Source organism: Arenibacter sp. F20364 (assembly GCF_023015905.1).
Classification (GTDB): domain Bacteria; phylum Bacteroidota; class Bacteroidia; order Flavobacteriales; family Flavobacteriaceae; genus Arenibacter.
In genome coordinates, this window is record NZ_JALKBD010000005.1 from 57672 (window position 1) to 173014 (window position 115343).

A 115343-nucleotide genomic window follows, 5' to 3' on the forward strand; every position below is an offset into this window, starting at 1 on the left:
AGTCTTCCGGTAGTGTCCCTGGAGATGCCACGGTGTAAAGATCGTCACGTTCGCCCACATAAAACAGATTGGCACCGATAAACCAGTTCTCCCCTATTTGATAATCCATAAAGGTAGAGGCGGTAAGGCCGGGCAGGTTCCAGGCAGGGTTATCGGTTTCCGTATCGTAATCATAAACTTGGGCATTAATACCTAGGCTAAAATTACGATTTATATCTACATTTAATTCACCAAAAACTCCTAAGGTCTTTACGTCATCATAAAATACCTGAAAGCTATTTCCATAGTAATACCCTTTTTCATCCGTCCTTGAAGTATTTTCTGGATTTAGCAAAAATAGTGGTTTTCTATTTTCCGCCATATAAGACCCCTTAAGGTTATAGCTAAGATTGGGCAACAATTGTCCTTTTAAGCCTATGTAGGCATCATATTGCTGATCTGTAGGCTGAATGTCCAAGGTTGGGGAAACGTATGGGTTCTCTTCTACAAATCCATAGAACGAATTTTGCTTTAACATCCCTTCTACCCCACCATATGCTATGGCTACCTCATCCAACAAACGATAGGATGCCGTTATTGTGGGATAAATATAGAAATTACTATCACTATTTTCCAAATCCATTCCATACACCAAATTGACACCAAGATTAAGCGAAAGATCGTCCCCCAAAATATTTATATTAGGGTTTAAGCCTACTTGCAAATGCGAGTAATCTATTCCTGGAATATTGGAATCATTGCCCACCTGTCCATTTTTAAACTGGCCGCCCAAATAATCTACCTTGGCCTTAAGTGTCAATAATTCATCCCCCAATGGAAATTGGAAAGCAGGTTTTAACACTGCTCTGTTTTCGCCAGATTTTGTAGTATCCCAAAACCGTCTATACAGTATATCGGCACTCTTAAAAAAGGAATCCTCTACTTCCACAAAACCACCGGCAAAGGCATTAAAATAGTTTTGTTTTTCATCTATACCGTTCACTACTTCCTCTGTATAATATCCATTGGGAATTCCGTACCAATTATATAATTGATGTTGCCCCCCTATATGGGCTCCCCAACTTATATCCCTATCCTTTTTGGTGTAATTGGCCTCCAATTTGGTATTATAAAATATGTTATCCAAGGCTGTTCCATCAATTTCTCCCCTAGAAGAATGGTGGTTTAGGCTAATATCCAATCGTTCATCACGATTAAGGGCACTACTGGTATAAAAATCCGCCAATGCATTATTATAATTACCCAAACCTACGGAGGCATAAGAGTTATATATTTTCTCCGGAGGGGTCTTTTTTACCACGGAAGCCTTCCCTTTTGAAGGTGTAAAAGTGGAAGCAACGGGTACGGAAAATATACTGTAGTTTATAGGTTTCTTTTGCAATACAATGGAATCGTTCAAAGTAGGTACCGACTTCACCTTAAAAGCATCCGATATGGTAGGGGCATAAGCCTTTACCACCGTCACGGTTTCAGTACCTAAATCTTTTTCATCATCCTGTGCCAATCCGATCTGTAGAAAACCTAGAATAGCAAATATGGTTATTTTAATGTGCTTGTGCATATTGTGTACTTTTTACAAGGAATTTTTAATTTCCATCTGGATTAATGGAGGAATTACTTTGAGCTTCTTTTGCCTTAATTATGGACGACTCCTGTTTGGCTTGGGCCACTATTTCCGGATAATCCCCAAAATTGGCTATAACACTATCCAAAATATAGGTGGCTTGGAAAGCATCCCCCAAGGCATAGAAATTCTTGGCCATAATGATCAAGCCTTTAGCGCTCCATTCCTTATACCCCGCGTAATCCTTGGCCAATTTTTGAACCGAAGCATTGGAAGTCTCATAATTTTGCGCCTTATTCTTAAAGTAAGCATCATAGTAAAGTGCCTCTGCGGCTAAATCCCCTGTCGCAATTTTAAGGACTTCCGAATACGCTTTTTCTGCCCTGTTCTCATCCTTGGTCTTAATGGCCGATCTCGCGATCATTATTTGCGCATCACTTTTTATACGGTTATCTATATTGGAATTGGACAACACCTTAGTCGCATATTGAATGGTCTTGCCATAGTCTGACTGTTCATAATAACCCTTCATCAAATTGGATTGGGCAAAGGTGATATTCTGCTGAATTTCCGCTTTGGACTCCAATTCTTCCAAATAAGAAATGGCCGTTACATAATCGTTCTTGCCTACATAGATCTCACATACCCTGGTAAGTGCCTGTTCGGCATATTCATTGGTACCTTTGCCAGCCACATTCTTGAAATACGGCAAAGCTTTGTCCTTCTGACCCTTGCCAAAATACAGTTGTGCCAAATTAAAATTGGCCTTTAGGGAATTCAATCCGTTTGGAAATTGTTTAACATAGGTCTCATACCCCTTTATGGCGGCATCCCGATTCCCTTCTATATATTGCTTATCAGCAGACTCAAAAGTGGCATTGTCCAGTTCGGTATCGGTAACCTCAACAAAATCGAGCCCCTTTACCCACTGGGCATATTCGTTTACCCTACCCAGATCCACATAAATAAGTTTGGCCGTAGTTACGGCCTGTAGCGCTTCCTGTGTATTGGGATGATCCCTTACCACCGTTTTGAATTTGGCCAAAGCCTGTTCGTTGCGATTGGCATTATAATGTACCAATCCTTGTCGCAACATCGCCTGTGGCACCAAAGAGCTGCCCCTATAATCCATAGTGAGTTGATCGTAAAGCTGTAACCCTCTTTCCGTATTATTGGCTCTCACATAAGAATTGGCCAATTCAAACAAGGCATCGTCCTTAAGAGTAGAGTTGGGATACCTGGACACAAAATTGGAAAGCTCCTCTATCTTGGTAGCGCTCCTGTCCACAAAACCATAGCTCAATGCCTTTTGATAAGCAGCATAGTCGCTTGCGGGACTATTTCTGGCTATGGCCTTATTATAGGTTTCAATGGCCGGCCAATACTTGCTACTAACAAAATAACTGTCTCCTAAACGCAGGTAAGCATCGTTTAACTTTCCACCCTCCCCGCTACTGTTTTCTACATAACTGGCAAATGCAGCTATGGCGTTGTTATAATTTCTTAATTTGAAATAGGCGTATGCCAAATTGTAATTCAAGTCCTTGAATTCCGGGGTAGCTCTGGCACTCGCATTGGATTTAAATTGAAGATATCCCGTCACGGCCTCATCAAAATGATTGAGGTTATAATCCGATTCTGCCTTCCAATAGCTAGATCTGGCCTTAAAATATTGGTCTTCTGCATTGTCCAGCGACTTATTAAACACGGCCGATGCTTCCTCATAATTCATCTCCAAAAACAATTCCACTCCCCTGTAAAATGCCACTTTTTGATAGGTAGCCTTACTGGCAAAATTTTTGTTTTTCTCCAAAAGATCCATAGCACCAGCAAAATTTTTGGAAGTAATATAGGAGTCCACCAAAAGTTCCTGCATCTCACCCTTATTGGCATCATTGGGATATTTCTCCAAATAATTGGTCAAGACCTTGGGCACGGGCTCATAGGCATTTCCGATTTCGTAACTCAATCGGGCATAATTTAAATAGGCATCCTTTTGAATTTCCGGATTGAAATCCATTTGGGAAGCGTTTCTAAAGGCGTTCAAAGCCTCTTGCTTTTTATCCAGCTTTAAATAGCATTCCGCCAAATGATAATACGCATTTTGGGAAACATCGTTGTTCCCGTCAATTATCTTATTGAATTGCTGTATCCCATTGGCATAATCGCCTTGCATATAATAGGAATAGCCCAAAAGATAGTAATCCGTATTGTTCCATTTACCCCTTTTCCCCTTGTATTCGGATAAATAAGGAATGGCATTGGCATATTGTTTTAAATTGAAATAACTCTCGCCAATAATTTTGTTTAGTTCCGAAACTTCATTTCGATCAGATTTTGGCAATTGTTTTTTCGCCAAGGCAATAGCCTCTTCGAACTTACCCAATTTAAAGTTCATATCCGCCTGATAATAGGACAGCTTTTCCTCTAACAATTCCTGGTCGCTTATCTGATCAAAACGTTGATTGGCCTGGGCATAATCGTCCTGCTGATAAGCAATATATCCCAAATAATACTTGGCTTGGGAACCATAGGTCGGAGAAGTGGTCACCTGGTTCAGGTAGCGCTCAGCCTCTTTTGGTTTGTTGGAGGAAAACAAGGCATAGCCATTGTTAAAATTGAACCGTTCCTTGTCCTTTCTGGACATGGAACTTTGGTCTACCTTGGTATACCATTTTAAGGCATATGGATATTTTCCTGTTTCAAAATAATAATCGGCCACATCAATATAGGCAGAATTACGCTTGGTAGAGGTTGGGTAGTTTTCAACAAAGTCTTCCATTAACCTGTCGGCCCCCAACTGATTAAGGCGAATCGCCGCAGTAGCTGCATAGTACGCACTATTGGCCTGGGTCTCTTCATCCCTGGTATTGTTTTTTACCTTTTCAAAGATAGTCTGAGCTGCCTGATACTGTTTATTGTTATACAAGGCCAAAGCTTCCTGATAGTCCTTTTGGTCAAATGTATAGATTTCTGATTCTTGGGCGCTCACGTAAAATAAAGACCCAACAAAACACAGTATTACAGCGGTTTTTTTTCTTAGCATAGTGTTCTCTAGAAGTTAAGAATTACCGTAATTAAATTATATAACGATAAATATTGTCCCTAAGTATATGATAAAGAAAAAGATTTTTAAAGAAGATTTGATTTAATTCCAAAGGAACTTATTACTTTTATATCAACATTAAAAACTATGGGCGAAAGCATATTGGAGCTGAAGGATGTAGCCGTATTTCAAGGTGAAAATTTGGTATTGAACGACATTAGTCTTGAAATAAAAAAAGGGGAATTCGTATACCTTATCGGGAAGACGGGCAGCGGAAAGAGCAGCTTTATGAAAACTTTGTACGGCGACCTTCCATTAAAACAAGGTAGCGGGCATATTGTGGAATTTGACCTTACCACCCTAAAAGAAAAAGAAATTCCCTATTTGAGAAGAAAGTTGGGGGTGGTTTTTCAAGATTTTAAATTGTTGCCAGACCGCAACGTCAACAACAACCTTCTTTTTGTACTTAAAGCTACAGGCTGGAAAGACCAGAGCGAGATGAACGCCAAGATTGAAGAGGTCTTGGACAAAGTAGGCATGAAAACCAAAGGCTTTAAATTTCCCCATGAACTTTCTGGAGGGGAACAGCAGCGCATCGCCATAGCACGAGCCCTACTCAATGACCCGGATCTTATCCTGGCAGATGAACCAACGGGGAATCTCGACCCCCAGACCAGCGTGGAAGTGATGAAGGTGCTCCAAGACATCAACAAAACAGGAAGGACCATTCTTATGGCCACCCACGACTACGCCCTAATACTAAAATACCCGTCCAAAACATTGAAATGCGATGGCAATAAGGTGTTTGAAGTAATACAACGTGCAGTATAGGTAAAGAACAGATATCACCTAGGAGACACCTACATATTTTTCCACTTAAGGACTGTCCAAAACTTAAAAATTTGCCGGTGTCCAGGTTCACCCCACCTGCCAGCAAGAATTCCCATAAGCCCAATAGAAGGCCTGTTTTAAACCCGATTGGATCAAATCTGAATCCTCTCAACCCTAGCCGTAGACGCTTCACCTTCCATTTTAGTCGTTTCACTTAATATCTACCTGAAACGCCCTTTAAGGGTCACTATATTTGTACCAGAAATAAAATATAAATCAAAATATTCATAAAAATAAATAATATGAAAAACGCAGCTTTATTAGTTAGCACTATACTAGTATCCCTTTCACTGTTCTCATTTTCAGGAAAGGACAAATGTTTAAAATCTGAAAATATTGAGTGCTATTTAGAGTCCCATAACCCTTTTGCAGAAGGATTGCGTATGGATGAAGAAGTAAGAAATTTAAGCCTAAAGGACATTAACCTTATAGATGAGGAAGAAGAAATCGTATTAAATTTTGATACGGCTACCTACTTACCAATTGGCTTTAATGCCTATAAGGGTATTGGATTGGATCTTGACAATCTTGTATTTGAGGACTTGGAAGAAGAAATTGTCCTTGGTTTTGATACGGCCCAATACCTTCCAATTGGCTTCAATGCATATGAGGGTATGGAACTGGATCTAAACGACATTGTTGTAGAAGAAATAGAGGAAGAGATCAACCTTGGCTTTGAAGTTATGAACTACTTGCCTAAAGGGTTTAATGCCTATGCCAAATAACAAGAACTACTTGAGTTAATTACTTACAAGCTCTTGACTCTTTTCAAGGGCTTTTTTTCACTCCAAAATTGAAGGCCTACAAAATACATCCAGAGAACTATGATAAGGAGGTGTAATGAAGTATATTTAAAACAACTAAGTTGATATGGACACTACAAAACCGGTAAAACAGCTCGAAATTATAAAGATTGCCCTGCTCATTGCTGTTTTGGTGACATTACCGCTAACCATATCCCTTTTCAGGACAACCGGTTTTAATAAAGAAATTTTTTCCAGTGAACTGTTTGTAGATCTTGATTTAAAATTCTGGTTTTTTTTCCTTTTTTCTTGGGCTACTCTGCAGTTCAACACCAATTGGATTTATCGTATTCCCAAAAGAAAAAGCTTAGTTATTTGGGCCTTGAGACTCTCAGGCAATATTGCAATCCTAGTCTCCACAATTCTACTTTTAGATTTCATATACCCCTATTTGGTTGATAAGGACGTTTCCAATAGAGAGGAAGACTTTCAAGTTTTTATATTCATCGTTGTCCTCATCATCATCATTTTTATTTCTAGAATTTTAAGGCTTCAAATTATTCAGCGTCAAAATATATTGGAAAACGAACATTTGAAACAGCAGAACCTTCAAAATGAACTTTCAGCCCTTAAAAATCAAATAAACCCCCATTTTCTCTTTAATTCCTTAAACTCCCTAAACTCCCTTATCCGAGACAATAAGGAGGCTACCATGTTTGTTAAAAAGCTTTCTTTTATGTACCGTTATATATTGCAGAGCGGGGACAGGGATTTGGTACCACTGAAGGAAGAACTTAAATTCCTGGACAGTTATACTTATTTGATAAAGACAAGATACAGAAACCGTTTTCAAATTGAAATAGCCATTGACGAAACTTATCTAGACAGAAAAATTCCCCCTTTAGCCTTACAATTATTGGTGGAAAATGCAGTAAAACACAATGAAATTTCAGAAACGCATCCCTTAAAAGTCAATATCTATTCCCAAGAGGATTGTATTTATGTGGAAAATAAAGTACGGACCCGAACCTCTCTGGCCGAGGGTACCGGGACAGGACTATTAAACCTGTACAAACGTTACTATATGATACGCAAACAACAAATAATTATAGACAAACAGAGTGATATTTTTAGAGTAAAACTACCCTTGAACAAAATGACATGAAAGTAGTAATTGTAGAAGATGAACTGGCGGCAAGTGAAAATCTAGCCTATATGCTGAAAAACCTACAGGATGAACTTGAGGTATTGGCTGTTTTGGATTCGGTGAAAACTGCTGTTCATTATTTTTCAAAAAATCAGGAAGCCGACCTTGTTTTTATGGACATTCATCTAGCTGATGGACTTTCTTTTGAAATTTTTGATGCCGTTAAAATAGATGCCCCAATTATATTTACAACTGCCTATGACCAATATGCCTTAAAAGCATTTAAACTAAATAGCATTGATTATTTATTAAAGCCGATAGACGAAGATGAATTGGAATTGAGCCTTGCGCAATTCAAAGGCCAATTAAAGGGCAAGGGACTCATCACTAATCAAGTTGAAGGGCTATTAAGCCTATTAAAGGATCAGAAAAAGACCTATAAATCCATGTATTTGGTGCATCATCGAGATGAACTCATACCATTGAAAACAGAAAAAATTGCCTATTTATATATTGAAAACGGCATAGTCAAGGCGGTAACAAAAGACAGACAGACCCATATAATCGAACAGAAATTAGAGGATATTGAAAACGACCTGGATCCCTCCAACTTTCACAGGCTAAATCGACAGTTCATTGTCCAAAGGGATTCCATTGCGGGGATAAAACAATATTTTAATGGGAAGCTAATCATTAGCGTTAAGCCGCCCCATGAAGAAAAAGTAATTGTAAGCAAGGCAAAAGCCACCGAATTTAAAAATTGGATGAATCATTGACCTGAAAGTTATCCATAATTAATAACCCCAGGTCAACAATACTCCTTGTAACTTAAAAAAGCCAACAACCCAATAACACCATTACTTGGTCCCGGCATTATCAGGATCGTCATCCATTTGCAATACTACGGACTTGGAGCCTGTTAAGGGCTTTACATTGTTCCCGCCATTATCCGTGTAACTCGCCGTTATTACCATTACCGTAGTCCCTTTTGCAGGGCTAGGTTTTATAGTTCCTGCAGCAGGCAAGGATTTCTTCTTAACCGCAGTGCTGGCAAGTGACTGGATATACAACCCTATCTGTCTGGATTCATCCTTGGTCAAGTTGGGATGTGCCGGCATGGTTACTTCTCCCCAAACCCCACTGCCTCCGGAAATTATCTTTCCTTGCAAATAGCTAAGTCCCTTTTTATCATTCTTGTACTTTTCAGCGATATCACGGTACATTGGACCAACAGATTTCTCCTTTTCCTTGTGACAGGTTTTACAATCCAAAGCCAATGTTAGGGCTTTTCCGGTCACGGCTGCCGAAACCTCTTGATGCCCTAAAGAGAGAGAGGCCTCATCCATACCTTCCAAATAATCTACGGAAACAAATATATTGTCGGCATCAATTGCCGACCCATCCGGATCGGTAACGGAAACCTTATAATTTACAGCCACTCCCGGCTTAAAAAATGCAGTGTTGCCTCCACTGATAACTATAGTTACCTCTGGCCTGGAATTTCCGACCACTATATTATGAGCTTCGCTTTTAACTGAAGCTTCCTTGTCATCCGCAACAGTTGCAGATATAAAATAGTCTCCCGCATTTTCGTAGGTATAGGTAATTTCTGGGGAGGTAGTTTCCTTGGTTTCTCCATTCCCTAAATCCCACAAATAAGTCATGGCATCCTCTTCCCTATCGCTGGCCTCAACATTGGCCGTAATGGTCAAGGGTAATTTTCCAGAGGTTTTATCTACAGTAATACTCCCGATCACTGGAGGTCTATTGCCCCCATTAAATTCGATATAACTCAATGCCGAATCATCATTCTTCGAAAACCAACCGCTACCGTATTCCAAAAGATATACCCTACCATCAGGACCTACCTCCATATCGATTAGGTTATTTACTTTAATTTGATCGGCAAATGGCTCCATCTTGTTGAATTCCCCATTTGGAAACAAAGTAACGGCCATCATCCAGCCCCTGATCCAATCATAGACCAACACTTTACCATCGTAATACGCGGGAAGGGCATTGGGTCCATTGTAAATATCCGTATAATATACAGGTCCAGCCATGGCGTTCCTTCCGCCAGTACCTGTCTGTGGAAATTCCTGGGATGCCACGTACGGATAAAAACCATAGGCCGGCATTGCCTTGGGAAGCTCCCTAAGCCCGGTATTATTTTTTGAATCGTTAATAGGTTTATCAGGATCAAAAGCATCCCCACTTTCCCCTGTGGCATAATCATAGCTGCGGTATGGTTTGTTATCGGCAACGAACAGTGGCCAACCAAAATTACCGGCCTCCCTTGCCTGGTTCATCTCATCATACCCCCTAGGCCCTCTAGTCTCCAAACTGTCTATTCTGGCATCAGGGCCCACATCTCCCCAATACACATATCCCTTTTTGGGATCTACGGAAATTCTGTAAGGATTTCTATGGCCCATGGTAAATATTTCTGGCCTAGTCTTGGCCGTTCCTTCTGGGAACAAATTGCCTTCAGGAATATCATAACTACCATCCTCATTGACCTTTATGCGCAATATCTTTCCTCGGAGATCATTGGTATTCCCTGAGGATCTACGGGCATCGTACTGTTCCTTTCCTGGTAAATCGTTTAATGGCGCATAGCCCTTATTGGTGTACTTTACCCCTTTTTCATTAAAGGGGGTACTATTGTCGCCTGTGGACAAATACAACATATTATCCGGACCAAAAGCTATGGAACCTGCTGTATGGCAGCAAATTTCACGTTGACTATCCACTTCCAAGATAATCTGCTCAGAAGCCATGTCAAAAACATCGTTCTCAAATTTAAACCTGGACAAACGGTTCACCCACTTGTCCCCAGTTGGACTATAGTAAACATAGATCCAATGGTTGGTTTCGAACTTAGGATCTTTTTGTAATCCCATCAATCCCTCTTCCGCATTTACATCTGGGGTATTCAATGTTTTATGGTAAACATCCAAAAATCCAACCTGAGATAATTCTTTGGTAGCATCCTTGTAGAGCATAATCTCTCCCCTTCTCTGGGATATCAACACATCATTATTGGGCAAAATGGCCATTTCGGTAGGCTCAAAAAAATCACCTACCTTCAAAGGAACTTTGGTAAACCGATCGGAATCTGGGGGAATCTGTGTAGTTGCCTTTGAATAGTCCAATATCTCATTCTTCCCAATGGCATACTCAATTCCGCCCAATAAGTGTTGCAAATACAACTCCTCGGCATAGCTTTCATCCGCATGGGCCAGAGCAGTATAAAAGGCCCGACCACCATCGTACTCGTGATACCAACTCATAGGATGGTGTTCTCCATTTGTACCTCCTTCGTAGGTCTTTTCATCAACGGTCATTAAAACGTGAACCTCGGGATTAATTTTCTTAAAATTATAAAGTTCATCTGCACGATGCCAGATAGAATCAGCAAACATATTAGTAGCACCAAAAGTGTTGTCCTTTATAATAAAATCGGCTTCCGGTGTGCCTGCCGGGTGACCGGAAAAATAAGCTCCTACCAATTTACCATACCAACCCCAATCATATTCGGTGTCTGTTGCAGCATGCACTCCTACAAAACCACCTCCAGCCTGAATATATCTTTCAAACGCTGCTTCCTGTTTGGCATCAAAAATATTGCCCGTGGTATTTAAAAAAACTATAGCAGAATATTTTTTTAGGTCATCATCATTAAACACATCTGCGTTTCTGGTCGTATCCACCACAAATTTATTTTCTTTCCCTAGTTTTTGGATGGCTTCCATTCCTTTAGGTATGGAAGAATGCTTAAAGCCCATGTTTTTGGCAAAGACCAAAATTCGCGGCTCGCCTTCCCTTTTTTTGCTAGTGCAGGAAGTAAAAAACATGATAAAAACACCAAGAATAAGCGCAATGTAATTTTTCATCAAAAGGATATTAAGAAGATTATTTAGATTAAAAGGAGAAATTTAAATTATACATAACATGACTGGAAGTAGAAATCCCAAAAGGACTCAACTCTTTTTAAAAAAGCCATCCCCTCAATTTTGAATTTCCCAAATATAGCATTTATTTGATTGTATTGTAGTTGCATATTTAATTATTGGAAAAATTTCATTTTCTCCTATTTCCAACATCACTTTCAAAACTCTACACTCCAGCAAAAATTATTTTATACCTTTAATAAACCAACCACGAACAATGATTTTAAAAAAACAAGTCTATAAGATAGACAAAAAGGTGAATCCCCTAATTGGGATCCTCCTTTTCTTCATCTCCATATTTTTATTAGTCCTTACCCTTCCCTTGGGGTTCATATACGGTCTTTTCCATGGACTTTTCAAAAAGGGTATCGTAGGACTTGGAGAGTATCTTCTCCAAATAGCCATCTCCATAGATCAATTGGGAAATGTTGGGATGCAACATCTTTTAAACCTATTGTGGATCAAAAAAGGGGGCTATAAATTCGGAAATCGGGACGAGACCATTTCCAGTGCCCTTGGCAGAAACAACAAAATGGGAACACTTACCAAGTTTGGCTCTGCCATTGATAAGCTACTTGATTTCTTGGACCAAAACCACTCCCTTAACTCTATTGACTATTATATAGAACCTTCAAAAGAAATTTTGGATCAATTGGTTTGGATCCAAATTATGGACAAAAAGCTATTGGCTATTAAACCTTTAGGAAAGACCAAGTATGTGCTTCCTGGAGCGCAAAAGGAACCAAAGATATCGGACGTAATGGCCCTGTCCAAGAAAATAAAGGAAGATTGGAAAATATCCTTAGATATCACCACCTTTGAATATATCGGTATTTTTGAAGCACAGGCCGATGGCAAAAGACCTGGGATTTTAGTTAGAAAAACTAGTTACTTTTCCCAATATACTGGGGAAATGTCAATTGATCCGGGTCTAGGGGAAATTGTTTGGCTAACGTACCAGGATAGGAGAAAAGCATCCCAAGTTGATAAATTGATTTTCGATTTCCTTAAAGACTCTGACCTTTTGATCTAACAAATCCACAGCCATAATATTTGAAGTAATTTTAACCATTGAACAAGTTCGGCTATGCCAACAGTTTTAAAAAAACTATATATTGCCCTTACAGCCTTAGTTCTCCCGACTAGCAATTTGCAATGCCAGGAGGTGCAAAAACAGCCCAATGTTCTGTTCATTTCCGTGGACGATCTGAGAACGGAACTGGGCATATATGGCCATCCAGTTGTAAAGTCGCCCAATATGGATGCTATAGCTTCCAAAGGATCTGTTTTTACCAATCATTTTGTACAGGTCCCCACCTGCGGGGCTTCCCGCTATGCCCTATTAACAGGGATGCGCCCATCCAAACCCGAACATTTAAAGAACAGTGCCATTGAAAACGAGATATCCGGCAAGGAAGAAACAGATCTATCCGAAAGCTTTATACACCATCTTAAAAGAAATGGCTACCACACTGTTGGCATAGGTAAAATTAGTCACTCTGCCGATGGATTGGTCTATACTTATGAAGAGCCGGTATCCAACAAAAAAGAGTTGCCCCATAGTTGGGACGAGCTATTATTCAATTCAGGTAAATGGGGTACGGGATGGAATGCCTTTTTTGCATATGCAAACGGAGAAAATAGACAGAGCCTAAAGAGACAGGTAAAACCCTATGAAGCCGGAAAGGGAGAAGATAATGGCTACCCTGATGGACTTACCACCCAACTTGCCATTGCAAAACTCAGGGAACTAAAAGATAAGGAAGGTCCTTTCTTTATGGGTGTTGGTTTTTTTAAACCACACCTTCCGTTTAATGCGCCCAAAAAGTATTGGGACCTTTATGACCGGGAACAGATACCTGTTTCTCAAAATCCCACTATTCCAGAAAAAATAAACTTAAAGAGTCTGCATGAAAGTGGAGAATTCAATGGATATGCCTTGGGCGACGAGCATCCAAGCCTATCGGAACCGGTTTCCATTGATTATGCAAAAAAGTTGGGACATGCCTATTTGGCCGCAATAAGTTATATAGATGCACAAATTGGAATGATTTGGGATGAGCTAAAAGTTTTGGGGTTGGATAAAAACACCCTAATCGTCATATGGGGAGACCACGGTTGACATCTGGAAGATCAGCGGGTGTGGGGAAAACATACCTTGTATGAAAATGCCTTAAAAAGTGCCCTGATCATTAGATCGCCCTTTGAAGAACATCAAACAAAAAAAGTAAATACCATTATCGAGACCGTTGACATCTATCCCACAATTATGGAACTTTGCAATATTGACATAAAGCATAAAATAGACGGGGAAAGCTTTAGGGATGCCTTCACTGGCACTGACCCCAAAGCCGATCAAGTGGCTTATAGCTACTATAGAAATGGTATTTCTTTAAGAACCGAAAAATACAGATTAACCAAGTATTTCAGACATGACGAACCTACCGTTGAACTTTACGACCATATTAAGGACCCTTATGAAACCAAAAATATTGCCCAGTTAAATCCAGATATTGTTAAGACGCTTATGCCATTATTGGAAAAGGGGAATACGGGCCTCTATAAGGGAAACTAGAGCACGTATCAGCATAAAGAGCTCTATATCAATATACATAAGGCGCTACAGGGTTACAAAATTGTATCAAAACAGTACTGATATACCAACTCACAAAAGTTTTTTGTTACTTTGTTTACAAATACATCAATATAATACATGGAAATCCTAGGAATAGATGTCGGTGGCTCGGGCATAAAAGGAGCCTTAGTAAATATGGAAACTGGTGAAATGATTACGGAACGGTTTAGAATACCCACTCCAAAATCCCGCAAACCAAAACCTATGGCGGAAGTAGTGGCAAAAATCGTAGAACATTTTGATTATGACGGACCAATTGGCTGCGGATTTCCGACCGTCATAAAAAAGGGTATCTGCAAGACCCCGGGAAACCTTCACAAAAAATGGGCAGGAGTAAATGTAAATGAATTGTTCAGTGAGGCCACTGGATTACCTGTAACCGTTGTGAACGATGCCGATGCCGCAGGATATGCATCCATGAATTTCGGCGTAGGCCGCGGAAAGGAAGGCCTTGTATTGATGATTACCATAGGCACAGGTTTAGGAAGTGGTGCCTTTTATAACGGAGATTTGATACCAAATTTTGAATTGGGTCAGATTCCCTACAAGAAATATGATAAAATTGAATTGTGGGCCGCAGCATCTGCCAAAGAAAGGGAAGAGCTAAGTTATAAAAAATGGGGCAAGCGATTCAACGTTTTTCTGGAGTTTGTAGAACTAATCGTATCCCCTGATCTAATTGTCTTAGGTGGAGGCACCTCCAAAGATTGGGACGAGTTTAAAGACTGTATCACTATTGAAACCCCTGTAATACCTGCAGAACTACAAAATCACGCCGGCATTATTGGCGCTGCAGCCGCAGCCTACAACAAAAAGGGAGTATTACATTAATTAACAATGCTTGCCTATCATTAACTTGCTATTTTCATCCTAAAAAAATGCAGTTACTAAATAAGTAGCAATATTAGCTTAATGGCAAATTAAAAAGGTGATTCCCGTAGATCGGAAATCACCTTTTTTTATTATAAATATCACAGACCCTCCAAAAGTTTTGCTCCCTCAGGCTGCTCAAAGAAGTGCTCCTCCAATTCGCTTTTGAACTCTATATCGCTCAATTCAATGGTCGTAATAGGTTCTCCTTTTGGCTGGCCGTCGTCTGTGGACCAATAGGTATTGAATTTTAAAGGAAAACTTATGCCGTTAACAGCTGTACGACTTACCAATTCCATAAACTTTTCGGGATTATTCCCTCCATTGGGAAAATATCCAGGGTAGGAAACTATATACCGCAATGCCGATAAAAGGTGGGTTTTAGCATCCAAATACAATATATAATAGTCGTCTGGAGCATCACCTGTCCCTGAATCGAAAGTAACTTTTACCACATCTTGTGGCATACCCTTGTAATTGGTCTGTGGCAACAATTCCAGATTAACACCTTCCCCGTCCAACACCAGAGGTTGAGCGGCAAGATATAAAGGGGTCAAGGCCCAAAAACGCAGATTATACTTAAAAGTGGTACTGTCCTTGGCTTTTACCCAAGCATTTTTTCCATCCCATCCATAGATTGCAGTACTGTCCGTAACACTGCGGTGTCTTGCTTTATTGCTCCACGTATCAATAGTTTGATAGGTATCTCTAGGAACCGAACCGTCCAATGGTTGATAGTTGAACCTAAAGGACAAATAGCCGTTGCCATACCATTTATTTAGCCCTCCCATTGCTTCCATGGCATTCCAAACCACTTTCCCCGCTTCAGAACCATCAAGTCTCTTTTTTGCCTTTACAACCCTATTATCCACCCAAGATTCTGGAATCGAACTAGGATTGGCTTCCTGAAGCAATTGGGTCTCGGCAACTTCCTGATTTGGTTTGGCGGTCTCCTTGCAGGACAACAAAGAGGTACATATTATAACTGCATAGATAAGCGTATACTTCATATTAAATATTTGTTTTTTACTATTATTAATCCGGTATGGATTAAACGGACTTATGACCTAAACTTGCTTTTTTTCGGTCCTCATAATTCTGCGCTACCCTTTTATCAAATTCTTGAGGCGCCTCAAAATTCATGACATTGTCCCTAAGTCGTTCATCTCCTCCAAAAATAACATGTAATTCATTATTAAGTAACCCTTCTATTGAACGTTGAGCCACAAATTCCGCGGAATCCATCACTCTATCTTTAAATTTATCCATCATATCCGTATCCGTCGCTGTTGGAAAAGAGCAGGTAACACTAATATTGAACGGAGCAAGTTCCCTTCGCATAGAATCCGAAAATTGGCGTACTGCTGCCTTAGTGCTTCCATAGGCCGCATAAAAGGGCATTCCTATGAGACCCAAACCGGAAGATATATTTAAAATTGCGGCTTCTTTGGATGTTTTTAAAAGCGGTATGCAATATTTAGTGAGCAAAAGCACGGCTGTAATATTTACTGCTACTTGATCATACAGGTCTTCATCCGGTATATCTTCCAAAGGACCTGCAGATACTATGCCGGCATTGTTGATCAAGATATCCAAATGACCCCATTTATCCTCTATACGTGCCGCTGCCTCCCGTAAGACTTCAATGTCTGCCACATCGCCGGCAATGCGCATAAACTTAACGTCTTCAAATTCTTGGGACAACTGTTTTAAATTTTGTTTATCACGGGCTATTACAGCAATTTGGCGTACACCGCCTTTTACCAATTCATGTATCATACATTTTCCGATACCTCTGGTACCACCAGTAATCAGTACATTTTTTCCTTCTAGTTGCATATTTATTAACTTGGGTTAGACCGAATTCAGTTATAATTCAACTTTAAAGTAGTAAAAATGCATATCCGAAGCGAAGAAAAATAGGCTTAGTTCAAATTATTCAGAAAGTGGGAATATGTGGCCCAAAATTTTAGTGATTTCCTAATCCATAAGTTAAAAATGATAATTTTCCTGACTGACTAAACCGAATCAATTAGAATTGAGCTAGTAAATCTATGGCAACCAAAAAGCCACCTAAAAAGGTGGCCCATAGAATTTGTACATAGAACAAAAAAAGTCCCTCTTAAAAAGGACTTTTCTATTTATGCTATTTTATTACGCTTACGATCATTTTCTGTTAAGAATATCTTTCTTAGACGCAAGTGTTTGGGCGTAACCTCAACGTATTCGTCCTTTTGAATATATTCCAAGGCTTCCTCCAAAGAAAACTTAATGGCAGGTACTATTTTGGCTTTATCATCCGCTCCTGAAGAACGAACGTTTGACAATTTCTTCGTTTTGGTGATATTAACCGTCATATCGTCACCTCTAGAATTCTCTCCAATTACCTGGCCTTCATAGATATCCTCTCCCGGGTCAACAAAAAACTTACCTCTGTCCTGCAATTTGTCAATAGAGTAAGGAATAGATTTTCCTGTTTCCATAGATACCAAAGAACCATTTTGTCTTTGAGGTATATCACCTTTCATTGGTTGATATTCCAAAAAGCGGTGCGCCATAATAGCCTCACCCGCAGTGGCTGTCAACAATTGGTTTCTAAGACCGATAATCCCACGTGATGGAATTAAAAATTCACAAACCATTCTATTTCCTTTGGCTTCCATACTGGTCATCTCCCCTTTACGGATAGATACCATCTCCACTGCCTTTCCTGAAACTTCTTCAGGTAAATCTATCGTCAATTGCTCTATGGGCTCACATTTAACACCATCAATCTCCTTGATAATAACCTGTGGTTGACCAATCTGCAATTCATAGCCTTCCCTTCTCATAGTTTCTATCAATACGGAAAGGTGCAATACCCCACGACCAAAGACCAAGAATTTATCGGCACTATCGGTTTCATTTACCCTTAAGGCCAAATTCTTTTCCAATTCCCTTTTTAGACGGTCATTGATATGTCTAGATGTTACAAATTTACCATCCTTTCCAAAAAATGGACTATCGTTGATGGTGAACAACATACTCATGGTAGGCTCATCAATAGCAATAGTCTTCAGTTGCTCAGGGTTTTCAATATCGGCAACGGTATCACCTATTTCGAAACCTTCAAGACCAACAATGGCGCAAATATCACCAGTTGTCACTTCCTGAACTTTTAAACGGCCTAATCCTTCAAAGGTATATAGTTCTTTAATTTTGGATTTAACAATAGTACCATTTCTTTTTATCAAAGAAACTTGCTGATTTTCTTTTAAGGTTCCCCTTTGTAGTCTTCCGATAGCGATCCTACCGGTAAAGGAAGAGAAATCCAAAGACGTGATCAACATCTGTGTATTCCCTTCTTTGGCCTCAAAAGTTGGGATATGCTCAATAACCATATCCAACAATGGCTCAATATTCTCTGTTTGATTTTTCCAATCCTCGCTCATCCAATTGTTCTTTGCAGAACCATACACGGTCGGGAAGTCCAATTGCCATTCCTCGGCACCTAGCTCGAACATAAGATCAAAAACTTTCTCATGTACTTCCTCAGGAGTACAGTTTTCCTTGTCTACCTTATTGATAACCACACAAGGTTTAAGACCTAGGTCTATTGCTTTTTGAAGTACAAAACGGGTTTGCGGCATAGGGCCTTCAAAGGCATCCACCAATAAAAGCACCCCATCGGCCATGTTGAGTACACGCTCTACCTCACCTCCAAAATCGGCGTGACCGGGAGTATCTATAATGTTGATCTTGGTATCTTTGTAGACAACGGAAACGTTCTTGGAGGTAATGGTAATACCCCTTTCACGTTCCAAGTCGTTATTGTCCAAAATTAGGTCTCCGGTATTCTGGTTGTCCCTAAATAATTGACAGTGATACATAATTTTATCTACCAAGGTGGTTTTACCGTGGTCAACGTGGGCTATAATAGCTATGTTTTTTGTAACTCCCATAATATGATTTTAAACGCATCTAAGCACCCTAAATGCGGGCGCAAAGATACTCATTTTTTTTACGCCAACTACAAAAGCCCAATTTTTCTTATCTTATTGATATTGAAGTAGTTTTACAAAGCTTGGGTTAATGCTCTTTTAATACGGAAAAGTAGTATTGACCCTTCATATTGAAACACTATTTTGTTCCATATTGATCTATTGTTCATCTGCAGAAGGACCATAGGTAGCAGGAACCGACTCGTTCAACAACCGAAGGCATACACCCAATTGGGCTCTATGATGTGGAAATTGATTAAGTACCATCCCCCTTAGCACTTGATACTTGGGCATTTCCATCACAGTCTTTCCTCCTTGAATCATTTTCCATTTCTTATCGTACTCACTATTGGCTACTTTTAGAGAATCTGCCGCTTCCTTTGCAGCCGATTTCAGGGTTTTGATCATTTCGTCCACATTGTCATTAATTGGAGGTTTGTATTCATCCATTATCATCTCATCTTGGGACATCGTACCTACCACCCAACTAGGCAGTTCGGCCAAATGACTCCCCAATTGCTTAATGGACATGGATTTAGGATGTGGGCGCCAGTCCAATTTATCCTTAGGAATGCGTCTTAAGAACTTCTCTGTAAGGGCTACTTCATGTTCCAATTCCGGAATAAGTAATTTTTGAATTTCCATGATGTCTTGTTTTTTGATTAACCCTTTAATTTACAACAATTATCCCACTAAGTTATCATCCAAGCACCTCTATAAACTAGAATTATCACAATTTTAACCTACCTCCAAAACACTTTAAGAATGCTCAATGAATAATTTGCTACCTCCAAATTCCTATCTTTGCTCCAAAATTAAGATCGATGAATCTAGAACTCATACCTCAACTTAAACATACCAAAAGCAACAACTTTTTTCTACTTTGTGGCCCCTGTGCCATTGAAGGGGAAGAAATGGCGATGCGCATTGCTGAAAAGGTAGTTACCATTACCGATAAACTTAATATCCCATATGTTTTTAAGGGAAGTTTTAAAAAGGCCAACCGCAGTAGGGTAGATTCCTTTACGGGCATAGGGGATGAAAAGGCCTTGAAAATTTTAAAAAAAGTATCCGAAACCTTTAAGGTTCCTACTATTACGGACATACATGAAATATCGGATGCCCATATGGCCGCAGAATATGTAGATGTATTGCAGATACCGGCCTTTTTGGTGCGTCAGACCGATTTGGTGGTAGCAGCGGCAGAGACCGGAAAAGTGGTGAATCTAAAAAAGGGGCAATTTATGAGCCCTGAAAGCATGAAGCACGCAGTACAAAAAGTCTTGGATTCCAACAATGAACAGGTTATGGTGACCGACAGGGGCACCATGTTCGGTTACCAGGATATGATCGTGGATTTCCGTGGCATCCCAACTATGAAGCAATATGCACCGGTAGTCTTGGACGTCACCCATTCCCTACAACAGCCCAATCAGTCTTCAGGGGTAACCGGGGGAAGACCGGATATGATAGAGACCATTGCAAGGGCAGGAATAGTCACTGGTGCGGATGGTATATTTATGGAGACTCATTTTGATCCAGCGAACGCCAAAAGCGACGGTGCCAACATGCTGCATTTGGATCATCTAGAAAAATTATTGACCAATTTGGTGGCCATACGCAAAACAGTAAACTCCCTTTAAATTAAAGCCTAAAGGGTTTTTACCAAAATATTATTTGAATGCCGCACGTTCTTATGCGGCATTCTCATTTCCCCCAAATGGATTTCATAAGGTTTAAATCCAAAAAATTGATTTCAAATAGGCTTGTCAATACAATGTCCATAACCCAAAAGAATCTATACAATACTGCTTCTTGCCATTGGCGGGAAAATACTATAAATTTGCTAGTACCTCAACCTACATTTTCTGAGAAAATTAAGGCAAAAGGATCTAATTCCATACCTAAAAACCAACTATGCTTCGCTTGCAATTTTATCTTATTCTTTTAGTCTCCACTTTTTTGATCGTATCATGCAAGAATGGCAAAAACCAGATTGCCGTCAAAAAACCGAATGTAATTCTTATCATGGCCGATGATCTGGGCTACGAGACCATTGGCACATATGGGGGCAGTAGTTATCCCACTCCAAACCTGGACAAATTGGCCAATGAAGGTATGCGATTTGACCATTGCTATTCCACCCCTCTGTGTACCCCTTCTCGAGTTCAGATTATGACAGGCAAATACAACTTTCGAAACTATATTGGTTTTGGTCTACTGGACCCTAGGGAAAAAACCTTTGGGCATTATATGCAAGAAGCCGGTTACAAAACTTATATCGCCGGAAAATGGCAGCTATTGGGAAATGCGTATCAACAAAAATTAGCTGGTGACCGAATTGGAACTACCCCCGAAAAAGCAGGATTTGACGACTTTTGTTTATGGCAAATTGATCATTTGGGATCTAGGTACAAAGACCCCTTGCTGAGTACAAAGAAAAATGGGGCAACAACTCACCAGGGCCAATATGGTCCCGACGTCTTTCTAAAGAATATCACTTCCTTTATGGAAAACCACAAAGATTCCCCATTTTTTGTCTACTACCCTATGGTACTGACCCATGACCCCTTTGTGCCCACTCCCAACAATAAGGAGTTTAAAGGCTTTGACGCCAAGTCGAAAATAAATGATCCTACCTATTTTGGTGAAATGGTGGAGTATATGGATAGGATAATAGGGGAAATAATCAAAAAAACGGAAGAATTGGGTATTCGTGAAAATACACTGATACTCTTCGTAGGGGACAATGGAACCGACCGCGATGTTACCTCTAGCTTCAACGGTATTTCGATTAAAGGCGACAAAGGCCATACCACGGATGCAGGAACCCATGTTCCCTTTATAGCAAACTGGAAAGGGAAAATTGCCCCCAAAAGCATAAATAATAATCTAATAGATTTTACAGATTTTCTACCTACGTTGATGGACATATCGGGAACTACGCCAACTTCGCCCGTGCCATTGGACGGCATTAGCTTCTACCAACAACTTTTGGGTAATAATTTCCAAAAAAGGGATTGGATATTTTGTCATTACGCACCAAACTGGGGGAAGTTTGAACCCAAAAGATATGTTCAGAATAAACAATGGAAATTATACGATACTGGCGAACTGTATAATTTGGCTCAGGATATTGAGGAGGAACATCCATTTTCACCGGATAACTATCCCAAAGAACAAAAAGAGGTACTAACCACTTTTAAAGGAATTTTAAACCAATACAAATAGATCCACACTTCTGGATTTATTGAAACAAAGCCCTATTTTTACATTTTTAAAGCATTTTAACACCTAATATGAAGTACACATTTCTTTATCTAATTTTTGGAGCATCTTTTTTATTATTTACCTCTTGTAAACAGGAAGCAAAAGAACAAATTTCAAAAAAACCGAATATAGTTTTTATCATGTCCGATGACCATGCTTATCAGGCCATTAGTGCTTATGATGACAAGCTTATCAACACGCCCAATATAGACAGAATTGCCAAGGAAGGAATGCTCTTTACCAACGCCAGTGTTACCAATTCTATTTGTGCACCATCGCGTGCCGTTATCCTGACAGGAAAGCATAGTCACATTAACGGGAAGATAGATAATATCTCCCCATTTGACACCACCAATGTTACCTTCCCGCAATTGTTACAAAAGGCAGGCTACCAGACCGCTATGTTCGGGAAGCTCCATTTTGGCAACAACCCAAAAGGTTTCGATGAATTTAAGATCTTACCGGGACAGGGAGATTATTACAACCCACGTTTTATTACTGCTACAGGGGATACTATCGTTAAGGGTTATGTAACCGATATTACCACCGACCTCACCTTGGATTGGCTACAAAACCGTAGGGATGCAAAAAAGCCTTTTATGTTGATGTATTTGCACAAGGCTCCACATAGGTCCTGGATGCCAGCACCAAGACATTATAAAGAATTCACAAAGAAAACCTATCCTTTACCAACTACTTTGTTCGACGATTACGCTACACGTGAAACTACTGCAGGACCTGCTGAAATGAACATCCTTAAGCATATGACCCTGCGTTATGACCTAAAGATAACGGATGAGGTACTGGCAGAATTAAACATTAAGGAACATTTGGGCATTGGAGGCCTCAATAAATTTAATCCTGAACAGAGAGCGGAATGGGACGAAGTATACGGCCCTATTAACGAGGCCTTTAAAAAGGAGTACAGCAACATGAACGATTCTACCCTGATGGTTTGGAAATATCAGCGGTATATGCAGGATTATTTAGGGACCATTGCCGCAGTCGATGAAAACGTGGGGAGGGTATTGAACTATTTGGATGATGAGGGACTTTCCGAAAATACTTTGGTGGTATACACTTCCGATCAAGGCTTTTACTTAGGGGAGCACGGCTGGTTCGACAAGCGCTTTATGTACAATGAATCTTTTAAAACCCCGCTACTTATAAAATGGCCAAATGTAATCACTCCTGGCACCACAGAAGATGAAATGGTACAAAATCTTGATTTTGCACAGACCTTTTTGGAAGTTGCCGGTGTAATAGCTCCAGAGGATATGCAGGGCAAAAGCCTAGTGCCTTTGCTAAGGGGTGAAAAGGAAAAATGGGATAGGGATGCCGTTTACTATCATTATTACGAATATCCGGCAGAACATGCCGTAAAAAGGCATTATGGTATTGCCACCAAGGAGTTTAAATTGATACACTTCTATTACGATGTAGATGTATGGGAACTCTATGATCGCGAAAAAGACCCTCAGGAACTAAACAATGTATTTAACGATCCAGATTATGTCCAAGAGGTATCTGAATTGAAGGAAAAACTGAATGGATTAAGGAAAAAATATAAAGATTCCGATTCGTTGGGCAACCAATATATTCAGCTTTATAAGGACAAGGGGTTGATTGAGGAGTAATCAGTGGTCAGTGGTCAGTGGTCAGTGGTCATGGTCATGGTCATGGTCATGGTCATGGTCATGGTCATGGTCATGGTCAGTAAAACGTAGAGAAATTCGTGTAAATATCCCACGAACAATTATTATATTTTTTGGTTGATTTTATTTCCAAAATTTTTTATCCTTAACGCTATAGGCATCTTTTAAGACTTCCTTTAAAACGGTGGCATCAATGTCTTCGAGGGATCTGTAACGAAGGGATTTCATCATTTTTCTTCCTTCTGTGTTCATCTGATCCAAATGCACACTTAAATGGGCTGCATTCCAAAACCCCAAATCCACATAATCCTTGCTCTGGTTTAAATAGCAATAGGGCCTACCATTGATGTAGTAGAACGGGATTTTATATTTGTATTTTAGTTCCACGCCTGGAATGGCACCTTCAATAACCGATTGAAGGAACAATAGAATTCCCCTGTAGGGCTCAGGCTGATTTAGGATATATTCTTCAGCTGGATTCATGATGGACTTAATTTACCTTTTCTTAACCAAATGAACATATTTTTCTTTATTTTCAAGATATACAATCCATTATTTTTGAAAAAACAACCGAAATGAAAACTTCCATTATAGCCCTAGCTTCGCTTTTCTCCTTCCTAAGTATAAACGCACAAACCCATTCACATGCCGGGGCACAGCCCTTAACCTATCCCGATATAGAAGGTTATGTTACCTTGAAGACCGATCTACATATGCACAGTGTATTTTCCGATGGCAAGGTTTGGCCAACAATTAGAGTGGAGGAAGCACTGCGGGAAAACTTGGATGCCATATCCCTTACAGAACATTTGGAGTACCAGCCCCACAAGGCAGATATTCCCCATCCGGATCGTAACCGTGCCTACCATTTGGCCATGGAGGAAGCCAAGGTACATGACCTTTTAATAATCCCAGGTTCTGAAATAACACGTTCCGCACCTGTTGGACACAACAATGCCGTTTTTATTACTGATGCCAATCAATTAATACATGAAGATGCCGAAGATGCCTTCAGTGCGGCCAAAAAACAAAATGCCTTTGTATTTTGGAACCATCCCGCTTGGTATGCCCAAAGTCCGGCCGGAACACCCATTTTAAGTGATTTCCAAAAGGAGCGCATAAAAAAAGGGGGATTGCACGGAATTGAGGTCATTAATACTGTGGATTATTCCGAAGAATCACTTGCCCTGGCCTTGGAGAACAATTTAACCATAATGGGCACCAGTGACATTCACGGCTTAATAGATTGGAGCTATACCCAAAAAGGGAACCATAGGCCCATTACCTTGGTATTTGCCAAGGCGAAGAGCATTGAAGGTCTAAAGGAGGCCCTTTTTTCAGGTAGAACCGTAGCCGTTTATAACGAATTGTTGGTTGGGAAGGTCGAATACCTAAAGCCCTTGTTGCAGTCTAGCATTGAAATTGTGAAAGCAGCGTATATTGAAAAAACACAGGTTTTGGAAGTGGAGCTCAAGAATATATCCAGTAGTGATCTATTGTTCGAGAATGCTATGCCCTACACTTTTTACGATAGCTCTCCTGTATTTGAAATTCCGGCAGGGGAATCAAAAATTCTAAAAGTAAAAACTTTGGAAAAGTTGAATACCTTGACACTACAACTAGTAGCCTTGGGAGCTTACACCGCTCCCAAAGTACATCCTACTATTGAATGGAAGATTATAGTGGAATAAAAAAAGTCCAGTTTGCCCCGTGAATAGTTTTCCACTCTTTAAGTGGTCAACCTATATCAGGGACCTACATCACTGTTCACTATTTACTGTTAATTGATCATTGTTCACCACCCCTAGGCCGTCCACATAATCCTGTAGATAGGAATATCTCTTGGTAAGTTTTCCGTTCTTCGTCATTCTTGCGCGTTCCAATACTCCGTCTTCATCCCCGTTAAAAAAAGCAGGAATTACATATTTTACAAAGGCCTCGCCAAAACCTATACTGGCATCCCGGGGCAATTCGCAGGGCAAATTATCAACAGCCATTACCGCAATGGCATTTGGATTCTTATAATCCACTTCCGTTGCTGTGAGGGGATCATAGCCATAAATGGGATCCGCTATGGTACTGGACCTTATGGTTGTAGCTACAGGCCCGTCTATATCGCAGCTGATATCAGCTACAACCTTTATTCTAAAATCGAGACTTTTGGCATCTTCCCTAGTAAAAAGATAAGGTGCCTTGTCACCGTAAAAATGACCGGCGATATACAAATCGGATACTTTTGCAAAACGAAAAAAATTGGATCTGTATTCTTCCGGATGGGCAAAAAAGTTGGACTTATTTCCCCTAACTCCATCTTTGCGCTTGTTGTATTCCGAGGCATCTATCTGACAACATACGGGTTCCTGAAAGGTTTTATTCAGATAATCGGCTACTCCAACTTTTTTGATGTCCATGGCATCCAGCATTTCTTTAGCGCCATTGCCTACCCTACCCCTACCGGTCAAAATAATTTTGATATTGGGAAGTTTTACCTTTCTTAATTCGGATATCAAAGCCTGCTGGTCGGCCAAAGTTTCGGCCTTTGGCAATTGAAACAAACCAAATTTAAGTCCGTACGCCCTTAAGCCATTATAGGCCCCTACAATTCCGGCATACCTCCCAAATGCCACCAAGCGCTGACCTTTGGTACCTGTAATGACTTCATGATCATATAATTCAATATTCTTTTCCAATACAGCCCTAAGCAGAATTCTATTGTAGGATTGCTTTTTTATGGTGTGCGAAAAAAAGAAATATTTTTTATTGGGAATCAAATACGCTATAGGAACTTCCTTTACACCAATAAGCACGTCGCAATTTTCCATTTCCGGCGTTACATTAAGCCCATGTTCCCGATATTCTTCATCGGTGTAAACCCTAATAGGGGAAGGCTCTACCATAATTTCCGCTTCCGGATATCTGGCAAGCATCTTTTTGCATGCATCCGGTGTTAGGACCACTCGACGATCGGGTGGATTTTTTCGTTCCCTAATAATCCCAAACTTCATAAATATATTTTTATAACTAAATGATCAAATAAAGTTATAAATATAACACATGACAAGATGACAAGCAAAACTTTTTTTGGAATACTTTTTGGAGTACCTTTGGCGACCGCGGTAGGGATAGAGGCGGCATCTTTTTTGATTTACCCTGGACCGTGTTCGGGAAAGAATCAAAAAAATATAGCCGAAAGCCCGACCTTTTTTAGACCTACAAGTTTTTGAAAACCTTGCAGGACAAAAAAAAGGGAACGCCCAAGAAACGATTAGAGTATAGTTCATTGAAAAAAAAGATGAGAGAATATTTCTGCGGATAGCAGAATCAAACCTGGCTTTATCCTAGGATTAGGCAGGTTTGATAAAAGATCCCGCCCGTGGCGGGATTCAATTCGATAACGGTACGCAAAGCGTACCTATCTCATTGAAGGGGCCGACTGGTTTTGACAGCGAGACCAATTGGAATGTAAGCATGCCGAGCGCTGGGCTACAGCTCGTTAATCTCATTTTCCACACTTTTTAATTGGCGAAAATAATTACGCTCTTGCCGCTTAATCTGAATCATAGTAGGATTAGCCTCGTCCCTACAAGGTAGGGAAGCGAGATGTTTCTGGGAAGCCCTTGTTGACGGCGTCCCTTTCAGAAGCACCATCAAAGTCAACACAAGGGTAGTGAAGCTTCGGCACTGTCACCAAAACTTAAGAAGATAAGTGTGTATTAGGCTGTTTCTAGTCAGGTGCACATCGAAAATTAATTAGAAACTAAGCATGTAGAAGGCATTGTAATTGCTTGTTTGGACGAGGGTTCGAATCCCTCCGGCTCCACTGAAATGATATCATTTCACACCAAAAACCCTGTAATTGTATGATTTACAGGGTTTTTTATTTTATCCCATGTCAATTTAAACCAAATAATATCAAATAAAAAGTCACCAAATCGACACCTATTTTAAAAAATAAAAAGTGGTGTCGATATCCTTGTAAATATCTATTTTTTAGGTAATTACGAAATTATATAAATTCTTTTTTATATCTTTATTTCGCAATAATCGACACCTAAAAATTGATGAATTCATTTTCTACACTTTTTTACCTTAAAGATGAGCGTCGTGACAAGAACGGAAAAGCAGGCCTATACCTAAGAATTACGGTGGATGGGCGCAGAACATCAATTAGTCTAAACCGAAAAATTGATCCGTCCAAATGGGATTCCCGTATGAATAAATTGAAGGGAAAAGGTTATGAAGCAGAGGAATTGAATCGCTTTATGGCCACCATTAGGCACAAGGTCAACAAAATTCAGCATGACTTAATAGAGGAAGGGCAGCCTTTTACTGTACACGATATAAAGGATAAATACTTGGGCAAGGATGCCAAGTTAAAAATGTTGATCAAGTTATTTGACGAGCACAATCAACAAATGGAAAAACTGGTCGGGATCGAGTTCGCCCTGGGCACCTATAAAAGATACCATACCACCCGTAGCCATGTTGCGGATTACATCAAGACCGAATACCGTAAAAATGATATTCCGGTCCGGGATGTGGACCTCAAGTTTATAAAGGGTTTTGAATACTTTTTAAAAGTAACGAAAGAGTGCAACCACAATTCTGCCCTAAAATACGTAAATAACTTTAAGAAGATCGTTCGAATTGCCGTTGGCAACGATTGGATCTCCAAAGACCCCTTCTACAACTACAAGGTACAGTTTAAGACCGTGGAACGTGAGTTTCTCTCCAAAGAAGAACTCCAGGCCCTTATTGATAAAAAAATTGAAGGAGATAGGCTAAATGTGGTTCGGGACATGTTTGTACTCTGTTGTTTCACCGGTTTAGCTTATGTAGATATCCAATCTTTGCGCCCAGATGAGATTTATCAAAATGAGGAGGGTGGTTTTTACATAAAATCCAAACGCACCAAGACCGATACCGGATTTACCATACCCCTATTGCCGACCGCAGTGGCTATCATAAAAAAATATAAAGACCATCCCAAGGTAGTGAACAAAGATTGCGTAATCCCGGTATTGAGCAATCAGAAGTCCAACTCCTATTTAAAAGAAATTGCCGACCGTTGTAATATCAAAAAAAACCTTACTACCCACCTAGCCCGCCATACTTTTGCCACTACGGTTACCTTGACCAATGGGGTTCCCATTGAGACGGTCGGCAAAATGCTAGGACATAAAAACTTGAGGACTACCCAGCATTATGCCAAGATCATCGATTCCAAGGTAGAGGAGGATATGAAGGTTTTGAGGGAGAAGTTGGAGCAGTTTTCATCTTAGGCTACTCATAATACTTTAACCACAATCTTCACGGATCTTGGACGCCTCTACAAGTTTAAATTTTTAAGTTCACATTACAGTTTACGTCAGTACCTAAACTATCGTTTATTTGAACTTTGATTGATTTTAGTTCTTCGTTGAATGCTTTATTTTTCTTTTCAGATTCCAAATTTACCCTTTCCGGATAGGGAATCTACTTTATCATGATATTCATATTGACACCTATCCTCCGTTAGGTAAGAATACCAATTCCAAAATTTTATAGGATTCCGTTTAAAGGTTTTGCAGGCATTGTCAAGTCACCATGAGCCGCAGGCCCTATGGAGCTTTATGACTACCATGTCCCTTTTGCACCTTATCTCAGGACAGTCCAGGCTTGTGATGATCCGTTCCAGACATTTCGCAACGTTGTTACCGTGGACGATCGCCTTGTCCCGGAAGAACTCCGGGCTCCAATCACTATAATGCCTGTGGGTACCGCCCAGATGGTCCATGTTGGTGTTGTACGACCCTTTGGAACCGTTGCGCGGGTGCAGCGCGATACGCTGTCGGTTGTAATATACCTCCACCGCGTTTTTAGTGTAATGGACAATGGTTTCCCTGCCGATATGGCCCAGTGACCTTATAGCTGCAAAAAACGACAGCTTAGCTCGCAACCCTATAAATAGGTTAACGATATTCTAAAAAATCCGTTGTTCTAAAAATCCGCCGATTTGCCGATTCCTTTACTGGAGGGGCATACAAGAGAAGTTGGCCAAATATGTAGCTATGAGGTCCTGGGCCTAGTAATGCTAAAGTGATGCTTTATGACATAGCTTTATATATTTCGTGAATATAGCTTATATTTGAGCTATTGCATAATAGGTGATTGGTCTTTAACAAAAAATTAAGCGAGGATTTTATGGCATTTGAGTTAATTCGAAACTCTTTCGGCCTTTCCTAATACCTTTCTATCCGCAACAATATTTATCGATTTCTCCGTTTTAGTATTTTAGCCATTAATGTACTTCATGAAAAGAAATATTCTGACTTTAGCTTTTTACATGGCGCTTTCGCTTGCAAATGCACAAAACGAGTTTATTACCACCTGGAAAACTGACAATCCGGGCGTCTCTAATGATGATCAGATTACGATTCCCACTTATCCCCTAGAAACTTACAATTATACCATAGAGTGGGGAGACGGGACTTCAGATTCTGGGGTCACAGGAAACATAACTCACTCATATGCAACCTCTGGAACTTATATGGTTGCCATTTCAGGAATTTTTCCGAGAATCTATTTTAATGACGAAGGCGATAATGAAAAGTTGATTGCGATTAATCAGTGGGGCAATAACGCCTGGTCCGATATGAGTTTAGCTTTTTCGGGTTGCCGTAGATTAAAAATAGAGGCCACAGATGTGCCAGATTTATCAAATGTGACTAGCCTTTACAATATGTTTTATAGAGCTGGTGAATATCCCTTTAGTATTCCAAGAATTGACGAATGGGATGTTAGTGGGGTTACAAATTTGTCCGGGATGTTTGACAAAACCAGTTTTAATCAAGATATATCTGCTTGGGATGTTTCCAATGTCATATATATGGCACGACTTTTCTTTAGTAGCCAATTCAATCAAGATATCAGTAATTGGGATGTGAGCAATGTAATTGACATGGGAAATATGTTTGCATCTTCACAAATTGATCAAGACCTCTCAAATTGGGATGTCAGCAATGTTGAAAGAATGAGTTATATGTTTAGTACAACTCATTGCAATTATGACCTTTCTTCTTGGGATGTGAGCAATGTTAAGGAAATGTGGGGTATGTTTAGTTCATCACAATTTGACCATGACATTAGTGGTTGGAATATCTCAAACGTACTAAACATGAATTTCATGTTCGACAATTCTGACTTCTCGGATGAAAATTATAATAAATTGCTGATAGCATGGAGCGAATTACCTTCAATTCAGAACGGAGTTGAACTTGGCGCAAATGACGCACAATATTGTTTGGGAGAGACCGCAAGACAAAGTTTGATAACCAACTATGGTTGGTCGATTCAGGACTATGGGAAAAATTGCTCGGAACCGGCTGCTTTTGTAACTACTTGGAAAACCGATAACCCAGGGTTTTCGGCAGACAATCAGATTGAAATACCAACACATCCGAGAGAAAATTATGATTATAACGTAGATTGGGGTGACGGATCATCTGATACAAATGTTACAGGAAATATCAGACATACCTATAATACACCTGGAACTTATACTGTATCCATTACCGGCAAATTTCCTAGAATCTATTTTAATGCTGGTGAGATTCGTGAAGAGCTTAATCTAGGCAGCGATGATGACAAAATAATTTCAATCGATCAATGGGGAACGAATAGATGGCTTAGTATGGGTTTTGCCTTCGCTGGTTGTGAGAACCTAGATATGAAGGCGACAGATATTCCTGATTTTACAAGGGGATTACCCACCAATGGAATGTTTTTAGCGTGTACCAAACTAAATGGGAATTCTACTATGAATTCGTGGGATTTGAGCTTGACCAACCATGCTTCTTATATGTTTCAAGATGCACCTCTATTTAATCAACCTTTAAATAACTGGGACACCAGTGCTATGCTTTGGATTGACGGGATGTTTCGAGGTGCTACTAATTTTAATCAAGATTTAGGCGATTGGAATTTGGGTCAAGTACAACTAATGGCCTCAATTTTTGATGATACAGGGATATCCACCAAGAATTATGATAAAACCCTAACTGGTTGGAGTCATGTGTCATCATTTCAAAATGGCGTTGTTTTTGGCGCTAACATTTTACAATATTGTGAAAGTGAGGTGGTTAGACAAAATTTTATAGATGCTTTCGGATGGACTATCAACGATGCAGGCAAAGATCCTAATTGCAACATAGACAATGACAATGATGGAGTTTTAGATCATATTGACCAATGCCTTGATACTCTTACAGGTAGTTTGGTCAATGCCGATGGATGTCTTGAATTATCAGCAAATAATTTTAGCGTTGAGGGCATTGACGAGACTTGCCCCGACACGAACAATGCACAAATAAAAATCGCCGCAGTATTGGCGTACGACTATGTCGCTACGATAGACGGAAATAATTACACTTTTAATGATGAATTACTAATCGAAAACCTTGCTCCGGGCACATATGACTTATGTATAACTTATACAGCGCAATCATTTGAACAGTGTTTCATTCTTGAATTAGGCGAATCAGCCAATATCTCTGGTAAGTCATCCATTGTAAACGGTAAAGTGGCAATTGAAATCAATCAAGGTACTGCACCGTACAGTGCAATGGTCAATGGGAAAACGGTACTACAAACTTCTTCAAAAACGTTTTTCTTAGATGCAGAAGAGGGCGATTCGGTTGAAATTTTTACAGATAAAATCTGTGAGGGCTCTTTTGTCAAAACCATTAAGACTGATTCGGTAGTTGCATTTCCAAACCCAACTAGTGGAAGTTTTGAAATCGCCCTACCAATTATTCAGACCGAAGTTGTAATAGAGTTATTCACAATACATTCGCAATTGATTTCCACAAAAATGTATCCGGTAATAGGTGGCAGAGCTTCAGTAGATATCGAAGATCTTCCTGATGGAGTTTATGTAGTTAATGTTCATTTCGCAAATCCTAGGATGTTTAAAATTGTAAAACTATAATCATGCAGAAGTTACTCAACATAAGTGTTCTGTGTTTACTGTTGTGGTCTTGTGGCAAATCGGACCCACCAGCACCCACGGAGGATGTTAATGTTGTGCCGACCGTACCCGAACTGGTTTATCCGAGCAACAATTTACTATGTATCAATAATGTACTCGATTTTCAATGGAACGCTTCTAGTGATGGAAACGGAGATGTCATTACCTACCTAATAGAAATATCTAAGGACAATCAGTTCACTGAAATTACCCATATGGTTACGGGTTCGAAAACGACTCAAAATATAACATTGGAAAGGGGATTTGCCTATTATTGGAAGGTAAAAGCAACTGACAGCAAAAATGCCTCAAGCGATTATTCTACCACTTTCAATCTGTATACACAGAACGAGGCTATATCCAATCATTTGCCCTTTGCCCCTGAAGTTGTGAAACCGTTAATGAATGCTACTGAAAATGAAGGCACAACAACATTGGAATGGACAGGAAGTGATACTGATGGAGATCCTTTGGTGTTCAATATCTATTTTGGCACTGATAACCCTCCAGAAACTTTGATTTCTGAAAATCAAAATGTAACTAGCATTAATGTCACAACTGTTGCCGCTACCGATTACTTTTGGAAGGTGGTCGTAAAAGATGACAAAGGTGGCCAAACCATCGGCCAGATTTGGAATTTCAGGACCAATTAAATCAATGTTAAATTCATTTTAGGTCTAGAACGATTATAGAACATCTAATAAATCAATAGAAGGAGCATTTTTTCGGCATTGACTGGTACTAATTATGGTGATTACCTAGAGGAACTCGATAAAGCAAAAACCGGCGACCTGAAAGATAAAAAGGTTGTGAAGGGATTTCCAACGGACCCGGACCATCCCACAAGGACATTCATCAATACAATTAGCGATTATGACTCTATTCCATTTTGGAAAAAGGTAAACGTACCCATTCTCTTTGTGTATGGCGGAAAAGATTCGAACATTCGAATAGGTAAGAGCATCGATCGCATAGAAAATACGTTGTGAGAAAACGACTATAGTTATTCGATTTTGCTTTTTCACAAAAATGGGCATGCGATATATAGGGAAGATTTACTGGATTTTATCGCCCGATGGATTATTGACAAAGGTGTCAATTAAAAGAAAATCGATTTTTTTGACAATATAAAAGTTATGGGGGGAAATTTCTCCGAGGGCCATATCGGTGATGATGACTTTTCCTTGATCATTTCAATAATCCTCCATCCAGCCCATTCACTTCCTTGGAAGACCCCATTGTTTTTCACCACTTTTTTTTCAATAGGAATTGTCATTGATTCCCATGGTATTATAAAAGTGGACGATTTGGAGGTGACCATTAAGCCCAATTGCTCCAAGGGAAGATCAATAGAATACCTAATATAAAGGATTATGCAGAAATACAACGGTTCCATGAAAATTATCTTTCAATTGTTTTGAAGGAAAAGATTGGAAAAACGGGTAGTCAGTGGATCACCGACAAGACCCTCGCCTCGGCAAAGATTCTTATGGAGTCTTTCCCGCCATCCTTAAAGGAAATTTCGTATTTACTTGGTTTTACCTATACCTCTTACTCGAGTATCTTCTTTAAAAAGCATACCGGTCAGACCCCTTCGAACTATTGAAAAAGTAATCATTCCCTAGGGAATTAAGGCCAAAACGATACCATTGATAGATACAAGTCTAAATCGGCAAGCATTAATGGTTCTAAGTCCTCATTTAATACGGGAATCTGGCTTTACCCTATGGGTACAACTTTCTGTTTTGGCCTGAAAAACCAATATGAAATTTCAAAGCAAGTTGTTTTTTCTAAAGTGTCCACTCAATAGTTGACAAAATGTGAACATTGTAAAATTTGGATTCAATGGGGATGGTATCTATCCAACCCGTAAAAGTATCAAAGGTTGTCAAAATCTTTAAATCTTATAACTATTAGCGGCTCATGTGGTATTTTTCGAGGGTATGGTATGAAATTTAAAGATTAATTTTATTCTGTCGTATTCCAATGCAATACGGTCTTTCCAAGAGAACGGAAAAATGAAAAAACAGTTTTACAACCTAAGGAATTATAAGGAAATTCTAGCTGCAATGAATTTACCTGTCTATGCCTATATAGACAGTCATGACTTGGCCATTTTGAAAATACATGAAATGGGAATACAGGTACCATTCAATTCCCCAACCTTTCGACCAAATTATTACACCGTGATGATCATCAAAAGGGGGAAAGGCTTATTTTCTGCTGGGAATGACATTTATGAACTTGGGCCCAACCATGTTATCATTACCCGACCTGATGTCTATACTTCGAGCTATTGGACCGAATTGGATGAGTTATATGCCATATTCTTCGATAGACGCTTTTTAGAGAAATATTTACCTGATGGTATCGATCATATTAGTGACAAGGGTAAAACGAACGGGCTGAATTGCTGGTACGATGATGGGACCTTTCTAAAATTTGTTCAGATCTGCCTAGAAATGTACGACATAGCCAACTCGGGTTACCCACTGAAAAATGAGCTCATGGCAAACCTCATCGTCAATATGCTGCTCTTGATTGAGGACCATCAAAACAGTATGCTGGCGGATGGTCAATATCATATGTACAACCCAATGGTTTTTGCTTTTCGCAGGAATATGGAGGATAATATCAACAAGTTGGCGTTGGGAGAAGAATCTATGCTCATGCGGACCAAGGAACATGCCGACCAGCTTAACCTCAATATCAGTTACCTTTCCAAAGTCGTGAGCAAATCCACGGGTAAAACCATAAATCAATGGATCAATGAAAAGCTGATTGGTGAGATCATCTACCTGTTGAAGAACTCTGATGAATCAATTACCAAAATTGCGGAGATGTTCGGATTTAGTGATGCAAATTATTTCTCTAGTTTTTTCAAGAAACAAACGGATAATTCGCCATCCACCTTTAGGAGCGAATATATTGATTTGAATTGATGACAAACCCTATCTGTAAAGTCCGATGCGGATGGTACGGATACTGAGAACCACTAAAAACTAATAAATTGAAACACCTGAAAATTACAATATCCATAGACAACCTAAAACCACTAGGTGCCGCATCAAAATTCTTTTTACTTTCTGAAATCAATTAATAGATGAAAAGGGCCGTTCAAAGGAATTAACCTTAACTTAACCCCAATTTGGACAATGCCCCCTAATTTTCTATTCATGAAAAACAAGAATGTAAACAAGGGCAAAAAGTTCAAGAACCGGGACTTGGATTGGTTGCGCTTCAACGAGCGTGTATTACAGGAAGCTACGGATCCGTCCAATCCCATATATGAACGGCTTAAGTTTTTGGCGATTTATTCCTCCAATCTGGATGAATTCTTCAAAGTGCGCGTATCCAAGTTGCGACAGATCAAAAAAGTGGCCAAGGATATTCGACATCCCCTCGCCCTAAAGCCCAATAAGACCTTAAAGTCGATATTAAAAGAAGTCCATCGTCAACAAGAACGTTTCGGGGAAATATTCCGGGAGGATATTAAACCGGGACTTGCCCAGTACAAGATCCACATCCTTGAGCTTTCTGAGTTCAATGGGAACCAAAGAAAATACCTAAGAAATCTTTTTACCCAAGAAATACAACCCCATATCAGGTTCCTGGAGGGTGAGACCATACAGGTAGACCATTTTAAAGACGGCTCCGCCCACTTGGTCATCCATTTTAAGGACTCGGATACCCCTACGTTTGTCACCATGGACCATCCGGACCTAGGTCGATTTGTGGAAGTCCCTGATCGAAAGGGAAGCTTTTGTTTTGCCTTTATTGAGGATGTCATCAAGCTGAATGCCCCTACCCTTCTCCCTGGAGAATCCATCAAGGCACTGTATACCATAAAGGTTTCCAGGGATGCCGAGCTCTATTTGGAGGACGTTTATCAAGGGGAATGGATACAACGCATTTATGACGCACTGGACAAAAGACAGGATGGGCAGCCTACGCGTTTGTTGTTCGAAGGTGGAATGCCCAAAATCCTACAAAAACAGATCGGCCAACAATTGGGCCTGGGTAAGATTGATATGGTATCCGGTGGAGCCCATCATAATTTCAGTGACTTCTTTGGTTTTCCAAATCCTTTAAGTGATACCAATCTTTTTTATGAACCCTTTCCTCCCCTTGAATCAGTTGAATTCAAGACGTCCAAGAACTCCTTTAAAGTAATTCGCGAAAAGGACCGTATCCTACATTTCCCCTACTATAGATTTGATCATTTGGAAAATTGGGTGGACCAGGCCGCCAATGACCCCAAAGTAGTATCCATTCAAATATCCCTATACCGGATTGCCAAAGACTCCGCCTTGACGAGAGGTTTGATAAAAGCCATGGAGAACGGGAAGGAAGTGACTATTTTTGTTGAGGCCAAGGCACGGTTCGATGAAAGGAACAATTTGGACTGGGGCAAGATATTTGAAGAAAAGGGAGGTAGCGTGCACTACAGTTTCCCCAATGTCAAAGTACATTCGAAAATACTATTGATCACCCGCAAGGAGCATGGTCAGAACAAATTCTATGGTTATATTGGCACAGGTAATTTCAATGCCAAAACCGCCAAACTTTATTGCGACCATGCCCTCTTTACGGCCAACCCTGAAATCACCCGGGACCTGGAGCAGGTTTTTCTGGTACTGCAGCGAAAAGTCCTTGTTCCCAGACTGAATGCCTTGTTGGTCTCCCCTTACAATTCCAGACTTGGGTTTGAACATTTGGTGCAAAATGAAATCGATATGGCCCAACAGGGGAAGGAAGCCTCCATTAAAATCAAGATGAACAGCCTAGAGGACCTTGGTATGATTGAATGGCTCTATCGCGCCAGTCAGGCAGGTGTGAAGGTAAAATTACTGGTACGCGGCTTTTGCTGTCTAATTCCCGGGGTCAAGGATCTCAGTGAGAATATCCAGATCATCAGTATCGTCGATCGATTCTTGGAGCATGGAAGGCTTTTCCTGTTCCATAACGGTGGGGATGAGCAAATGTACATGGGAAGCGCGGATTGGATGACCCGTAACCTCGATTACCGAATCGAGGTCATCACTCCTATCCTGGATAGGGAAGTGTTACAAGAACTAAAGGACATCCTGCATATCCAACTATCCGATAACGTAAAGGCTCGTCACATTGATAAAGAATCCAACAATGTCTATGTCAAGGCAGGCAAAAGTGACAAAAAAGTCAGATCGCAATATGAAATCTATGACTACCTGAAATCAAGATCCGCACTATAATGGGTGGAACGGATTAAGGGAATGAGGGAAAGCGTATAATTTAACCAACTCAATTTCAGTCTTAATCATACCTGAACCAGTCACCTTTTAGAAATTTTTACGATGCCTCGTTTGTTTTGATTAACCAGTCGCAATTCTGGATTTACTAAACTTGATATTTATTTTTGTCTCTTTTATATGGACAACCATGTAGACCTGGTATTGACCGTCCGAGCCATGCTCTACCCGGCCATGAAGGCAATCGACCCTGAATTATGTGATGATATAAATAATAGATTCGAAAAGGAATATATTCGTCAGTCACTGACCATTGCCAATAGGTTATTACCACAAGGGGAAGAGGCACTATTGGATGATCTCAACCTTTATTATAGGGAAGAGAAATTGAGGGAAGGATTGACATAAGCTCAAAGCATCGATACACCACAAATATTTAGGATTTGCTGCAAATAATTACTGTTTTATGTTGGTTTACGGCCCATTTGCCGCAAATGCAATAACTTCAAGACGTGCCTTTGTTTCTATAGACATATACAAACCGTTCAGCTGCACAGAAATCCTGGACTTAACCATAATCCTAAGGGAGTGCAAAGCTAAAAGTCAAAACAGTATCAAGAAAATTATCCGTAACCTTTAGAATATTTTATTACGCAGATTAATTGGGTCATATTATATAAATGATTATCAGCATTAGAAGACAATTTGACCCAAATGACTAAAATTTATTGGTCTTTTCATAGTAAGGTCCTTTAAGATTAGAAAATATTAATAGGATATAATTTACAGTAAAAACTTCAATAATTATAGGGATTTCGAACGGATTTACATTAAAAATAGGACAATGTCCCAAACTCGACATGTGAATATGGTTCTGAACATCAGCACTTTATAAACCGTAACACCGCCTTGGCGTGTTACCCTCTTGCTTTACATTTTAAACTCACCCAGGTTCGTTTCAAAACGTAAACGCCCAAAAGGAAGGCCTACATTTCATAATAGATCAAAAACCAAAACTATAATAGTTTTTTATCTGCCCTCCCCTACTTATTTTTCACTTTTTCGATACCCCTCCTACTCGATTTAGGCTTATAGAGGATTTATAAAAGGAGCGAGGAACGAGCCCGATTATGCAATCCGATTAAGACGAAATCGGACAACTTTGGTATCGGGAAAGAGAAGCGAAGAATCGCTTTTTCAATCTTGGAATAGGTTTATGATTTGAAAAAACCATCATTTTAATTAAGATATTTTGCTTCATTTTGACAAGCACACAAATAGCATAACCAAATCTAGGACAACTAGTGGGACAACTACTGGACAAGTGGTGGACAAGTAGTGGTACATATATATAAACTATATAAAACATAAATAAACAAAATAAAACTTATATAAAGGGGGCGTTTTTTCTCAAAAACGACCATTGACCATCCAAGTTTAATTTCATTTTAAAAATTATACTTAAACATGGTCTTATTTTGAATTTTAAGCATGATTATAGAGCATTTTACATAGGGAGAATAGTAGAGGTCATCTCATCAAAATTTAAGCCAACAGAAGCTTTAAAAATACATAAACATCTGATTAACAACATTTTAATTTCATTTGTTGTCATATGCTGTCATTTGATATCTTTTAAAATTTTACACTAAATATGCTATTGAAAAAAAAAAAAAATGACCCCGGCGAAAACCAAAGCGGACTTAAGCCGTTTTCTTTTTCAAAAACGGCTTGTGTCCAAGACTTTTTTTTCGATGCGCTTTGACCGGAATAAAATGGAGGGCAATGGGCGGAGGTTATACTTAATCTCAGTTTATGAATTGTGAATCAGTCTCTTGTAAAATATATACCAATTCATAGAATCTATACACAAGTCTTCTCCTATGTAAAGAAAAATCGATTTTCTATACATAAAAAATTATCTTTGTATAGAAAACTTAAAAAACTATACATAATGGCCCAAGAGAAAGGTTTTGATTTAGCTGAGTTGCCATTGCCTTTTGACATAGAAAGTAAAGCGGTTCTGAAAAGTCTGCCTGCAGCACATGCTGCTTTGGCTGAGCTTAAAGGCCTAGCGTCAACCATCCCAAATCAATCTATCTTAATAAACACCTTGGGGCTGCAAGAGGCAAAGGATAGTTCTGCCATAGAAAATATTATCACCACACATGATGATCTTTATAAATCCGAATTAAATTTGGATGCTTTCAAGTCCATTGATGCTAAAGAAGTACAGAACTACATCGAAGCCCTAAAACATGGTTTTACTTTGATTTCCCAAAAAGGTGTATTAAATAATAGGATCATCCTGGAAATACAAGAAGTATTAGAAAAGAACAATGCTGGGTTTCGAAAATTACCTGGCACCGAACTAAAAAACAGTACAACGGGCGAAACCGTTTATACTCCACCTCAAGATTCAAATGACATCCAAAGGCTTATGAAGAACCTTGAACAATTTATAAATGATAACGATTTAAGCAACTACGACCCATTGGTAAAAATGGCCATCATACATTTTCAGTTCGAAAGTATCCATCCATTCTATGATGGCAATGGTAGAACCGGAAGAATAATGAATATACTTTATCTTATTCTCAACAATTTACAAAGATTACCTATTCTATATTTAAGCAGTTATATCATTAAACACAAACCTGATTACTATAGATTACTACAAGAAGTAAGGGTAACGAACAATTGGGAAGAGTGGCTATTGTTTATGATTAAGGGGGTAGAAGAAACATCCAAAGACACAATAACCTTAATTGTAAAAATCAAAGACTTAATGTCTGAATATAAAAATAAATTACGCTCCAATTACAAATTTTATAGCCAGGACTTATTGAACAACTTATTTAAACACCCTTACACCAAAATAGAGTTCGTTGTAGAAGACCTGAGTGTCACAAGATTAACAGCGGCCAATTATCTCAACAAATTAACTAAAGATGGATTATTACAAAAGAAAAGAATTGGAACAGCGAACTACTATATCAATCGACCACTTTTTGATTTATTGACACAACGTTAAGTTAAACTGGTTATTGCTCACTGTTACCGCCCAACCTTGGCTAACAAGTTGATCATTGGCAAGATTTACACTGTTTCTACTAATTTATGGTAATTCGGACAATTGTAAAGAAACGAGTATTTGAAGTCCTATTTAAAACTAAAAGTCACCTATTCGGTGAGCAAAAAAAGCTACTCTCTGAAAACCCCTATATACAGTGCATTACAGCGGTAGGTTCTGGTCCCTCCGGCTCCACGATTAAGCGCAACTTTGTTGCGGATTAAAACATTAAAAGCCCGACAAGTTTACTTGATCGGGCTTTGTTGTTTTAAAGCGCCTGGACTGCAAGGACAGCCAGTTGCATTTACGGGACGGGAACCATTAGGGAAAACCGAAGGTAATCCTCCGGCTCCACTTCTAAAACCACCTACGACTGGTTTTTTACTCATTATGTTTTATGTTGATTTTTATCGGTATTCGTGAACCTCCTAACGTCGGTTTCGTTATGTCTCCGGGATTCGAAGGCCAGCGCGCCTTCATCAAAATATACACTTTAACTTTTTCCGTGAGCTGAACCGTTTCATTTTCATCAATCGGAAAACTAGAAATAATGGTATCTTCGGAACAACAATTATCGAATATGTCGAACGTCAAATCTTGGTTACGAACCCTCATTGACCTTTTGGAAGTCTTTTTTAACAGCTCGCAACAAAGCAAACGAGGCAGAACTTGGCACCAGCATGTGGTGCCCTATGAGGAAGGTTGGGCCGTACGTCGCGAAGGCAACCAACGTATAACCAGTAAACATCGAAAACAGAGCACGGCCATACGCAAGGCCAAAAGTTTAGCAAAAAAATACAAGGCCGATGTCATTATTCATCGCGAGAGTGGCGGTATACGAGACCGGATAAGCTATGATGATTAAGAAATAAATTCAGTATTGGAAGCCATTGGGCTTTTAAAAGAAATATGATCCGGGTTGTAAATAAGAGGTTTTTTTTACACCCTTATTAAATTTTAACATTTTAAAAATTAAAATGTTCGCAAAAAGTTAGTTTGCCATTTATTGAAAATCATCAACCAGAACCCTGAAATTTTATATCATTTTCAAAATTCTTGGTCTAAAATGGTTTATCAATATTTCTCGAGTTTTTATTTGTAATTGCTTAATTCAAAAGAATATAAGTAGCTCTTGAACTTCCAATTTTGTTCAGCTTTTATCCAAAAAACAATGTATTAAATTCTTATATTCGATGCTTATAATTAGATTTTTAAGGAAATTTTATTACCACTTTCCTCATATCAAACCCTATAAAGAACCTAAAACAAAAACATATTGAAACCGCTTTACACCTGCTATATCCTACTCCTTCTTATAATGAATTCCTGTCAACAAGGCAAAAATCAAAAAGCATCAAAAGAACTACCCAAAATTGCGATTGCCGGTCTAGGAATAGAAAGCAGCACCTTTTCACCTGCCTTAACCCATGAAGAAGCCTTTCATGCCAAAGTAGGAGATTCTATATTCGCAAAATACCCATTTCTACAAGTCGATTCGTTAAATAGAACTAGGGCGCATTGGGTGCCTACCTTGGTAGGGAAGTCTTTGCCAGGCGGTACGGTTACCCGTGAGGCATACGAATCCTTGGTAACCAAAACCTTAAAGTTATTAAAGGAAAATGGTCCCTATGACGGACTTTTTTTTGATATACACGGTGCCATGAGCGTGGTTGGGTTAGATGACCCAGAAGGTGACTTAATAGAACGTATAAGGGAAGTAATCGGTACCGAGGTACTTATATCTACCTCCATGGACCTACATGGAAACGTATCCGAAAAATTGGCAAAACATACAGATTTAATAACCTGTTATAGAATGGCTCCCCACGAGGATGCTATCGAGTCCAAAAAAAGAGCGGTCACCAATCTTTTGGAGCGAATCGAAAACGGAAAAGGTAGACCAGAGTACAAGGCTTGGATTCCTGTTCCTATATTATTGCCCGGTGAAAAAACCAGTACCCGTATAGAACCAGGAAAAAGTCTGTACGCAAAAGTTCCTACAATAGCCAATGAAGAAGGTGTTATTGATGCCGCTATATGGATTGGATATGCCTGGGCGGATGAACCCCGCAACCACGCCGTAGTCATGGTTACCGGCGATGATAAGGAAAAAGTTGAAAAAGGTGCAGAAAAATTGGCGCAAAGCTTTTGGGACGTACGAAATGAATTTGAATTTGTTGCCCCAACGACAACATTGGAAGAAAGTTTAAAGATGGCGCTGGCGAGTAAAAAACATCCCTTTATGATCAGTGATATGGGAGACAATCCCACCGCCGGTGGTGCAGGTGACGTCACCTGGACGCTACAACAACTATTGGCCAGGCCCGAATTTAAATCGGAAAAGGGGCCTTCTTTGATCTATGCCTCAATACCAGGCCCTGAATTTGTTGAAAAGGCCCTAAAAATAGGTGTTGGCGGTAAAATTAAGGCCACTGCGGGAGCTGCAGTGGATGACCGATTTGCTGGTCCTTTGGAACTGGAAGGAACCATTGAAGCGATCCAGTCGGGAGATGTGAACGCAGAAGTGGAGGTCGTTGTTAAAATTGGAAGTATACAGGCAATCGTTACCAAAAAAAGAAAGCCATACCATTATTTAAGCGACTTCACCAATTTAGGTTTACATCCTAAAGAAACGGACATTATTGTGGTCAAAATAGGGTACTTGGTCCCAGATCTATATGATATGCGAGGGGATTGGGTCATGGCATTGACCCCTGGTGGGGTTGACCAGGATCTAAACCGACTTGGTTACGAACGTATCAAGAGACCTATGTTTCCCATAGATAGCACCATGGCACAACCGGATTTGAAAGCCCATTTTATTCCAGCTTCCAATTCAACCGAATAATACCGAATAATTATGATTAGCTTATTTCAAAGGATTATAACAGGTTTCATTTAACATCCTCTTCCGTTTTCATCAAAGCGTAATATGTACCAATAGCGAATAGCTTATCCAAACTACAACAAAAGTCAATTACCTCAGGGCAAGCCCTTGAGGCATCAGAAGGAAACTACTAATAACATTTCGACTCAAGCGTCGGAGCATTTTAATCTCGATTATCGAGTAAACGCAACAAAAATCCCGAAAATTAAAATCGAAAAATCAATACAAACTCAATCGGCATAGGTAAATCCCAAACCCATTTCCTTAAGACATTATTAACAATTAAGATTTTGTTAATATACAAATAGTACAAAATAGGTTATTTTAGGGAAAAACCTAAACATAACCTTACCATTGCAGCATAAAAACACTTCCCAACAAGTAAAAATGCAATTCAGACTAAAAAGAGTTCAAAAGACCTATCTAGTTTGTTTTTCAATCACAGTTCTGCTCTTTTTTGGCTGTTCCCCTAAATTTTCAAATGTAGCCCTACCCATATCGGATTTAAAAGAATTCCAATATAGTGGCAATAGTGTTTTGGAAGACAAATGGTGGACCGCCTTTAACGACGAGCAACTGAACGTCCTTATTGATTCCGCCCTACAGTCCAACTTAAATCTAGCTGCTGTCTGGCAACAATTTTTATCGGCAAAAGCTGTTGTAGCCCGGGAGGCTTCCGATAAATGGCCACAAATTGGAGCTTCGGCTCAATCGGCAATAAATTTACCGGAACCCGATTTTGTTGGTGGTGAAAATACACAATTAGGACTGTCCGCAAACTATGAAGTTGATTTGTGGGGAAGAATTCGGAATTCGATAAGGGCCGAAAAACTCAGGGCAGATGCGAGCCTTTATGATTACCGTACTGCGGCCATATCCCTTTCTGCAGAAATAGCAACAACATGGTACCAGCTCGTTGCTGCAAAAAAGCAATTACAAATTACGAGGGACCAAATATCCACGAACGAGGATATAATTAAACTTATTAGATCGCGATTTGTAGGTGGGCAAATAAGGGCAGTAGATATCCTAAGACAGGCCCAGCTATTGGAAAGTACCAAGGAACAAGAAATTATTTTTGAGACCAATGTGGCGCTTTTGGAAAATCAATTGGCCGTACTTTTGGGAAAACAGCCACAAATAAAATTAGAATTTGGAACTACCGATCTCCCAACACTACCAGACCTGCCCGAAGTCGGTTTGCCCTTGGAACTTATTAGGCGTAGACCGGATATACAGCAATCCTACGCCCAATTATTGGCCGCCGATAGGGATATGGCGGCAGCCGTGGGCAATAAATATCCAAGAATATCGGTAAGTGGCCGAGGTCAACTACGATCCAATAGTTTTCAAAATCTCTTTGACAACTGGGCCTATACTTTGGCCGGTAACATATTGGCTCCCCTATTCTACGGTGGACAGTTGAGTGCTGAAGTGGATAGGACCCAAGCCATAAAGCAACAACGCCTATTGGAATATGGCCAGACCACCTTAGAGGCATTTCAAGAGGTGGAAAATGGGATGATTCAGGATTTAATGCAAAAACAGCGCCTAGAAAATATTGGCCGTCAATTGGAACTGGCACAAAAGAGCAACCGGCAACTACGGGTAGAATTCCTAAATGGTTTTAGCCCTTATCTGGATGTGCTCATCGGCTTGGATGGAGAACAGCAACTGCGCAGGAATTATGTACAGGCCCAAAGGCAACTCATTCAAATGCGCATTGCATTATATAGGGCATTGGCAGGGGGATTTGAAACTACAAGAGAATTGGAAAATCAATAGAAATACAATTTTATGAGCAATAAAAAAATACTGTGGATATGTTTGGCAATACTTATTGGAGGTATTGCCATTACCACCTTAATATTTTCTACCGAACCTGAAGCCAAAACGGAAGGTGCAAGTATTGAAACGGCCATGTTGGTGGATGTTACAACCGTGAAAGGAGGCACTTTTGAACCGATAATCGTAGCCACCGGAAATGTACAGCCAGTGGAAGACATCGTCTTAAGTCCGTTAGTATCAGGCCAGATAATTCGCAGGGATCCCGCCTTTACCCCTGGTGGTTTTGTAAAAAAAAATCAAGTACTTCTACAGATCGACCCCTCCGATTACAGAAATACTTTGGAACTAAGGAAGAGTGAACTTCAGCAATCGCAGACGACATTGGACACCGAAATGGGCCGACAACAAATAGCGGAACAAGATTTGGAGCTTATTACAAATGATGCCCTTTTTGGAGACAATCCGCTTTCCGAAGAAGAACGCCAGCTGGTACTGAGAAAGCCACAACTAAACGCCGTCAAAGCATCCATCGGTGGTGCCAAGGCCGCGGTGGACCAAGCTCAGTTAAATTTGGAAAGAACTACCATTCGCTCCCCTTTTGACGCACATATCCTTAGTCAAAATGTAACCAAAGGTTCCCAAGTGGCTCAAGGTGATAATTTAGGTCGACTTGTAGGTACGGAATATTATTGGGTTACGGCTACCGTACCGGTTTCTAAACTACAATGGTTGCGCTTCCCAGAAAATGATAATGAAAAAGGTGCAACGGTTCACATAAAAAATTCTACAGACTGGCCTCAAGACCATTATCGCGAGGGTTATCTGGACAAACAGATTGGGGCCCTGGACGGGCAGACACGCCTTGCCCGAGTCTTAATAAAAGTAGCGGACCCCCTAGCTAAAAGTACCGATTTGACAGGAAAGCCAAAACTGATGATAGGCACCTTTGTTGAAGTCAATATTCAGGCAAATGCCATAGATAATGTAGTCCGTCTTAAAAGAGATTACATTCGAAGTAATAAAACAGTTTGGGTGATGAAGGAAGGGAAATTGGAAATTCGTGAAGTTGATATCGCATTGACCGATAATGAGTACGCCTATATTCGAAACGGTTTAAATGAAGGTGAAAAAGTTGTTATTACGGATTTAAGTACGGTGAGCAATGGCATTGGCCTTAGGACCCGATCAGCGGAGTCCGAAAATTAAATAACACAATAGAAAGACCATGGAGGAAAAGGAAAAAAAGGGAAATAAAAAATCAAGAAAAGAAGGTGCTATTGCCTATATGGCCAAAAACTCCATCGCCACCAACCTACTAATGTTGGTGCTTCTCGGCGGAGGTATTTTTACCATGTTCAGTATCCAGAAAGAAGTATTTCCGGAATTTCAGTTAGATTTTGTGGAGGTATCAGTTGGCTACCCAGGTGCTTCCCCTGCAGAAGTGGAGCAAGGCATTCTGCAACCCGTGGAGGAAGCGGTTAGGGCCGTTCAAGGAATTAAGGAAATAGTCTCCGAGGCCAATGAAGGTTCCGGACAGATCAGTATTGAACTAGTCGCGGGATCAGAACGTATGAAGGCTTTTCAGGATATTGACCAGGCCATTAATCGCATTCGTACCTTTCCGGATGACATAGAACAGCCCGTTGTAAGTCTTCAATCGCGCCAACGCGATGTACTACAAATCGGATTATACGGAAAAGCGGATATTTGGACTTTGAGGCAACTAGCGGAACGTCTACGAAATATCCTATTGAGCAACCCCATGATTACCCAAGTGGAATTGGGAAATGTACCCGATTACGAAACCCGAATCGAAATACCGCGACACAATCTGCAGAAATATAACCTTACCCTAGGGCAGGTAGCGGACATTATTGAACAAAGCAGCAACGACGTTCCTGCAGGGGCGGTACAAACTCAAAGTGGTGAAATCTTGCTACGAATGCAGGAGCGGAAACAATGGGCGGAGGAATATGGAAATATTACCGTTGTCTCCTCTTCTTCCGGTGCCAACGTTACCCTAAAAGATATCGCTACAATTACCGATGGTTTTGAAGAAACTGGATTTCACGGGCAATTTAACCAAGAAAACTACGTAGAACTGCGAATTTTCCGAATTGGGGATCAGTCCCCTTTAGAAATAGCCGATGCCGTGGAAGGTATCATGGAAGATTTCCAACTTCCTCCGGGCATCAATTACCGAACGGACAGTAATAGAGCCGCAGATTATAGGGAACGACTATCATTGCTAACAGAGAATGGAATTCTCGCCATCGTCATTGTGTTGATTATTTTGACGCTTTTTCTAGAATATCGCTTGGCCTTCTGGGTCATGATGGGCATGACGGTCTCCTTCGTCGGTGGGATGATATTTTTGCCCTTAATTGGAATCAGTGTAAATATGATTTCCATGTTCGGGTTTTTGGTGGTGTTGGGTATTGTGGTGGATGATGCTATAGTGGTCGGGGAAAATGTGTACGAATACCGCCAAAAGGGGCTAAGTCCAATAAAAGCTGCCATTGCAGGAACCAAAGATGTTTCCCTTCCGGTGGTCTTCAGCATTATGACGACCATTATAGCTTTCGTACCCCTTTTATTTATGCCGGGTGAAACTGGTAAATTCTGGCAGCCATTACCAGCGGTCGTAATAGTTATATTAGGGGTTTCCCTACTGGAGGCTCTTTTTATTCTACCTTCCCATTTGGCCCATCTTAAAAAAGAAACAAGCAAAAACAAGTGGGTCTTAAAACTTGAGGGCTGGCAACGGTCTTTTGCCCAGTCTTTCGACCGTTTTATAGAAAATCATTATCGCCCTCTGTTGGACAAATGTTTACAATACCGCTATATCACCCTTAGTGTAGCGGTAGCACTCTTACTGATTGTTGGGGGTTATGGCTACAGTGGGCATATGGGCATGATTATGATGCCAGAGGTAGCGGCAGACGAAATAGAAGCAGGTGTTCGCTTACCGGTAGGCACTACGCCCGACCAGGCAGCCAAGGTAGCCCATGCCATTTCCAATTCTACCCAGCGAATGTTCGAGGAACACAATCTTTATGAGGTTGCAGAAGGCATCAAGACCAATGTACGTGGACAGAATTTTATAGATGTTGAGATTGTGATGTTGCCACCGGATCAACGGGATATAACCGCCGGAGAGGTTATTGCACTGTGGCGCGATAATATTGGGGATATTGAAGGGGTGGACCAGATTACCTTTGAAGCGGAAAGAGGACCTGGAGGCGCAAGACAGGCTATAAGCATCGATCTTAGCCACTCCGATATCAACGTATTGGAAAAGGCCAGTGCCGCCTTCGTAGAAAGAATGAAATCTTTTTCCAATACTCGCGATGTTACCGACAACTACAACAAGGGAAAAATGCAGTTCGACTTTAAGCTATTGCCCCAAGGCAGGAACCTTGGACTTACTTCTGACGAGGTGGGGAGACAGGTGCGAGATGGGTTTTTTGGTGCTTTGGCAATGCGGCAATTGCGGGGTATGAACGAAATTGAGGTACGTGTCAAACTACCATTGGAAGAGCGCAAGGATATCCAAAACTTGGAAAATTTCTTGATTCGTACTCCAGATGGAATAGAAGTACCTTTGATGGATGTGGTGGAAGTGGAGCAAAGAGAGGCCTTTAGCAGTATCAACCGTAGAGACGGTCGCCGAATAGTTAATGTTGGAATGGACGTAGAACCCGCCAATGCCGTTACCAGGGTAATCGACATGGTACAAGAAGAAACGCTACCACAATTACGTGCCAATTTTCCGGGAATCACCTGGACTTTTGAGGGAAGTCAGGCAGATATGAGGGAAAGTACCAATACCCTTAGGGCCGGCTTCGCCATAGCAATGGGACTGATATATGTATTGCTCGCCATAGCCTTTAGCAGTTACACCCAACCAATAATTGTTATGACCGCTATTCCATTTGGTATTGTAGGCGCTGTAATTGGCCATATATTATTGGGCTACGATCTGTCATTGGTAAGTTTAATGGGGGTTATAGCCTTATCAGGGGTGGTGGTCAACGACTCTCTCATCATGATAGACTACGCCAACAAACGGCGTAAGGAAGGAAACCCAATTTATACTTCCATACATGAGGCTGGGCTTCGAAGATTCCGACCCATCATCTTAACAACTATGACCACCTTTGGAGGCCTGGCACCAATTATCCTGGAAACTTCTAGTCAGGCCTATTACCTAATTCCCATGGCTATTTCCCTCGGATTCGGAATTGTATTTGCCACGGCTATCATCTTGGTAATTGTGCCCTGTCTGTATCTAATATTGGAGGACCTACAATTATTGATTCAAAAAGGTAGGACAGTTAGGCAAGTGGATGTTTCCAAAACCAAAACAAAGAATAAAGCTGTTCTTGCCGATAAATAAACTAGCTTCAGAAACCCCTCAAAAATCCATGCGCCATCTAGTGACTAGGCAAAAAACAGCCAAGACAGGTTTCCAAAAACCTGCATGCCTCAATTCTTACATAGCCCAATCTATTTCAAATGGGATTATTTTTCTACAAAATTCTATGCGGCACCCTCTGTCTCAATGTTTTTGAACAGATCAGCAAGTATAGAATCGGATAAAGGCTTAACTATAAAATCCTTTACAATATCATAACCATTGGCTTTCTCTATATCCAGATTATCTATTGAAGAACTCACTATATAGACCCTAGGTTTATTCTTAAGTGGTAGTCTTACAAATTCATCCAAAAATTCCCACCCGTCCATAACGGGCATATTCAAATCCAAGAATATCACATCTGGCAATTGTTCACCGGATTTAACCATGGCAGTCAAACTATCCAACGCCTCTTTTCCGTCCTCATGTACTATAACCGTAGAGCAAAAACTACCATTATAGTTTAATAAAACTTTTGTTCCATAAACAAAAATGGGATCATCATCAATAATACATACTGTCTCAATCTTCATAACCTTCATATAGTGTAAAAAGGCACATACAAATCGCTTGCGAACTATTTTCTGGATATGAATAAGTAGATGGGATACGATCTACAATACCTATGGAAATATGCCTAAAGACTTGGAGGACCTTGTGTGGGTAAGTTAATAATTTTAAAAAGTAATATTTTTCCTATAATTTATTTTTTAACAAATGTAAGAAAAAATTAATTATAAAATTACAATTTGAAATTCCAACCTCCTCCATTTCAAGGCATAATAAGATAAAAGCATCCAATCCCCATTACCTAACTTAACTTTACCTCTACCATACTTAACCGTACAATTATCAAAAGTTGAGCATTCCCAAGAATGAAGTTACTTCTTAATATTATGCGATCAAATATGTTTAAGGAAAATCTAATTCTCCTTAATAACCATAGGTCGAGCATAAAATATCATTAGGTAGCATGTTGAATCAACTAAATTCACTCAGCCATTTATTCCAAAAACCACCTCCTGATCCAGGATTAGTATTTGATTTTTTCGGTACAACTAGAAAAAAATATATTTCGAAACTCCCTTAATGAACCTAGCACCAGTGAGTAAAAAGTTACACAAACCAATAGAATATTTAATATCAAAAATGCCGAAAGGGGTTAATGGTGTTGGTCATTTTCACTGGTTACCATCTATATCAGGGATAGGCAATTCCAGGGGAAGGCTATCTTTTGCAATGGTATCCAAGCTTGCTCCAGGAACAATACCTTGTACGGAATCGATGGTTATAGGAGCATCTACCAATATCTCCAGGGTGTCCCTAATTCGCAATTCCTGTAAATAAGTAGAATCTGTTTGAGCAAACTCATAAGCTTCCACAGCACTGGATTCTACAAAAGGCCTACATGGGAAATAATCAAAGTTATACTCAAAATTCGTGAGCAAGGGTCTTTTCCAGTAACTCAAATTTTTGAAAATCGATGCTACAATTGGTAGGGCGGTATTAGCGCCAGACCCCATATTGGTAGACGCAAATTGCACCCTTTTATCAAAAGTCCCCACCCAAGAGCCTACAACAAGTTCGGGAGAACACCCAATGAACCAACCATCGCCGTTATTTTGCGTTGTTCCCGTTTTACCAATAATATTATATGGAATCTCATACCCCAATAAACGCGACCCAGTGCCTTCACTGATAACCCCCTCCATCATTTTTTGCAATGCCTTAATGTTTTCGGTGCTCGCCACCCGCCCTTCATAACGGGGTTTAGCGTCAAATAAAATATTACCGTGTTCATCTTCTATTCGATCAATGGCATAGGGTTTTATTTTGTTTCCTCCATTGGAAATACTGGCATATGCCGTTACCATTTCCAATAAACTGATATCGGCCGTGCCCAACACGATGGATGGCACATGGGGAAGTTCAGAGTCTATACCCATTTTCTTGGCCTGATCCAGTACCCTATCCATTCCCGTCCTAAGTTGCAGGGTCACCGAAACCGTGTTTATTGAATTTGCCAAGGCACCGTGCATGGAATAACTGCCCCCATATTTATTATTCGAATTTCGAGGTCTCCAATCCTCGTATTTGGAATAGGTAATAAGATTATTGTCATAATAGTTACAAGGCTCCTCCCCTGCCTGCAAGGCTGCCAAATAGGTAATAGGTTTAAAGGTAGAGCCCACTTGCCGCGGGGCAACAACATTGTCTATTTGGCTAAACCCATAATCGATACCACCCACATACCCCATTATCCTTCCAGAAGCACTACTTACTGCAATAACCCCTGCATGCAACCTATTAATGCTTTTTGCTATGGAATCTTCCAAGGACTGCATTTGATCTTCGTACCCCTTTCCGATTACCCAATATTTTCTTTTTCGCTTTTCCTTTATGAACGCTTCTATTTCTGTTTCCGTTTTTGCGCTTTCCCGCATTCGTGCTACTTCCCTATTCTGATCAACCAAGGTTTTCAGCAAAACCTCCTTACCTCCTTCGATAGTTGCTGCTGCCCAATAGGTATCCATAAGTTTCTGTAGATTGTCCGCCTGTCTATGCAGGGCAGCTTCCGCATATTTTTGTATGTTGGTATTTAAAGTGGTATAAATGTTTAGTCCGTCGGCCTCCAAGTCGTATATATGCCCATCCGGCGCAGGGTTTTCAGCCGCCCAAGCAGCAAACTCCGAAGCCACATAATCCTTGAAATAAGCAGAAAATGAAGATACTTTTTTTGGGGTCTGATAATCCAGTTTCAATGGAACCTGAGCCTCTTCGAATATTTCTGGAGTAATATAAGCGTATTTAAGCATTTGTGACAGTACTACATTGCGTCTTTGCTCGGCCCTTTCCGGATACCTTCTGGGATTATAATAGGAAGGTGCCTTTAACAGACCAACCAAGGTTGCACTCTCCGGTAAAGTAAGCTCCTCCGGTCCTTTGTTAAAAAAACGCAAGGCCGCTTTTTCAATACCATAGACATTTTCACCAAAGGAAACTGTATTAAAGTAAAGCAATATAATATCTTCCTTATCATATATACTTTCCAATCTTCTTGCTATAAATATCTCCCTGATCTTATTGATGGGAGTAGATAGGAAAAACTGTTTCTCCCTACCAAACAAATTTTTGGCCACTTGTTGCGTAATGGTACTACCACCCCCGGCATTTTGCTGTAAAATGATAGATTTTATCAGTACCCTGCCATAACTCCTATAGTCTATGCCTTTATGCTCATAGAACCGTGAATCTTCCGTGGCCACTAGAGCCTGCATTAAGGCAGATTTTATCTGCGAACTATCTGCATTTGATCTGTTTTGAAGATAATAGTAGCCAATAGGCTCTTTATTGGATGCATAGATGGTAGAAGTGACTGGGTTTTTTAGACTTTTTAAATAAGCCTTTGTCGGTAATTTCCCAAAAGCACCTAGGTATATAACCAGAAAAAGTAAAAATAGACTACAAAATCCTGCAATAGCTGCAAATAATAAAGATTTGAAAGGATGTTGCCGAATATAGGCCAATAACCGCATAAACCTTGACCAGGTTCCAGCCAAAACCTTCTTAACACCTTCCAATATCATCATTCGTTTTAACAAATTTCTACAATTAAAATTCGACTATAAATAAAAGTAATTCAATAATCATTATTAGCTGCCTATTTCATACTAAATAAACATCAGAAGAATTACGTAAAATAATGCTCCTTGGATCCAATATTTATAAATTTATTATCGATTCAAAAAATATTTTTTTAACAATAGTCGGGGAATGGCAGGATGTTTTAATTTTCGCCACAACACCTATGTCCAGGTACCGGTTGTCTTGATGTACATCAGAAATAAATAGGATTACACCGATTATATCAATATTAACTTTTATAATAGGCACTTGTTATTTATCTTGCTGACTAATTGCTTTTTAGAGTTCCCGTATCTAACATAAAAAGAATTATAATTTTAAGATAAATTATAACATTTGCTCTTTATCTTTGTAATGCGATGCGGAATTTCTTTGAGCAAGCTAGATTGATAACCGTAGTAAAATACGTATTTGAAAATATGGTATTTTTTGTTTTGATGGCATTTTAGGTTTTTTTGCTTTCATTGAGAAGTTTATTTTCATTTTAGAATCCGATCTTATGATAACACAGGTAACAAAAGGCATAAAAATTTCAGTAAACACCAGTTTTGAAGGAACTTTCTTCAAGAACTACAAAATGCATTTTGCTTTCGGCTACACCATAACCATAGAAAACCAAAGCAAGGATTCCGTACAATTGACCTCGCGTCATTGGCAAATTTATGATTCCCTTAATGAATTGGAAGTATTGGACGGCGAAGGGGTAATCGGCAAAAAGCCGGTTATAAAACCTGGAGAATCGCATACTTACAGCTCCGGATGTCTATTGGCTTCAACAATTGGAGCCATGAAGGGTCATTATAATATGGTAAGTATTAATAATTCCGAAAAATTCAGGGTGTATATTCCTACTTTTAAATTTAGTGCGCCATTTGCATTGAATTAGAATCCATACCTTACTTTTTTCTTCTTATTTCCAGAATATTTTTTTGGGAAATAATATTTATTGGAACCATTTCAATAATCAAAAATTCCTGTAACTTCTAAATGGAATTCCTATCCCCTATCCCAAAATTCACTTAGCGCTTAGTTTTATTTTCGATAATGCATTTAGTACCTTTGACATGAATTTGAACTTAAAAAAAATTATTATGGGCAAAGGATTTTTTCAAGTCCCCGCGGCATACAATGAACCTATTAAAAGTTATGCCCCCGGTACTCCAGAACGGGAAGAAGTACTAAAACAATACAGTGCCTATTTCAATGGCCAGGAAGACATTCCAATGTACATTGATGGCAAAGATGTGAAAACAGGAAACACCAAACCTATTTCTCCTCCACACGACCATAAGCACCTAGTTGGCCAATACCATACTGCCAACACAAAAGATGTATCCAATGCCATTTCGAGCGCTTTAAAAGCCAGGGAGCAATGGGCAGACTTGGAATGGGAACAACGTGCCGCTATTTTCTTAAAGGCCGCAGAGTTGATTTCTGGACCTTACAGGGCAAAAATTAATGCTGCAACCATGATTGCGCAATCTAAAAATATACATCAGGCGGAGATTGATTCTGCCTGTGAACTAATAGATTTCCTACGTTTTAACGTAGAATACATGTCCCAGATCTATGAGGAACAACCTGATTCTGCCGAAGGCATATGGAACAGGGTAGAATATCGTCCGTTAGAAGGTTTTGTCTACGCCATAACCCCATTTAATTTTACCGCAATTGCAGGAAATCTTCCCGCCAGTGCGGCAATGATGGGAAATGTGGTATTGTGGAAACCAAGTGATAGTCAGGTGTTCTCCGCTAAGGTAATCGTGGATATCCTTAAGGAGGCCGGCCTTCCTGATGGTGTTATCAATGTAGTCTACGGGGATCCGGTAATGATAACAAAAGTCGCCTTGGACAGTCCGGATTTTTCCGGAATCCACTACACCGGATCGACCCATGTATTCAAGGAATTGTGGAAGCAGATTGGAAACAATATACACTTATACAAAACCTATCCTAGAATTGTTGGGGAAACTGGTGGAAAGGATTTTATCATAGCACATCCCACCGCCAACCCAAAACAAGTTGCAACAGCAATTGTTAGAGGAGCTTTCGAATTCCAAGGACAGAAATGTAGTGCAGCCTCCAGGGTTTATCTGCCAAAATCCATATCCAAGGAAATATTGGATTATGTAAAAACCGATGTGGAATCGTTCAACAAACCAGGTTCTCCTGAGGATATGGGCAATTTTATCACAGCCGTTATACACGAAGGTTCTTTTGATAAATTGGCCAAGTACATTGACCAAGCCAAAAAAGACAGGAATGCCGAAATTTATGTAGGCGGAAATTATGACAAATCCAAAGGCTATTTCATAGAGCCGACCGTCATTGTTACGACCGATCCGAAGTACACCACCATGGAAACCGAACTTTTCGGCCCCGTGGTCACGATTTACGTTTATGAAGACCAGGATTGGTCCAAAACTCTTAAATTGGTCGATAGCACCTCTGAATATGCGCTTACGGGAGCCGTTTTATCCGGAGATCGGTATTCTATTGCCGAAGCAACCAAAGCATTGCAGAACTGTGCCGGTAACTTTTATATTAACGACAAACCTACAGGTGCCGTTGTAGGACAGCAACCATTTGGAGGAGCAAGAGCTTCCGGAACAAACGACAAGGCGGGTTCGGCCCAAAACCTTTTGCGCTGGGTGTCACCTAGATTAATCAAAGAAACCTTTGTAACCCCTGTAGATTACAGATATCCATTTTTGGGATAAGGTTAAAAACAATATTGCCAAAGCCCGTATTTGCTATATAGCAAATACGGGCTTTTCTGTTTTAAATATTACCAATTGGTTAGAGAGTCCGCTCTATGAAATCCTATATCACACTCCCCAATTTTGGAAGCCAGAATACCTTTAAATTTCCAACAACCCCAAGCAAATAAGTAGATTTAACATAAATTCCATCAACTTCACACAATATTAATGTAAATTTAACGTTAAGTAATTGTAAATTTACAGTCAATTTTAAAGCGCAATGTTATGAAAGAAGGTATGGAAAAAATAATTCCCAAAAAGACAAAAGGTTTTACACTCAGCAATATACCAGAATACATTAGGGCTTATGCCAAAAAGTGTAGAGAATCATATTACCATATGTTGAGCCTATGAGCCTTAGGTATTACCCCTTAAATTTTACCGGTAAGTAAACCAACTTCTTGGTTTGGAAGAAATCCTCCTCAAAAACTTCCGAAAGATTATATACTTCCACGGTACGGTATTCCTTTAGTTCTTCTTCCAAATCCCCCCCTTTTAAATAAAGGATTCCATTCTTGCGTTCGTGCCCAGATTTCTTTTTTATCTTTCCTTTAACCCAATGTGTAAAAGTGGGCATAGCTGCCACTGCCCTACTAACAATAAAATCAAACTGCTCCGTAATTTCTTCTACCCTTGAATTAACGGCAGTAACATTATCAATTTCCAGTCCCGCCACTACCTCCTGCACCACTTTAATCTTTTTCCCAATGGCATCAACTAGGGTAAAATGGGTCTCGGGATATAAAATAGCCAAGGGAATGCCCGGAAAGCCTCCTCCGGTTCCTACGTCCAATACTTTAGCCCCAGGATTAAATTTTTGAAATTTGGCTATTGCCAAGGAATGTAGTACGTGTCGTAAGTACAATTCATCTATATCCTTTCTGGACACCACATTTATCTTTAGATTCCAATCCTGGTACAACTGTTGTAGTTTTTCAATTTGCTGTTTTTGCAAATCCGTCAAATCCGGAAAATATTTATAAATGATTGTATGGTCCATTCTGTTTTATTAAATTATTGCCAAAAATAGTACTTTAATAGGCATGGCCTAAGTTTTAACAAAGCAGTTATACATAATTTGGGCCTGAATTGCCGTATATTTACCAAAAATTAAATCATGGACAACAAACCCATAAGATTTTCAAGAAAAGACTCCGCTCAATTTTTCAAAACCCTAAATAAGCGCGTTAATGATTATTTCAAGGAAAACGACCTTAAAAAGACGGGCAACTGGAAGTTACACCTAAAAACCGCTGTAATGTTTGCCTTATTTTTGGCTCCCTATTTTCTAATTCTAACACTAGGGCTTCCAAACTGGGCCAATTTATTACTGACCATTACCATGGGTGTAGGCATGGCTGGAGTTGGAATGAATGTAATGCACGATGGAAACCATGGTTCCTATTCCAACAAGAAGTGGGTGAACAAACTAATGGGAGGCAGTATCTACATTCTGGCAGGAAACGTATACAACTGGCAAGTACAACACAACGTATTGCACCATACTTATACTAACATCCATGAACACGATGAAGATCTGGAAGCAGGTAGGATACTGAGATTTTCAAAGCATGCCAAATGGCACAGATTCCATAAATTCCAGCATTTTTACTCTATATTCCTGTATGGCCTTTTAACCTTTAACTGGGCCATAACAACGGATTTCCAGCAAATGTACCGCTATACCAAAAGGAAATTGGCTTATGGCAAGTTCCCAAATCCGTTTATGAACTGGAGCATGCTAGTAGTAACCAAGTTAATATATATAACCATTTGGATTATAGTACCTATGGTATTTTTAGATATTGCCTGGTGGAAAATTCTCATAGGATTTTTTATAATGCATTATGTTGCAGGAGTAATTCTGAGCGTAGTTTTTCAGTTGGCACATGTTGTGGATGAAGCGGAAACACCACTACCCCAAAAGGACGGAACCATGAAAAATACCTGGGCCATACACCAGTTGTTCACCACTGTAAATTTTGGCACTAATAACCGTATAGTCAACTGGTTTACAGGAGGCTTAAACCATCAGGTGGAACATCATATTTTCCCAAACATCAGTCATATACATTACACAAAAATTGCGAAAATTGTTAAAGAGACCGCAAATGAGTTTAATTTGCCATACAACGAATACAAAACTACAAGAAAAGCTATAATTTCGCACTTTAAACATCTAAAGGAACTGGGCAAAAAACCCAAATTACAATATCAGTAAATTATAACAGAAAAATGAAGAACCATTTATCCGATAGGATCAATTCCATGTCCACCTCGGCCACATTGGCTATGGCTGCAAAAGCCAGAGAATTAAAGAGTGAAGGTAAAGATATCATTGGCTTAAGTTTAGGGGAACCTGACTTTAATATCCCCGATTTTATCAAGGAAGCCGCCAAAGAGGCCGTAGACCAAAATTATAGCAGTTATTCCCCAGTGGATGGTTATGCCGATTTAAAGCAGGCCATTGCCAATAAGTTTAATAGGGACAATGGACTTACCTATGGCCTGAACCAGATAGTAGTCTCTACAGGCGCCAAACAGTCCTTGGCAAATATTGCAATGGTAATGCTTAACGACGGTGACGAAGTTATTCTGCCAGCCCCATATTGGGTAAGTTATAGCGATATAGTGAAATTGGCCCAAGGTGTACCGGTAGAAGTGCCTACAAGCATAGACACTGACTTTAAGATGACTCCGGAGCAATTGGAGAAAGCCATTACTCCAAAAACCAAAATGATGTGGTTCAGCTCCCCTTGCAATCCAAGCGGATCGGTTTACAGCAAGGAGGAATTGGAAGGCTTGGCCAAAGTATTGAGAAAATATCCCAACATTTTTGTGGTATCCGACGAAATTTATGAGCATATCAATTTCAGGGGCGGTCATGTAAGTATTGCCAATATTGAAGGTATGTACGACCGCACCATTACGGTAAATGGTGTTTCCAAGGCATTTGCCATGACCGGATGGCGTATTGGATATATTGGAGGTCCGGAATGGATTGCCAAGGCCTGTACCAAATTTCAGGGCCAGATTACAAGTGGTGCCAATGCTATTGCCCAGCGCGCTACCATAGCCGCACTTGATGCACCAATATCATCTATTAAATTTATGATCGACGAATTCCACAAGAGACGCGATCTTGTATTGGAACTATTGGGAGAAATAAAAGGATTCAACCTTAATGTACCTGAGGGAGCATTTTACGTATTCCCGGATATCTCCAGCTTTTTTGGAAAAACAATCAACGGGACATTGATCAACAACGCCTCCGATTTCGCTCTATATCTATTGGAAAAAGCCAATGTGGCCACCGTAACCGGCGAAGCCTTTGGAAACGATAATTGCATACGTATTTCCTACGCCGCGTCAGAGAAAGAACTAAGAGAAGCAATAGCCAGAATAAAGGCGGTTTTATAACACAAACTTTAGTCATAAAAAAATGGACGTCCTAACCGACGTCCATTTTTTTTATATTCCTGTTATCCTAAGTACGCTTCCAAAAATATGGTGAAAACAGGATCAATACCGTAAAAAGTTCCAACCTTCCCAAAAGCATTAGGAATCCACACCACCATTTGCCCAAGGCCGGAAGGCTATTAAAATTCACCAATGGATTTAATGTACCCAAGGCCGGACCTACATTCCCCAGGGATGATGCCGCCCCTCCAATTGCACTTTCAAAGTCCAATCCCAGGGCACCAAGCACTAAAGACCCTATAATAAAAAGTAACATATATAGCACAAAGAATGCGATAATATTGTATACAATGTTTTCCTGTACGGTCTTCCCATTATATCTAACAGGAATAATGGCATTGGTATGCAGTGTACGTTTAAATTCCAACAACCCATTCTTTATAATGATCAAATGCCTCATTACCTTAATACCTCCAGCTGTGGAACCGGCCGAACCCCCTAGAAAAAACAATCCAAAAAAGAATATGGTCAATAAGGGTGTCCACGAAGTAAAATCGGCCGTAACGAAACCAGTGGTTGTAATTACCGAAACTACTTGAAACAAAGTATGTCTAAACGCACTTTCCCCTTCACCAAGTACCATAGGATAAAAATCGGACATCGCAACATTTGCCTGAAAGTACACTACCAAACTGGCAACTATGGTAAAACAAATAATAAAAATGGAGTAGAACTTAAATTCTTCATCCATAATCACCTTTTGCACCTTGCCTTTAAAAGCATAATAACTCAATACGAAGTTGCTCCCTGCCAAAAACATAAAGAGGATTACAATGTATTGTATCATGGGTTGATCGTTCCAATACGCCATGCTGGCATTCTTGGTAGAAAAACCCCCTGTGGAAAGTGTAGCCAAAGAATGATTCAAGGCATCAAAAAATGACATTCCAGCCAGTTTCAACAATAAGGTCTCTGCTATGGTATAGCTAAAGTAAATAAGCCAAAGCCTTTTGGCCGTATCGGTAATCCTAGGGTGTAATTTATCTCCACTTGGACCGGGAGCTTCGGCAGCAAATAACTGCATTCCCCCTATCCCCAGAAGCGGCAAAATAGCTATAGCAAGCACTATGATCCCCATTCCACCGATCCAATGCGTTAGACTTCTCCACAAAAGAATCCCTTCGGGAAGCGCCTCGATATCATCCACCACAGAGGCTCCAGTGGTAGTATAACCGGACATTGTCTCAAAAAAAGCATTTGTAACATCTGGAATGGATCCGGTAAAGAGATAGGGCAACATCCCTGAGGCGGACATTACCAACCAGCCAAAAGTAACAATTATATAGCCTTCTTTTCGTTTTACCTCCTTTTTGTGATTCCGGGTATAGAACATGGATAAAATCCCCACAAGCATGGTGACAATGGCCGCAAGAGTGATATCCAATGTAGCACCATCGTCATATACTCCACTGACCACAGCAGCCAAAATCATAAAAAAACCATTACAAAGTAATAGCAATCCCATGAGGTGAAAGATAATTTTCGAATTTAAGCCCATACTACAGGAATAGCTTTTCTATTTTAGGAATAGCACTTGGCAGGCAACATACCACTACCCTATCACCTTCGATAATTTTAAACCCCCCAAGAGCGATAAAACCTTGATTATCACGGATTACACCTCCTATAGTAGCCTCATTTGGAAATTTGAGATCCCTTATGAATTGACCGTTCACCTCGGAAGTAGGTTTAACAATAAACTCCAAAATCTCAGCATTTAAATTATTTAACCTAGTCATGGCCACAATTTCTCCTTTTCGGATATGTCTGAAGATATTATTGGCCGCCAGTAGTTTTTTATTGAGCAAGGTATCTATACCTATGGAATGTGATAATTGAAAATAATCCATGTTTTCCACCAAGGCGATTGTCTTTTTTACATTCTTGGATTTTGCCACCAAACAGGACATAATATTGGTTTCCGAATTTCCGGTAACTGCCACAAAAGCATCCATTGACTCTAGATTTTCCTCCTCCAATAACTCTACATTCCTTCCATCACCATTAATAATAAGCGCATTGGGCAGTTCATCTGCCAAATCGAAGGCCTTTTCCTTACTTTTCTCGATAAGCTTAACATTGAACTTATTTCTACAAAGATCCCGGGCCGTTTTATACCCTACCTTACTTCCACCCAGAATCATAACGTTCTTAATCTCCTTTTTCTCCTTTCCCGTAAGTTTGTAAAGGTCATCCAGCCCCTCCTTGGAAGTTATAAAATACACCTGATCATCTTCTTTAAAAATCGTATCACCCCTGGGAACAATGGTATATTGGGTACCCATTCTTTGTATGGCAATGGGCATAAAATGTAATTCGGAAAATATTTTTGCTGCCTCCTTTACCGTCTTGCCCACGAAAGGTGCTGTTCTGGGCAACGACACCCCTACCATGATCAACAAACCATCTTCAAATTCATAGGTATTATTGAATGCGGATTGATTTAACAACAGCTGTATTTCGGTAGCGGCCAAAGCTTCGGGAGAAATAAGCTCGTCGATACCCAAGTCCGAAAATTTAATAGCCTCTTTATTATGTATAAACTCAGCGTTGGAAATACGCGCTATTGTTCGTTTGCAACCCAATTGTTTTGCCAACATGCACAAGGTAATATTGGTAGTCTCAGAGGAGGTTACCCCAATGACCAGGTCGGATTTCTCTACTTGGGCATCCTTTAAAATGGCGATGGAGGTAGCGTCTCCCCTAAGTACCCTGATATCCAAATGGGTGTCCGCATAGGACAAACTATCCTTATTACTGTCTATCAGCGTAATATCCTGCGATTCATAGGACAATAATTTAGCCAAATGAAAACCAACTTCCCCTGCCCCTGCAATAATAATTTTCATCCGTTGTATAAATTGTTTTTAATCAACCAAAGTGCATAATAATTCTCGGTTAATCCCATGTTGTCATAATTTTGCACCTTAAGTCACCTAAATTTAATCAAAATATAAACTAAATCTATCTTTTAAGAATGCCTCCTTATATGATTCGGGATTAAATCCAATTTTCTCATATAGGACAGAAGCCCGCTATAGTCCATTTCAGATAAAACCTGAATATAAGCGCGACAAAATTACATAATTAAATTGGGTTGTATTCGAAAATATACCAGTTAAACAAAGAGAGATCAGCTCTTATTGTAATATTTTTGAAGTATAACTTTACATCTATATAGTATCTTTACCAAAAATTGATGATTATGGATAGAAAGGTGACCCCTTACAAAGATTCAACGCTGGGCAAAAAGGAACAGGTTACAAAAATGTTCGATACTATTTCTGGAAATTATGATGGACTTAACAGGGTTATATCTTTTGGAATAGACATTAAATGGAGAAAGCGCGTGGTATCCATTGTCTCCGAAAAACATCCCGAAAGAATTTTGGATATTGCTACCGGTACTGGTGACTTGGCCATTAATATGACCAAAACAGGTGCCAAGGAAATTATTGGGTTGGATATCTCGCCCGGTATGTTGGAAGTTGGAAAAAGAAAAATTTCGGAAAAAAAATTGGGGGACACCATTAAAATGATTGTAGGAGATAGTGAAAATCTGCCCTTCGAGGGCAATTCCTTTGATGCCATTACCGTTGCCTTTGGCGTTAGGAATTTCGAGAATCTTGAAAAAGGCCTGGCCGAAATATATAGAGTCTTAAAGCCCGGAGGCTCATTTGTTGTTCTGGAGACCTCCATTCCCACAAAAACACCCTATAAGCAAGGTTATAAATTCTATACAAAACTAATCCTCCCGGCCATTGGTAAGTTATTTTCCAAAGATAGGAGTGCTTACGCTTATTTATCCGAATCGGCCGCTGCCTTTCCCCACGGAAAACAGTTCAACAATATTTTGGATAAAATTGGGTTTATAGGTATAGACAATAGACCCCAGACATTTGGGGTTGCCTCCATTTACGTAGCTACAAAGTAAAATATGAAAAATATTTTTATTCTTTTAATTGTTTTTTGTGCACTAGGCGCCACATCCAATGCTCAGTTTAATGAAAAACCCGTAATGAACCTTGAAAATGAAGACGAACCGCTACTAAATTGGGGATATTTTTTAGGCTTTAATCAATATGACTTCAAATTTGAATACAAAGACGATTTACCCGATATTTTGGTAGACAAATCCTTTGGATTTAATGTAGGCCTCATCGGGGAACTGCGACTCAACAAATTTTTGGACCTTCGATTCGAACCCGGGCTGCACTACAATCAGCGAAACCTAGGTTTTCCAGGCTTTGATAACGAAAGGGATGCCATTAGAGAGGTAAAGTCGACCTATATTAATTTTCCCTTACTCCTAAAAGTAAGTACCAAAAGACTGGGAAACTGGAAACCATTTCTTATTGGAGGGGCATCTACCTCCATGAACCTGGGCAGCAACGAACAGAGTCTGGACGATAACAGCAGCGCCACTTTCCGAATGAAAAAGACCACATACTATTATGAAATGGGTTTTGGGATCGAATTCTATTTGGAGTATTTCAAGTTTACCCCTTCTATACGGGGAGTTTTTGCCATTAATGATGAATTGGTACGGGACAATGACCCAAATAGCCCTTGGACGGGCAATATTGAGGCAATGATGACCAGAGGGCTTTTTATCAATTTCACCTTTGAGTAAACTACCGCTGGGCAATCCTGTCTACCGACTTAGGCATGCCCGCGAGGCATTCGTAAAGGAACAACCTTAAAATTTTACGGCCCGCCTTAACGGAACGGGCAGGCAAGCGTCGAAGCAATCAAATCTCGATTATCGAGTAAAAATTACCCCCTTCTTATTTCGTTTAACAGAATAGCTGTAGCCGTTGCCACATTTAAACTTTCGGTAGTTTTGGTTCCAAATTGAGGAATGCTGATTTTTTTGCCAATAACGGCCTCAATGGCTTCCGATACCCCATTGGCCTCATTCCCCATTACCAATATTCCACTCTTAGAAAATTCCTCCTTATAAACCACAGTCCCATCCATAAATGCCCCGTAGACAGGAACCTCGGACTTACTCAAAACCTTTTGCAGGTCCCCATATACAATATTTACCCTGCTTATAGATCCCATGGTAGCCTGGAGAACCTTAGGATTATAACAGTCTACGGAATTGGAAGAGCATATGAGATTCTTGACTCCAAACCAATCGCAAAGGCGGATAATAGTACCCATATTTCCAGGATCCCTGACATCATCCAAAGCAATGACCCAATCCGAAAAATCCAATGGCCTGGGTACGGGAATATGAAATACTCCCAAGACCTTATTAGGGGTGGCCAGTCCGCTGATTTTTTTTAACTCCCCCTCACTTATCACTTCAATAAAATCTCCGCTCAACCCCAACACGGAACTGTCCGTAACATATATCTTATGCACCTTAATAGTGGAATTAAGTAGTTCCCGAACTGCCTTTATTCCCTCCACCACAAACAACCTATTTTGTGTTCGGTACTTTTTTTGCTGTAAATTTTTTATAAATTTTATTTGGCTTTTAACAACCATACAAATAATGTATTTTTGACTTCTATGAGGACACGGTCGTGTATGCGTTTAAACATTACGAAAATAGGATTATTATTGCTAGTAATTGCAATTACATCCTGCAATGCAATAAAAAGGGTTGGTGATGACGAACTCCTACTGACCAAAAACCTGATTTATGCCGATAGTGTAAAAATTACCGATGAAGATATCCATAGCCTTATTTTTCAAAAACCAAATAGTACCTTATTGGGTTATCCCCTAAGACTAAACCTTTACAACCTAGCCAAGAAAAATCCTGATTCTTCCTATCAGGTATGGTTGCACAAAAAAGAAAAAAGGGAGCAGCGCCTCATCAATATCTTATCTGAAAAACAAGTGGAAAGATTGGGCGAATCCTTTTTGGTAAAAGGAGCCAGCGTATGGTTAAAAAATATTGGAGAACCTCCAACGATCATAGACACCTCAAGAACAAGAAGGTCCTTGCAAAGATTGAACGCATATTACAAAAGCAAAGGATATTTCAATAATTCCACAACTTACGAAATAGACAGCAGTGCAAGAAAACAAAGGGCCGTCATGAACTACAAGTTGGATCTGGGGACACCCTATATCATAGACTCGGTATCCGCGGAGATTACCTCCTCCGCCTTGGATTCCATCAACAACATCAACAAAAGCGAATCTTTTATTAAATCTGGTCAGCGAATAGATCTGGACAATTTCAACAGTGAAAGGGAACGATTGACCAATCTTTTTAGAAACACCGGAATCCACAACTTTCAAGAAAGCTCCATTTCCTACGATTTAGTTGGAGACACCACCAAACAGGGGAACAATCGCAAATTGGACATCCTTTTAAATATAGAAAATTTAAAAACAAGGACAGATAGCGCCCTTACCACTTCGGAATACAAGGTGCACACCTTTAAGAAAATCAATATTTTCACCAACTACACATTCGATAACGGATTGGACAGCGTAAAGAAGGTAGATTATAAAGATTTCACGATCTATTACCAAGGCAAATTACGCTACAAGCCAAAAATGCTGACGGATGCCGTTTTCCTAAAAAAAGACAGTATCTACCGAGAAATCAACCGTATAAGAACCTATAGACAAATTACCAACCTTAATACTTTCAAATATCCGAATATTGAATTTGTAGCGGATAGTGCAGCTTCAAAACTAACGGCCAATATCTACCTATCTCCCCGACCTAAATATTCCTTGGGTACCGATTTTGATGTAACCCACTCCAATATTCAATTTTTGGGGATTGGATTTAGTCCTTCCCTAACGGCCAGAAATTTGTTCAAAGGGGCAGAAAACCTAAGTATATCTGGAAGAATAAGTGTAGGGGCATCCAGTGATCCGGATATAGCGGACAATCGTTTTTTCAATATTTTGGAAACAGGGGCGGATATCAATCTTAATTTACCCCGAATCTGGTTCCCATTTGTAAAAACATCTAGAATTATTCCGAACTACATGCTGCCCCAAACCAAGTTATCCATAGGAACAAGTTTTCAACAGAATATTGGTCTGGATAAACAAACATTTAATAATGTTTTTGGTTACAATTGGTCACCAACAGATTTTAAAAAGAATACACTGGAGCTACTAAATGTTCAATTTGTTCGCAATGTAAACCCCAACAGATTTTTTACTGTCTACCAGAACACCTATGAAAACCTGGATGAAATCGCCGACAATTATGAGACTGAACCGGCCTTGGCCGATTTTTATGAAACTGATGATGACAGTACTGATCGGCAATTAATTATCCCAGAAGGCACTACAGGGTTCACAAACGCAATACTCAACGGAGACGTTTCTTCGAGCACCGCAGATTATGACGACGTAAGTAGTATTGAAGAACGGAGAATAAGACTAACTGAAAACAATTTAATATTTGCCAGCAATTACACCTTTAATAAAAACAATAAAAGTGGTATTACCGATAATGATTTTTATCAGTTTAGGTTCAAATTGGAAAGTGCGGGAAATCTCTTGTCCGGAATTTCCAATATAATTCCTTTTTATAAAAGCGAAGACGACAAGCTCTTGGTTTTCAACGTGCCCTTTTCCCAATATATAAAAACAGAATTCGACTATATTAAACATTGGAGCACTTCAAGGACCAATGTTCTAGCCTTTAGGAGTTTCTTTGGAATTGCGATACCCTATGGAAATTCGGACAACATCCCCTTCGTAAGAAGTTATTTCGCCGGTGGATCCAACGACAACCGTGCCTGGCTGCCCTATTCCCTTGGACCAGGCAGAACAGAGGATGTGAACGACTTTAACGAAGCAAATTTAAAAATTGCCTTCAATCTCGAATATCGATTTCCAATAGTAGGGGATATTAAAGGAGCTCTTTTTGCCGATGCCGGGAATATATGGAATGTTCTGGACAACGTTACCGATGAGAATGCCACCTTTGAAAATTTTGGTTCCCTAGCTGATATCGCATTGGGAACTGGCCTTGGAATCCGTTACGATTTTTCGTATTTTATATTCAGGTTGGATATGGGGCTTAAAACCTATAATCCGGCTGAAGAATCTTCAAAAAGATGGTTTAGGGACTACAATCTGTCCAACGCAGTATTCAACATAGGTATAAATTATCCTTTTTAAAGCTGATTATTTTATTACTTTTGTCCCATCTTTTTAATTAACTACACTAAAATAAGATTATGGCACACAATATTAAACCAGGAGTTGCAACCGGAGATGAGGTACAGGAAATTTTTAATTATGCTAAGGAAAAAGGATTTGCCCTACCTGCTGTTAATGTTATAGGATCGAACACTATTAACGGAGTTTTGGAAACTGCTGCCAGTTTAAATGCTCCCGTAATTATACAGTTCTCCAACGGGGGAGCACAATTCAATGCCGGTAAAGGATTATCCAATGACGGCCAACAAGCGGCCATTATGGGCGCCGTTGCAGGAGCCAAACATATTCATCAATTGGCCGCGGCCTATGGTGCCACAGTAATATTACACACAGACCACTGTGCAAAAAAATTGTTGCCCTGGATAGACGGTTTGTTGGATGCAAGTGAAAAACATTTTGCTGAAACTGGAAAATCCCTTTTCAGTTCGCACATGATAGATCTATCGGAAGAACCTATCGAAGAGAATATTGAAATATGCAAAAAATATCTTGCCAGAATGAGCAAGATGGGCATGACCTTGGAAATAGAATTGGGCATCACTGGAGGTGAAGAGGATGGTGTGGACAACACGGATGTGGACGATTCCAAGTTATACACCCAGCCTGAAGAAGTTGCCTACGCCTATGAAGAGCTGTCCAAAGTAAGCCCTAAATTTACCATAGCGGCCGCCTTTGGAAATGTACACGGTGTATACAAGCCAGGAAATGTGAAATTGACTCCAAAAATCCTTAAAAATTCCCAGGAATTTGTTACTGAGAAATATGGTGTGGAACACAACCATATCGATTTCGTTTTCCATGGTGGATCGGGATCTACTGTAGAAGAGATACGCGAAGCCATAGGTTACGGCGTTATTAAAATGAATATTGATACCGATTTACAGTATGCCTTCTTGGAAGGGATCAGGGACTATATTCAAGGTAAAAAGGATTATTTACAATCCCAGATCGGTAATCCAAGTGGTGCCGACGAGCCTAACAAAAAACATTACGACCCACGTGTTTGGTTAAGAGAAGGAGAAAAAACGTTTGTTACACGTCTAAAAAAGGCCTTTGAAGACCTTAACAACGTGAATACCCTATAATCCCCCAACCCTAAAAGAAAAGAAAGCTTATGTCGTCTTGGTTTAAAAGAAAGGAAAAAGGAATACAGACTGCCACGGACCAAAAAAAGGATACCCCGAGGGGTCTTTGGTATAAATCACCTACCGGAAAAATTGTTGAATCCGATGAGTTGGCAAAGAATTTTTATGTTAGCCCAGAGGATGATTATCATGTAAGAATAGGTAGTAAGGAGTATTTCGAAATTCTTTTCGACAATAACAAGTTTACCGAGTTGGATGCCAAACTGACTTCAAAGGATCCTTTAAAATTTGAGGACACCAAAAAGTACGTGGAACGTTTAAAGGCGGCCGAAGCTAAAACAGGACTTAAGGATGCCGTTAGGACCGGAATAGGCAAATCGCTGGGCAAGGAAGTGGTTATTTGCTGCATGGACTTCAGCTTTATCGGTGGTTCTATGGGTAGTGTGGTCGGAGAAAAAATAGCGAGAGGCATTGATCATTCCATCAAAAAGAAAATACCCTTTGTCATGATTTCCAAATCTGGGGGCGCACGTATGATGGAAGCCGCATTGTCCCTTATGCAGTTGGCCAAAACATCGGCTAAATTGGCACAGTTGGCGGATGCAGGTATTCCTTATATTTCCCTGTGTACGGATCCGACCACTGGAGGAACAACAGCCTCCTATGCTATGCTTGGGGATATAAATATTTCCGAACCAGGTGCCTTGATCGGTTTTGCAGGTCCACGTGTGGTAAAAGAAGCTACAGGTAAAGAATTGCCAGAAGGATTTCAGACAGCAGAATTCTTACAGGAGCATGGATTTTTGGATTTTATTGTCCATCGCAGGGACCTCAAGAAGAAAATTAATCTTTATATAGATCTAATAGAAAACAATCCTGTTAGAGTATAAAAATTAAAGGCCCTGAAATTATATCAGGGCCTTTTTATTTACTCCATATTTACTCCCCTTACCTATTGAACCGTCTAAGTAAAATTTCCTCGGTCTCCCCATTGGGATAGGTCAACATTCCTTTGGCATCGCAAGTGCCGTCCCCAAAATCGAGGCTCACTGTGGTCTCATTTTTAGAAATCTCCAAGACCCCGCTAACAATAAACCGGCAGGACAATTCCCTGCGCAGGGAGCTTATAGTTTCTCTGGAATAAACATCACCCGCTTTATTGGTATAGGTACCTTTACCGGAAATAAGAAAAACATTATCGGCCCAAAATCCGGAACCATAACCCTCTACCCATTCCCGGGTCCTATTTCCCGTAAAACTAGCTTCACTGCCATCTGGCCATAGACCAGTGTAACTCGCTACTGCATTGGATTGCGGATTGCCATTTTCATTGGAACGTTTTCGCTCCAAGGTGGCGCCCCCTTCTACGGCTACCTCATTGAAGGTAAAATTTTCTAGGGAAAGATCAATTGTCTTACTGGCCATCTCCATATCCTTGGCATAACTTAAATGGATAATTCCGCTGAGTAGATTACCATTGGGCAGCTCACAGCCCTCTCCAAAATCTATGGTGGTTTCTTTATTATCATTAGTGACCACCGTAGTTATGGTAACGCAATCCGGTAGGTAATTGGAAAGAAAGAATGATTTTGAAGTTGCCCTGATCTCTTCAGTAGCATAGACATCTTCACCAATATTGGCAATTTCCTCCGAAATTAAATCCGCTTCATCACTGGCTACCAGTTGGGCCACTTCAATAGAGGTATCCTCTTCCAAAACTGGGGAATCTTCATTGTTACAGGAACCCATTACCAATAAGACCATTAGCAACCATCCTGTTAAGTTCGATTTTTTGAGACTTTTTTTCATAAGTTTTGATTTAAATGTTTACAATAAGAAAAATTTCAATTCTATCGCTGGCCAGCACTAGGATCCGTTACTACCCAATTGGCAATAACATTTCTTTAACGTTTTATAATATGACGATGATTAATTCAAAAAGTTTAATCTACCTGCCAAAAAATAGTACGTTTGCCTATGGTTTCTAAAAAAAAGTCTATCTTTGCGGCCTGATTGAAAATCAATCATGTACATAAAAATCATTAAAATAATATTGGAATGTATTTAACTAAAGAAGTAAAGGCCGAGATTTTTAAGAAACACGGCGGGGAAGAAAAAAACACAGGTTCTGCGGAAGGGCAGATTGCCTTGTTTACCCACAGAATCAATCACTTGACCGAGCATTTGAAAAAGAATCGTAAGGATTTCAACACGGAGCGCTCATTGGTGAAGTTGGTAGGTAAGAGAAGATCTCTTCTAGATTATTTAATTAAGAAGGATATCCTTAGATATCGTGAAATAATTAAAGAATTAGGAATTAGAAAATAATTTACCAAAAGGGGAAAGTTTTACTTTCCCCTTTTTTACAATATCAGCATAATTGTTTCGATTTTGCTGTAAAGTCCTGGAGGTTTACCTTAGGGCACAAACAAAAAGCTTGCACATAGTTTTTCATTGGTCAACAACACACAACTACAACACAACAACAAGTCTATAACAGACGAAAGACCATTGTTTAACAAACCTGTAATGAGACAGGTTTTAATTCGTATTTATGATACCAAAAGTATTTAAAGAGGTCATTGACCTTGGGGACGGTAGGGAAATTTCTATCGAAACCGGAAAATTGGCAAAACAGGCCCATGGTTCTGTGGTTGTCCAGTCTGGAAAATGTATGTTGTTATGTACAGTAGTTTCCAATTACAAACAAAGTGATGTGGATTTCCTTCCACTTACCGTAGATTACCGCGAGAAATTTGCCGCTTCCGGACGTTACCCAGGAGGTTTCTTCAAAAGAGAGGCAAGACCAAGTGACGGTGAAGTATTGACTATGAGATTGGTGGATCGCGTTTTACGTCCACTTTTCCCTAAGGATTACCATGCAGAAACCCAAGTGATGATCCAATTAATGTCCCATGACGAGGATGTAATGCCCGATGCTATGGCGGGATTGGCCGCTTCCGCAGCCATCCAACTTTCAGATTTTCCATTTGAATGTGCTATTTCAGAGGTGCGTGTTGGTCGCGTAGATGGTAAATTCATTATTAACCCGACCAGGGCCCAATTATTGGTTTCCGATATCGACATGGTCATTGGAGCTTCAGCAGATTCTGTTATGATGGTTGAAGGGGAAATGAAGGAAATCTCGGAAGAGGAAATGGTAGAGGCCATTAAATTTGCCCACGAAGCCATTAAAGTACAATGTGCTGCCCAAATTAAGTTGGCAGAAGCCTTTGGCAAAAAAGAAGTTCGTGAATACGAGCCGGAAAGGGAAGATGAGGATTTGGCCAAAAAGGTTCACGATTTGGCTTATGACAAAGTATACGCCATAGCAAAGGCCGGTTCTGCAAAACACGAGAGAAGTGCTGCATTCGACGCTATAAAAGAAGAGATAAAAGCTACTTATTCCGAAGAGGAATTGGCAGATTTTGGGGATTTGATTTCCAAATATTACTACAAGGCGGAAAAGGCTGCAGTAAGGGACCTTACCTTAAATGACGGACTTCGTTTGGACGGTAGAAAAACCGATGAAATAAGACCAATCTGGTGTGAAGTGGATTATTTACCTTCAACTCACGGTTCCGCAATTTTTACTCGTGGAGAAACCCAGGCTTTGGCTACGGTTACTTTGGGAACTTCAAGGGAAGCCAACCAAATAGACATGCCATCGTTTGAAGGAGAGGAAACTTTCTATTTACATTATAACTTCCCTCCATTCTCAACTGGAGAAGCCAGACCTATTAGAGGTACTTCCCGTAGAGAGGTTGGACATGGTAACTTGGCCCAACGTGCCTTAAAAGGAATGGTCCCTGAGGATTGTCCTTACACAGTACGTGTGGTATCCGAGGTATTGGAATCCAACGGTTCGTCTTCTATGGCAACAGTCTGTGCCGGAACTATGGCATTGATGGACGCTGGGGTACAATTAAAGAAACCGGTATCCGGTATTGCCATGGGATTGATTTCCGATAGTGAATCAGGGAAATACGCTGTATTGTCCGATATCCTTGGAGATGAAGACCACCTTGGGGATATGGACTTTAAAGTAACAGGTACTGCAGACGGAATTACTGCTTGCCAAATGGATATTAAAGTAAAAGGATTATCCTATGAAATTTTGGTCAATGCATTAAAGCAGGCCGGAGCTGGACGTTTGCACATCCTGAGCAAATTGGTAGATACAATTGCCGCACCTAACGAAGATGTTAAACCTCATGCACCTAAAATGGTCACCAGAGTTATTCCTGGCGAATTCATTGGAGCATTGATTGGACCTGGAGGAAAAGTAATCCAAGAATTACAAAAAGCTTCCAAAACAACCATCGTTATTAATGAAGATCCAATTACTGAAGAAGGTATTGTGGAAATTCTGGGTACCTCACAAGAAGGTATTGATATGGTTCTAGCCAAAATAGATTCATTATTGTTTAAACCTGTAGTGGGCAGTGCATACGAAGTGAAGGTGATCAAAATGTTGGATTTTGGCGCCGTAGTGGAATATACTGAAGCACCTGGCAATGAGGTATTGCTACACGTATCCGAATTGGCCTGGGAAAGAACAGAAAATGTTTCCGATGTAGTAAATATGGGAGATGTTTTTGATGTTAAATACTTTGGTGTAGACCCAAGAACAAGAAAAGAAAAAGTATCGCGTAAGGCATTATTGCCAAAACCTGAAGGTTTTAAAGAAAGACCTCCACGAGAAGATCGCGGTAGAAATGACAGAGGTAACGATCGAAATAGAGATAGGGATCGTAAACCAAGAAGGGACTAGTTTTTAAAAAACAGTCACTGACTTAAAGCCACGTATTTCCTTTTATATGGGAGAACGTGGCTTTTTTTATGCATTTTAACCAAAAAAGCAAAATAAAACGGACCAATTGTAACATTTCGAACTTTTCAACGTATAACTTAATGCAGCTTATGCTTAATGCACATAATTTAGATAGAAAAAATTTCGATGAGACAGCTTAAAATTACAAAACAGGTTACCAATAGAGAAACTGCTTCTTTGGATAAATACTTACAGGAAATTGGTAAGGTTGATTTAATTACAGCAGATGAAGAAGTAGAATTGGCACAACGGATCAAGGCAGGTGACCAACGTGCACTTGAGAAATTGACCAAGGCCAATTTACGATTTGTGGTTTCCGTGGCAAAGCAATATCAAAATCAAGGTTTAACCCTTCCAGATTTGATCAACGAAGGTAACCTAGGATTGATCAAAGCTGCACAACGATTTGATGAAACTCGTGGTTTCAAATTCATATCCTATGCGGTTTGGTGGATTCGTCAGTCCATCTTACAAGCTTTGGCCGAACAATCACGTATTGTGAGATTACCTTTGAACAAGATTGGGTCTATCAATAAAATAAACAAGACCTTTGCTTTCTTGGAGCAAGCCCATGAAAGACAACCATCTGCGGAAGAAATTGCCAAGGAATTGGACATGACCGTAGAGGATGTAAAACAATCTCTTAAGAATTCCGGCCGGCACGTATCCATGGATGCTCCCCTGATCGACGGTGAAGATTCCAACCTATACGATGTATTGCGTAGTGGAGAATCTCCAAATCCGGACAAGGAATTATTGCACGAATCGCTTAGAACAGAAATAGAACGAGCTTTGGAAACCTTAACCCCAAGGGAAGCGGATGTAATCCGTTTGTATTTTGGATTGGCAGGACAGCATTCCATGACCCTCGAAGAAATTGGGGAAACTTTTGACCTTACCAGGGAAAGGGTTCGTCAAATAAAGGAGAAAGCTATTAGAAGGTTAAAGCACACTTCAAGAAGCAAAATCCTAAAAACATATCTTGGTTAATCCAAACAATTAAAATTTTTGTGCAATCACATATCCCCTAGGAAAGCTAGTGCAAAAATTGTAAATTGTATACAGTAACAACAGTTATCATGACTGTTCGTTTTTTGATTGATGAATAAACTCCGGCTGATTACCGGAGTTTTTTTTGATAAAACATTCATCATCCCCATACCTCATTGGATTTACTATGGGCTTTCCCTAAAACACCCCTATCTTTGTATCCATATCCATAATATTGCCATGGCCAAGGACCTTATTTTAATTACCCCTCCATTTACCCAGTTGAATACTCCATATCCGGCCACGGCTTATCTAAAGGGTTTTTTAAACACCAAAGGTATTAGTTCTTTTCAAATGGATCTGGGTATTGAGGTAATACTGAAACTCTTTTCCAAGGTCGGACTTCGGAATATTTTTGACCTTGCCCAAGAAAATAACTCCATAATCTCCGACAACTGCCATAGAATATATGCTCTTAAAGAGCACTATTTAAATACCATAGAACATGTTATTTCCTTTTTACAGGGCCATAATGCCACCTTCGCAAGGCAGATATGCACTCCCAACTTTTTGCCACAGGCAGCGAGATTTGAACAATTAGACGGTCTGGAATGGGCCTTTGGTAGTATGGGACATCAAGATAAGGCAAAACACTTGGCCACGCTATATCTGGAAGACCTGTCAGATTTTATTGTGGAATGTATTGATGAAAATTTTGGTTTTAGTCGTTACGCAGAGCGATTGGGCAGAAGCGCCAATTCCTTTAATGAACTATACCGGTATTTACAAGGGGACAGTACATATATCGACGAATTGACCTTGGACATTTTGGCCGAGAGACTCAGTACGGTTAAGCCCAAGTTGGTATGTTTTTCGGTGCCTTTTCCGGGCAATTTATACAGTGCGTTTAGGTGTGCACAATTTATAAAACAGAACTATCCAAAAACTAAAATAGCCATGGGCGGGGGATTTCCAAACACGGAATTGCGATCGCTTTCCGATATACGGGTTTTCGATTTCTTCGATTATATCAGCCTAGACGATGGCGAACTTCCCTTAGAGCTATTAAGCATACATTGCCTAAATCCCAAATCGGATGATAACAACGCCCTACTAAAAAGAATATTTTTAACAAAGGATGGTGCTGTATATTACAATAATCTATCCACAAGATCAGATTATAAACAAAGCGAGGTAGGTACTCCGGATTATTCGGACTTGTTACTGGAAAAGTACATCTCCGTCATAGAAATTGCAAATCCGATGCACAGTTTGTGGAGCGATGGCCGTTGGAACAAACTTACCATGGCACACGGTTGCTATTGGGGCAAATGTACCTTTTGCGATATCTCCTTGGACTATATAAAAATCTACGAACCCATTGCGGCCAAACTATTGGTCGACCGTATGGAAGAGCTTATTGCGCAAACCGGCGAAACAGGATTTCATTTTGTGGATGAAGCCGCACCCCCGGCCTTAATGAGGGCCTTGGCACTGGAAATCATAAAACGAAATCTAACCGTAAGCTGGTGGACCAATATTAGGTTCGAAAAGAGCTTTGGCCAGGATCTCTGCAAATTACTAAAGGCGTCGGGCTGTATAGCCGTTTCCGGAGGCTTGGAGGTGGCTTCGGACCGATTGTTGGCGTTGATCCAAAAAGGGGTTACCGTGGAGCAGGTAGCCAGGGTCAACCGTAATTTTACGGAAGCCGGTATTATGGTCCATTGTTATCTTATGTACGGCTACCCTACCCAGACGGTCCAAGAAACGGTAGATAGTTTGGAAATGGTGCGACAAATGTTTCAATTGGGGATATTACAATCTGGATTCTGGCATCAATTTGCCCTTACCGCCCATAGCCCAGTAGGTCTCAATCCCGAAAAATATCACATTATACCGGACTATCAGCATATAACTTTTGCCAATAATGACATCCAGTTCACGGATACCACGGGAATTGATCACGAGCAGTTTAGTTATGGTTTAAAAAAATCCCTCTTTAACTTTATGCACGGCATTTGTTTTGACCATCCTCTGCAGGAATGGTTCGATTTTAAAATCCCGAAAACCACCATTGCACCAAACCATATAGAAAATGCGCTTGCCGAAGAGCCTGTTCTAAACACTAAACCCAATGCCAAAATAGTGTGGTTGGGAAACACGCCCCTCGTGGAGACCATTACAAAATCCAAAAAAGGACATAGCTGGAAACTGCTTAAAATGACTTTTCATGACAAGTCAAGCTACATAAGCATTACTGTAGATTACCAACATGGGGAATGGCTAAGGGACGCCTTGGCCAATATGTTGGTCGCAAATGGAAAAATAGCTACCTATGGCCAGCTTAAAACCGACTTTGAATTGCAGTTTGAAAATTTTGAGCTGTTCTGGTATTCCAAACCTATACAGACTTTAAGAAATTACGGTTTACTGACCTTGTAAACCCGAAAATTCCCTTTCACAATTACGTTAACGATATCACAATTAACAGACTGCCCTTAGATCTAATCAGTAACTTTAGTTGTCCCATCAAATTTAAGCGACTGATAATGAATTTATTATAAATTCAAGATAATTACTTATCAAACCTTTTTTACAAGCCATTACCTCCCCTCAAGATAAGTTTCAAGTACTGCATTTATTGGAATTATTTAGAACCAAGAGGAGTCCAGCAACCCCTTAAAAAAACGGGGCGTAACCGAAAAGCCACACGAGTAGGAAATAAATTCTATACTATGAAAAAAGTTATGGTTCAATTCGATTTCCGTGGCATGACCACAAAACAGTTTGACCAATGTTGGGATGAAATAAGAAAAGCTGGTCAGACCAGCCCCAAAGGATTGCTACACCACCATGCTGCCCCAACGCCTAATGGAATGTTGATTTTTGATATCTGGGAATCAGCAGAACGTTTTGAAGCCTTTGGAAAAACACTTATGCCCATTTTGGAGAAATTAAAAATCCCAAAAACAAAGCCTAGCATTTTTCCATTGCATTATGAATACAATGGCAATTTGGTAGTTCATTAAGAAAAAAGTTCATGAACCACTTCATTAAAAAACATTAAAAGTGAAACGGTTTACAGCAAAAGAAGCATTGAAAAATCAATGCTTCTTCTTTTTAAAACTCCACAAAAAATAATAGTTCTTCCCTAAGCAGTAGCGGCTTCCCCCTTAATGACAGATTCCAATTTTCTTTTATTTTTGGACAACCAGGTGTCAAAGGACATTAATTGTGGATTTAATTCTTTTGTCAATTTTACGTCCCGTGATTTGCAAAAATTATCTTCGAACTCCTTATTAAACTGGAACATATTCCCAAGGTCATCGGCTCCGGGAAAACCAAGTTTCCTGTAGTCATCGGCAGCAATATCGTTGAATCCGATTTCCACTCCCATCACTTTAGTAATAGCTTCGGCCATTTGTTTTCCAGTAAGCTTCTCACTAGCAATCCCCACTGTCTTATTTTGATATTTTTTTCCTGCTTTAAAGATCCCTAAGACAGATTTACCTATATCCTCTGCGGCAATTCCCGGAAGCTTGGCATTGCCAATAGGCATTGTAATTCTCAATTTTCCGTCCATTCCCCTTGTGGGGCCAAGCCCAAAATAAATAAAATTGTCCCAATAGAACGATGTTAACAGCAAAGTATAAGGAACTCCACTTTTTTCAAAGTAGGCATTGGAAGCGCCCTTGGCATCAAAATGCGGAACTTTGTACTTCTCCATCAGGGTCGGCATCCGCTTATCATCTAAAGGAATCCATTTACGGGTATCCTCAAGCGTTGACCATATTACGTGTTCCAACCCCGCTTCCTTGGCCGCCAAAGCCATATTTATTGCATGCTCCATCTCTTTTTCCGGTGAAAAATGTTCCCAAAAAAATGTTACGCAATAAGCTCCGTAAGCACCGTTAAATGCCTTGACAATACTATCCTTATCGTCTACATTGGCCTGTACCACCTCGGCACCCAATTGCTTTAACTCCTTGGCTTTTGGGGAATTTGCGTCTCGGGTAATGGCCCTAACCGCAAATTCCTTTTTTACTTCATTTAGGATTGAGCGGACCAATCCTCCTCCTTGGGCCCCAGTGGCCCCTACTACAGCTATAACTTTTCTATTTTCCATAATAAATAACATTTTAGATTAATCGATCCTATTGAAGTATATCTAGAAGCGAATTACAATTTCCGCGTCCTGGATTATCCGAAAAATAATTCCCATGGACTTTTGAATTTGTCATCAATCACAGTATTACAATTCTTTCCGTATCAATACTTTGATAATTCTAATCGCCAACAATAAAAATATACTAACCAGGGGGAGATTTCTGTCATTCCAAAACAACCAATTTGACAAATGGGATTTTCGGAAGACCATTTTAAAATACGATCCAATGCTCAAGTTGGGCAATGGATAAAACTAAAGCAGCCCTAATTTAATGAATATTGGAATTATATTTAAAATCGGGGCGTTAAGATTAAGCCAATTTTGAACTGTTTTATAAGACAAATTCTTAAAAATCAACTTTCCTATATAACTGATTTATTGAATTTTACAAGAGATAACCCGTTATGAACACTACACCTCTGGTTACGCCCGAATTTACCGTACCTTTGTAAAAATTTCCGGCAAAAAAATGGTATCCATATGAATTTTAAAGAATTAAAGCTAAATAAACATCTTTTAAGAGCAGTCGCAGAAAAAAATTATGACGACCCAACTGCCATTCAGGAAATTGCCATCCCCTTGGTTTTACAGAAAAACGACATTATAGCTTCTGCCGAAACAGGAACAGGAAAAACGGCCGCTTTTGCACTCCCCATATTGCAACTCTTATTTGATAAGCAGGAAACTACGGAAAAAGGCAGAAAAATTAAAGCATTGATTATAAGTCCAACCCGTGAATTGGCATCGCAAATTCATGAGAGTTTTACGGATTATGGCAAGTACACCCATTTAACATCAGCAGTTATCTATGGTGGCACCAAGATAGAACCTCAAATAGCCATGTTAAGAAAAGGGGTGGATATCTTGGTGGCAACTCCTGGAAGGTTATTGGATCTGCACAAACAGGATATGGTCAATTTGGACTATGTGGAAACATTGGTGCTGGACGAGGCCGATCTAATGTTGGATATGGGATTTATAGATGACGTTAAAAAAATTGAGCGTCTATGCCCCAATGAAAAACAGACACTCCTTTTTTCTGCCACTATGCCTTTTAAAGTAGTGCAATTGGCCGATACCATTTTAAAAGACCCCAAGAAAGTAGCCGTAACCCCGACATCTTCGGCTGCGGCCACAGTTCATCAGTTATTGTATTACACGCCAAAGCCAAATAAAATAGAACTCTGCCTCTACCTACTTAGGAATACCATTAAAGGTAATATCCTGATATTTAGACGTACAAAATACGGGGTGGATAAACTGGAAAAAACCCTCCGCAACAACAATTTCAAGGTAGATAGCCTGCACGGCGACAAGTCGCAGGACGAACGCCAAGCAGCATTGGGGAAATTTAAGCAAGGAGTAACGAACATTCTTGTAGCTACCGATGTTGCCGCACGTGGGTTGGATATAGACGACTTGGATGTGGTTATCAACTTTGACCTGCCCAATGTACCGGAAACCTATGTACACCGTATAGGAAGGACTGGAAGAGCCGGAAATACGGGTACTTCCTACGCCTTTTGTTCGGCGGATGAAAAAGGCTATGTAACCACTATTCAAAAACTGATGCAAAAACACATAGAAGTTGTTGAAGACCATCCCTATCCCTTAGACCCCAAGGCCAAGCCCCAGGTACATAAAAGAAAGGGCAGTAAACATAAAAAAGGCAGAAAATCCGCAGCCTCCAAAAAGAAAAAGAAACGGTGGTATTGATCAGAATCGTTTAGAGTTCAACAATATTCAATACGTTATGAGGCATGCCTTGTAAAAATATCAATTCACTACCTTTGTACAAATATTATTAGCAACAAGCAATGGACAAAAAGATTATTGCCCCTTCCCTCTTGGCAGCCGATTTCGCCAATTTACAGCGTGATATTGAAATGGTAAACCACAGTGAGGCCGATTGGCATCACATTGACATTATGGATGGCGTTTTTGTACCAAACATTTCCTTCGGCATGCCAGTGCTTAAAGCCATTGCAGCCCATGCCACCAAAACCTTGGACGTGCATCTAATGATCGTAGATCCGGACCGCTATATAAAGACCTTTGCCGAACTGGGAGCCCATAATTTAACCGTTCATTACGAGGCGTGTCCACATTTGCATCGCACCTTGCAGGCCATAAAAGCGGAAGGAATGGCAGCAGGTGTTGCGCTTAACCCGCATACGAACATTAATTTGTTGGAGGATACCATAAATGATATTGATCTTGTTTGTGTCATGAGTGTCAATCCAGGATTTGGGGGACAATCCTTTATTGAAAACACCTATGAAAAAATAAAGAGGTTAAAAGAACTTATAAACAGAAAAAGTGCCCATACCCTAATTGAGATCGATGGGGGAGTTACCTCTGAAAACGCCAGGCAACTAATAGATGCAGGGGCGGATATTTTGGTGGCAGGTAGTTTTATATTTAAGAGTGATAATCCGACCAAGACCATAAAAGAACTCAAAAAAATAGTAGGATAATGAAGATTTGGGATGTAGTAATTGTGGGCGGAGGCCCTATAGGTATTGCCTGTGGCTTGGAAGCCAAAAAAAAGGGGTTGTCCTATATTATTCTTGAAAAGGGATGTATTGTTAATTCACTCTATAACTATCCGTTGAACATGCAGTTTTTTTCCTCTTCCGAAAAACTGGAAATTGACGAAATTCCTTTCATTAGCATAGAGGCGAAACCTAAAAGAAATGAGGCGCTGGAATATTATAGACGAATAGTTACATCCAATCATTTGAATATTTCCCTTTTTGAAAAAGTAAACTCCATTAAAAAAATTGATGGGCATTTCAATATAGTATCCGAAAAGAATACCTATACCTCCACCAATGTAATCATTGCCACAGGATTCTACGATATTCCGAACAGAATGAACGTACCCGGAGAAGATCTAAAAAAGGTATCCCATTATTACAAGGACCCCCATTTTTATTCCAGTCAGAAAGTAGCCGTCGTTGGGGCCAGCAATTCTGCTATAGACGCCGCCTTGGAATGTTATAGAAAAGGGGCCGATGTATCCTTGATCATCAGAGGGCCGGAAGTTGGCCAACGTGTAAAATATTGGGTAAGACCAGATATTATCAATAGAATTGAGGAAGGCAGCATAAAAGTCTTTTACAATAGTACGGTTAAAGAAATTAAGGAAGATGAAATTATTCTTAATTCACCCTCTGGAACCACAAGCTTAAAGAATGATTATGTTCTTGCCCTGACCGGGTACATGCCCAATTTTGAATTCTTGGAAAAAATAGGAATCCAATTGTCCGAAGATGGGAAAAAGCTTCCACAATACGACCAGGAAACCATGGAAACCAATGTAGAAAATCTATATTTGGCGGGAGTAATCTGCGGGGGCATGGAGACCCATAAATGGTTTATTGAGAACTCCAGGATACATGCCCATATGATTATGGACGATATTGTAAAGAAAAACAAATCCGTCAATTCCTATCAGGACAAGTAAGTTCAATTAACGCATGGTTTTTCATGCTCCCGATCACTACAGGCGAAGAACCTCAAAGCTCTGCTAGAATTCAGAGTTAATGGCTAATATTCCTAGAGGAATCACGTTCAATTAAGGACGACTTTAAAATTGTTGTTTTGGCCATGGCGGCATTGGAATTGGGTGCCCTGCTTATTTCATCCAACAATAACTTTGTGGCTATTTGCCCAATTTGAAAACCCGGCTGATCAATGGTGGTCAAGGAGGGATCTATTATCCCGGAAACAGGCTCGTTACTAAACCCTACAATGGCTATATCATCCGGTACTTTTACATCTTCATTCTTAAAATATTTCATAGCACCTATGGCCGCAATATCATTGGCAGAAAACAACCCATCTAACTTGTAGGGCAAGGAAAGTAAGGTTTTTGCTCCTTCTACCCCATCATTTTCCATGAGGCCGGAACGTATTAGTAGTTCCGGTCTATATGGAATTTTGTGTTTTTCCAAGGCCTTTCTATACCCAGCGGTCCTATTTCTGTAAATGGCCAATTCTTGGGGCCCGGAAAAATGCCCTATATTTTTGCATCCGTTTAGAATTAAATGCTCGGTAGCATCGAACCCACCTTGAAAGTCATCGATCAGCACACTGCTGACACCCTCAATCTCACAATGCCTGTCAAAAAATAGAAATGGGGTACCATTGTTCTTCATGTTCAACAAATGGTCGAATTCATCCGTTTCCATGGAAACAGACAACAACACCCCGTCCACCCTATTGGCCAAAAGGGTCTCCACAAGTTTGCGTTCCCGTTTCAACTGTTCCAAGGACTGACATATCATAACATTATATCCCGAATCATAGGCGGTTTCCTCTATACCCGAAATTACGGAGGAAAAGAAGTGACGGGATATTCTTGGCACAATTACCCCAATGGTATTGGTTACGCTTTTACGAAGATTTGAAGCCAGTAGATTGCGTTGATATCCCAATTCATTTGCCTTGGCCATTATCCTGTCCTTGGTCTTCTGGCTCACCCTTGGGCTATTGTTCAACGCCCGCGAAACAGTAGAGGCATCTATCTTCAAAGTCTTGGCAATATCGTGTATAGTTGTTTTATTTTCCACAAATAATGGGTAACTTGACTTTACCAAAGATACATATTCATAAATACAATCGATTGTATTTCGGTAGATTTTTAATATATTTACATTTTAACTACAACATCGCCCAGATATAGTAAACTAATAATTAGATATTTAAAATCATGAAAAACAATTACGAAGTGAGATATGCCTGCTCTCCCAAGGAGACCAAAGCGTTGACCACAGAAGAACTGAGAAAAGAGTTCCTAATCCAAAATTTACTGGAAGCGGACACCATCAATTTGGTGTACACCCATTTTGACAGATATATCGTTGGAGGGGCCGTACCCGTTAAAACCCCATTACAACTAGCCACTATAGACCCATTAAAATCGGATTATTTTTTGGAGCGAAGGGAGATCGGCATCATCAATGTCGGAGGAGCTGGTTCTGTAACCGTTAATGGTCAGAAATATGATCTGGACTATAAAGAGGCCCTGTATATTGGTAAGGAGAACAAGGAGGTTAGCTTCAGCAGTGAAAGTGCCGATAAGCCTGCCAAATTTTATTTGAATTCCACCCCTGCCCACAAGGTATTCCCTACAAAAAAAATAAGCAGGGCGGATGCAGAGATCGTGGAAATGGGATCTATGGAAACAGCCAATGCCAGAACCATCAGAAAATTGATCGTAAACAGTCTGGTAGAGACCTGTCAGGTTCAGATGGGAATGACCGAATTAAAACCGGGCAGTGTTTGGAATACTATGCCAGCACATGTACACGACAGAAGAATGGAAGTCTATTTCTATTTTGAGGTTCCCGAAGAGCAGGCTGTATGCCATTTTATGGGTCAACCTCAAGAAACCAGGCATATCTGGATGGCCAACAATGAAGCGGTAATTTCGCCTCCATGGTCCATACACTCCGGATCCGGAACCAGCAATTACACCTTTATATGGGGAATGGCAGGTGAAAACCTGGATTATGGCGATATGGACCACTGCAAAATAAAAGACTTAAAATAATTCTAATAAAACACAAAAATGTCATTGAACCTATTTGATTTAACAGGAAAAACAGCCCTGATTACGGGGGCTACACACGGTCTTGGAAAAGCCATGGCTATTGGCCTGGGCAATGCTGGTGCCACCTTGGTCATTAATGGGGCTTCCTCCCAGGAAAAATTGGACAATGCCGTTGCCGAATACAAGGCTTTGGGGTTAAACGCCCATGGCTACCTCTTTGATGTAACCAATGAAGCCAAGGTCATGGAAAATATATCCAAAATTGAAAAAGAGGTAGGGCATATAGATATTTTGGTAAACAATGCCGGGATCATCAAAAGAATTCCCTTGGAGGAAATGGAGGTCGCCGATTTTGAAGCAGTAGTAAAAGTTGATTTGGTGAGTCCGTTTATAGTATCCAAACATGTAGTTAAGAGCATGATGTCCAGAAAGGAAGGCAAGATCATCAACATTTGTTCCATGATGAGCGAATTGGGCAGAAACACCGTAGGCGCCTATGCAGCTGCTAAAGGAGGATTAAAAATGCTTACCCGCAACATGGCTACCGAATGGGCCAAACACAATATTCAGGTCAATGGTATTGGACCAGGTTATTTCGCCACTGCACAGACCGCCCCTATAAGGATAGATGGGCACCCCTTCAATGATTTTATAGTGGGCAGAACCCCTGCAGGTAAATGGGGAGATCCGGATGACCTACAAGGAGCGGCCATATTTCTGAGTTCCAAGGCCAGCAATTTCGTAAACGGACAAATAGTTTATGTGGATGGAGGCATATTGGCCACCATTGGAAAACCAGCCAATGAAAATTAAAAAAGCGGTTATGAAATCACTTTATAAATCAGTTCTATTTTTTATAATGGCCATGCTGTCCGTTTCCTGTTCCGAAAAGGAAACACCCACCATTATTACGGTAAAAAATGTTCTGGACCAAGAGAGGACAACGGAGACCGTAGAGCTCACCAAGGATATGTTGAAGGTGGAAGATCTATCCTCTGTTGGCATTAAGAACAAGGAAACCAATACCCTTGAAGTTGTCCAAACGGTAGATAATGATGGCGATGGCACTATGGATATGATCCTTTTTCAACCCAAAATAGCGGCGAAGGGGGAAAGTAAGTTTGAAGTAGTTACAGTAGAACCGGGAGAAAACCCCTCAGCCGAGGTCTTGTGCTACTCCAGGTTTGTTCCAGAACGTACAGATGATTACACCTGGGAAAACAATAAAGTGGCCTTTAGGGTCTATGGCCCAACCGCACAAAAAATGATAGAGGACAAAGTTCCTGGCGGCACCTTGTCCAGCGGTGTCGATGCTTGGTTGAAGCGGGTAGACTACCCCATAATTGACAAATGGTATAAAGAGGAATTAAGCGGAGTCAGTAGTTACCACAAGGATACAGGCGAAGGCCTGGACGATTTTCACGTAGGCGCCAGTCGTGGTGTTGGAGGTATTGCTGCCAAAGTGGACACTACCTACTACTATTCCAAAAACTATACGAAATGGCGCACCATTACCACCGGCCCCATAAGGACCAGCTTTTATTTGGAATACGCAGCCTGGGACGCTAATGGACAAACCATCAAAGAATCCAGAGTTATAAGCTTGGACCTAGGGCAGAATTTATCCAAATTCAATATCACCTTGGAGGGTGTAGATGATATTTACGCCGGACTCACCCTGCACGAAAAAGACGGCGAAGTTAGCGGGAATACCGAAAAGGGATGGGTAAGCTACTGGCAGCCCCATGGGGATTCCGAATTGGGCACGGCTATCCTTGCTCCTACCAATACTTTTATCGGTTTTGAAAAGTACGATGTTGAAACAAAGGACTTGAGCAATGCCTATGCCCATTTAAAAGTTAAAGACAAGGAAGTAACCTACTACGCCGGCTTTGGATGGAAAAAAAGTGGGCAATTTAATAACAAACAGGAATGGGAGCAGTATTTAAATGCCTTTTCCGAACAGATCCAAAATCCCTTGGAAGTTACCATAACTCCATAGGGATTGCCATTTGACATATATTCTATTGGGCAATACCCTTATGTGCATAGCAATGCCTTGGAGTATTGCCCTTTTTTTAGTCCAAATTTTAACTTCAATTTGTGTTTTCCATCAGAAATAACCCTGGTTTTTTGGGTAAATTTACAAAGTCAATTCCTTTAGGGTAAGCGCATTAGACATCGGAAGGAAACTACCAACCTACTTAGTTTTGGAATTTGAAAAATTATGCAAATAATGGATAATTCTTAAATGATATGTTTTTGCAAAAAATTGGGATTAATATAATTTTTTATGCTTTTTAATTTCATGTTTATTTATTGTAATGAATCGATTAAAACTTAATTTGAAATTATTCTTTCATTTTCTTTGCTTGTCCAAAAAAAACGAAACAATAGAAAAGACCCTTCTTCACTAGGTGGTCCATAAAATCTCGGGATTTAATGGACCGATGCCATGGCCTAAATTATTTCCAAGGCTTCAATAATTCTTTACGGCCATGCCATCTCCACGACGGAAGAAGAACGAACAAACCATAGACTTTGAGGACAATGCTCAAAGGTATTTAATAACAGAAAATGATTTATCCTCACATGACGGTTGACGGAACAAAGGACCGGCCTATTTTCAATTTCATCTTAAATCAAGTGGTTTCTACATTGGTTTATGGAAGCCGTCCAAAGAGCATTTCACCTAAGTGAAAGCGGCCTGGGCGGTGCGGCCGTGGAAAGTACGTAGATTTAAAGAAATTTAAAATCAGCCTAGCGTTTTTTGGTTCGTTTTTTGGGTGATGCAAAAAATGAACAGAACATGAATTCTAGAATAGTCTAATCTTTTTTTCTAGTTTACACCTAACTTTCGAGATTGATTCGACACCACTAATAACATTTCGACGCCCCCTTGAACGGAAAGGGCAAACAAGCGTCGGAGTATTCTAATTAACTTAGTAAGTAAAGGCTTAGTAATTATTTATAAAAGACGCGATATGGACCCACAAAAACTGGAAAGGGAACTCGAAAATATATATGAAACACTTTTAAAACATGAGTCCACCGCGGATAGCATAGCCGCTTCGGTTCATCCACAATATAGGTCAAGTGCCAAGAACCTATATCGCTATTTACTGCTCCGCAGTGTGGACATACGCAAATTACAGAGCGACCTATCCGAATTGGGGATATCCTCTTTGGGCACAGGGGCCGGATACGTTTATGAAAATATCTCCAACGCCCTTAAATTGGTTAAATTACTGAACGGAAAAACTTGGAAAAGGGATACCGACCTCGAAGCCCTTGGGTATACAGGAAGTAAGCATTTATTGATGGATCATGCCAATGACCTCTTTGCCTCCGATCGTGGGGAAAGGGACACCGAAATAATGGTCACTATGCCCGATGAAGCTGCAACCGACAAAAAACTACTTAAAAAATTGCATTCTGCAGGTATGGGCACTGCCCGTTTAAACCTAAGTCATGGGAGTGAAGCGCTTTGGAAAAAAATCCTAAGTAAAATAAAAGCCGTTTCCAAAGATAGTGCACTCCCTATCCATATTTATATGGACCTACCGGGGCCAAAAATTAGAATCAGCAATATATATCTTAAATCGGATACTGGAAAAAAACTGGAAACCGTACCCTTCGTAAAAATAGGTAAGGGAGATAAATTGCTATTGATAAAGGTCAGCTCCCCGCTTATTTCAGGAAAAAATAAAAAGAAAAGCACTCCTTCGGAAAAAATCCTGGTAGAAGTTTCCCTACCGCAGATTATTGATGATCTCAAAAAAGGACAGGCCGTGTTTTTTGATGATGGTACCATAGAGGCCAAAGTAGTTAGCCTCCATGAGGAAACCGCATCACTGGTGGTAAGAAAATCCCATAAGAAAAAATTGAGGCCAGGAAAAGGCATCAATTTACCGTCTACCCATCTCAACCTGCCCTCCCTAACTCCGGAAGATGTACAACTCCTGCCCTTCATAAGTGCCCATGCAGACCTTATGGGCTATTCCTTTGTACGAAATGCCAACGATGTGGCCATCCTCTATGAGGAATTGGACAAATTGGGGGATATGGATTCCGGGGTTGTTTTTAAGATAGAGAACAGGGCTGCGTTCGAGAATTTACCCTCCATACTCTTCAGTGCCATGAAAAGACCAAAAATAGGCGTTATGATCGCTAGGGGCGATTTGGCAGTGGAGATTGGTTTTGAACGTATTTCCGAAGTACAGAACCAAATACTATGGTTGTGCGAGGCCGCACAGATACCCGTCATCTGGGCTACCCAGGTGTTGGATACCATGGCCAAAAAGGGCATGGCTACCAGAGCGGAAATTTCGGATGCCACCATTAGTGCCCAGGCGGAATGTGTAATGCTCAACAAGGGGCCTTTTATAGTGGAAGCCACCAAAACCCTAAAGAATGTACTGGAAAGAATGGAAGCCCATTCCCAAAAATCCAAAAACACACTAAGGGCGCTAAAAGTAGCCAAAACGGGACTTAAGAATATCCATAAAGATTATTCGGTGAAGCATTAAAGCACACAAATTTCCAACTCCCGAACGGAAACTTATGAAGGAAAAGATTTATTAACTTAGACAAGTAAACTAACTCGGGGCAAGCCCGCGAAACATTGAAAGAACCCTGATTTTAGATTTCGACGCCCGCCTGAATGGTACGGGCTGGCAAGCGTCGGAGCATTTTAATCTCGATTATCGAGTAAAAAGAGAATATGGGTATTGGATCATAAATCCGTACGTTAGCATTAATTTAAAAGAAAGACTGAATTGAAAATTATAGAATCACATAAAAAAGAATACACCATTTCAACTGACAAGAATAAATTGGATATTTCCAGTATTCACAAATTCCTTTCAAACGAAGCGGACTGGAGCTACGGAATTCCATTAAATACCCTAAAAGTATCTATTGAAAATTCTTTGAATTTTGGGCTTTATTATAAACACCAGCAAGTAGGATATGCCAGAATAATTTCCGACTATTCAACTATTGCTTATTTAGGCGATGTTTTTGTTTTAAAAGAATTTAGAGGGAAAGGTTTAAGTAAATGGCTCATAAATGAAATAATGCAACATCCTAATCTTCAAGGGTTGAGACGATGGATATTATTAACAGATACAGCCGAATGGCTTTATAAAAAATTTGGATTTACAAAATTGCCCAATCCTGAATTTTATATGGAGAAGCACAATCCAAATGTTTACAATGGTATAGGCAAAACTAATGCCAATAACACCGTATAGGGTCAATTGCTTGTGCTAGCCTACCAGAGAAAATCTCCCTGCTGGTGCGAGCCTACCTAACCGTTAGACAGGCCTGCCTTAGTCAGACGGGCGTTACGCTCGTGCCAAAAGAGCTATTTCCTAAAAATTCAGTGCTGCCATTTAAATTTACCAGACACTCGGAGCTTCGGTATCATCAACAACACAACCATTGATCCATTCGTTTTTTTACACCTAGCCTGCCTCAATTTTGTAAACACTCTACTAGGGTTTCCCCTAGGTTTTACTAATCATCCATATCAGAACAGCCCAAAAAGGACGCTTGTGGCGGCATAGGGTTTCTTCCCTATTGAATTGAAAAATTGGAACAAAAGATTTATTATATTAGTGCGAAAATGGGAAGATAGCAACTTATAACAATATCCGTTTTTTACCTAATAATTTAAAAATCAAAAACAACAGAGTGGTTAACGCATACGAATACTTTAAAAATCATCCAAAATTCAATAAGCTTGTTGGAAATGATTTTTTGTTCGTAGAATACAAATGTCCTCTCAATATTGAAGAATATCAATTGTGGGTGGAAAATCATTTAATCACCTATGTCATAAGCGGCAAAAAAGATTGGATTACCTCAAAAAAAACACATAAACTTACTGCGGGAGACACGCTGTTTATAAGAAAAGGAGTTTATACGACCAGGCAATATTTAGACAGTGATTATTGTGTAATGCTATTCTTCATCAATGACAAATTCATCAAAAGATTTATTACAGAGAATCCATCTTTTAAAAGAGAATCAAATTCCTTGAGGGAGTATAATCAAATTTTCGACATTACTACAAATGATGCGTTTAAAACAATAATAGAAAGTATATTCCATTATTTAGGACAAGGAGAAGACATTCCAAAGGAACTAGTGGAAATTAAATTTAAGGAACTACTTTTTAATATAGTGCTGGATTCAAATAATAAAGAACTGCTTTTATTCTTTAATTCAATAACACAGAACACAAAAACCGATATTGAAAATATAATGATCGAAAATTTTCAGTATGATTTAAAAATAGCTGATTTTGCCAAACTTTGTGGCAAAAGCTTATCCTCCTTTAAACGTGAGTTTAAAGAGTGTTTTAACACTACACCTAGTAGGTGGCTAATCAATAAAAGATTGGAGCACTCCAAAATGCTGCTAGTAGGCACCAATCTTACCGTAAGTGAAATTGGTTATGAATGCGGGTTTAAAAACAATTCGCATTTTATTCAAGCTTTCAAAAAGAAAGTCAAGCTAACTCCCAATAAATTTAAAGCCCTTAAAAAGGAATTATAATTTTATTCCTTGGACTTTTTAGAACATTATTTGAGCTTTTAAGAAATCTCGACTAAAACTTAAAATCAGTCCTTTGTATACGTTAATTACAAAAATTAATTGTATGCAAAGTCAGCCATTTCCATCCAGCAATCTTCAATCAAAGAAAAAAAAATCTGTCGTACATCAAAGACATTTAACTCTTCACGAAGAATATCAAAAAAATCCGATATCTGCTTGGATAACAGATTCCGCAGAGGTTATTGGAATAAACTTACAGGATCCATTCAGAACAACGGTTTCCATCAATGACAAAATGAAAGTTCCATTCAAAATTGGAGTTCATAAAGCTGTTGGTGGTGATCACGATTTTCCTAATCCTGGCGATATGCTCTGCGCCTCCTTGGCTTCTTGTTTTGAGAGCACCCTTAGAATGATTTCCAACAAGCTGGGAATAGAACTCCTTGAAACAACAATAAAAGCAACTGCCCAAGTAGATGTCAGGGGAACATTAATGATAGAGAGATCTGTTCCAGTCGGGTTTCAATCTATGCATATAGATGCATTGATTGTCGCAAAAAACACAAATGAAAAGCTACTAAATACCCTGATAAAAGGAGCAAAAAGGAGTTGTATCGTTTATCAAACAATAAAAAAAGGAATTCCAATTACTTTAAATACGAACGTCAATATTAATAACTAAAAACATACGTTATGAAAACAAAACTCTTTTTTTTAGCAATACTGCTAGGGTTATTTTTTGCCTGCAGTAAAGACGAACCAACGTCTATCAAAGAACCCGTAAAACAACAGAAGCCCATACCAGAAACAGTAAAAAGTAGCGAGAAACAGATTACAGACTTTCGTTTTACGGGTATCGACAACAATGGGGTTAAGGTTGATATTCCAGGGGAAATTGACGAGCAAGCCAAGGCCATTGCCACAAAAATGCCCAGTGGTACCGAAATAACCGCTTTGGAGCCCGTATTGGAGATCCCCGATGCGGCGGTTTACGAACCCTTGGGCCCGCAAGACTTTAGCACCCCCATCAACTATACCGTTACCGCCGAGGATGGTACCAGCCGCACCTACCTAACAACTGTAGAGGTAGCTCTGAGCCAAAAAGAGATTTTACTGCGTATTACCGCTGCCAACCCTAATAGTACCTTGGATTGGAAAGAAATAGATGACCTCAACGATTGGGAAGAGGTGACCCTGGATGAAAATGGCTTAATAGTTGAAATAAATTTATTTAAAAAAAACATTGCGATTGTACCCCCTGAGATCGGCCAATTGAGTTATTTGGGAACTTTGCTTCTGAATCATAATGACCTACATAGCCTGCCCCCTGAAATTGGACAATTAAGTAATTTGCAATTTCTAGATCTGAATTTGAACGAATTAAGTAGCCTGCCCAAAGAAATCGGGCATTTAAGCAGTTTGGAAACCTTGACTTTCTCCAGCAATAGCCTCAACAGCCTGCCCCCAGAATTCGGACAACTGAGTAGTTTACGATTTCTGAATTTGACTAATAATAAACTCGACAACCTGCCTCCCGAAATCGGGCAATTGAGCAGTTTAGAAATCTTGGGCTTACAAGACAATTATTTGTCAAGTCTACCCCCTGAAATCGGCCAATTGAGTAATCTGGAAGGTCTGTTTCTGGATTTTAACGACCTCAGCAGCCTGCCTTCAGAGATCGGGCAATTGAGCAGTCTACGAACCCTGTCTTTGACCAAAAACAACATCAGCAGTCTGCCCTCCGAGATGCGGCAACTGGTTAATTTGAAAGAGTTATACTTGAATGATAATAATTTGAGTCAGTTCAACCATGTGCCCTACATAGCTTCCGGGGACAATACCCCATCCGTCGGTTGTTCTACGGAGGCAACGAATCTAGAGCATTTAGGCTTATTAGGGAACCCTGCCTTGGAAGCCTTGAAGCAATGTATCTGTGACCTAGATACGGATATGGGAGGTACGGTAGATATTGATGTGGTACCCAATTTAGTTCGTTGTGAAGGGGATGTCGTTAGCGGTAAGTAATATAAATACTGCAATAAAAATGGTGTTGAAAACAAGACTCTTAATATTAGGTCTGCTGTTCGGACTTATCTTTTGCTTGCCGTAAAGATGAAACGGGCTCTAATACAAACTATTCCTTTGCCTATAAAAGAACGAAAATCGCAATCAATGACCGAAATGAATTTATAGATGACTTTTAACTTTGAACAATAGAAAATACTCACTCGATTAAGGAATAGAACTAATTTCTGAACCAAATATGACCTTGGCATACCTAGCCAAAAGTAATTACCTTTAGTTAGCAAATTACCACGGGGTAACTAAACAGCCTTCCGTTAGGTTTAATGCTTATTATGAAAACTTTAGTTCAGGAAATTGTAACCAATAACTACCTTTTAGTAGTAATAATGCAGTTCCCCTCCCGATAATTTCCCAAGGGTTTCCACAGAATAATACTGTGTATTTTGCTACCCTGCATTGTATAAAACCAAAGATATCGTTTTACTGAAAAATGTTTGGAAAGATAGAAATATTGGAGTTGCTTATAGAAACCTTTTTGGATTTAAAAGGGTACGCAAAATTGCGAGTGAAGGTATCTGACAACGTGAAGTTCTCTTTCAACATCATATCACCCTCTTAAAAAGTAACAATCGCATATCCATAACTTCCTCCCCCGGTATTTTTAGCGCTTTGAGCACTAGTTTGCCCCTACCCTTTTTCAAGCTAATTTTCCCTAGATCCATAGGTATAAAGTCCTTGGTATAGGATTCAATTCTGGGGCCACGATCCCGTTCTGCCCCAACTAGTGGTGGGTCATGTGCTGTGGTTATGGTTGCCTTTAAGGAACTTTCCCCTAAGCGCAATTCAAATTCAGACCCTAAGTCCTGTTCTTTAACAGTATAATAAAGTTCTACTTCAAATTCCCCATCGGCCAATACCTCCACATCCCAGCTTATGCTATCCTCTGTACTTTTCCAGTTGGTAAAAAAGGTATCGTTGGGATGCCTGTTACTCCGGTCTATATTACCATGTGCTACCCCGTCCCTAGCAGGAATCTGGGTATACACAAAATCAGGATGGCCCAAAGTAAAAGGCCGATCCTCTGTCTCTTTGGATTTTGGCATTACTTCTTGTAACCAATCGCTTTTTAATAGTTTCAAAGAATCTGTGAGTTGTGGCAGTTTCCCAGAAAGGTCTGTAGTCTGTCCCCCATCCATCTTCATATCATAGAGTCTGTCCTTACTGTCCAAGCGATAATTTTGCGTTCGGATACTTGTACTCCCGTTCCAATGGTTATATACTACCCTAGCATCCCAGGACGGGCTATTGTCCATCAATAGCGGCTTTAAGCTTTTACCGTCCAAAGGCTTCAAGGTATTCACCTCAATTTGGGCCAAATCAGATAAAGTGGGCAATATATCTATAGAACTTGCTATTTCTGAAATATGCTTGCCTTGAGGTAGTTTGTTCTTCCATTGCATGACCAAGGGGGATCGTACCCCGCCCTCATCGGTAGATCCCTTTCTGCCACGCATTCCGGCATTCCATCGCCATCCGTTAGGTCCGTTGTCCGACAAGTATATTACAATAGTATTTTCCACCAATTGCAGGTCCCTTAGTTTGTCTAACACCCTACCCACATTGTCATCTATATTTTCCACCATGGCCAGGGCCGCCCTGGTAAAGTTCTCGTTCTCCTCTTCCTCCCCATGATATTTCATGCTTAGCGCCTTATCCTTGAACCTATTCCAATACTCATCCGGCACCTGCATGGGGCTATGGGGCGTGTTATATGGCAGGTACAAGAAAAAGGGTCTTTCCTTGTTCCTGTCCATAAAATCCAAGCCTTTGTTGGTAAGATCGTCTATGATAAAGCCGTCTCCCTTTACAATTTCCCCGTTGTGCTCCAACATGGGACTGAAATAATTGCCCCAATGTCCGGAACAGAAGCCATAAAAATCATCAAATCCCCTGGCATTGGGATGATAAGGAGCTTGCATGCCGTTATGCCATTTTCCGTAAGCAGCAGTGGTATATCCAGCCTGTTTAAAAACTTCTGCAAGGGTGGTTTCATCCAAATTTAGACGTTCACCACCTGAAGAAGTGGAATAGACCCCTACCCTCGGAAAATAACGGCCGGTCAAAAGTTCGGCCCTAGTGGGAGAACATACCGGGCTTACGTAAAAATGATCAAAAGTGACCCCATTTTTGGCTATGGCATCTATATTCGGGGTTGCCAGATTGGTATTGCCGGAAATCCCCAAATCTCCCCAACCTTGGTCGTCGGCCAAGATGAGTACGATGTTGGGTTTTTCGTTGCGCGGGGCATTGGAAGTGGATTCAGGTTTCGTCTTTTCTTTGCAAGAAAGTGATAATCCCAATATGGCCAGGACCATACACTTTAATAAAAGGTTCCCCATATGACTGTTATTTTGGAAGCATAAGATAAGTAATCTAGTTGATTACTGAGTAAATTCCCCTAAACCTGTATTTGAAATATTTTCCGAGTATTTCATTTTGATCTAGCTATAAAAACCAGACTAGAAAGGGATTGGCTACGCCCTTCCCTCAAAGCTCCGCTTTGAAAACCACAAAAAGTCGCGCTTCGCCGAACTCCAAAAAAGAAGCGAGCTTCAACCATTTCCCAAAACTTCCCAGAACATACCGGAACTCGGGGATTGGCTGCGCCCTTCCCTCAAAGCTCCGCTTTGAAAACCACAAAAAGTCGTGCTTCGCCGAACTCCAAAAAAGAAGCGAGCTTCATTTTTGAAGCTCGCTTGCACAACCACTTTTTTGTGGTTTATCCGTGACCCCGGAGGGATTCAAACCCCCAACCCTCAGAGCCGAAATCTGATGCGCTATTCAGTTGCGCCACGGGGCCTTATATTTAATTTTCTCCAACGTCTACCTGCAGCCGATTTTAGATACTTTTCTCGTTCTCTAGCTGCCAACCTGTTTTCGTAATCCTCCGTCAGGATTACTTCCCAAGGTACATAAGCCTTGGTCGATTTTGTCTTTCCTGAATTATGCTGCTTGATTCGAACTTCTATATTATCCGTAATCCCAACATAATATCTTTCAAAACTACTACTATATATTACATAGACCTTATACATTCTCTATAAAATCTGATGCGCCCCGCCCGAACGTGCCAACGATTATTCAATTACAACTTCCCTACCACGTTCGGGCACGGGCGGGTATTCAGTTGCGCCACGGGGCCATTATTTAGTTATCAGTGGGCAGTAACGGTAGGCAGTTTTATAAACAAATACACTATGAACTGCAACTGACTACATTTACATTAAATTCTTTTTTACAATAGTAGATATAGTCTTCCCATCTGCCTGTCCGGCCAATTTCTGGGAAACGATCCCCATTACCTTTCCCATATCCTTCATCCCTGAAGCTCCAATGGCATCTATGGTCTGCACCACTACTTTTTCTATCTCTTCCTCGGTCAATTGCTCTGGAAGGAATTTTTCGATGATCACTGCTTGTGCCAGTTCTGGTTCAGCCAGATCCTCGCGTCCCTGCTCCTTATAGATAGCCGCACTATCCTTGCGCTGCTTTACCAATTTTTGAACTAGCTTAATTTCATCTTCTTCCGACAGTTCCGCTCCTGGACCTGTTTCGGTCTGCGCCAACAATAAGGCTGATTTTATAGCTCGTAACGACTCCAATGCCACCGTATCCTTGGCCTTCATTGCAGCCTTCATATCTTCCATTACCCTCTGCTGTAAACCCATATCTTTTTTTTAGCCCTGCGAAGATAAAAATAAACCCGAAAATAAAAGCTATTTTCGGGTCTAAACTTTAGGATTTATAGTTCTGCGAACAGTACTAGTCTACATTGTCATGTAAATAAGAGTTATTGGACCGTAATTGAATATCGTCATTACTATCCTCACTTAAGCTTGTTCTGGAAACTTTGTTTTCCTTAGGGTTTTCATTTAAGTTTATCCCTTGTCTCTTATAAGCCGGTTGCTTGGATATTTCATCCAAATTGCTAAGGCTATTTTGGAATTTATAATTAAAGTCCTTTAACTTTCTCCGACGTTCGTCTGCGCGTTCCTTTAACAGTATTTCAATTGGGGTGTTAATAGGATCCTCGTCTTCAACATTAACCCTGTTCTGATTTGAATCCTGTTTTGCAATGGTACGCTTTTCAAATATCAGCTCGTCTTCAACAATACGGGGCTCAAACTCTTCAGCCTTGGATTTAGCTCCGGTAAGCTTCTTTTCCAACTCCATATAATCGTCCAAGCTATAACGTTTCTCTCCATTCTTATTGTACTCAATGACAGGGATAACCTCTACATGATCCTTCACTTCAAAATCCTTTACCTCTTCATCCAGATCAAAGGTGATAATATGTTGTGCTTCCTCTTCCTCCTCAACAGGTTTTTTGGCCAAAGGCATATCAAAACTAAATTCGAACTGATCTTCCTCAATATCCTTGTTGGATACTACCCGGGGATCTACCACCTCTATATCCTTAATCTCATCGGAAGCATTTATTATAATAAAATCGTCCTGCACATTTTCCGCAACTACTTCCTCATAGAATACATTAAAATTTCTAATAAAATTAGTGGTAGGTATTAAATCCATTTTTGATTCCTCCTGCACCACGTTGCGTTTAACCGGAGTTGCCTTAATTTCCTCTTCTTCTTCGACCAACTGGTGAACAACATTCTTTGGAGTCAGATTGTGCTCCGCGCGTTGCTCATCTTCTAACGTATGAATGATCTTTTTTGACTCCGTATTTACAATATCATCCTGTTGATCTATATTAAAACCCGTGGCAATAACCGTAACTGCGATCGCCTCGCCCAGTCCCTCATCTTCACCGACCCCCATAATGATGTTGGCTCCAAAACCAGCCTCATTTTGAATATGGTCATTTATTTCACCTATTTCGTCTATCGTAATTTCCTGAGCACCGGAAACGATAAGCAGCAATACATTCTTTGCACCAGTAATTTTATTGTCGTTCAGCAAGGGGGAATCCAAAGCCTTCATTATAGCCTCATGCGCCCTGGAAGAACCCGAAGATATGGCCGATCCCATTATCGCCGTACCACTACTGCTCAAAACAGTCTTGGCGTCACGTAAATCTATGTTTTGAGTATAGTGATGTGTAATAACCTCTGCAATACCACGAGCGGCAGTGGCCAATACTTCATCTGCTTTTGAAAAACCAGCTTTGAATCCCAAATTACCATATACTTCCCTTAATTTATTATTATTGATAACAATCAAGGAATCTACATTGGCACGTAATTTTTCTATTCCCAACTGAGCCTGTTGGCAACGCATTTTACCTTCAAATTGAAAAGGCATGGTAACGATCCCCACTGTAAGAACATCCATTTCCTTAGCCATTTTTGCAATGACAGGGGCAGCACCAGTACCTGTTCCCCCGCCCATACCGGCAGTAATAAAGATCATCTTTGTGGTAGTGTCAAGCATTTGCTTGATCTCTTCCATACTTTCAATAGCCGCCTGTTCCCCTACTTCAGGATTGGCACCAGCGCCCAATCCTTCCGTCAACGAAACTCCCAATTGTATCTTATTGGGCACGGGACTATTTTGAAGGGCTTGCGAATCGGTATTGCAAATCACAAAATCCACTCCGTTAATACCGGCCTGGAACATGTGATTAATAGCGTTGCTACCGCCACCGCCAACACCTATGACTTTAATTACATTACTTTGATTTTTGGGCAAATCAAAGGATATACTTTCAAATTCAGTGTTCTTGCTCATATTTTTTATTTTACTGGTTTACTATACTGTTCTTATTTTCTAATCTATTCCGCATTATCCAAGAAATCCTTCAATTTCTCGGACCATTTGTCAAAAATAGATTTACGCTCCTTTTTTAGGGCCGTTTTGGTCTGGGTGTTATCCTCCCCTGTAAAAACATCATGGTCCACATCCTTGTTTATAGTTTCCCGACCGGCCTCCCTCACTTTGGCCTTGTTCTGCACTGCATTCATCAACAGCCCCACTGCAGTGGCATACAACGGACTGGCTATTTCCTCATCGGAATCGCCTGCCAAATGTTCATTGGGGTAGCCGATCCTAGTATCCATTCCGGTGATGTATTCTACCAATTGCTTAAGATGTTTTAACTGGCTTCCTCCACCTGTCAACACTATTCCTGCAATCAATTTTTTCTTTTGCTCGTCGTGCCCATAATTTTTGATCTCCACATATACCTGCTCCACGATTTCCACTACTCTGGCATGTATGATCTTCGAAAGATTTTTCAAGGTAATTTCCTTCGGCTCACGCCCTCTCAATCCAGGGATGGAAACAATTTCATTATCCTTGTTTTCTCCGGGCCAAGCCGAACCAAACTTGATCTTTAAAAGCTCTGCCTGCTTCTCAATAATGGAACAACCTTCCTTAATATCCTCTGTGATTACATTACCTCCAAAGGGAATCACGGCCGTATGACGGATAATCCCATCCTTGAAAATGGCCAAATCTGTAGTACCACCACCTATATCGATCAATGCTACACCTGCCTCTTTCTCCTCCTGACTTAAAACCGCATTAGCCGAAGCCAATGGTTCCAAGGTTATATTTCCAAGATCAAGACCTGCACTCTTTATACATCTTCCCACATTACGGATCGATGAAACCTGTCCCACAACTACGTGGAAATTGGCCTCAAGCCTTCCCCCATACATCCCCATTGGCTGCTTTATCTCCGCCTGTCCGTCTATCTTGAATTCCTGTGGCAGGACATGTATGATCTCCTCACCGGGCAGCATAACCAATTTATAAACTTGATTACAAAGCTTTTCCACATCATCTTCATTGATCACTTCTTCGGATTTCGCCCTCGTTATATAATCGCTATGTTGCAAGCTTCTAATATGCTGTCCTGCGATACCAACTACCACCGAGCTGATCTTTAAACCGGAATTGGCCTCGGCCAGTTCCACGGCTTGTTGGATAGACTTGATGGTTTGTGTAATATTATTGACCACACCTCGATGCACTCCCAAACTTTTAGATCTACCTATACCCAAGATTTCAATCTTGCCATATTCATTTTCCTTACCAATAATGGCCACAATTTTGGTGGTTCCAATATCCAACCCAACTGAATAATTACCTTGTTCCATATCTTAAATTTTGGTACACACTACTTGGTTATTAAATTCTAAACTCACCCTGTTATAATCGTTCAACGTATTGTCCTTGTTCGCTTTCGTATAAAAAGCTTTAAAATTGCCGAACTTCTTCTCCAATTCTTCTACATTGCCTAAATCCACTATAAAATTCTCCATCCTAAATTTCAACTGATACTTATCCTCCTCCGTAATATGAACGCCGATAATATTCTTTCTCAAGAACTCATCAGAATTTATATAAGTCAAAATATCGTATACTCCCTTAGTACTTTTATCGGTTACAATTCCTGTAATTATTGGTACCCGCGCAGAATGGAATTTGGAAAATGGCATAGGTTTCCCATCTTCATCAATATAAAACTTTGCAACTCCCTCAACTCTTCCGATTGGTTTACGCTGTATGACTTTAGCCACGAGATCCCCGTTTACCGTTAGGTAAACTTGGGCATTTTTAACCATTTCATTAGCTTCGATAGCTTTTTCTATAGTATTCAAAACTATATCTTCTTTCGGCAGGTTTCTAAGGTCACCAGAATTTTGTATTAACAATTTATTAACCGTCTCTTGGGTCATGTAAAGATTTTGATCGCCGACAAACTTAATTTCAATATTATCTATCTTTTTATGCTTGTTCCTAGCACTGGAAAATGCATAAAGACCCGTAACTACAAGCAGTAAGGCCCCAAGTTTTATGAAATTCCAATTAATTTTCATTTCTTTTAATTTTATAGTTTTTTATGGACAATATTTAGTTCCTTTTTAATTTTTGGTACTTCCAATCCAATATCTCCCGCTCCAAAAGTTATTAAAACTTCGGGGCTAAAGGCATTTATTTCTGAAATCAACTCTGACTTTTCTATTAATTTTTTCCATGGGCTTGTAATTTTATCCAACAACCATTGAGAGGTAACCCCTTCAATGGGCTTTTCCCTAGCCGGATATATATCCAACAACAACAAACTGGGAAAATTGGACAAACTTCTAGCGAATTCATCGACAAAATCCCTCGTTCTGGAAAATAAATGTGGCTGAAAAACCGCCATTATTTTTTTACCGGGATGCATTTCCGATACTGCTTGGAATGCCGCATCAATCTCTGTAGGATGATGCGCGTAATCATCGATAAACACAAAACTGGAATTCTTGATCTGATAGGAAAATCGTCTCTGAACTCCTTTGAACGAGGCCAAGGCATCTGCCAAGCCGTTTGGCGATGAACCTGCCTGAATGGCCATGGCATAAGCCACCAAACCGTTCAGCAAATTATGCCTACCTGGCTTATTGAACCTAACGGATTTGAGATTGGCTTCGGGAGAATCCAAATCAAAAATATAGGACCCGTGATCTATTTTAATATTCCTAATACAATAATCGGAACCGTCCTCAATCCCATAGGTTATCCCCTCCAAAGGCAAACCATTGCGCACATACAACTTACCATTCGGCTTTATGCGATTTGCAAAATCCTTAAACGACTTTTGAAGCTCCTCACTATTCCCATAGATATCCAAATGATCCGCGTCCATGGAAGTAATGCAGGCCACATCAGGTGACAAACGAAGAAAGGAGCGGTCAAATTCATCCGCCTCTACCACAGAATATTCCGAACCTTCCAATAAAAAATTACTGTTGAAATCTTCCGAAATCCCTCCTAAAAATGCCGTAATGGGAGTACCAGTCTCCTTCAATAAATGAGCCAGAATACACGAAGTGGTCGTCTTGCCATGGGTGCCGGCAACCGCGAAACAAAAAGTATCCTTTGTGATCAACCCCAATACTTCAGAGCGCTTTCTCACCTGAAAACCATGATCCATGAAATAATTATACTCCCCATGGTCATTAGGTACCGCCGGAGTATATACCACTAGGGTATTGTTAGGATCCAAGTACGTCTTAGATACCAATTCCAAATCATCCTTATAGTGCACTTCTACACCCAAATCCACCATATCCTTTGTAAGCGGTGTTTCGGTCTTATCATAGCCCGCAACATTCTTACCTATAAATTTAAAATATCTCGCAAGGGCAGACATACCAATACCTCCTATACCTATAAAGTAGACGTTATGTATATCTTTTATGCCCATTTTCTTATTGTTGCACTAATAATTTTTCTATTTCATTTACAATTTCCCTCGTTGCATTGGGCATGGCCAATTTCTTGATATTGGCTCCCAACTTTTCGCTTGCGCTTTTTGTTGATAGCAAATCGGAAAACACAGTTTCAAACTTATCATCCAAATCCACTTCTTTGATCATGACGGCTGCATCCTTTTCCACAAGAGCCATGGCATTTTTTGTCTGATGGTCCTCCGCTACATTGGGAGAGGGTATAAAAATCACGGGTTTGCCAACTATGCACAATTCCGATACAGATCCTGCTCCCGCCCTGGAAATAATAATATCGGCGGCCATATAGGCCAAGTCCATTCTATTTAAAAATGCCACCACTTTTACATCCCCACTTTCATATTTCTTGTACTCCTCATAATAAAGCTTGCCGCTTTGCCAAACGATTTGAATTCCTTGGGCCTTAAAAAAAGGCAAACTCTGTTCAATCAGTTTATTTACCCGTCTTGCCCCCAGGCTACCCCCTAAAACCAAGAGTGTGGTTTTACTTGGTTGCAACCCAAAGAAACTCAAGGCATCCCCTTTATCGCTTCTCAATGAAACCAAATCCCCACGTACCGGGTTACCCGTCTTTACAAGCTTATCCTGTGGAAAAAATTTCTCCATTCCATCGTAGGCCACACATATTTTGGCCACTTTGCCAGCCAATAATTTATTGGTAATTCCAGCATAGGAATTCTGCTCCTGCAACACACAAGGAATCCCCTTTCCAGAGGCCACTTTTAATAGGGGACCACTGGCAAAACCGCCAGTACCCACAACCGCATGTGGTTTAAACTTCCTTACTATGTTTGCCGCTTTCATCAAACTACTTATTACTTTAAAAGGAAACATTAAGTTTTTCAAGGTAAGCTTCCTTTGTAATCCACTTATCCACAAACCTTCTATGTTGTACCCTGCTTGGGGCACCTTTTCCATTTCCATCCTGTCTTTTGCCCCCACGAACAAAAACTCAGCATCGGGATACCTCACCTTCAACTCATTTGCAATGGCAATAGCTGGATAAATATGTCCGCCAGTGCCTCCCCCTGATAATATAAATCTATAACTGCCCACTTAAAATCTCTAAAGGATTAGTCTCATCCAGTTCCTCCTGCTCCAATTGGGTATGCTTATTACTGGCACTAAGAATGATACCAATGGCCAAACAAGTCATCCAACTAGAGGTTCCCCCACTACTGATCAAAGGCAAGGTCTGCCCTGTAACAGGAAACAATTCCACTGCTACCGCCATATTGATAAATGCCTGAAACACTATAGGCAACCCCACTCCCAAAACCAAAAGCTTTCCAAAAACGGTTCCATTACTATTCGCCACTACAACGATCCTAAAAAGCAGCAGTAAATAAAAGAACATCAGCACAAAGCCTCCCAACAGTCCATATTCCTCCACAATAATGGCGTAAATAAAATCTGAGGAACTTTGTGGCAAAAAGTTCTTCATTACACTTTTACCAGCTCCATTACCCACTATCCCTCCGGTTGCAATCGCAATTTTTGCCTTTTCTATTTGATAATCGGCCTCTGTATCCTCTGGATTGGAAAAGCTTTCAATCCTGCTCATCCAAGTATCCACTCTATTAGGAAATAGATCCGGAACAGCCTTGGCCGTTAATATAAACATCGTAAGCCCCAATATTCCGGCCCCAACAATCCCAAGCAAATATTTAAAGGGATATCCTCCAATAAAACAAAGCAACAATACCATTGAAAACAGAATTCCCGCAGTGGAAAAATTCGCAGGCAGAATTAATATTATCACCAAAAAGACCGGCAACCATAAAGGCACAATACTCTCCTTAAAGGTTATTGTCCTATCCTTTATTTTTGTTAGATATCTAGCCACATAGATCATTAGCACTACCGCCGCCAAGTTGGACGTCTGAAAAGTAAAACCTACAATAGGTATACGGATCCATCTACTGGCATTGGCCCCATCTATGACCTGCCCTTGGGCAAGCGTATAGAGCAACAAAAGCAATACCACCGGCATTGCAATCAAGGACAGTCCTTTAAAGAAATGGGTCGGAATACGGTGTACCCCGTAAATAATGCCAAACCCCATAAGCAAAAGAATTGCATGCTTCACAAGATAGCCAATGGTAGTTCCATTGCCTACCACGTACACTAGATTACTACTGGCACTATAAACAGGTAAAAACGAAAACAAGGCCAAAAGGGCAACCACTGCCCAAATAGCTTTATCTCCATTAATTTTGTTTAAAAATCCTAACACCGTTTATAATTTTTTTATTGCTTCCTTAAACTGATTTCCCCTATCTTCATAATTCTTGAACAAGTCAAAACTGGCACATGCAGGCGACAGCAATACAGTATCTCCCCGTTCGGCTATCTTATAGGCCACCTTAACAGCCTCATTCATAGCAAAGGTTTCCACAATTAGGTCTACTACATTGCCAAAAGCGTCCTTTATTTTGGAATTATCCGTTCCCAAACATATAATGGCCTTTACTTTCTCACGCACCAAAGGCATCAGCTCCTTGTAATCATTCCCTTTATCCACTCCCCCTACAATCCACACCGTTGGTGTTTTCATGCTATCCAGGGCGTAATAGGTCGCATTCACATTGGTAGCCTTAGAATCGTTGATATACTGTACATGATGTATTTTAAGTACTTTTTCCAATCTATGCTCCGCTCCCTGAAAATTTTCTATACTTCTGCGTATAGTCTCCTTTCTAATGCTAATTAGTTTAGCCGCCGTAGTGGCCGCCATGGTATTCTTTAAATTGTGTTTTCCTTCCAAAGCCAAAGCATCTGTACTCATCTCAATAGTGTTATTATGTGTCTTAATAATTATTTTATCATTCTCTAAATATGCCCCTTCATCCAATTTTTTATTGATTGAAAAAGGCAATAATCTTGATTGGACCGGGTTTTTTCCCAACCACTCGACTATCACATCATCATCCGCATCATATATTAAATAATCCTCCTTAGTCTGGTTTTTTGCAATTCTAAATTTTGACGCTATATAGTTTTCAAATTTGTATTCATATCTATCCAAATGATCTGGAGTAATATTGGTAAGGATGGCAATATGTGGCCTAAAATCCACTATCCCGTCCAATTGAAAACTACTTATCTCCAACACATAGTAATCAAAGTTCTTTTCCGCAACCATTTTAGCGTAACTATCACCAATATTCCCGGCCATTCCCACATTCAACCCATCTTCTTTTAATATGTGGTTCGTAAGCATAGTGGTGGTAGTCTTTCCATTGCTGCCGGTAATTCCTATAATCGTTGCCTTGGTAAACCGTGAAGCAAACTCGATCTCGGACACAATAGGAACCCCTGCCTCCTTAAGCTTTAACACCAAAGGAACCGTATCAGGGATACCAGGACTTTTCATGACCAAATCTGCATTCAAAATCTTCTCCTCCGTATGTTGCTCTTCTTCCCAATCAATCTCAAAATGTTCAAGAACCTTTCTATATTCCTCTTTAACAATCCCCTTATCGGAGACAAAAACTTCAAAACCTTCCTTTTTACCTAAAATAGCGGTTCCAACGCCACTCTCTCCACCTCCCAACACAACCAAACGCCTCATTCTAACGCACCTTTAAGGTTACAATGGTAATCACTGCCAACAGAATTCCTACAACCCAAAATCTAGTTACAATCTTACTTTCGTGATATCCCCTTTTCTGATAATGGTGGTGCAACGGTGCCATTAGAAAAATCCTTTTGCCCTCACCAAATCTCTTTTTGGTGTATTTGAAATAACCCACCTGCAGCATCACGGAAATAGACTCTGCAAAGAAAATTCCACATAGAACAGGGATCAACAATTCTTTTCGAATAATGATGGCAATTACAGCAATGATCCCTCCAATGGTCAGACTACCGGTATCCCCCATAAATACTGTTGCAGGATAGGCATTATACCATAAAAATCCGACCAGCGCCCCTACAAATGCCGCAATAAACACCACCAATTCACCTACTCTGGGAATAAACATGATGTCCAAATAATCCGAGAAAATTATGTTACCGGAAACTAGGGTGAAAATGCCAAGTGTAAATACGATTATTGCCGAAGTCCCTGCCGCCAATCCGTCTATACCATCCGTTAAATTTGCGCCGTTGGATACTGCGGTCACAATAATTATGATAATGGGAATGAACACCAACCACGCATATTCCTCCATCCCATCTCCCATCCAGGTAATGAAGCGAGCGTAATCCAACTCGTTATTTTTTATAAATGGCAAGGTGGTCATGGTAGACTTAATTTCCTTACCAGGTACTTGCTGCACCGTATAATCCTGGGTAATCTCCGTTCTGGAATGTTCCTTCATGGTCACCTCTGGGTGAAAATATAAGGTGGCACCCACCATAAGCCCCAAAACCACCTGGCCCATTACCTTGAACCTACCCTTTAACCCCTGTTTGTCCTTTTTGAAAATTTTTATATAATCATCCACAAAACCTATAATCCCCATCCAGATGGTAGTAACGATCAAAAGGATCACATAAATATTATCCAAGAAACGCGCAAATAACAAAACGGGAATCAAGGTGGACATAATAATAATCAATCCGCCCATAGTCGGGGTACCTGCTTTTTGTTTTTGGCCTTCAAGGCCAAGATCCCTAACAGTTTCCCCAATTTGCTTATTTCGCAAAAAATTAATGATCCTTTTCCCATAGACCGTGGCCAATAATAGGGAAAGCATTACCGCCATTGCCGCCCTAAACGTTATAAATTGGAAAAGCCCCGCCCCTGGCAGTTGATAGTGTTTTTCCAAATATTCGAACAAATAGTATAGCATTCCTAGGTTTATTGTTTTTTGATATTCACTTTAATATGGACAACTTATGTTCTATTTATTTAAGTCGGCCAACAACTCCTTCACCATTTTATAATCATCAAAATCTTCCCTTACACCATTGGTTTCCTGATAGGTCTCGTGACCTTTACCAGCTACCAAAATAATATCATGTGCAACGGCCAATTGGCATGCCGTCTTAATAGCCTGCTTGCGGTTGACGATCGATAATGTTTTATTTGCATTTTGCGCTTCCACACCAGCTTCCATCTCCTCTATAATAACTGTGGGCGACTCCGATCTAGGGTTGTCCGAAGTGAAAATCACTTTGTTACTTAATGCTGTTGCGATATGACCCATAACCGGACGCTTAGACTTATCTCTGTCACCACCACACCCCACGACGGTGATGACATTTTCATTTCCAGTCCTCAATGTATTGATAGTATCAAGTACATTTTTCAAGGCATCCGGTGTATGGGCATAATCAACAATAGCAGTTATTTTTTCTTTTGATATATAATGCTGAAACCTTCCATCTACATTTTCCAATTCGCTGATGAGACGAAGAATTTCAAGTTTTTCCAATCCTAATAAATCCGCAGTAGCATAAATAGCCAACATATTGTAGGCATTAAAATCCCCGATCAATTTGGACCAAACCTCGTTGTCATCGATCTTCAACAATTGACCATTAAACTGATTTTCCAGTATTTGAGCCCTATAGTTGGCATAGGATTTAAGGGCATAGGTATACTTTCTTGCCCCAGTATTCTGCAACATTACCAATCCGTTTTTATCGTCTACATTGGTAAGCGCGAAGGCCTTTTTGGATAACTGATCGAACAAGATCTTCTTAGTATCCCTATACTCTGCAAAAGTTTTGTGATAATCCAAATGGTCATGTGACAGATTGGTAAAAATAGCACCTTCAAATACCAATCCTTCCGTTCTTTTTTGATGTATACCATGGGAACTGACCTCCATAAAGCAATACTCAACACCGGCATCGTTCATTAATCGCAAGTGCTTATTGATCGCTAAAGCATCCGGAGTGGTATGGGTAGTAGGATATTCCTTACTATCCACCATTATCTTTATGGTGGATATAAGTCCCACCTTGAAACCAGCTTTTTTAAACAATTGATAAAGCAAACTACTTACCGTGGTCTTTCCGTTAGTCCCAGTAACCCCTACCAATCTTAAGTTTTTGGAGGGATTATCGTAAAAATTGGACGCCATAATAGCCAAAGCCTTATTGCCATTATCCACCTCCACATAGGTGATACCGTTATCCAACTGCTTGGGCAGTTCTTCGCAGACTACAGCTTTTGCTCCTGAAGCAATGGCCTTATCAACAAACTGATGCCCATCTGCAAGAAGACCTTTAATAGCCACAAAAACATCGTCCATTCCAACTTTTCTGGAATCGAAACATATTTGGTTGACCATTACGGAAGTAGATCCACTTACAGCAGTAAGACCAACACCATACAATATGTCCTTTAGCGTCTTCATGATAGCACCAATACGATTTTGTTTACTTTTTTTAGATCTGTTCCTTTAGCAATTGATTGCTTCTTAACCTTTCCATTCCCTTTAACCTCTACTTCAATCCCTAAATTTTCTAGGATCGATACCGCATCCATGCCGCTCATACCCTCAACATTGGGCACTTCATTGTATTTTTTATTGGAAGCCGCAAAGTATCTCTGAAAATCCTCATCCAATTTTTTAGTCTCTGCATCATTAACATCCACTTCATCGACCAGGGGAGAACTAGCATATATTTTTTGGGCAACCGATTTAAAAACAGGCCCTGATACATCGGCACCATAGTACCCTACGCTTTTGTCCGGTTCATGAATAACCACGATACAGGAATATTTGGGGTCGTCCGCAGGAAAGTAACCAGCAAAAGTGGAAATGTATTTCATCACCTCTGGATCTTTTGAAACATAGTTCTTTTGAGTGGTTCCGGTTTTTCCCGCCATCGAAAAATTGGGAGAATAAAGCCCATGTCCGGTACCGTGCTTTTTCTCTACAACATCTTTCAACAGCTGCTGTACCTTACGCACTGTTTCCTTGGAACAGATAGACGGATTAATGACCTCCTTATCAAATTTCAAAATAGTCTTATCCCACTCCTTTACCGCTTTTATCAGCCTAGGCTTCAACATCTCCCCGTTATTGGCAATAGCATTGTAAAAAGTAAGGGTTTGCAGAGGAGTAAGAGCTACCTCATATCCATGGGACATCCAGGCTAAGGAAACCCCTGACCAACCTTTGTCCCCTGGATAACGGATTACAGGAGTGCCCTCCCCATTTATCGGCATTCCCAATTCCCTATGAAGGTTCATGTTCATTAAGCGGTTCACAAATTTTTCAGGATTGTCCTTGTAATTGTTATTGATGATTTTGGCAAAAGCCGTATTGGAGGACACCTCAAATGCCTTGGCAGCGGATATTTTGCCATATCCACCATACTTGGAGTCCCTAACCGTTCTGTTGTAGACCTTGAACGTACCTTTTTCCGTATCAATAACCGTGTTGGTATCTATTACCTTGTCCTCCAAGGCTACCACCATAGACATCAGCTTAAAAGTTGATCCTGGCTCATGGGACTCCCCAATGGCATAATTTAGTCGCTCATAATATTTACCCTCGCTAGTCCTTCCCAAATTGGATATGGCCTTGACCTCTCCGGTCTTGGTTTCCATTACAATTACACAACCGTGTTCCGCATTATATTTCTCCAATTGCCCCAATAAAGCATGATGCGCAATGTCCTGTATGTTGATATCGATAGTGGAAACCACATCATAGCCATCCTTGGGCTCCACAATATTATCCCAGCCAATAGGCTTCCATTGTCCTTTGGCTATTTTCTGTTTCAACCTCTTACCTTCTACACCCCTTAAATATTGTCCGAACGCCCCTTCCAATCCAACCCTGGTGCGGTATCCTTCTTCATCTACCCTTTCATAGCCCACACTCCGCTCCGCAATCTTGCCCAAGGGGTGCTCACGAACAATTTTTTGCTCTATAATCAAACCTCCCTTATACGGACCCTTATTAAAAAGCGGAAACTGTTTTACGGCGATATAATCCGAGTAATCCAAATTTCTTGCTATCAAAGCATATCGATTCTTATTTGCCTTCGCCTTTCTCAAGATTTGCTGATAATGGGATGTGGTCTTGCCAAACAATTTTGCCAGGGCATCGGACAAAGGCTTTACGTTTTCCTCAAAATCCTTTTTTCCAACCGTTTCAGCATCAAATCGTATGGCATACCTCGAAACCGAGGTTGCCAGCAAACTACCGTCATCCGAATATAGGTTGCCTCTCTTGGGGGCAATAGTGAACATTTTCTCCGTGCGATCCATGGCTAGTTTCCGATACTTCTCGCCTTCCACCATCTGTATGCTCACCAATTTTACCAAAACGGCAATTGCGAACAGAAATAAAAATCCCGCCACAATATATAATCTGGTCAATATGTTTTTTTCCGTTACAGGCACTATTCTTCGGTTTCGGTTTTTACTTTTATTTTTTTTGGGGGAGTTTCGGACGGAAACAAACCATCCTGCTCCAGAATTCTCAAAACAGTGGATTCCAACTTTAACTCCTGCATATCGGAGCGCACGTCTACAAACTCACTTCTCAATTCCTTAACCTGCTCATCAAGGGCGGCAATTCTATGCACTTTTCCATCTGCACTATGGGAACTGGCGATCATTACAGTTGCCAAAAAAGAAACATAAATGATAAACATCCAGTTTTTGGGAGCACCTCCGCTCACCAAAAACTTTCCTTTTAATATGTCCAATATCCCTTTTCTCATTCCTTAAAATTGACCTACTTATACCTTATTATATTATGCTCTTGCACCACTATGGACGCTACTAAGGACAATCCAATATTTGCGTATTTTAATCTTAAACCCGCTCCGCTATCCTGAGCTTGGCACTTCTTGCCCTATTGTTCAACTTTATTTCCTCCTTGGAAGGGACCACCAAACCTCCAACCTTTTTCATAGGAACTTCTATGTTCCCGTAAAAATCCTTTTCCGGCTCCCCTTCAAATTGGCCAGCCCTAATAAACCTTTTGACCAGTCTATCTTCCAAGGAATGATAACTTATAACACTAAGCCTACCTCCATCATTCAACAATTCCGGCACCTGCAACAAAAACTCCTTTATCACTTGTATTTCTTGGTTCACTTCTATCCTTATCGCCTGGTAGATCTGAGCCAAAATCTTATGCTCCCTATGTTTTGGAAGATACTGAGCCAAAACCTCCTTCAACTGATCGGTTGTTTTTATTGGTGCGTTTTCCCGCTGCTCTACAATGGTTTTTGCCATGGCATTCGCGTTCCTCAGGTCACCATATTGAAAAAGCACCCTCCTCAACTCATCATAGTCGTACACATTTACCACATCAAAGGCTGAAATCTGATTCTTTTTGCTCATTCTCATATCCAGATCCGCATCAAAACGGGTAGAAAACCCCCTCTCGGCCTGATCGAATTGATGGGATGAAACTCCAAAATCGGCCAAAATCCCGTCCACCTTCCTTATGCCATAGAACTTCAAAAATTGTTTTATATACCTAAAGTTTTCATTTATCAACTGAAATCGCCCATCATCAATAGCATTGGGCAAAGCATCCTCGTCCTGATCAAACGCCAACAGCCTTCCATTCTCTCCCAGCCTTTTCAATATCTCCCTTGAATGTCCTCCGCCACCAAATGTTACGTCCACATAAACCCCATCGGGTTTTATATTGAGCCCCTCAACAGACTCTGTCAGCAATACCGGATTATGATAAGTCATCGTCGTCATCTCCCATTACTTCCTCGGCCAAACTTGCAAAGTCCTCGGCCGTTTCCTCCAAAACCTTTTCATAGCTGTCCTTATCCCAAATTTCAACAATGTTAATTGCCGAACTCAACACCACCTCTTTAGTAATCCCTGCCACATCCACCAAATTTTTTGGAATCAACAACCTACCGGTAGCATCTATTTCCACCACCTTTACTCCTGCAGAAAATCTTCTTATGAAATCGTTGTTCTTTTTCTTGAATCGGTTCTTTTTGTTCATTTTCTGCATCAACAGATTCCACTCCGCCATAGGATACAGTTCCAAACAGGGTTGAAAAACAGAACGTTTAACCACAAAACCTTCATTTATTACGGGAGACATTTGATTTTTAAGCGCCACAGGAAGCATTACCCTTCCCTTAGAATCGGCCTTACAATCATATGTTCCAATGAAATTAATCACTTAAAGTAGCTGGTTTTTAATTTAATAACTCAAATATATAGAAATTATTACCACAATTTACCACAAAATACCACTTTGTTAATAAATTGACTACTTTATCGACAAACGACACCACAATTATCCCCTAAAAACTCCACAGAGCCCATGCCTCAAAAATTCTTATAACAAAAATTTATCATTAAATATCACCGTTCCAAAAACTTGTCTATACTTGCATAATAATGAAATGCCTATATTTGCCAACTAAGATCAGAAGCTATCCTTAATGGAAAAAAAGATAATTAAAGAGGGAAAATACCGATATATTGAAATGGGTGAAGGAACACCTATTATAATATTGCACGGTCTCATGGGTGGGTTGAGCAATTTCCATGGGGTAATGAATCATTTTCCCCCAAAGGGCTATAAAGTATTGGTTCCCGAGCTTCCTATTTACGACATGCCCTTGCTAAAGACCAATGTAAAGAATTTTGCCAATTTTCTGGAACGTTTTATAGAGCACAAAGGGCTAAAAGATGTAATCCTTTTGGGCAATTCATTGGGCGGACACATTGGGCTGCTACATACAAAATTATACCCTAAAATGGTTAAGGCTCTGGTAATCACCGGCAGCTCTGGACTCTACGAAAGTGCCATGGGGGATGGTTATCCCAAGCGTGGTGATTACGAGTTTATTAAGAAAAAGGCGCAGGACGTATTCTATGATCCGGAAGTAGCCACCAAGGAAATTGTGGATGAAGTTTTTGCAACGGTTAATGACCGCATTAAATTGGTAAAAACATTGGCCATCGCAAAAAGTGCCATTAGACACAACATGTCCAAAGATCTGCCACATATGTTGACACCCACCTGCATTATATGGGGAAAGAACGATAGTGTTACGCCCCCCAATGTAGCAGAGGAATTCCATTCACTTCTACCAGATTCCGATTTATTCTGGATAGACAAGTGCGGGCATGCCCCAATGATGGAGCACCCTTTGGAATTCAACACCGTACTTGACGCTTGGCTGGAAAAAAGAAAATTTTAAGCGACAGTTAAGACCCATAACCCTAAAAGCGAACAAATGAAAATTAAGTCGGCCGACTTTGTTATGAGCAATTCCAACGTCGCAAATTGCCCCAAGGACCATTTGCCCGAATATGCCTTTATAGGTCGCTCCAATGTAGGCAAGTCTTCCTTGATCAATATGCTTACCCAAAGAAAAAGTTTGGCCAAAACATCTGGCAGACCAGGCAAGACACAACTAATAAATCACTTTAAAATAAACGAAAATTGGTTTTTGGTGGATTTACCCGGCTATGGCTATGCCCGCGTATCCAAAAAAGACAAAAAAACCTTTCAAAAATATATTACCGACTACTTTATTGAGCGTCGGCAATTGGTATGTGCATTTGTTCTGATAGATATTAGACATGAACCCCAAAAAGTGGATATGGAATTCTTGGAATGGATGGGAGAAAACCAGATTCCATTTTGCATGATTTTCACCAAAGCGGATAAACTTAAACCAAAAGCCATAGAAAACCATGTCAATGCCTATATCAAGGAATTATTGGAAGGAGTTTGGGAAGAGGCTCCCAATTATTTTGTCACCTCCTCTACCAACGGTATGGGCCAAGAAGAATTACTAAGCTTTATTGATGAATTAAACACCAATTTCTTCAAGGCATTAACCTAAAGTAACATTTTGTTTACCACAAATTTGATCTAGGATAACCTTGCCTGAACGGCCAAAATTAGATCTTCTTGACTTTTCATGTCATTTATTTCTTCCCTAAGTAGAAACTCCTGAAGTTGACCTTTCTTTAAAATGAAGACCTTTGGAAGGGATTGCTTATTTTCCCGTTCGCTGGGATACCGTATTTCAAACTCGTCTTTGTGAAGAAACTCCATTTCCAAACCAGCATTCTGCCTAAATACCTTCCATTTTTTATTTTCAGAAAAAACACCAAAGGTTATTGCACACAGATTGCAATCGTAAGTACTAGGGCTCAATGTTTTATGAACGCTATCTAACAGAGCGTTGCCCATACCAGAATTGGCATTATACACAAAAACAAGTTTTTCGGCCTTAATGTTCCCCATTATAAAAATTACGAATTAACGTTACCGATTTAGTCGGCAAACACAAAAAAACTTAACGGAACAACAGGAGGGAACCCAAGGACAGAAAAAAGTTTATAAAAAGCTATTTTTTTAACTCCAGTTTTTCCGCAAAATAATCGCAAAAATCCTTCATAGTAGCCGTCATTTTTTCATCTTGGGTAGCCTTCATAAAAGTATCGGACAAGGAAACTAGGGTTTGATGAAAAAATACTTTCATTTCATCTACCGGCATATCTTTTGTCCATAGATCAATCTTCAAGGATTCTTGATTCTTACTGTCCCATACGGACAATAACATTGCCTTGGCCTTTTCATTATCAATACCCCCATCTTGTGCGGACCAGGACAGCTCTTCAGGAACCCTATTTTCGTCCAATCCAACCCTTAACGTAATTTCAGATGTATGTAGTTTTGCCATTACTTTGTTTTTAATTTATTCAAATTTTACAGCTTTCT

At 40.1% G+C, this 115343-nt stretch carries 93 protein-coding genes, 1 tRNA gene and 1 other RNA gene (2 of these 95 cut by a window edge); 56 read left to right on the forward strand and 39 right to left on the reverse strand.

Annotated features, from left to right (window positions below; all coding sequences use genetic code 11):
• On the reverse strand, nucleotides 1–1561 hold the 5' portion of the coding sequence (locus MWU84_RS05420) for a TonB-dependent receptor (protein ID WP_246899159.1). Its footprint begins 191 nt before the window's first position; the window shows 1561 of its 1752 coding nt (coding positions 1–1561); the start codon lies at nucleotides 1559–1561; its stop codon lies beyond the left edge, outside the window.
• A gap of 25 nt (nucleotides 1562–1586) precedes the next feature.
• On the reverse strand, nucleotides 1587–4610 hold the full coding sequence (locus MWU84_RS05425) for a tetratricopeptide repeat protein (RefSeq protein ID WP_246899162.1): 3024 nt from the start codon (nucleotides 4608–4610) through the stop codon (nucleotides 1587–1589).
• 147 nt (nucleotides 4611–4757) lie between these two features.
• Between MWU84_RS05425 and MWU84_RS05430 the strand changes: the two genes are divergently transcribed.
• From MWU84_RS05430 to MWU84_RS05445, 4 genes are all read left to right on the forward strand, one after another.
• On the forward strand, nucleotides 4758–5441 hold the full coding sequence (locus tag MWU84_RS05430; protein WP_246899165.1) for an ATP-binding cassette domain-containing protein: 684 nt from the start codon (nucleotides 4758–4760) through the stop codon (nucleotides 5439–5441).
• A 302-nt stretch (nucleotides 5442–5743) separates the two neighbouring features.
• Nucleotides 5744–6226: a hypothetical protein gene (locus MWU84_RS05435; RefSeq protein WP_246899167.1), complete on the forward strand. Its 483-nt coding sequence runs from the start codon at nucleotides 5744–5746 to the stop codon at nucleotides 6224–6226.
• 145 nt (nucleotides 6227–6371) lie between these two features.
• Nucleotides 6372–7409, forward strand: a complete 1038-nt coding sequence (locus tag MWU84_RS05440) for a histidine kinase (protein ID WP_246899169.1) — start codon at nucleotides 6372–6374, stop codon at nucleotides 7407–7409.
• On the forward strand, nucleotides 7406–8167 hold the full coding sequence (locus MWU84_RS05445; protein ID WP_246899172.1) for a LytTR family DNA-binding domain-containing protein: 762 nt from the start codon (nucleotides 7406–7408) through the stop codon (nucleotides 8165–8167). The genes MWU84_RS05440 and MWU84_RS05445 overlap by 4 nt, the downstream gene beginning before the upstream one ends.
• Nucleotides 8168–8248: 81 nt before the next feature.
• On the opposite strand, the gene MWU84_RS05450 is transcribed toward MWU84_RS05445, so the two are convergent.
• Nucleotides 8249–11287, reverse strand: a complete 3039-nt coding sequence (locus MWU84_RS05450; RefSeq protein WP_246899174.1) for a ThuA domain-containing protein — start codon at nucleotides 11285–11287, stop codon at nucleotides 8249–8251.
• Nucleotides 11288–11561: 274 nt separating this feature from the next.
• On the opposite strand from MWU84_RS05450, the gene MWU84_RS05455 reads away from it, so the two are divergent.
• The 4 genes from MWU84_RS05455 to ppgK all read left to right on the forward strand — a co-directional run bounded on the left by MWU84_RS05455 (nucleotide 11562) and on the right by ppgK (nucleotide 14810).
• Nucleotides 11562–12377, forward strand: coding sequence for an NUDIX hydrolase (locus MWU84_RS05455; protein WP_246899176.1), 816 nt, complete (start codon nucleotides 11562–11564; stop codon nucleotides 12375–12377).
• A gap of 54 nt (nucleotides 12378–12431) precedes the next feature.
• A complete protein-coding gene (locus MWU84_RS05460) occupies nucleotides 12432–13466 on the forward strand; it encodes a sulfatase-like hydrolase/transferase (protein ID WP_246899179.1) in 1035 nt (344 codons plus the stop codon).
• Between the two features lie 18 nt (nucleotides 13467–13484).
• A complete protein-coding gene (locus MWU84_RS05465) occupies nucleotides 13485–13919 on the forward strand; it encodes a sulfatase/phosphatase domain-containing protein (RefSeq protein WP_246899182.1) in 435 nt (144 codons plus the stop codon).
• 138 nt (nucleotides 13920–14057) lie between these two features.
• Nucleotides 14058–14810: a polyphosphate--glucose phosphotransferase gene (gene ppgK, locus MWU84_RS05470; RefSeq protein WP_246899186.1), complete on the forward strand. Its 753-nt coding sequence runs from the start codon at nucleotides 14058–14060 to the stop codon at nucleotides 14808–14810.
• Between the two features lie 140 nt (nucleotides 14811–14950).
• Here ppgK and MWU84_RS05475 read toward each other — a convergent pair whose 3' ends face one another.
• The 4 genes from MWU84_RS05475 to MWU84_RS05490 all read right to left on the reverse strand — a co-directional run bounded on the left by MWU84_RS05475 (nucleotide 14951) and on the right by MWU84_RS05490 (nucleotide 19474).
• Entirely contained in the window at nucleotides 14951–15859 is a 909-nt protein-coding gene (locus MWU84_RS05475) for a hypothetical protein (protein ID WP_246899189.1), read from the reverse strand.
• 40 nt (nucleotides 15860–15899) lie between these two features.
• Entirely contained in the window at nucleotides 15900–16688 is a 789-nt protein-coding gene (locus tag MWU84_RS05480) for an SDR family oxidoreductase (protein ID WP_246899191.1), read from the reverse strand.
• Nucleotides 16689–16990: 302 nt separating this feature from the next.
• Nucleotides 16991–18790 carry a translational GTPase TypA gene (gene typA, locus MWU84_RS05485; protein ID WP_246899193.1) on the reverse strand — a complete coding sequence of 600 codons (1800 nt, stop codon included), beginning with the start codon at nucleotides 18788–18790 and terminating at the stop codon, nucleotides 16991–16993.
• Nucleotides 18791–18988: 198 nt separating this feature from the next.
• Nucleotides 18989–19474: a DinB family protein gene (locus MWU84_RS05490; RefSeq protein WP_246899195.1), complete on the reverse strand. Its 486-nt coding sequence runs from the start codon at nucleotides 19472–19474 to the stop codon at nucleotides 18989–18991.
• A gap of 179 nt (nucleotides 19475–19653) precedes the next feature.
• Between MWU84_RS05490 and kdsA the strand changes: the two genes are divergently transcribed.
• The 3 genes from kdsA to MWU84_RS05505 all read left to right on the forward strand — a co-directional run bounded on the left by kdsA (nucleotide 19654) and on the right by MWU84_RS05505 (nucleotide 23736).
• On the forward strand, nucleotides 19654–20472 hold the full coding sequence (kdsA, locus tag MWU84_RS05495) for a 3-deoxy-8-phosphooctulonate synthase (RefSeq protein ID WP_031442727.1): 819 nt from the start codon (nucleotides 19654–19656) through the stop codon (nucleotides 20470–20472).
• 274 nt (nucleotides 20473–20746) lie between these two features.
• Nucleotides 20747–22060 carry a sulfatase-like hydrolase/transferase gene (locus MWU84_RS05500; RefSeq protein ID WP_246899197.1) on the forward strand — a complete coding sequence of 438 codons (1314 nt, stop codon included), beginning with the start codon at nucleotides 20747–20749 and terminating at the stop codon, nucleotides 22058–22060.
• Between the two features lie 68 nt (nucleotides 22061–22128).
• Nucleotides 22129–23736: a sulfatase gene (locus tag MWU84_RS05505; protein WP_246899200.1), complete on the forward strand. Its 1608-nt coding sequence runs from the start codon at nucleotides 22129–22131 to the stop codon at nucleotides 23734–23736.
• A 141-nt stretch (nucleotides 23737–23877) separates the two neighbouring features.
• Here the strand turns inward: MWU84_RS05505 and MWU84_RS05510 are convergent, their stop codons facing one another.
• Nucleotides 23878–24237, reverse strand: a complete 360-nt coding sequence (locus MWU84_RS05510; RefSeq protein WP_246899202.1) for a DUF1801 domain-containing protein — start codon at nucleotides 24235–24237, stop codon at nucleotides 23878–23880.
• 92 nt (nucleotides 24238–24329) lie between these two features.
• Here MWU84_RS05510 and MWU84_RS05515 point away from each other — a divergent pair, with 92 nt between their 5' ends.
• Nucleotides 24330–25445 (forward strand): Sb-PDE family phosphodiesterase, encoded by a 1116-nt coding sequence (locus tag MWU84_RS05515; protein WP_246899204.1) that lies wholly within the window; start codon nucleotides 24330–24332, stop codon nucleotides 25443–25445.
• Between the two features lie 69 nt (nucleotides 25446–25514).
• Here MWU84_RS05515 and MWU84_RS05520 read toward each other — a convergent pair whose 3' ends face one another.
• A complete protein-coding gene (locus tag MWU84_RS05520; protein WP_246899207.1) occupies nucleotides 25515–26759 on the reverse strand; it encodes an NAD(P)-dependent oxidoreductase in 1245 nt (414 codons plus the stop codon).
• A 420-nt stretch (nucleotides 26760–27179) separates the two neighbouring features.
• On the opposite strand from MWU84_RS05520, the gene ssrA reads away from it, so the two are divergent.
• The 12 genes from ssrA (at nucleotide 27180) to MWU84_RS05580 (ending at nucleotide 41026) form a co-directional block, all read left to right on the forward strand.
• Nucleotides 27180–27577: a transfer-messenger RNA gene (ssrA, locus tag MWU84_RS05525) on the forward strand.
• A 238-nt stretch (nucleotides 27578–27815) separates the two neighbouring features.
• A complete protein-coding gene (locus MWU84_RS05530; protein ID WP_246899210.1) occupies nucleotides 27816–29036 on the forward strand; it encodes a site-specific integrase in 1221 nt (406 codons plus the stop codon).
• Nucleotides 29037–29452: 416 nt separating this feature from the next.
• Nucleotides 29453–29656, forward strand: a complete 204-nt coding sequence (locus MWU84_RS05535) for a hypothetical protein (RefSeq protein WP_246899213.1) — start codon at nucleotides 29453–29455, stop codon at nucleotides 29654–29656.
• A gap of 390 nt (nucleotides 29657–30046) precedes the next feature.
• Nucleotides 30047–32722: a BspA family leucine-rich repeat surface protein gene (locus MWU84_RS05540; RefSeq protein ID WP_246899217.1), complete on the forward strand. Its 2676-nt coding sequence runs from the start codon at nucleotides 30047–30049 to the stop codon at nucleotides 32720–32722.
• A 2-nt stretch (nucleotides 32723–32724) separates the two neighbouring features.
• Nucleotides 32725–33414, forward strand: coding sequence for a hypothetical protein (locus MWU84_RS05545; protein ID WP_246899220.1), 690 nt, complete (start codon nucleotides 32725–32727; stop codon nucleotides 33412–33414).
• 78 nt (nucleotides 33415–33492) lie between these two features.
• The gene (locus MWU84_RS05550) at nucleotides 33493–33750 is read left to right on the forward strand and encodes a hypothetical protein (protein WP_246899223.1); all 258 of its coding nucleotides are present in this window, start codon (nucleotides 33493–33495) and stop codon (nucleotides 33748–33750) included.
• Nucleotides 33751–33897: 147 nt separating this feature from the next.
• Entirely contained in the window at nucleotides 33898–34128 is a 231-nt protein-coding gene (locus MWU84_RS05555; RefSeq protein ID WP_246899227.1) for a hypothetical protein, read from the forward strand.
• A complete protein-coding gene (locus MWU84_RS05560; protein WP_281502513.1) occupies nucleotides 34092–34367 on the forward strand; it encodes an AraC family transcriptional regulator in 276 nt (91 codons plus the stop codon). The genes MWU84_RS05555 and MWU84_RS05560 overlap by 37 nt, the downstream gene beginning before the upstream one ends.
• Before the next feature lie 412 nt (nucleotides 34368–34779).
• Nucleotides 34780–35703, forward strand: coding sequence for an AraC family transcriptional regulator (locus MWU84_RS05565; RefSeq protein WP_246899234.1), 924 nt, complete (start codon nucleotides 34780–34782; stop codon nucleotides 35701–35703).
• Nucleotides 35704–35937: 234 nt separating this feature from the next.
• Nucleotides 35938–37995, forward strand: coding sequence for a polyphosphate kinase 1 (gene ppk1, locus MWU84_RS05570; RefSeq protein ID WP_246899238.1), 2058 nt, complete (start codon nucleotides 35938–35940; stop codon nucleotides 37993–37995).
• 177 nt (nucleotides 37996–38172) lie between these two features.
• Nucleotides 38173–38400: a hypothetical protein gene (locus MWU84_RS05575; protein WP_246899240.1), complete on the forward strand. Its 228-nt coding sequence runs from the start codon at nucleotides 38173–38175 to the stop codon at nucleotides 38398–38400.
• 1546 nt (nucleotides 38401–39946) lie between these two features.
• Nucleotides 39947–41026: a Fic family protein gene (locus tag MWU84_RS05580; protein ID WP_246899243.1), complete on the forward strand. Its 1080-nt coding sequence runs from the start codon at nucleotides 39947–39949 to the stop codon at nucleotides 41024–41026.
• Nucleotides 41027–41310: 284 nt separating this feature from the next.
• Here the strand turns inward: MWU84_RS05580 and MWU84_RS05585 are convergent, their stop codons facing one another.
• Entirely contained in the window at nucleotides 41311–41454 is a 144-nt protein-coding gene (locus MWU84_RS05585; protein ID WP_157365002.1) for a hypothetical protein, read from the reverse strand.
• A gap of 191 nt (nucleotides 41455–41645) precedes the next feature.
• Here MWU84_RS05585 and MWU84_RS05590 point away from each other — a divergent pair, with 191 nt between their 5' ends.
• The 5 genes from MWU84_RS05590 (at nucleotide 41646) to MWU84_RS05610 (ending at nucleotide 50139) form a co-directional block, all read left to right on the forward strand.
• Entirely contained in the window at nucleotides 41646–41930 is a 285-nt protein-coding gene (locus tag MWU84_RS05590; RefSeq protein ID WP_031442695.1) for a DUF2188 domain-containing protein, read from the forward strand.
• 453 nt (nucleotides 41931–42383) lie between these two features.
• Entirely contained in the window at nucleotides 42384–43913 is a 1530-nt protein-coding gene (locus MWU84_RS05595) for a M81 family metallopeptidase (RefSeq protein ID WP_246899246.1), read from the forward strand.
• Nucleotides 43914–44339: 426 nt separating this feature from the next.
• Nucleotides 44340–45737 (forward strand): efflux transporter outer membrane subunit, encoded by a 1398-nt coding sequence (locus tag MWU84_RS05600; RefSeq protein ID WP_246899249.1) that lies wholly within the window; start codon nucleotides 44340–44342, stop codon nucleotides 45735–45737.
• A gap of 12 nt (nucleotides 45738–45749) precedes the next feature.
• Complete coding sequence (locus MWU84_RS05605; RefSeq protein WP_246899252.1) at nucleotides 45750–46946, forward strand: efflux RND transporter periplasmic adaptor subunit; 1197 nt, start codon at nucleotides 45750–45752, stop codon at nucleotides 46944–46946.
• Between the two features lie 19 nt (nucleotides 46947–46965).
• Nucleotides 46966–50139 carry an efflux RND transporter permease subunit gene (locus tag MWU84_RS05610; RefSeq protein WP_246899254.1) on the forward strand — a complete coding sequence of 1058 codons (3174 nt, stop codon included), beginning with the start codon at nucleotides 46966–46968 and terminating at the stop codon, nucleotides 50137–50139.
• Between the two features lie 143 nt (nucleotides 50140–50282).
• Here MWU84_RS05610 and MWU84_RS05615 read toward each other — a convergent pair whose 3' ends face one another.
• Both MWU84_RS05615 and MWU84_RS05620 read right to left on the reverse strand, forming a co-directional pair.
• Complete coding sequence (locus MWU84_RS05615; protein ID WP_246899257.1) at nucleotides 50283–50693, reverse strand: response regulator; 411 nt, start codon at nucleotides 50691–50693, stop codon at nucleotides 50283–50285.
• Between the two features lie 648 nt (nucleotides 50694–51341).
• Entirely contained in the window at nucleotides 51342–53750 is a 2409-nt protein-coding gene (locus tag MWU84_RS05620; protein ID WP_246899261.1) for a transglycosylase domain-containing protein, read from the reverse strand.
• Nucleotides 53751–54304: 554 nt separating this feature from the next.
• Between MWU84_RS05620 and apaG the strand changes: the two genes are divergently transcribed.
• Together apaG and pruA are read left to right on the forward strand one after the other, a co-directional pair.
• Entirely contained in the window at nucleotides 54305–54691 is a 387-nt protein-coding gene (apaG, locus tag MWU84_RS05625; protein WP_085495565.1) for a Co2+/Mg2+ efflux protein ApaG, read from the forward strand.
• A gap of 205 nt (nucleotides 54692–54896) precedes the next feature.
• A complete protein-coding gene (gene pruA, locus MWU84_RS05630) occupies nucleotides 54897–56525 on the forward strand; it encodes an L-glutamate gamma-semialdehyde dehydrogenase (RefSeq protein WP_246899266.1) in 1629 nt (542 codons plus the stop codon).
• Between the two features lie 406 nt (nucleotides 56526–56931).
• Here pruA and rsmG read toward each other — a convergent pair whose 3' ends face one another.
• Nucleotides 56932–57567, reverse strand: coding sequence for a 16S rRNA (guanine(527)-N(7))-methyltransferase RsmG (gene rsmG / locus MWU84_RS05635; protein WP_246899270.1), 636 nt, complete (start codon nucleotides 57565–57567; stop codon nucleotides 56932–56934).
• A 117-nt stretch (nucleotides 57568–57684) separates the two neighbouring features.
• Here rsmG and MWU84_RS05640 point away from each other — a divergent pair, with 117 nt between their 5' ends.
• Nucleotides 57685–58788 carry an acyl-CoA desaturase gene (locus MWU84_RS05640; protein WP_246899272.1) on the forward strand — a complete coding sequence of 368 codons (1104 nt, stop codon included), beginning with the start codon at nucleotides 57685–57687 and terminating at the stop codon, nucleotides 58786–58788.
• A 14-nt stretch (nucleotides 58789–58802) separates the two neighbouring features.
• Nucleotides 58803–59987 (forward strand): pyridoxal phosphate-dependent aminotransferase, encoded by a 1185-nt coding sequence (locus tag MWU84_RS05645; RefSeq protein WP_246899275.1) that lies wholly within the window; start codon nucleotides 58803–58805, stop codon nucleotides 59985–59987.
• A gap of 67 nt (nucleotides 59988–60054) precedes the next feature.
• On the opposite strand, the gene MWU84_RS05650 is transcribed toward MWU84_RS05645, so the two are convergent.
• Entirely contained in the window at nucleotides 60055–61545 is a 1491-nt protein-coding gene (locus MWU84_RS05650; protein WP_246899277.1) for a potassium transporter TrkG, read from the reverse strand.
• A 1-nt stretch (nucleotide 61546) separates the two neighbouring features.
• Complete coding sequence (trkA, locus tag MWU84_RS05655; protein ID WP_246899280.1) at nucleotides 61547–62896, reverse strand: Trk system potassium transporter TrkA; 1350 nt, start codon at nucleotides 62894–62896, stop codon at nucleotides 61547–61549.
• A gap of 356 nt (nucleotides 62897–63252) precedes the next feature.
• Between trkA and ubiE the strand changes: the two genes are divergently transcribed.
• Nucleotides 63253–63981 carry a bifunctional demethylmenaquinone methyltransferase/2-methoxy-6-polyprenyl-1,4-benzoquinol methylase UbiE gene (ubiE, locus tag MWU84_RS05660; RefSeq protein ID WP_246899283.1) on the forward strand — a complete coding sequence of 243 codons (729 nt, stop codon included), beginning with the start codon at nucleotides 63253–63255 and terminating at the stop codon, nucleotides 63979–63981.
• Between the two features lie 3 nt (nucleotides 63982–63984).
• Nucleotides 63985–64680, forward strand: coding sequence for a porin family protein (locus MWU84_RS05665; protein WP_246899285.1), 696 nt, complete (start codon nucleotides 63985–63987; stop codon nucleotides 64678–64680).
• 143 nt (nucleotides 64681–64823) lie between these two features.
• Here the strand turns inward: MWU84_RS05665 and MWU84_RS05670 are convergent, their stop codons facing one another.
• The gene (locus MWU84_RS05670) at nucleotides 64824–65546 is read right to left on the reverse strand and encodes an RNA methyltransferase (RefSeq protein ID WP_246899287.1); all 723 of its coding nucleotides are present in this window, start codon (nucleotides 65544–65546) and stop codon (nucleotides 64824–64826) included.
• Between the two features lie 75 nt (nucleotides 65547–65621).
• On the opposite strand from MWU84_RS05670, the gene MWU84_RS05675 reads away from it, so the two are divergent.
• The 3 genes from MWU84_RS05675 to accD are packed head-to-tail and all read left to right on the forward strand — an operon-like array spanning nucleotide 65622 to nucleotide 70182.
• Nucleotides 65622–68165, forward strand: coding sequence for a BamA/TamA family outer membrane protein (locus tag MWU84_RS05675; protein ID WP_348647853.1), 2544 nt, complete (start codon nucleotides 65622–65624; stop codon nucleotides 68163–68165).
• 59 nt (nucleotides 68166–68224) lie between these two features.
• On the forward strand, nucleotides 68225–69292 hold the full coding sequence (gene fbaA / locus MWU84_RS05680) for a class II fructose-bisphosphate aldolase (protein ID WP_246899290.1): 1068 nt from the start codon (nucleotides 68225–68227) through the stop codon (nucleotides 69290–69292).
• Between the two features lie 29 nt (nucleotides 69293–69321).
• A complete protein-coding gene (gene accD / locus MWU84_RS05685) occupies nucleotides 69322–70182 on the forward strand; it encodes an acetyl-CoA carboxylase, carboxyltransferase subunit beta (RefSeq protein WP_246899293.1) in 861 nt (286 codons plus the stop codon).
• A 58-nt stretch (nucleotides 70183–70240) separates the two neighbouring features.
• On the opposite strand, the gene MWU84_RS05690 is transcribed toward accD, so the two are convergent.
• Entirely contained in the window at nucleotides 70241–71101 is an 861-nt protein-coding gene (locus MWU84_RS05690) for a hypothetical protein (protein ID WP_246899296.1), read from the reverse strand.
• A 249-nt stretch (nucleotides 71102–71350) separates the two neighbouring features.
• Here MWU84_RS05690 and rpsO point away from each other — a divergent pair, with 249 nt between their 5' ends.
• From rpsO to MWU84_RS05715, 5 genes are all read left to right on the forward strand, one after another.
• Entirely contained in the window at nucleotides 71351–71620 is a 270-nt protein-coding gene (rpsO, locus tag MWU84_RS05695; RefSeq protein WP_246899298.1) for a 30S ribosomal protein S15, read from the forward strand.
• A 226-nt stretch (nucleotides 71621–71846) separates the two neighbouring features.
• Entirely contained in the window at nucleotides 71847–74066 is a 2220-nt protein-coding gene (locus MWU84_RS05700; RefSeq protein ID WP_246899300.1) for a polyribonucleotide nucleotidyltransferase, read from the forward strand.
• A gap of 186 nt (nucleotides 74067–74252) precedes the next feature.
• The gene (locus MWU84_RS05705) at nucleotides 74253–75116 is read left to right on the forward strand and encodes a sigma-70 family RNA polymerase sigma factor (RefSeq protein ID WP_117020776.1); all 864 of its coding nucleotides are present in this window, start codon (nucleotides 74253–74255) and stop codon (nucleotides 75114–75116) included.
• A 240-nt stretch (nucleotides 75117–75356) separates the two neighbouring features.
• Nucleotides 75357–77558: a B12-binding domain-containing radical SAM protein gene (locus MWU84_RS05710; protein WP_246899522.1), complete on the forward strand. Its 2202-nt coding sequence runs from the start codon at nucleotides 75357–75359 to the stop codon at nucleotides 77556–77558.
• A gap of 293 nt (nucleotides 77559–77851) precedes the next feature.
• Entirely contained in the window at nucleotides 77852–78145 is a 294-nt protein-coding gene (locus MWU84_RS05715; protein WP_246899303.1) for a hypothetical protein, read from the forward strand.
• A 122-nt stretch (nucleotides 78146–78267) separates the two neighbouring features.
• Here the strand turns inward: MWU84_RS05715 and MWU84_RS05720 are convergent, their stop codons facing one another.
• Complete coding sequence (locus MWU84_RS05720; protein ID WP_246899305.1) at nucleotides 78268–79242, reverse strand: NmrA/HSCARG family protein; 975 nt, start codon at nucleotides 79240–79242, stop codon at nucleotides 78268–78270.
• A 522-nt stretch (nucleotides 79243–79764) separates the two neighbouring features.
• Here MWU84_RS05720 and MWU84_RS05725 point away from each other — a divergent pair.
• From MWU84_RS05725 to MWU84_RS05735, 3 genes are all read left to right on the forward strand, one after another.
• The gene (locus MWU84_RS05725; protein WP_246899309.1) at nucleotides 79765–81000 is read left to right on the forward strand and encodes a DEAD/DEAH box helicase; all 1236 of its coding nucleotides are present in this window, start codon (nucleotides 79765–79767) and stop codon (nucleotides 80998–81000) included.
• Between the two features lie 101 nt (nucleotides 81001–81101).
• Nucleotides 81102–81761 (forward strand): ribulose-phosphate 3-epimerase, encoded by a 660-nt coding sequence (gene rpe / locus MWU84_RS05730; RefSeq protein ID WP_246899312.1) that lies wholly within the window; start codon nucleotides 81102–81104, stop codon nucleotides 81759–81761.
• Nucleotides 81761–82753 carry a YpdA family putative bacillithiol disulfide reductase gene (locus MWU84_RS05735; protein WP_246899315.1) on the forward strand — a complete coding sequence of 331 codons (993 nt, stop codon included), beginning with the start codon at nucleotides 81761–81763 and terminating at the stop codon, nucleotides 82751–82753. Before rpe ends, MWU84_RS05735 begins: the two co-directional genes overlap by 1 nt.
• A 76-nt stretch (nucleotides 82754–82829) precedes the next feature.
• Here MWU84_RS05735 and MWU84_RS05740 read toward each other — a convergent pair whose 3' ends face one another.
• Entirely contained in the window at nucleotides 82830–83861 is a 1032-nt protein-coding gene (locus tag MWU84_RS05740) for a LacI family DNA-binding transcriptional regulator (RefSeq protein WP_246899318.1), read from the reverse strand.
• 140 nt (nucleotides 83862–84001) lie between these two features.
• Between MWU84_RS05740 and kduI the strand changes: the two genes are divergently transcribed.
• The 8 genes from kduI (at nucleotide 84002) to MWU84_RS05780 (ending at nucleotide 93433) form a co-directional block, all read left to right on the forward strand.
• The gene (kduI, locus tag MWU84_RS05745; RefSeq protein WP_246899320.1) at nucleotides 84002–84844 is read left to right on the forward strand and encodes a 5-dehydro-4-deoxy-D-glucuronate isomerase; all 843 of its coding nucleotides are present in this window, start codon (nucleotides 84002–84004) and stop codon (nucleotides 84842–84844) included.
• A gap of 18 nt (nucleotides 84845–84862) precedes the next feature.
• Complete coding sequence (locus MWU84_RS05750; protein WP_246899322.1) at nucleotides 84863–85657, forward strand: gluconate 5-dehydrogenase; 795 nt, start codon at nucleotides 84863–84865, stop codon at nucleotides 85655–85657.
• 10 nt (nucleotides 85658–85667) lie between these two features.
• Entirely contained in the window at nucleotides 85668–86846 is a 1179-nt protein-coding gene (locus MWU84_RS05755) for a DUF4861 family protein (protein WP_246899324.1), read from the forward strand.
• 982 nt (nucleotides 86847–87828) lie between these two features.
• On the forward strand, nucleotides 87829–89373 hold the full coding sequence (locus MWU84_RS05760; protein ID WP_246899327.1) for a pyruvate kinase: 1545 nt from the start codon (nucleotides 87829–87831) through the stop codon (nucleotides 89371–89373).
• Nucleotides 89374–89622: 249 nt separating this feature from the next.
• Nucleotides 89623–90099 carry a GNAT family N-acetyltransferase gene (locus MWU84_RS05765; protein ID WP_246899330.1) on the forward strand — a complete coding sequence of 159 codons (477 nt, stop codon included), beginning with the start codon at nucleotides 89623–89625 and terminating at the stop codon, nucleotides 90097–90099.
• A 442-nt stretch (nucleotides 90100–90541) separates the two neighbouring features.
• A complete protein-coding gene (locus MWU84_RS24400) occupies nucleotides 90542–91408 on the forward strand; it encodes an AraC family transcriptional regulator (RefSeq protein ID WP_246899332.1) in 867 nt (288 codons plus the stop codon).
• Nucleotides 91409–91511: 103 nt separating this feature from the next.
• A complete protein-coding gene (locus MWU84_RS05775; RefSeq protein ID WP_246899335.1) occupies nucleotides 91512–92090 on the forward strand; it encodes an OsmC family protein in 579 nt (192 codons plus the stop codon).
• 11 nt (nucleotides 92091–92101) lie between these two features.
• Nucleotides 92102–93433, forward strand: coding sequence for a leucine-rich repeat domain-containing protein (locus MWU84_RS05780; protein WP_246899337.1), 1332 nt, complete (start codon nucleotides 92102–92104; stop codon nucleotides 93431–93433).
• Between the two features lie 602 nt (nucleotides 93434–94035).
• On the opposite strand, the gene MWU84_RS05785 is transcribed toward MWU84_RS05780, so the two are convergent.
• From MWU84_RS05785 to mraZ, 17 genes are all read right to left on the reverse strand, one after another.
• Nucleotides 94036–95832, reverse strand: coding sequence for an arylsulfatase (locus MWU84_RS05785; protein WP_246899339.1), 1797 nt, complete (start codon nucleotides 95830–95832; stop codon nucleotides 94036–94038).
• Between the two features lie 387 nt (nucleotides 95833–96219).
• Nucleotides 96220–96293 (reverse strand) — tRNA-Arg (locus MWU84_RS05790).
• Nucleotides 96271–96528: a GIY-YIG nuclease family protein gene (locus tag MWU84_RS05795; RefSeq protein ID WP_142189782.1), complete on the reverse strand. Its 258-nt coding sequence runs from the start codon at nucleotides 96526–96528 to the stop codon at nucleotides 96271–96273. The genes MWU84_RS05790 and MWU84_RS05795 overlap by 23 nt, the downstream gene beginning before the upstream one ends.
• Before the next feature lie 183 nt (nucleotides 96529–96711).
• Complete coding sequence (locus MWU84_RS05800; RefSeq protein WP_246899341.1) at nucleotides 96712–97161, reverse strand: GatB/YqeY domain-containing protein; 450 nt, start codon at nucleotides 97159–97161, stop codon at nucleotides 96712–96714.
• A gap of 94 nt (nucleotides 97162–97255) precedes the next feature.
• Nucleotides 97256–99184, reverse strand: a complete 1929-nt coding sequence (gene ftsZ, locus MWU84_RS05805) for a cell division protein FtsZ (protein ID WP_246899344.1) — start codon at nucleotides 99182–99184, stop codon at nucleotides 97256–97258.
• Between the two features lie 44 nt (nucleotides 99185–99228).
• Complete coding sequence (gene ftsA, locus MWU84_RS05810; protein ID WP_246899347.1) at nucleotides 99229–100557, reverse strand: cell division protein FtsA; 1329 nt, start codon at nucleotides 100555–100557, stop codon at nucleotides 99229–99231.
• Between the two features lie 3 nt (nucleotides 100558–100560).
• A complete protein-coding gene (locus tag MWU84_RS05815; protein WP_246899350.1) occupies nucleotides 100561–101280 on the reverse strand; it encodes a cell division protein FtsQ/DivIB in 720 nt (239 codons plus the stop codon).
• An 11-nt stretch (nucleotides 101281–101291) separates the two neighbouring features.
• Complete coding sequence (murC, locus tag MWU84_RS05820; protein ID WP_246899352.1) at nucleotides 101292–102653, reverse strand: UDP-N-acetylmuramate--L-alanine ligase; 1362 nt, start codon at nucleotides 102651–102653, stop codon at nucleotides 101292–101294.
• Between the two features lie 4 nt (nucleotides 102654–102657).
• Complete coding sequence (murG, locus tag MWU84_RS05825) at nucleotides 102658–103752, reverse strand: undecaprenyldiphospho-muramoylpentapeptide beta-N-acetylglucosaminyltransferase (RefSeq protein WP_246899355.1); 1095 nt, start codon at nucleotides 103750–103752, stop codon at nucleotides 102658–102660.
• On the reverse strand, nucleotides 103739–104932 hold the full coding sequence (locus MWU84_RS05830; protein ID WP_246899357.1) for an FtsW/RodA/SpoVE family cell cycle protein: 1194 nt from the start codon (nucleotides 104930–104932) through the stop codon (nucleotides 103739–103741). Before MWU84_RS05830 ends, murG begins: the two co-directional genes overlap by 14 nt.
• A 3-nt stretch (nucleotides 104933–104935) precedes the next feature.
• On the reverse strand, nucleotides 104936–106270 hold the full coding sequence (gene murD, locus MWU84_RS05835) for a UDP-N-acetylmuramoyl-L-alanine--D-glutamate ligase (protein WP_246899359.1): 1335 nt from the start codon (nucleotides 106268–106270) through the stop codon (nucleotides 104936–104938).
• Nucleotide 106271: 1 nt separating this feature from the next.
• Nucleotides 106272–107495, reverse strand: a complete 1224-nt coding sequence (mraY, locus tag MWU84_RS05840; RefSeq protein WP_246899362.1) for a phospho-N-acetylmuramoyl-pentapeptide-transferase — start codon at nucleotides 107493–107495, stop codon at nucleotides 106272–106274.
• Nucleotides 107496–107546: 51 nt separating this feature from the next.
• On the reverse strand, nucleotides 107547–109010 hold the full coding sequence (locus MWU84_RS05845; protein WP_246899365.1) for a UDP-N-acetylmuramoyl-L-alanyl-D-glutamate--2,6-diaminopimelate ligase: 1464 nt from the start codon (nucleotides 109008–109010) through the stop codon (nucleotides 107547–107549).
• Nucleotides 109007–111013 carry a penicillin-binding protein gene (locus tag MWU84_RS05850; RefSeq protein WP_246899367.1) on the reverse strand — a complete coding sequence of 669 codons (2007 nt, stop codon included), beginning with the start codon at nucleotides 111011–111013 and terminating at the stop codon, nucleotides 109007–109009. The genes MWU84_RS05845 and MWU84_RS05850 overlap by 4 nt, the downstream gene beginning before the upstream one ends.
• A complete protein-coding gene (locus tag MWU84_RS05855) occupies nucleotides 111013–111336 on the reverse strand; it encodes an FtsL-like putative cell division protein (RefSeq protein ID WP_246899370.1) in 324 nt (107 codons plus the stop codon). The genes MWU84_RS05850 and MWU84_RS05855 overlap by 1 nt, the downstream gene beginning before the upstream one ends.
• 94 nt (nucleotides 111337–111430) lie before the next feature.
• The gene (gene rsmH / locus MWU84_RS05860; protein ID WP_246899526.1) at nucleotides 111431–112327 is read right to left on the reverse strand and encodes a 16S rRNA (cytosine(1402)-N(4))-methyltransferase RsmH; all 897 of its coding nucleotides are present in this window, start codon (nucleotides 112325–112327) and stop codon (nucleotides 111431–111433) included.
• Nucleotides 112314–112778, reverse strand: coding sequence for a division/cell wall cluster transcriptional repressor MraZ (gene mraZ / locus MWU84_RS05865; RefSeq protein WP_246899373.1), 465 nt, complete (start codon nucleotides 112776–112778; stop codon nucleotides 112314–112316). The genes rsmH and mraZ overlap by 14 nt, the downstream gene beginning before the upstream one ends.
• 265 nt (nucleotides 112779–113043) lie before the next feature.
• On the opposite strand from mraZ, the gene MWU84_RS05870 reads away from it, so the two are divergent.
• Nucleotides 113044–113808: an alpha/beta hydrolase gene (locus tag MWU84_RS05870; RefSeq protein ID WP_246899374.1), complete on the forward strand. Its 765-nt coding sequence runs from the start codon at nucleotides 113044–113046 to the stop codon at nucleotides 113806–113808.
• 36 nt (nucleotides 113809–113844) lie between these two features.
• Nucleotides 113845–114459 (forward strand): ribosome biogenesis GTP-binding protein YihA/YsxC, encoded by a 615-nt coding sequence (yihA, locus tag MWU84_RS05875; RefSeq protein ID WP_246899375.1) that lies wholly within the window; start codon nucleotides 113845–113847, stop codon nucleotides 114457–114459.
• Between the two features lie 29 nt (nucleotides 114460–114488).
• Here the strand turns inward: yihA and MWU84_RS05880 are convergent, their stop codons facing one another.
• From MWU84_RS05880 to gldB, 3 genes are all read right to left on the reverse strand, one after another.
• Complete coding sequence (locus tag MWU84_RS05880; RefSeq protein ID WP_246899376.1) at nucleotides 114489–114866, reverse strand: GTPase; 378 nt, start codon at nucleotides 114864–114866, stop codon at nucleotides 114489–114491.
• A gap of 103 nt (nucleotides 114867–114969) precedes the next feature.
• Nucleotides 114970–115305, reverse strand: a complete 336-nt coding sequence (gldC, locus tag MWU84_RS05885; RefSeq protein WP_072865182.1) for a gliding motility protein GldC — start codon at nucleotides 115303–115305, stop codon at nucleotides 114970–114972.
• Between the two features lie 26 nt (nucleotides 115306–115331).
• Nucleotides 115332–115343: the final stretch of a gliding motility lipoprotein GldB gene (gene gldB / locus MWU84_RS05890; protein ID WP_246899377.1), read on the reverse strand. Its footprint extends 954 nt past the window's final position; 12 of the gene's 966 nt are visible here — the last part of the coding sequence; its start codon lies off the right edge, out of view; it ends in the stop codon at nucleotides 115332–115334.

Bases quoted from the DNA above. Each gene is read 5' to 3' on its own strand.
- MWU84_RS05425 (WP_246899162.1), bottom strand. From the start codon at position 4,610: ATGCTAAGAAAAAAAACCGCTGTAATACTGTGTTTTGTTGGGTCTTTA.
- MWU84_RS05430 (WP_246899165.1), top strand. From the start codon at position 4,758: ATGGGCGAAAGCATATTGGAGCTGAAGGATGTAGCCGTATTTCAAGGT.
- MWU84_RS05435 (WP_246899167.1), top strand. From the start codon at position 5,744: ATGAAAAACGCAGCTTTATTAGTTAGCACTATACTAGTATCCCTTTCA.
- MWU84_RS05440 (WP_246899169.1), top strand. From the start codon at position 6,372: ATGGACACTACAAAACCGGTAAAACAGCTCGAAATTATAAAGATTGCC.
- MWU84_RS05445 (WP_246899172.1), top strand. From the start codon at position 7,406: ATGAAAGTAGTAATTGTAGAAGATGAACTGGCGGCAAGTGAAAATCTA.
- MWU84_RS05450 (WP_246899174.1), bottom strand. From the start codon at position 11,287: ATGAAAAATTACATTGCGCTTATTCTTGGTGTTTTTATCATGTTTTTT.
- MWU84_RS05455 (WP_246899176.1), top strand. From the start codon at position 11,562: ATGATTTTAAAAAAACAAGTCTATAAGATAGACAAAAAGGTGAATCCC.
- MWU84_RS05460 (WP_246899179.1), top strand. From the start codon at position 12,432: ATGCCAACAGTTTTAAAAAAACTATATATTGCCCTTACAGCCTTAGTT.
- ppgK (WP_246899186.1), top strand. From the start codon at position 14,058: ATGGAAATCCTAGGAATAGATGTCGGTGGCTCGGGCATAAAAGGAGCC.
- MWU84_RS05475 (WP_246899189.1), bottom strand. From the start codon at position 15,859: ATGAAGTATACGCTTATCTATGCAGTTATAATATGTACCTCTTTGTTG.
- MWU84_RS05480 (WP_246899191.1), bottom strand. From the start codon at position 16,688: ATGCAACTAGAAGGAAAAAATGTACTGATTACTGGTGGTACCAGAGGT.
- typA (WP_246899193.1), bottom strand. From the start codon at position 18,790: ATGGGAGTTACAAAAAACATAGCTATTATAGCCCACGTTGACCACGGT.
- MWU84_RS05490 (WP_246899195.1), bottom strand. From the start codon at position 19,474: ATGGAAATTCAAAAATTACTTATTCCGGAATTGGAACATGAAGTAGCC.
- kdsA (WP_031442727.1), top strand. From the start codon at position 19,654: ATGAATCTAGAACTCATACCTCAACTTAAACATACCAAAAGCAACAAC.
- MWU84_RS05500 (WP_246899197.1), top strand. From the start codon at position 20,747: ATGCTTCGCTTGCAATTTTATCTTATTCTTTTAGTCTCCACTTTTTTG.
- MWU84_RS05505 (WP_246899200.1), top strand. From the start codon at position 22,129: ATGAAGTACACATTTCTTTATCTAATTTTTGGAGCATCTTTTTTATTA.
- MWU84_RS05510 (WP_246899202.1), bottom strand. From the start codon at position 24,237: ATGAATCCAGCTGAAGAATATATCCTAAATCAGCCTGAGCCCTACAGG.
- MWU84_RS05515 (WP_246899204.1), top strand. From the start codon at position 24,330: ATGAAAACTTCCATTATAGCCCTAGCTTCGCTTTTCTCCTTCCTAAGT.
- MWU84_RS05520 (WP_246899207.1), bottom strand. From the start codon at position 26,759: ATGAAGTTTGGGATTATTAGGGAACGAAAAAATCCACCCGATCGTCGA.
- MWU84_RS05530 (WP_246899210.1), top strand. From the start codon at position 27,816: ATGAATTCATTTTCTACACTTTTTTACCTTAAAGATGAGCGTCGTGAC.
- MWU84_RS05540 (WP_246899217.1), top strand. From the start codon at position 30,047: ATGAAAAGAAATATTCTGACTTTAGCTTTTTACATGGCGCTTTCGCTT.
- MWU84_RS05545 (WP_246899220.1), top strand. From the start codon at position 32,725: ATGCAGAAGTTACTCAACATAAGTGTTCTGTGTTTACTGTTGTGGTCT.
- MWU84_RS05555 (WP_246899227.1), top strand. From the start codon at position 33,898: ATGGGGGGAAATTTCTCCGAGGGCCATATCGGTGATGATGACTTTTCC.
- MWU84_RS05565 (WP_246899234.1), top strand. From the start codon at position 34,780: ATGAAAAAACAGTTTTACAACCTAAGGAATTATAAGGAAATTCTAGCT.
- ppk1 (WP_246899238.1), top strand. From the start codon at position 35,938: ATGAAAAACAAGAATGTAAACAAGGGCAAAAAGTTCAAGAACCGGGAC.
- MWU84_RS05575 (WP_246899240.1), top strand. From the start codon at position 38,173: ATGGACAACCATGTAGACCTGGTATTGACCGTCCGAGCCATGCTCTAC.
- MWU84_RS05580 (WP_246899243.1), top strand. From the start codon at position 39,947: ATGGCCCAAGAGAAAGGTTTTGATTTAGCTGAGTTGCCATTGCCTTTT.
- MWU84_RS05585 (WP_157365002.1), bottom strand. From the start codon at position 41,454: ATGAGTAAAAAACCAGTCGTAGGTGGTTTTAGAAGTGGAGCCGGAGGA.
- MWU84_RS05590 (WP_031442695.1), top strand. From the start codon at position 41,646: ATGTCGAACGTCAAATCTTGGTTACGAACCCTCATTGACCTTTTGGAA.
- MWU84_RS05595 (WP_246899246.1), top strand. From the start codon at position 42,384: ATGAATTCCTGTCAACAAGGCAAAAATCAAAAAGCATCAAAAGAACTA.
- MWU84_RS05600 (WP_246899249.1), top strand. From the start codon at position 44,340: ATGCAATTCAGACTAAAAAGAGTTCAAAAGACCTATCTAGTTTGTTTT.
- MWU84_RS05605 (WP_246899252.1), top strand. From the start codon at position 45,750: ATGAGCAATAAAAAAATACTGTGGATATGTTTGGCAATACTTATTGGA.
- MWU84_RS05610 (WP_246899254.1), top strand. From the start codon at position 46,966: ATGGAGGAAAAGGAAAAAAAGGGAAATAAAAAATCAAGAAAAGAAGGT.
- MWU84_RS05615 (WP_246899257.1), bottom strand. From the start codon at position 50,693: ATGAAGATTGAGACAGTATGTATTATTGATGATGATCCCATTTTTGTT.
- MWU84_RS05620 (WP_246899261.1), bottom strand. From the start codon at position 53,750: ATGATGATATTGGAAGGTGTTAAGAAGGTTTTGGCTGGAACCTGGTCA.
- apaG (WP_085495565.1), top strand. From the start codon at position 54,305: ATGATAACACAGGTAACAAAAGGCATAAAAATTTCAGTAAACACCAGT.
- pruA (WP_246899266.1), top strand. From the start codon at position 54,897: ATGGGCAAAGGATTTTTTCAAGTCCCCGCGGCATACAATGAACCTATT.
- rsmG (WP_246899270.1), bottom strand. From the start codon at position 57,567: ATGGACCATACAATCATTTATAAATATTTTCCGGATTTGACGGATTTG.
- MWU84_RS05640 (WP_246899272.1), top strand. From the start codon at position 57,685: ATGGACAACAAACCCATAAGATTTTCAAGAAAAGACTCCGCTCAATTT.
- MWU84_RS05645 (WP_246899275.1), top strand. From the start codon at position 58,803: ATGAAGAACCATTTATCCGATAGGATCAATTCCATGTCCACCTCGGCC.
- MWU84_RS05650 (WP_246899277.1), bottom strand. From the start codon at position 61,545: ATGGGCTTAAATTCGAAAATTATCTTTCACCTCATGGGATTGCTATTA.
- trkA (WP_246899280.1), bottom strand. From the start codon at position 62,896: ATGAAAATTATTATTGCAGGGGCAGGGGAAGTTGGTTTTCATTTGGCT.
- ubiE (WP_246899283.1), top strand. From the start codon at position 63,253: ATGGATAGAAAGGTGACCCCTTACAAAGATTCAACGCTGGGCAAAAAG.
- MWU84_RS05665 (WP_246899285.1), top strand. From the start codon at position 63,985: ATGAAAAATATTTTTATTCTTTTAATTGTTTTTTGTGCACTAGGCGCC.
- MWU84_RS05670 (WP_246899287.1), bottom strand. From the start codon at position 65,546: ATGGTTGTTAAAAGCCAAATAAAATTTATAAAAAATTTACAGCAAAAA.
- fbaA (WP_246899290.1), top strand. From the start codon at position 68,225: ATGGCACACAATATTAAACCAGGAGTTGCAACCGGAGATGAGGTACAG.
- accD (WP_246899293.1), top strand. From the start codon at position 69,322: ATGTCGTCTTGGTTTAAAAGAAAGGAAAAAGGAATACAGACTGCCACG.
- MWU84_RS05690 (WP_246899296.1), bottom strand. From the start codon at position 71,101: ATGAAAAAAAGTCTCAAAAAATCGAACTTAACAGGATGGTTGCTAATG.
- rpsO (WP_246899298.1), top strand. From the start codon at position 71,351: ATGTATTTAACTAAAGAAGTAAAGGCCGAGATTTTTAAGAAACACGGC.
- MWU84_RS05700 (WP_246899300.1), top strand. From the start codon at position 71,847: ATGATACCAAAAGTATTTAAAGAGGTCATTGACCTTGGGGACGGTAGG.
- MWU84_RS05705 (WP_117020776.1), top strand. From the start codon at position 74,253: ATGAGACAGCTTAAAATTACAAAACAGGTTACCAATAGAGAAACTGCT.
- MWU84_RS05710 (WP_246899522.1), top strand. From the start codon at position 75,357: ATGGCCAAGGACCTTATTTTAATTACCCCTCCATTTACCCAGTTGAAT.
- MWU84_RS05715 (WP_246899303.1), top strand. From the start codon at position 77,852: ATGAAAAAAGTTATGGTTCAATTCGATTTCCGTGGCATGACCACAAAA.
- MWU84_RS05720 (WP_246899305.1), bottom strand. From the start codon at position 79,242: ATGGAAAATAGAAAAGTTATAGCTGTAGTAGGGGCCACTGGGGCCCAA.
- MWU84_RS05725 (WP_246899309.1), top strand. From the start codon at position 79,765: ATGAATTTTAAAGAATTAAAGCTAAATAAACATCTTTTAAGAGCAGTC.
- rpe (WP_246899312.1), top strand. From the start codon at position 81,102: ATGGACAAAAAGATTATTGCCCCTTCCCTCTTGGCAGCCGATTTCGCC.
- MWU84_RS05735 (WP_246899315.1), top strand. From the start codon at position 81,761: ATGAAGATTTGGGATGTAGTAATTGTGGGCGGAGGCCCTATAGGTATT.
- kduI (WP_246899320.1), top strand. From the start codon at position 84,002: ATGAAAAACAATTACGAAGTGAGATATGCCTGCTCTCCCAAGGAGACC.
- MWU84_RS05750 (WP_246899322.1), top strand. From the start codon at position 84,863: ATGTCATTGAACCTATTTGATTTAACAGGAAAAACAGCCCTGATTACG.
- MWU84_RS05755 (WP_246899324.1), top strand. From the start codon at position 85,668: ATGAAATCACTTTATAAATCAGTTCTATTTTTTATAATGGCCATGCTG.
- MWU84_RS05760 (WP_246899327.1), top strand. From the start codon at position 87,829: ATGGACCCACAAAAACTGGAAAGGGAACTCGAAAATATATATGAAACA.
- MWU84_RS05775 (WP_246899335.1), top strand. From the start codon at position 91,512: ATGCAAAGTCAGCCATTTCCATCCAGCAATCTTCAATCAAAGAAAAAA.
- MWU84_RS05780 (WP_246899337.1), top strand. From the start codon at position 92,102: ATGAAAACAAAACTCTTTTTTTTAGCAATACTGCTAGGGTTATTTTTT.
- MWU84_RS05785 (WP_246899339.1), bottom strand. From the start codon at position 95,832: ATGGGGAACCTTTTATTAAAGTGTATGGTCCTGGCCATATTGGGATTA.
- MWU84_RS05795 (WP_142189782.1), bottom strand. From the start codon at position 96,528: ATGTATAAGGTCTATGTAATATATAGTAGTAGTTTTGAAAGATATTAT.
- MWU84_RS05800 (WP_246899341.1), bottom strand. From the start codon at position 97,161: ATGGGTTTACAGCAGAGGGTAATGGAAGATATGAAGGCTGCAATGAAG.
- ftsZ (WP_246899344.1), bottom strand. From the start codon at position 99,184: ATGAGCAAGAACACTGAATTTGAAAGTATATCCTTTGATTTGCCCAAA.
- ftsA (WP_246899347.1), bottom strand. From the start codon at position 100,557: ATGGAACAAGGTAATTATTCAGTTGGGTTGGATATTGGAACCACCAAA.
- MWU84_RS05815 (WP_246899350.1), bottom strand. From the start codon at position 101,280: ATGAAAATTAATTGGAATTTCATAAAACTTGGGGCCTTACTGCTTGTA.
- murC (WP_246899352.1), bottom strand. From the start codon at position 102,653: ATGGGCATAAAAGATATACATAACGTCTACTTTATAGGTATAGGAGGT.
- murD (WP_246899359.1), bottom strand. From the start codon at position 106,270: ATGAGGCGTTTGGTTGTGTTGGGAGGTGGAGAGAGTGGCGTTGGAACC.
- mraY (WP_246899362.1), bottom strand. From the start codon at position 107,495: ATGCTATACTATTTGTTCGAATATTTGGAAAAACACTATCAACTGCCA.
- MWU84_RS05845 (WP_246899365.1), bottom strand. From the start codon at position 109,010: ATGAAGACGCTAAAGGACATATTGTATGGTGTTGGTCTTACTGCTGTA.
- MWU84_RS05855 (WP_246899370.1), bottom strand. From the start codon at position 111,336: ATGAGAAAAGGGATATTGGACATATTAAAAGGAAAGTTTTTGGTGAGC.
- rsmH (WP_246899526.1), bottom strand. From the start codon at position 112,327: ATGACTTATCATAATCCGGTATTGCTGACAGAGTCTGTTGAGGGGCTC.
- MWU84_RS05870 (WP_246899374.1), top strand. From the start codon at position 113,044: ATGGAAAAAAAGATAATTAAAGAGGGAAAATACCGATATATTGAAATG.
- yihA (WP_246899375.1), top strand. From the start codon at position 113,845: ATGAAAATTAAGTCGGCCGACTTTGTTATGAGCAATTCCAACGTCGCA.
- MWU84_RS05880 (WP_246899376.1), bottom strand. From the start codon at position 114,866: ATGGGGAACATTAAGGCCGAAAAACTTGTTTTTGTGTATAATGCCAAT.
- gldC (WP_072865182.1), bottom strand. From the start codon at position 115,305: ATGGCAAAACTACATACATCTGAAATTACGTTAAGGGTTGGATTGGAC.